The 115343-nt window shown below is 74.3% G+C and carries 86 protein-coding genes and 6 pseudogenes (2 of these 92 only partly in view); 46 read left to right on the top strand and 46 right to left on the bottom strand.

All coding sequences use genetic code 11. The annotated features are described in order from the left end of the window. A protein-coding gene (locus LPA54_RS01500; RefSeq protein ID WP_228973202.1) for a VCBS repeat-containing protein crosses the window boundary here: on the bottom strand, positions 1-1910 show its 5' portion. 367 nt of this gene lie to the left of the window's left edge; the window shows 1910 of its 2277 coding nt (coding positions 1-1910); its start codon is at positions 1908-1910; its stop codon lies beyond the left edge, outside the window. Positions 1911-2334: 424 nt separating this feature from the next. Here LPA54_RS01500 and LPA54_RS01495 point away from each other — a divergent pair, with 424 nt between their 5' ends. After that, the gene (locus tag LPA54_RS01495; protein WP_228973201.1) at positions 2335-3558 is read left to right on the top strand and encodes an NAD(P)/FAD-dependent oxidoreductase; all 1224 of its coding nucleotides are present in this window, start codon (positions 2335-2337) and stop codon (positions 3556-3558) included. Further along, positions 3555-4421 carry an SDR family NAD(P)-dependent oxidoreductase gene (locus LPA54_RS01490; protein WP_228973200.1) on the top strand — a complete coding sequence of 289 codons (867 nt, stop codon included), beginning with the start codon at positions 3555-3557 and terminating at the stop codon, positions 4419-4421. The genes LPA54_RS01495 and LPA54_RS01490 overlap by 4 nt, the downstream gene beginning before the upstream one ends. A gap of 261 nt (positions 4422-4682) precedes the next feature. Here the strand turns inward: LPA54_RS01490 and LPA54_RS01485 are convergent. Then, a pseudogene (locus LPA54_RS01485) lies at positions 4683-5294 on the bottom strand (MerR family DNA-binding transcriptional regulator); the annotation flags it as partial. A gap of 292 nt (positions 5295-5586) precedes the next feature. Here LPA54_RS01485 and LPA54_RS01480 point away from each other — a divergent pair. Both LPA54_RS01480 and LPA54_RS01475 read left to right on the top strand, forming a co-directional pair. Then, positions 5587-6174 (top strand): pyridoxamine 5'-phosphate oxidase family protein, encoded by a 588-nt coding sequence (locus LPA54_RS01480; protein ID WP_228973199.1) that lies wholly within the window; start codon positions 5587-5589, stop codon positions 6172-6174. A gap of 306 nt (positions 6175-6480) precedes the next feature. Next, complete coding sequence (locus tag LPA54_RS01475; RefSeq protein ID WP_228973198.1) at positions 6481-7716, top strand: methyltransferase domain-containing protein; 1236 nt, start codon at positions 6481-6483, stop codon at positions 7714-7716. A 47-nt stretch (positions 7717-7763) separates the two neighbouring features. Here the strand turns inward: LPA54_RS01475 and LPA54_RS01470 are convergent. The 6 genes and pseudogenes from LPA54_RS01470 to LPA54_RS01445 all read right to left on the bottom strand — a co-directional run bounded on the left by LPA54_RS01470 (position 7764) and on the right by LPA54_RS01445 (position 14166). Beyond that, positions 7764-8989, bottom strand: a pseudogene (locus tag LPA54_RS01470) (RNA polymerase sigma factor). An 8-nt stretch (positions 8990-8997) separates the two neighbouring features. Next, positions 8998-9405, bottom strand: coding sequence for a YciI family protein (locus LPA54_RS01465; RefSeq protein ID WP_228973197.1), 408 nt, complete (start codon positions 9403-9405; stop codon positions 8998-9000). Between the two features lie 177 nt (positions 9406-9582). After that, positions 9583-11271 (bottom strand): alpha/beta hydrolase, encoded by a 1689-nt coding sequence (locus LPA54_RS01460; RefSeq protein WP_228973196.1) that lies wholly within the window; start codon positions 11269-11271, stop codon positions 9583-9585. Between the two features lie 108 nt (positions 11272-11379). Then, positions 11380-12720, bottom strand: coding sequence for a HAMP domain-containing sensor histidine kinase (locus LPA54_RS01455; protein WP_228973195.1), 1341 nt, complete (start codon positions 12718-12720; stop codon positions 11380-11382). Continuing rightward, complete coding sequence (locus tag LPA54_RS01450; protein WP_228973194.1) at positions 12717-13406, bottom strand: response regulator transcription factor; 690 nt, start codon at positions 13404-13406, stop codon at positions 12717-12719. Before LPA54_RS01450 ends, LPA54_RS01455 begins: the two co-directional genes overlap by 4 nt. 121 nt (positions 13407-13527) lie before the next feature. Continuing rightward, positions 13528-14166 (bottom strand): class I SAM-dependent methyltransferase, encoded by a 639-nt coding sequence (locus LPA54_RS01445; protein WP_228973193.1) that lies wholly within the window; start codon positions 14164-14166, stop codon positions 13528-13530. 363 nt (positions 14167-14529) lie between these two features. Between LPA54_RS01445 and LPA54_RS01440 the strand changes: the two are divergent. Continuing rightward, positions 14530-15704, top strand: a pseudogene (locus LPA54_RS01440) (macrolide family glycosyltransferase). Between the two features lie 765 nt (positions 15705-16469). Here the strand turns inward: LPA54_RS01440 and LPA54_RS01435 are convergent. Next, positions 16470-17393 (bottom strand): NADP-dependent oxidoreductase, encoded by a 924-nt coding sequence (locus tag LPA54_RS01435; protein WP_228973192.1) that lies wholly within the window; start codon positions 17391-17393, stop codon positions 16470-16472. Between the two features lie 154 nt (positions 17394-17547). Here LPA54_RS01435 and LPA54_RS01430 point away from each other — a divergent pair, with 154 nt between their 5' ends. Next, entirely contained in the window at positions 17548-18576 is a 1029-nt protein-coding gene (locus LPA54_RS01430) for a GlxA family transcriptional regulator (RefSeq protein WP_228973264.1), read from the top strand. On the opposite strand, the gene yidD is transcribed toward LPA54_RS01430, so the two are convergent. Next, a complete protein-coding gene (gene yidD, locus LPA54_RS01425) occupies positions 18548-19048 on the bottom strand; it encodes a membrane protein insertion efficiency factor YidD (protein WP_228973191.1) in 501 nt (166 codons plus the stop codon). The two genes, LPA54_RS01430 and yidD, sit on opposite strands and share 29 nt — an antisense overlap. A gap of 559 nt (positions 19049-19607) precedes the next feature. Between yidD and LPA54_RS01420 the strand changes: the two genes are divergently transcribed. Continuing rightward, on the top strand, positions 19608-20834 hold the full coding sequence (locus tag LPA54_RS01420; RefSeq protein ID WP_228973190.1) for a cation:proton antiporter: 1227 nt from the start codon (positions 19608-19610) through the stop codon (positions 20832-20834). A 403-nt stretch (positions 20835-21237) separates the two neighbouring features. Continuing rightward, the gene (locus LPA54_RS01415; RefSeq protein WP_228973189.1) at positions 21238-21762 is read left to right on the top strand and encodes a hypothetical protein; all 525 of its coding nucleotides are present in this window, start codon (positions 21238-21240) and stop codon (positions 21760-21762) included. Positions 21763-21895: 133 nt separating this feature from the next. Here LPA54_RS01415 and LPA54_RS01410 read toward each other — a convergent pair whose 3' ends face one another. Continuing rightward, positions 21896-23104 carry a cytochrome P450 gene (locus tag LPA54_RS01410; RefSeq protein WP_228973188.1) on the bottom strand — a complete coding sequence of 403 codons (1209 nt, stop codon included), beginning with the start codon at positions 23102-23104 and terminating at the stop codon, positions 21896-21898. Positions 23105-23615: 511 nt separating this feature from the next. After that, complete coding sequence (locus tag LPA54_RS01405) at positions 23616-24023, bottom strand: hypothetical protein (RefSeq protein WP_228973187.1); 408 nt, start codon at positions 24021-24023, stop codon at positions 23616-23618. 774 nt (positions 24024-24797) lie between these two features. Between LPA54_RS01405 and LPA54_RS01400 the strand changes: the two genes are divergently transcribed. Together LPA54_RS01400 and LPA54_RS01395 are read left to right on the top strand one after the other, a co-directional pair. Further along, the gene (locus LPA54_RS01400; protein ID WP_228973263.1) at positions 24798-26669 is read left to right on the top strand and encodes an ABC transporter ATP-binding protein; all 1872 of its coding nucleotides are present in this window, start codon (positions 24798-24800) and stop codon (positions 26667-26669) included. Next, positions 26666-27394 carry an NUDIX domain-containing protein gene (locus tag LPA54_RS01395; protein ID WP_228973186.1) on the top strand — a complete coding sequence of 243 codons (729 nt, stop codon included), beginning with the start codon at positions 26666-26668 and terminating at the stop codon, positions 27392-27394. The genes LPA54_RS01400 and LPA54_RS01395 overlap by 4 nt, the downstream gene beginning before the upstream one ends. 250 nt (positions 27395-27644) lie before the next feature. Here the strand turns inward: LPA54_RS01395 and LPA54_RS01390 are convergent, their stop codons facing one another. Beyond that, the gene (locus LPA54_RS01390) at positions 27645-33584 is read right to left on the bottom strand and encodes a type I polyketide synthase (protein WP_228973185.1); all 5940 of its coding nucleotides are present in this window, start codon (positions 33582-33584) and stop codon (positions 27645-27647) included. A gap of 394 nt (positions 33585-33978) precedes the next feature. Further along, positions 33979-35667: an alpha/beta hydrolase gene (locus tag LPA54_RS01385; RefSeq protein WP_228973184.1), complete on the bottom strand. Its 1689-nt coding sequence runs from the start codon at positions 35665-35667 to the stop codon at positions 33979-33981. A gap of 307 nt (positions 35668-35974) precedes the next feature. Here LPA54_RS01385 and LPA54_RS01380 point away from each other — a divergent pair, with 307 nt between their 5' ends. Next, positions 35975-37246 (top strand): phospholipase D-like domain-containing protein, encoded by a 1272-nt coding sequence (locus LPA54_RS01380; RefSeq protein ID WP_228973183.1) that lies wholly within the window; start codon positions 35975-35977, stop codon positions 37244-37246. A gap of 215 nt (positions 37247-37461) precedes the next feature. Continuing rightward, positions 37462-37887: a hypothetical protein gene (locus tag LPA54_RS01375; protein ID WP_228973182.1), complete on the top strand. Its 426-nt coding sequence runs from the start codon at positions 37462-37464 to the stop codon at positions 37885-37887. A gap of 225 nt (positions 37888-38112) precedes the next feature. Here LPA54_RS01375 and LPA54_RS01370 read toward each other — a convergent pair whose 3' ends face one another. Together LPA54_RS01370 and LPA54_RS01365 are read right to left on the bottom strand one after the other, a co-directional pair. Next, positions 38113-39483: a hypothetical protein gene (locus tag LPA54_RS01370; RefSeq protein ID WP_228973181.1), complete on the bottom strand. Its 1371-nt coding sequence runs from the start codon at positions 39481-39483 to the stop codon at positions 38113-38115. A gap of 446 nt (positions 39484-39929) precedes the next feature. Further along, on the bottom strand, positions 39930-40298 hold the full coding sequence (locus tag LPA54_RS01365) for a hypothetical protein (protein WP_228973180.1): 369 nt from the start codon (positions 40296-40298) through the stop codon (positions 39930-39932). Positions 40299-40495: 197 nt separating this feature from the next. Between LPA54_RS01365 and LPA54_RS01360 the strand changes: the two genes are divergently transcribed. The 3 genes from LPA54_RS01360 to LPA54_RS01350 all read left to right on the top strand — a co-directional run bounded on the left by LPA54_RS01360 (position 40496) and on the right by LPA54_RS01350 (position 42602). Continuing rightward, the gene (locus LPA54_RS01360; protein WP_228973179.1) at positions 40496-40795 is read left to right on the top strand and encodes a YciI family protein; all 300 of its coding nucleotides are present in this window, start codon (positions 40496-40498) and stop codon (positions 40793-40795) included. Positions 40796-40878: 83 nt separating this feature from the next. After that, positions 40879-41313 (top strand): hypothetical protein, encoded by a 435-nt coding sequence (locus LPA54_RS01355; RefSeq protein ID WP_228973178.1) that lies wholly within the window; start codon positions 40879-40881, stop codon positions 41311-41313. 248 nt (positions 41314-41561) lie between these two features. Then, a complete protein-coding gene (locus LPA54_RS01350; protein ID WP_228973177.1) occupies positions 41562-42602 on the top strand; it encodes a vWA domain-containing protein in 1041 nt (346 codons plus the stop codon). 138 nt (positions 42603-42740) lie between these two features. Here LPA54_RS01350 and LPA54_RS01345 read toward each other — a convergent pair whose 3' ends face one another. Both LPA54_RS01345 and LPA54_RS01340 read right to left on the bottom strand, forming a co-directional pair. Next, the gene (locus tag LPA54_RS01345; protein ID WP_228973176.1) at positions 42741-45896 is read right to left on the bottom strand and encodes an amidohydrolase family protein; all 3156 of its coding nucleotides are present in this window, start codon (positions 45894-45896) and stop codon (positions 42741-42743) included. 449 nt (positions 45897-46345) lie between these two features. Then, a complete protein-coding gene (locus LPA54_RS01340; RefSeq protein ID WP_228973175.1) occupies positions 46346-47620 on the bottom strand; it encodes an FAD-dependent monooxygenase in 1275 nt (424 codons plus the stop codon). Between the two features lie 62 nt (positions 47621-47682). Between LPA54_RS01340 and LPA54_RS01335 the strand changes: the two genes are divergently transcribed. After that, positions 47683-48693 carry a YafY family protein gene (locus LPA54_RS01335; RefSeq protein WP_228973174.1) on the top strand — a complete coding sequence of 337 codons (1011 nt, stop codon included), beginning with the start codon at positions 47683-47685 and terminating at the stop codon, positions 48691-48693. Between the two features lie 140 nt (positions 48694-48833). Here the strand turns inward: LPA54_RS01335 and LPA54_RS01330 are convergent, their stop codons facing one another. Beyond that, positions 48834-49106: a DUF3253 domain-containing protein gene (locus LPA54_RS01330; RefSeq protein WP_228973173.1), complete on the bottom strand. Its 273-nt coding sequence runs from the start codon at positions 49104-49106 to the stop codon at positions 48834-48836. A gap of 74 nt (positions 49107-49180) precedes the next feature. Further along, positions 49181-49858 (bottom strand): TetR/AcrR family transcriptional regulator, encoded by a 678-nt coding sequence (locus LPA54_RS01325; protein ID WP_228973172.1) that lies wholly within the window; start codon positions 49856-49858, stop codon positions 49181-49183. A 124-nt stretch (positions 49859-49982) separates the two neighbouring features. On the opposite strand from LPA54_RS01325, the gene LPA54_RS01320 reads away from it, so the two are divergent. Further along, the gene (locus LPA54_RS01320) at positions 49983-50918 is read left to right on the top strand and encodes an alpha/beta fold hydrolase (protein ID WP_228973171.1); all 936 of its coding nucleotides are present in this window, start codon (positions 49983-49985) and stop codon (positions 50916-50918) included. A gap of 89 nt (positions 50919-51007) precedes the next feature. Here the strand turns inward: LPA54_RS01320 and LPA54_RS01315 are convergent, their stop codons facing one another. The 8 genes from LPA54_RS01315 to LPA54_RS01280 form a co-directional block, all read right to left on the bottom strand. Further along, positions 51008-53563 carry a bifunctional serine/threonine-protein kinase/ABC transporter substrate-binding protein gene (locus tag LPA54_RS01315; RefSeq protein ID WP_228973170.1) on the bottom strand — a complete coding sequence of 852 codons (2556 nt, stop codon included), beginning with the start codon at positions 53561-53563 and terminating at the stop codon, positions 51008-51010. Between the two features lie 324 nt (positions 53564-53887). Continuing rightward, positions 53888-54271 carry an STAS domain-containing protein gene (locus LPA54_RS01310; protein ID WP_228973169.1) on the bottom strand — a complete coding sequence of 128 codons (384 nt, stop codon included), beginning with the start codon at positions 54269-54271 and terminating at the stop codon, positions 53888-53890. Positions 54272-54484: 213 nt separating this feature from the next. Further along, positions 54485-55054, bottom strand: a complete 570-nt coding sequence (locus tag LPA54_RS01305; RefSeq protein WP_228973168.1) for a DinB family protein — start codon at positions 55052-55054, stop codon at positions 54485-54487. Positions 55055-55103: 49 nt separating this feature from the next. Next, positions 55104-60014: a DNA repair ATPase gene (locus LPA54_RS01300; protein ID WP_228973167.1), complete on the bottom strand. Its 4911-nt coding sequence runs from the start codon at positions 60012-60014 to the stop codon at positions 55104-55106. An 83-nt stretch (positions 60015-60097) separates the two neighbouring features. Continuing rightward, positions 60098-62146, bottom strand: coding sequence for a flotillin family protein (locus LPA54_RS01295; RefSeq protein ID WP_228973166.1), 2049 nt, complete (start codon positions 62144-62146; stop codon positions 60098-60100). A 48-nt stretch (positions 62147-62194) separates the two neighbouring features. Then, positions 62195-62806, bottom strand: coding sequence for a hypothetical protein (locus LPA54_RS01290; RefSeq protein ID WP_228973165.1), 612 nt, complete (start codon positions 62804-62806; stop codon positions 62195-62197). 545 nt (positions 62807-63351) lie between these two features. Beyond that, positions 63352-63696, bottom strand: coding sequence for a MerR family transcriptional regulator (locus tag LPA54_RS01285; RefSeq protein ID WP_228973164.1), 345 nt, complete (start codon positions 63694-63696; stop codon positions 63352-63354). A 594-nt stretch (positions 63697-64290) separates the two neighbouring features. Continuing rightward, complete coding sequence (locus tag LPA54_RS01280; RefSeq protein ID WP_228973163.1) at positions 64291-64929, bottom strand: helix-turn-helix domain-containing protein; 639 nt, start codon at positions 64927-64929, stop codon at positions 64291-64293. A gap of 123 nt (positions 64930-65052) precedes the next feature. Between LPA54_RS01280 and LPA54_RS01275 the strand changes: the two genes are divergently transcribed. From LPA54_RS01275 to LPA54_RS01265, 3 genes are all read left to right on the top strand, one after another. Further along, positions 65053-65889 (top strand): EamA family transporter, encoded by an 837-nt coding sequence (locus tag LPA54_RS01275; protein ID WP_228973162.1) that lies wholly within the window; start codon positions 65053-65055, stop codon positions 65887-65889. A gap of 150 nt (positions 65890-66039) precedes the next feature. Continuing rightward, positions 66040-66747 (top strand): B3/4 domain-containing protein, encoded by a 708-nt coding sequence (locus tag LPA54_RS01270; RefSeq protein WP_228973161.1) that lies wholly within the window; start codon positions 66040-66042, stop codon positions 66745-66747. Positions 66748-66883: 136 nt separating this feature from the next. Then, complete coding sequence (locus LPA54_RS01265; protein WP_228973160.1) at positions 66884-68125, top strand: glycoside hydrolase family 64 protein; 1242 nt, start codon at positions 66884-66886, stop codon at positions 68123-68125. Between the two features lie 126 nt (positions 68126-68251). Here LPA54_RS01265 and LPA54_RS01260 read toward each other — a convergent pair whose 3' ends face one another. From LPA54_RS01260 to LPA54_RS01245, 4 genes and pseudogenes are all read right to left on the bottom strand, one after another. After that, entirely contained in the window at positions 68252-69502 is a 1251-nt protein-coding gene (locus LPA54_RS01260) for a VWA-like domain-containing protein (RefSeq protein WP_228973262.1), read from the bottom strand. Positions 69503-69657: 155 nt separating this feature from the next. Continuing rightward, positions 69658-70853, bottom strand: a pseudogene (locus tag LPA54_RS01255) (AAA family ATPase). A gap of 323 nt (positions 70854-71176) precedes the next feature. After that, the gene (locus LPA54_RS01250; RefSeq protein ID WP_228973159.1) at positions 71177-72652 is read right to left on the bottom strand and encodes a hypothetical protein; all 1476 of its coding nucleotides are present in this window, start codon (positions 72650-72652) and stop codon (positions 71177-71179) included. Between the two features lie 161 nt (positions 72653-72813). Further along, positions 72814-73326 (bottom strand): hypothetical protein, encoded by a 513-nt coding sequence (locus LPA54_RS01245; RefSeq protein ID WP_228973158.1) that lies wholly within the window; start codon positions 73324-73326, stop codon positions 72814-72816. A gap of 368 nt (positions 73327-73694) precedes the next feature. On the opposite strand from LPA54_RS01245, the gene LPA54_RS01240 reads away from it, so the two are divergent. From LPA54_RS01240 to LPA54_RS01225, 4 genes are all read left to right on the top strand, one after another. Further along, positions 73695-74177 carry a hypothetical protein gene (locus LPA54_RS01240; RefSeq protein ID WP_228973157.1) on the top strand — a complete coding sequence of 161 codons (483 nt, stop codon included), beginning with the start codon at positions 73695-73697 and terminating at the stop codon, positions 74175-74177. Positions 74178-74241: 64 nt separating this feature from the next. Next, positions 74242-74760, top strand: a complete 519-nt coding sequence (locus LPA54_RS01235) for a GNAT family N-acetyltransferase (RefSeq protein ID WP_228973156.1) — start codon at positions 74242-74244, stop codon at positions 74758-74760. 511 nt (positions 74761-75271) lie between these two features. Further along, on the top strand, positions 75272-76465 hold the full coding sequence (locus LPA54_RS01230) for a macrolide family glycosyltransferase (RefSeq protein ID WP_228973155.1): 1194 nt from the start codon (positions 75272-75274) through the stop codon (positions 76463-76465). A 38-nt stretch (positions 76466-76503) separates the two neighbouring features. Continuing rightward, positions 76504-78078: a CocE/NonD family hydrolase gene (locus tag LPA54_RS01225; protein WP_228973154.1), complete on the top strand. Its 1575-nt coding sequence runs from the start codon at positions 76504-76506 to the stop codon at positions 78076-78078. A gap of 33 nt (positions 78079-78111) precedes the next feature. On the opposite strand, the gene LPA54_RS01220 is transcribed toward LPA54_RS01225, so the two are convergent. The 3 genes from LPA54_RS01220 to LPA54_RS01210 form a co-directional block, all read right to left on the bottom strand. Then, positions 78112-79011 (bottom strand): GDSL-type esterase/lipase family protein, encoded by a 900-nt coding sequence (locus tag LPA54_RS01220; RefSeq protein WP_228973153.1) that lies wholly within the window; start codon positions 79009-79011, stop codon positions 78112-78114. A gap of 191 nt (positions 79012-79202) precedes the next feature. Then, positions 79203-80411 carry an NAD(P)/FAD-dependent oxidoreductase gene (locus tag LPA54_RS01215; protein ID WP_228973152.1) on the bottom strand — a complete coding sequence of 403 codons (1209 nt, stop codon included), beginning with the start codon at positions 80409-80411 and terminating at the stop codon, positions 79203-79205. Positions 80412-80562: 151 nt separating this feature from the next. Then, a complete protein-coding gene (locus LPA54_RS01210; RefSeq protein WP_228973151.1) occupies positions 80563-81507 on the bottom strand; it encodes an RNA polymerase sigma-70 factor in 945 nt (314 codons plus the stop codon). A gap of 188 nt (positions 81508-81695) precedes the next feature. On the opposite strand from LPA54_RS01210, the gene LPA54_RS01205 reads away from it, so the two are divergent. From LPA54_RS01205 to LPA54_RS01180, 6 genes are all read left to right on the top strand, one after another. Beyond that, positions 81696-83060 (top strand): DUF2254 domain-containing protein, encoded by a 1365-nt coding sequence (locus LPA54_RS01205; protein WP_228973150.1) that lies wholly within the window; start codon positions 81696-81698, stop codon positions 83058-83060. Between the two features lie 479 nt (positions 83061-83539). Then, entirely contained in the window at positions 83540-85084 is a 1545-nt protein-coding gene (locus LPA54_RS01200) for a sodium:alanine symporter family protein (RefSeq protein WP_228973149.1), read from the top strand. Between the two features lie 266 nt (positions 85085-85350). After that, a complete protein-coding gene (gene nhaA / locus LPA54_RS01195) occupies positions 85351-86649 on the top strand; it encodes a Na+/H+ antiporter NhaA (RefSeq protein ID WP_228973148.1) in 1299 nt (432 codons plus the stop codon). 177 nt (positions 86650-86826) lie between these two features. After that, on the top strand, positions 86827-88587 hold the full coding sequence (locus LPA54_RS01190; RefSeq protein WP_228973147.1) for an NlpC/P60 family protein: 1761 nt from the start codon (positions 86827-86829) through the stop codon (positions 88585-88587). Positions 88588-88650: 63 nt separating this feature from the next. After that, positions 88651-89199, top strand: a complete 549-nt coding sequence (locus LPA54_RS01185; protein ID WP_228973146.1) for a hypothetical protein — start codon at positions 88651-88653, stop codon at positions 89197-89199. A gap of 90 nt (positions 89200-89289) precedes the next feature. Next, positions 89290-89625 carry a YnfA family protein gene (locus tag LPA54_RS01180; RefSeq protein WP_228973145.1) on the top strand — a complete coding sequence of 112 codons (336 nt, stop codon included), beginning with the start codon at positions 89290-89292 and terminating at the stop codon, positions 89623-89625. Here the strand turns inward: LPA54_RS01180 and arsB are convergent. Together arsB and LPA54_RS01170 are read right to left on the bottom strand one after the other, a co-directional pair. Next, entirely contained in the window at positions 89600-90742 is a 1143-nt protein-coding gene (arsB, locus tag LPA54_RS01175) for an ACR3 family arsenite efflux transporter (RefSeq protein ID WP_228973144.1), read from the bottom strand. The two genes, LPA54_RS01180 and arsB, sit on opposite strands and share 26 nt — an antisense overlap. Beyond that, complete coding sequence (locus tag LPA54_RS01170; RefSeq protein ID WP_228973143.1) at positions 90739-91047, bottom strand: helix-turn-helix transcriptional regulator; 309 nt, start codon at positions 91045-91047, stop codon at positions 90739-90741. The genes arsB and LPA54_RS01170 overlap by 4 nt, the downstream gene beginning before the upstream one ends. 91 nt (positions 91048-91138) lie before the next feature. Here LPA54_RS01170 and LPA54_RS01165 point away from each other — a divergent pair, with 91 nt between their 5' ends. From LPA54_RS01165 to LPA54_RS01150, 4 genes are all read left to right on the top strand, one after another. Continuing rightward, on the top strand, positions 91139-91552 hold the full coding sequence (locus LPA54_RS01165) for an arsenate reductase ArsC (protein WP_228973142.1): 414 nt from the start codon (positions 91139-91141) through the stop codon (positions 91550-91552). A 301-nt stretch (positions 91553-91853) separates the two neighbouring features. Next, positions 91854-92387, top strand: coding sequence for a chloramphenicol phosphotransferase CPT (cpt, locus tag LPA54_RS01160; RefSeq protein ID WP_228973141.1), 534 nt, complete (start codon positions 91854-91856; stop codon positions 92385-92387). A 283-nt stretch (positions 92388-92670) separates the two neighbouring features. After that, on the top strand, positions 92671-94314 hold the full coding sequence (locus LPA54_RS01155; RefSeq protein ID WP_228973140.1) for a trypsin-like serine protease: 1644 nt from the start codon (positions 92671-92673) through the stop codon (positions 94312-94314). Between the two features lie 108 nt (positions 94315-94422). Then, positions 94423-95496: a phospholipase D-like domain-containing protein gene (locus LPA54_RS01150; RefSeq protein ID WP_228973139.1), complete on the top strand. Its 1074-nt coding sequence runs from the start codon at positions 94423-94425 to the stop codon at positions 95494-95496. 135 nt (positions 95497-95631) lie between these two features. Here the strand turns inward: LPA54_RS01150 and LPA54_RS01145 are convergent, their stop codons facing one another. From LPA54_RS01145 to LPA54_RS01135, 3 genes are all read right to left on the bottom strand, one after another. Then, positions 95632-96273, bottom strand: coding sequence for a vitamin K epoxide reductase family protein (locus tag LPA54_RS01145; protein ID WP_228973138.1), 642 nt, complete (start codon positions 96271-96273; stop codon positions 95632-95634). Further along, positions 96270-96950, bottom strand: a complete 681-nt coding sequence (locus LPA54_RS01140) for a thioredoxin domain-containing protein (protein WP_228973137.1) — start codon at positions 96948-96950, stop codon at positions 96270-96272. The genes LPA54_RS01145 and LPA54_RS01140 overlap by 4 nt, the downstream gene beginning before the upstream one ends. Positions 96951-97245: 295 nt before the next feature. Then, on the bottom strand, positions 97246-99018 hold the full coding sequence (locus LPA54_RS01135) for an ABC-F family ATP-binding cassette domain-containing protein (protein ID WP_228973136.1): 1773 nt from the start codon (positions 99016-99018) through the stop codon (positions 97246-97248). A gap of 393 nt (positions 99019-99411) precedes the next feature. Here LPA54_RS01135 and LPA54_RS01130 point away from each other — a divergent pair, with 393 nt between their 5' ends. The 7 genes from LPA54_RS01130 to LPA54_RS01100 all read left to right on the top strand — a co-directional run bounded on the left by LPA54_RS01130 (position 99412) and on the right by LPA54_RS01100 (position 106561). Beyond that, positions 99412-100728 (top strand): glycoside hydrolase family 6 protein, encoded by a 1317-nt coding sequence (locus tag LPA54_RS01130; protein ID WP_228973135.1) that lies wholly within the window; start codon positions 99412-99414, stop codon positions 100726-100728. A gap of 219 nt (positions 100729-100947) precedes the next feature. Next, entirely contained in the window at positions 100948-102324 is a 1377-nt protein-coding gene (locus LPA54_RS01125; protein ID WP_228973134.1) for a PP2C family protein-serine/threonine phosphatase, read from the top strand. After that, positions 102321-102683, top strand: a complete 363-nt coding sequence (locus LPA54_RS01120; RefSeq protein WP_228973133.1) for an STAS domain-containing protein — start codon at positions 102321-102323, stop codon at positions 102681-102683. Before LPA54_RS01125 ends, LPA54_RS01120 begins: the two co-directional genes overlap by 4 nt. Before the next feature lie 96 nt (positions 102684-102779). Beyond that, positions 102780-103748 carry an aldo/keto reductase family oxidoreductase gene (locus LPA54_RS01115; protein ID WP_228973132.1) on the top strand — a complete coding sequence of 323 codons (969 nt, stop codon included), beginning with the start codon at positions 102780-102782 and terminating at the stop codon, positions 103746-103748. Between the two features lie 196 nt (positions 103749-103944). Beyond that, positions 103945-104541: a hypothetical protein gene (locus tag LPA54_RS01110; RefSeq protein ID WP_228973131.1), complete on the top strand. Its 597-nt coding sequence runs from the start codon at positions 103945-103947 to the stop codon at positions 104539-104541. Between the two features lie 147 nt (positions 104542-104688). Continuing rightward, positions 104689-105807 carry a YihY/virulence factor BrkB family protein gene (locus LPA54_RS01105; protein WP_228973130.1) on the top strand — a complete coding sequence of 373 codons (1119 nt, stop codon included), beginning with the start codon at positions 104689-104691 and terminating at the stop codon, positions 105805-105807. A 205-nt stretch (positions 105808-106012) separates the two neighbouring features. Then, positions 106013-106561 carry a phosphatase PAP2 family protein gene (locus tag LPA54_RS01100; RefSeq protein ID WP_228973129.1) on the top strand — a complete coding sequence of 183 codons (549 nt, stop codon included), beginning with the start codon at positions 106013-106015 and terminating at the stop codon, positions 106559-106561. Between the two features lie 128 nt (positions 106562-106689). On the opposite strand, the gene LPA54_RS01095 is transcribed toward LPA54_RS01100, so the two are convergent. Then, positions 106690-108096 (bottom strand): NAD(P)-binding domain-containing protein, encoded by a 1407-nt coding sequence (locus LPA54_RS01095; protein WP_228973128.1) that lies wholly within the window; start codon positions 108094-108096, stop codon positions 106690-106692. Between the two features lie 161 nt (positions 108097-108257). Here LPA54_RS01095 and LPA54_RS01090 point away from each other — a divergent pair, with 161 nt between their 5' ends. Together LPA54_RS01090 and LPA54_RS01085 are read left to right on the top strand one after the other, a co-directional pair. Next, positions 108258-108632, top strand: a complete 375-nt coding sequence (locus tag LPA54_RS01090; RefSeq protein WP_228973127.1) for a helix-turn-helix transcriptional regulator — start codon at positions 108258-108260, stop codon at positions 108630-108632. A 52-nt stretch (positions 108633-108684) separates the two neighbouring features. Next, positions 108685-109178, top strand: a pseudogene (locus LPA54_RS01085) (N-acetyltransferase family protein). Positions 109179-109239: 61 nt separating this feature from the next. Here the strand turns inward: LPA54_RS01085 and LPA54_RS01080 are convergent. From LPA54_RS01080 to LPA54_RS01070, 3 genes are all read right to left on the bottom strand, one after another. After that, entirely contained in the window at positions 109240-109695 is a 456-nt protein-coding gene (locus LPA54_RS01080) for a hypothetical protein (RefSeq protein WP_228973126.1), read from the bottom strand. Positions 109696-109899: 204 nt separating this feature from the next. After that, positions 109900-111069, bottom strand: coding sequence for an alanine--tRNA ligase-related protein (locus tag LPA54_RS01075; protein WP_228973125.1), 1170 nt, complete (start codon positions 111067-111069; stop codon positions 109900-109902). 346 nt (positions 111070-111415) lie between these two features. Next, entirely contained in the window at positions 111416-112141 is a 726-nt protein-coding gene (locus LPA54_RS01070) for a TioE family transcriptional regulator (RefSeq protein WP_228973124.1), read from the bottom strand. 58 nt (positions 112142-112199) lie between these two features. Between LPA54_RS01070 and LPA54_RS01065 the strand changes: the two genes are divergently transcribed. After that, the gene (locus LPA54_RS01065) at positions 112200-113402 is read left to right on the top strand and encodes an erythromycin esterase family protein (protein WP_228973123.1); all 1203 of its coding nucleotides are present in this window, start codon (positions 112200-112202) and stop codon (positions 113400-113402) included. A gap of 145 nt (positions 113403-113547) precedes the next feature. Here LPA54_RS01065 and LPA54_RS01060 read toward each other — a convergent pair whose 3' ends face one another. Continuing rightward, positions 113548-114141, bottom strand: a complete 594-nt coding sequence (locus LPA54_RS01060; RefSeq protein ID WP_228973122.1) for a TetR/AcrR family transcriptional regulator — start codon at positions 114139-114141, stop codon at positions 113548-113550. 112 nt (positions 114142-114253) lie between these two features. Here LPA54_RS01060 and LPA54_RS01055 point away from each other — a divergent pair, with 112 nt between their 5' ends. Then, on the top strand, positions 114254-114469 hold the full coding sequence (locus LPA54_RS01055) for a hypothetical protein (protein WP_228973121.1): 216 nt from the start codon (positions 114254-114256) through the stop codon (positions 114467-114469). Positions 114470-114503: 34 nt separating this feature from the next. On the opposite strand, the pseudogene LPA54_RS01050 reads toward LPA54_RS01055, so the two are convergent. Then, positions 114504-114907, bottom strand: a pseudogene (locus LPA54_RS01050) (IS5/IS1182 family transposase); the annotation flags it as partial. A gap of 198 nt (positions 114908-115105) precedes the next feature. Between LPA54_RS01050 and LPA54_RS01045 the strand changes: the two are divergent. Beyond that, positions 115106-115343 carry the 5' portion of a helix-turn-helix transcriptional regulator gene (locus LPA54_RS01045; protein WP_228973120.1) on the top strand. The gene runs 56 nt beyond the window's last position, so only the first 238 of its 294 coding nucleotides appear in the window; it begins with the start codon at positions 115106-115108; its stop codon lies off the right edge, out of view.

Raw genomic sequence — 115343 nt, 5'->3', positions numbered from 1 at the left:
GGCGCGCTGGCGCTGCCCGTGCCCTTGTAGAACCACACGTCGCCGGCGGCGTCCGTGGCGAGGAGGTCGGACTTCCCGTCGCCGTCGAGGTCGCTGCCGCCGGTCATGTGGGTGTAGATCTGCCAGCCGCCGCCGACCTTCGTACGGCCGGCGAAGTTGCCGTTTCCGTTGCCCTGGTAGAGCCAGAGCACGCCGTCCTTGTCACGGGCGAGGAGGTCGGCTGCCGGGCTGCCGGCGATGTTTCCGACGGCCTCCAGCTGGTTGTAGATCTGCCAGCCGCGGCCGACCTGCACCCGCCCCGTCGAGTACGGCTGCGGCGCGGACGCCACCTTGGCCGAGTCGTCGCGCCACAGCACGCCCGCGGCGTCACGGGAGAGCAGGTCCGGTGTGCTGTTGTCCGTGTAGTCGTGCAGGCCGGCCGTGCGGGTGACCTTGAAGGTGCCGGTCTGCGCGACGTCCGGTCCGATGCCGTTGAGCGGGGAGGCGGTGAAGTCCCAGGCGTAGTCGCCGCTGGGCGCGAATTCCTTCATGCCCTGGGCGTTGGGGAGCATCCCGTCCCAGCGGAAGTCGACGGATCCCTTGCCCTCGAAGGTGGCCGCCTGCGCGAAGTCGTACCGCACGCTGCGGCCGGTGGCGACATGGCGCACCGTCACCGAGCCCTGTGCGTTGGTCCTGGAGAGTACCCAGCGGAGCAGGGCCTGGCCGTTGTTCTTGTCGAGGTCGACGACCTGGGGGGTGCCCGTGGTGTGCAGCGTGAGTGCGGTCGGCTCACCGGTGCTCGCGATGAGCGTGGCGGTGGGCTTGCCGTCCGCCCCGAGCGCGATCCGGTAGACCCCCTCGCCGTGGGCGACCGTACCGCCGCGCACCAGGAGCGCGCCGTCGGCGGCGGGAACGGTGGACGAGGCGTGGTCGAGGAGCCTGACCGTGGATCCGTCGACGAGGTTGACGGCACCGAGCGCGAACCGCGGGGACGCCTCGGTCGCGGCGGCGCCGCCCGGAGCCGCGTACGTGGCCCAGTCGCCCAGGACGCCGATGTGCGGCCGGACGGAGTCGCCCAGGTCGGCCGCTTCCACCGCCGGCGTGCTCCCCGAGCCGTGGCGGGTGGCGTGCATGAGCTTGGCGTGCGCGGACGTCGGGGCGTCGACCCAGACCCAGCGGTCCCCGGAGAGGGCCGTGTCGGTGTCGTACGCGGACACGCCCACCTCCCGCTTCTCGACGACGGAGGCGGTGGCGACGTCCACGACGGCGAGGTAGGAGCGGTCGGCGTCGGCGTCCGCCGAGACGTACCGGACGAGCGCCGAGCTGTCCGACAGGGCCTCGACGCTCTGGACCCTGGTGTTCGACGCGAGACCGGTCACCTGCCGGTCGCTGCCCGCCTGGTTCCCCTCGCCGATCAGGCGGAGCCGGCCCACCTTGCTCTGGCTGTCCCAGGACGAGAAGAGGAGAGTCCTGCCGACCACGCCCTTCCAGTAGAGCCGGGTGTCGGGCTGGTTCACGACCGCCGGGTCGCCGCCCGGCGACGACATGTCGTGGAGCAGGTACCGGGTCGTGCCGTCCTCCTTGGCGACGACGGTGTCGGAGCCGCCGCCGCGGTACCCGCTGTACCACTCGGGGAGGGTCGTGGTGGTGCCGTCGACGGTGCTGGTCCAGCGGTAGTACGTGTGGTCCCACCGGCGCTCCACCGAGAGGAACCCGGTCGGGCCGACACTGAGGATCTGGTCGGTGCGGGGAATGGGGATCACGCCTTCGGCGGTTGCCCGCGCGCCGGTGGATCCGGCCTCCGCGGCGACGGCAGCGGTGGGCGTCGCGGCTGTCGCGGGCGCCGTCACGAGGCCCGTACCGACGGTCGCGGCCAGGACGGTGGTGACAGCTGCGACGAGTTGCTGCCGGGCGGGACGAACGTGGGTCAAAGCGGGTTCCTCTCAAGGGGCAGGGCGCGCGTCAGGAGCTGCGCGCCGGGTCAGACCCTTGATCACGTCCGAAGGTTGTACTGGGGGTGAGATGTCGTCGGGTCGACGGAGGGGTCTTCGACCTGTGCGAGTGGCCGCCACGCGCGCACAGGACCAGGTGTCGATCCCCTACGTGACCCGGTCCAGGAGGCCGACCCGCGGCACTGCATCCGCGGTCCCGGGCCGGACCGGATCAGGTCCGGCGAGTGGCCGTCTCGGCACGCTCCGGGGCACCGCGCCCGCAACATTGCGGAGCGCGGCGACACGGTCGCCGGGTTCCGGGATGACGGTGCCGCACACCGGCCGGTGCGCGGCGTCCGTGTCGGTCAGCGCGGCGGTAGGGCCACCGTGACCCGTGGGTCGGCGGTTTCGTTGCCAGGGAACTATGACGAAAAGTGACATTCCTGCCTCCAGTCCGGTGGTCGTGGTCGGCGCCGGTCCCAGTGGCCTGGCGACAGCCGCCATGCTGCGCCGCGCCCGCGTGCCCGTCGTGGTCGTCGAGCGCTCGGGCCGCATCGGCGACGGGTGGCGCGCCCACTACGACCACCTGCGGCTGCACACCCCCCGGCGGCTGTCCAGCCTTCCCGGTTTTCCCGTCCCTCGGAGTGCCGGCACCTGGGTCACGCGCGACGACTGGGCCGCCTATCTGGAGCAGTACGCCGTCCACCACCGGCTCGATGTGCGCACCCGCACACAGGTCGAGCGGGTGACGCTCGGCCGGCGCCGGTCCGTAGCCGGCTCCACGGCAGTCGAATGGCTCGTCCGCACCGGGCACGGCGACCTGACCGCCCGCGCGGTCGTGCTCGCCACAGGCCGCAACCACACGCCCCATGTGCCGCACTGGCCCGGTGTCGGTTCCTTCACCGGCCGGCTTCTGCACTCGAAGGACTACCGCGACCCCGCGTCCTGTGAAGGGCGCCGCGTGCTGGTCGTCGGGGCCGGGAACAGCGGCACGGAGATCGCTGTCGCCCTCAGCCGGGCCGGAGCAGCGCGGGTCTGGCTGTCGGTCCGTGCCGCACCGAACATCGTCCCGATGAACAGCAGCCGCTGGCAGGCCGCGGGGATCTGGGCGCGTCGGCTCCCTCCCGCCTGGGGAGACAGCGCCACCAGGCTCATCCGCCGCTTGTTCCTCCCGGACTTGTCCGCGCACGGACTACCGCTGCCCGAGGAGGGCTTGTACGCGCGGTCAGCGCGTGATGAGACGAGCCCCGTACACGACCGGGGCATCGTCGCCGCCGTGCTCGACGGCCGGGTCCGGCCGGTCGCCGAGACGACCCGCTTTCGGGGCGCCCTCGTCCACTTGGCCGACGGCACGGCCCTCGCCCCCGACGTCGTCATCGCCGCGACGGGCTACCGGACCGGTCTGGAAGACCTGATCGACGCCGGCGACATGCTGGGTACCGCCGGGAGGCCACCGGTCACGGGAGCTCGCGCCTGTCCGGACGCACCCGGTCTGTATTTCGCCGGTTTCGGCAACCCGCTCCACGGGGCGCTCTACCAGGCGGGAGTCGACGCCCGCCAGATCGCCCGCGCCATCAGCCGCGCGGGCACGCAGCTCGGCTCGCCCTTCCCCCGCCCCCGCTCTCGAAAGGCGATGCAGCGAACATGACGTCAGCGCATGCTCACGCGAAGGGCGACGCCATCGACCGGGTGGCCGTGGTGACCGGAGCCGGACGCGGCATCGGCCGGCGGATCGCCATGACCCTGGCCGATCGAGGGCACCGACTCGTCATCTGCGACATCGACCCGGCGACGGCCGAGGACGTGCTCACCTCACTCGGCCCCGGGCACCGCGCCGTGGTCGGTGACGTCTCCGAGCCCATGGTGTGCCACACGCTGGCCGAGCACGCCCTGCACCACTTCGGCCGCCTGGACGTCTGGGTCAACAACGCCGGCATCCTGCCCATCGGCCCCCTCCGGTCACAGTCCGCCGCACTCGTGGACCGTGTCGTGGCCGTCAACCTCAACGCCGTGCTGCACGGAAGCCGAGCTGCCGTGGCGGTCATGCAGGAACGCGGCACCGGTCATCTGATCAACATCGCCAGCGCCGCCGCCACCAGGCCCATGGCCGGCATGGCCGCGTACAGCGCCACCAAAGCAGGCGTCCTCGCACTGTCCCGGGCGCTGCGCCGGGAAGTACGGGGCAGCGGCGTACACGTGAGCGCCATCCTCCCCAGCCTCGCGGCGACCCACATGTCGCACGGCCTGCGCCTGCCCTGCGGGCTGACCCCCCTGCCCCCCGCCGCCGTGGCCGCGGCGGTGGAGCGGACGCTGCGCCGCCCGGTCCCCGTGAGCTACGCGCCCCGGTGGCTGGGCTGGGTCCTGCCCTGGACGAACCTGGTCCCGGCGGCTCTGCTCGACCGGATGGACGACCTGCTCCAGGTGGACGCCATCGCCTGCCGGGCCGTACCGGAACAGCGCACCGCGTACGAGGAGGAGATGCGGCGTTCGATCAAGCATTCCGGCGCCTGAGGGCCTGTCCGCGTGACCCGCGACCGGTCGACGGGCCTGTCCGCTCCGGGCAGGCACTTCGGTGGAGCCCCGGCCATGCCGGCCGGAGCCCGCATGGTTCCCTTCGCCGTTCGGCCCCCCGGGGCCCGGCTCCGGGTACGTACCCATACCCCGACTTCGCGGAGCCCCGGCACGGCACGCCGGCCGCGGGCGAGGTGGGGGCGCGGGACACGCGCTGCGACGCGGTTCAAGCCGTGAGCAGGCGGAGGCCGAGATGGAGTGGTCCTCGAACGGCAGGCGTTCCGCGGCGGCGGCCACGCACGGCGCCGACCCGGGGGGCCGCTGCGCCCGCATGACCGCCGACGGTTCCACTGCGGTCACCTCGCGATCGGCAGGCTCGTAGGAGCCGGTGCCGGCCCCGACGTCCAGCACCGTCTGCGCGTCCCCGAGCGCGTCCCGGATCCGCGCCGCGATCCGCGGATCGGTACGCCGCGTCGCGGTGTAGGCGCCGCCGATCGCGTCGTACAGCTGCGCACCGAGCAGCTCCAGTTGCTCTCCCGGTGTCACCCTCAGTCCCCTCGCCCGTACCGCGAGCTCCCTGTCGATGGCGGCCACCATGGCGTCAGCGTGATCACGCCGCTCCAGTTGCAGGCCGCGCAGTCGGCGCAGGTGCGCGACCGCGTCGGTGGACGGGTCACCGACCAGTTCCGCGACCTCCCGCAGCCGGAAGCCCAACCGCCGGTAGGCGAGTACCTCCCTCAGCCGCTCCACGTCGCCTGCCGAGTAGGCCCGGTAGCCGGCCGCGGTCCGCGCCGACGGCCTGACGAGTCCGATCTCGTCGTAGTGATGCAGCGTGCGGACGCTCACACCGGCCAGCTCGGCCACGCGCCCCACGGTCCAGTGATCCTCCACGGGACCGACTGTGCGGCCTGACGCCGCGTGAGGGTCAAGAGCGGTACCCGACCTCGCGCCTCGCCCAGCCCACCGCCCGCACCAGCGATGCCACCGATCAGACGCCGTGGGCCGGCGGGGCTCTCCCCGCCGGCGCCCTTGCACGCGCCCGACCGAGAGGCTCCGTCAGCTCCGCTCTCTGTCAGGTCTCGCCGGCTGACCAGGCGCCGACGTTCGGGGGCCGAGCCGTCAGTTCGTTAGACAGGCGAAAGGTTTCTGTACATAATCCTTAGGCATGGGAAAGACTTACGAGCGCATCGACGGCCGGCTGCGCACCTTCATCGAGCAGCAGCCCGTCTTCTTCACCGCGACGGCCCCGCTCGCCGGTGACGGCACGGTCAACCTCTCCCCCAAGGGCCTGAAGGGCTCCTTCGCGGTGCTCGACGAGGAGCGGATCGCCTACCTCGACTTCGCCGGCAGCACCGCCGAAACCATCGCACACCTGCGGGAGAACGGCCGGATCACGGTCATGTGGTGCGCCTTCCAGGGGCCGCCCAACATCGTCCGGGTGCACGGCCGGGGCGAGCCCGTCTTCCGTGACGACCCGCGGTTCAAGGAACTGCTCGCCCACTTCCCCGGCATCGACCCGGCCCCGCACGGGTTGCGCGCGATCATCGTGGTGACGGCCGAACTCGTCCGCGACTCCTGCGGCTACGGAGTGCCCTTCATGTCGTACGACGAGGACCGCGACCTGCACGCCAGGCGCTTCTCGCGTGAGGACGACGCCTCGCTGAGCGCGTACTTCAGCAAGAAGGACCACATCGCGCACAGCATCGACGGCCTGCCCGGGCTCCCTCTGCCGCTGCCGCCCGGCGAGTTCTGAGCGACCGCCCTCCCCGCCCGAGGTCCGGCCGTGCCGTGGGGCTACCTGGGACGGCTCCGTCGCGCGCCCCGGGCGCACAGCGCACTCCGAGCTCCCGGCAACCTGGAGCGCTTCTCGCCAACCGACTGGATTCCCGGTCGCAGCGGTGCCGGTGCGGGAGAATCGGCCGACGCCGCTGTCCGTGGGAGGTCGCTGCATGGGTGAGCACAGCAAGCCGGCGCCGGACCCGTCGACAGGGACGCCTCCGCCGGCGAACTCCGACGGGCAGGTGCCCCCGCCGCCGCCCTCGGACGGCAAGCACAAGAAGTGACCGCCCGCCTGGAGCAGCACGCCGTCCGGCAGGACGCGGTGATGGCCGAAGCCGGATGCTGGCCGGCCGACTCGCCGTGGGTGCGGTCCGCCGTCGGCGCCCTGCCGCGGCACCGCTTCGCGCCCGAGGTGATGTGGCGTTGGGACGGCTTCCGCTGGGAGGCCGTCGCACGCGGCGTCGCCGAGGAGCGGTGGGCGTCGGTGGTGTACGCGGGCCCGTACGGTCCCGCGGTCACGCAGGTGGAGGGCGGCCTTCCGTCGTCCAGCCTGTCGTGTCCCTCGGTGGTCGCCGACATGCTGGACTCCCTGCGTCTCCAACCCGGTCACCGCGTGCTGGAGCTCGGGACGGGCACCGGGTGGAACGCGGCCCTGCTCGCCCACCGCGCGGGCCCCGGGAGGGTGACCAGCGTCGAGGTGGATCCGCGGCCGGCCGCGGAGGCGCAGCGCCGCCTGCGGACAGCCGGGGTCGAAGTCGCCGTGCACGTCGGTGACGGCGCGGCGGGGTGGCGGCAGGCAGCCCCGTACGACCGGGTGATCGCCACCTACGCCGTCGACACGGTGCCGTGGGCGTGGGTGGAGCAGACGCGTCCCGGCGGGCGGATCGTCACCCCGTGGGGCCGGCTGGGGTACGTCGCGCTCACCGTGGCCGGCGACGGCCGCTCCGCGCAGGGGTGGGTGCAGGGGCTGGGGATGTTCATGCCGGCCCGCGGCGTCGACCAGGGCCTGGAACTGCACCGGGTCCGCGAGCGCGTCCGCGAGCACAGCCCCGACGTACGGGAGGGCCCCTTCGCCCGGCCGGCGGCGGGGCTCGCCGACGGCGACCTGTTGTTCGCGCTGCGCGTGCTCGCACCCGAGGTGCGGATCACGACCCGTCGCGGCCCGGCACCGACCGCCTGGCTGCACGACGGCCGCGAGTCCTGGGCGCGCCTCACCGACGACGGCAGCGGCCTGACCTCGGCGGTGCAGGCGGGACCACGGCGCCTGGCCGACGAGCTCGCGGTGGGCTGGGCCCGGTGGGAGCAGGCCGGTCGGCCTTCGCTGTACGACTTCGGCCTGACCCGCACCGAGCACGCCCAGTGGATCCGGAGCGAAGCGGACGGGGTGCGGCGCCGCTGGAATCCCTTGCGGTCCCCGCGTGCGGGCACCGCCCGGGACTCGGTCCGGCGGAAGGCAGGGCCGGGGTTGCCGCGTGGTGGTCCAGGTCCGGGCCAGGCGCCTTCCCCCAGCCGGTGATCCGGTCCATGTGCTCGGTATGCCGAGCCCGCGCAGCGTGCGGGCCGTCAACGGTCCCGGCGGGCGTCGAGGCGGGCGTTGAGGCGGGCGGCCTGGCGTGTCAGGTGGTCGCGCTCGGCGAGATCGGTCGCCTTGTGCGCTGCCTCGGCGTACAGCCGCGCCGCCTTCGCCAGGTCGCCGTCACGCTCGTGGAGGTACGCCGCCACCGCGGTGTGGCGGGGTACGGGGTCTCCCCCGCTCGAGCGAAGCCGAGAGCCCGGGGAGGAGGCGTCCAGCGCCGCGAGTGCCGCCAGACCGGCGCGTGGTCCGTCGGCCTCGGCGACGGCGACCGCGCGGTTGAGCCGGACGACGGGGCTGTCGGTGAGGCGCGTGAGTTCGTCGTACCACTCGACGATCTGCACCCAGTCGGTCTCCTCGGCGGTGGGCGCGTCGGCGTGGAGGGCCGCGATGGCGGCCTGGGCCTGGAACTCGCCCAGCCGGTCGCGGGCGAGGGCGCCCTGGAGGATCCGGACGCCCTCGGCGATCGCATCCGTGTCCCACCGGTCGCGGTCCTGCTCGGCGAGCGGTACCAGGCGGCCGTCGGGCGCGGTCCGGGCGGCGCGCCGGGCGTGGTGGAGCAGCATGAGCGCGAGCAGCCCGGCCACCTCCGGGTGGTCGACGCGGGCCGCGAGTTGCCGGGTGAGTCGGATGGCCTCGCCGGCGAGGTCGACGTCGCCGGAGTAGCCCTCGTTGAAGACCAGGTACAGGACGCGCAGCACGGTGGCGACGTCGCCGGGCTGGTCGAAGCGCACACCGGTCACGGTGCGCTTGGCCCGGCTGATGCGCTGCGCCATGGTCGCCTCCGGCACCAGGTAGGCCGCGGCGATCTGGCGGGTGGTCAGCCCGCCGACGGCGCGCAGGGTGAGCGCGACGGCGGACGACGGCGTCAGCGACGGGTGGGCGCACAGGAAGTAGAGCTGGAGCGTGTCGTCCACCGCGGGCGCCGGCCCGGGCGCCGGCTCCTCCTCGACGCGCTCCTCGCGCCGGCGGCGGGCGGCGTCGGCGCGCGCCGCGTCGAGGAACTTGCGCCAGGCCACGGTGACCAGCCAGCCCTTCGCGTCCCGCACCCGGTCTCCCCTGCTCGAGAGCTCGCGGAGGGGTCGGCCGGCCAGGCGCGGAACGCCTCGACGAGCGCTTCCTGCACGGCGTCCTCGGCCGCCGCGAAGTCGGCCCCGCGACGGACGAGGACGGCCAGCACGCTCGGTGTGAGGCTTCGGAGCAGGGCCTCGTCCATCGGTGAGGTCACTCCGTGATGGTGGGCGGCGCGGTCAGGAAGGGGCGCACCTCCAACCACTCGTGGATCGGCTTTCCGCCTGCCCCGGGGGCGGCCGACAGCTCCCCGGCCAGCTCGATAGCGCGTTCCTGGGTGTCGACGTCGATCACCATCCAGCCGGCGATGAGGTCCTTCGTCTCCGCGAAGGGGCCGTCGGTGACCGGCGGGCGCCCCTCACCGCCGTAGCGGACCCACATCCCCTCGGGGGCGAGGGCCTGGCCGTCGACGAACTCGCCGCTCTTCTCCAGGCGGGTCGCGAAGTCCTGCATGTACTGCACGTGCGCCGAGACCTCCTCCGGCGTCCACTGGTCCATCGGCACGTCGTTGGCGGGTGCCGGGGCGCCGCGGTAGTGCTTCAGCAGCAAGTACTTGGCCATCGTGATCTCCTCGGTGCTCGTGCGACCCATTGTGGTCGCGTTCCACCCCGGGGACGGAGCGGGACGCGGGTTCTCGACATCGCCGGCCGGGTTTTCCCGACTTTCCCGGATGAGTGGGGGCGGGGCCCGTGTTCCGGGGGTTCGCGGGCGGCCGTGAAGAGGGGGAGGAGCGTGTCGTCAGCACGTGGTGCCGGGTGCCACCTCCTCCAGTCCGATGAGGTAGCCGTCGACGGCCTTCGTGACGCAGGCGTTGCTGCGGCCGTAGGCCGTGTGCCCCAGGCCCTCGTACGTCAGCAGCATGCCCCCGGGGAACTGGTCGGCCAGGCTCACCGCCTCCTCGTACGGGGTGGCCGGGTCGCCGGTCGTGCCCACCACCAGGACCGGTGGGACACCGTCGGCCTCGACCCGGTGCGGCCTCATCGTGCCCACCGGCCACCCCTTGCAGGTCAGGGCCGTGGTCACCCCGGACGTGCCGTAGACGCCGGCGGCCTTGCCGGCCGGTTCGAGGGCGTCCCAGTACGGCTGGTCGTCCCGCGGGTGGGGCGTGTCCAGGCAGTTGACCGCCTGGAGCACGGCCTCGCTGTTGTCGGTGGGCGTCCGCGTCCCATCGTCGGCGGGTGCCTCGCCGCTCCCGCCCGCTTCGTCGGAGCCGTCGGCGGGGGCGGTTCCGGGAGCCTCCGAGGGATCGGTGGGACCGGACGGCTCGGAGCCCTCGGGCTCCGCGACCGGCTCCTCCGACAGGGCGGCCATCTTCGTCCCGTCCCCGTCGGCCGCGTCCCGCAGCGCCTCCGAGAGGTCCTGCCACTGCTCCTCGGGCGTGTACATCGACATGGTGACCGCGGTGAGGAGCGTGGTGGCGTCGAGCCCGTCGTCGTCTCCGTCGACCGGGAGCGGCCGGCGTTCCGTCCGCTGGTACAGGCCGTCGATCAGGCGGGATATCTCCTCGGGTGTGTCGGCGGGGCAGCTGTCGCCGGCGACGTCGGCGCAGTGCGCGGCGTAGTCGTCGACGGCCCGCCGGAAGCCGACCGCCTGGCTCGTGGTGCGCTCGAACCAGTCCAGCGACGGGTCCACCGCGCCGTCGAGCACCAGGGCCCGCACCCGGTGCGGGAACTGCTCGGCGTAGGACGTGCCCAGGCTCGTACCGTACGACCAGCCGAGGTACGTGAGCTTCCGGTCGCCGAGGGCGGCGCGCAGCACGTCCATGTCCCGCGCGGCGTCCGGCGTGCCGACGTGCCGCAGGATCGGCCCGCTGCCCTCCCTGCAGGCGTCGGCCGCGGCCTGCGCTTGGGCCAGCGCGTCGTCACGGTCGGCCTCGGTCCTCGGGTGGAGCGGTTGCGCAGCCGGCGCGGCGTCCTGCGCGGTGCCGTCCGCGGCGTCGTCCGTCGCCTCCTCCCCGCCGTCCGTACACGTGAGGGCCGGGGAGCTGCCACCGACACCGCGCGGGTCGAAGGAGACGATGTCGAAACGGTCGCGGACCGTGGCACTGATCGACTCGGCGATGCCGTCCTGGAGGGATCGCACCCCGGGGCTGCCGGGGCCGCCCGGGTTGAGGACCAGTGACCCGATGCGCCGGTCCGCCTCCGCGGTGCGGGCCTTGGCCACCGGCAGGACGAACGTCCTGCCGTTGCCGGGGTGCTCGTAGTCCATGGGGACGGTGAGGTCCGCGCACTGGAGGTCGCCGCAGGCCGTCCACGTCAATTTCTGGTCGTAGAACGGCTCCAGCTCGGGGCGGGTGGCCGGGTCGGCGGCGGCCGACGTGGTCGGCCGGTCCGGGCCCGGGTCCGAGGCCGTGCAGGCGGCGAGGGGTGCCGAGCCGAGGACGGCCAGGGTGGTGACGAGGGCTTGGCGACGGGTCGTGCGGTTCAACGGGGCGCTCCCATGTTCGGTTCACGGGGGAGCATCCCGGAGCGATGCTGAGGTTTCGGTGAGGCGCCGGGTCCGCCGCCCGCACGGCCTGACCAGCGCTGCGAGCGGTCAGCCCCGCACTGGCAGACGCATGACGAAACGTGCGCCGCCGCGATCGCTCCGACCGGCGGTGAGGGTTCCGCCGTGGGCGTGGGCGACCCAGGAGGCGATGGACAGGCCGAGGCCGGTGGACCCCGATCCGCTGCGGAAACGCTCGAACAGGGCGCCCGCCACCTCGGGGGGCAGCCCGGGCCCCTCGTCGTCGACCGTCACGGTGCCGTCCCGGGTGACGGTGACGTGGACGTCCGCCGCCGCCCCGGGCGCGTGACCGTGGGCGAGCGCATTGCCCAGGAGGTTGGACACGGCCCGGCGGACCAGGTCGGGGTCGGCGACCACGACCGTCTCCTCCGTGTCGACCGTGACCCGGTGCCCCCGCGTCGGCGCGTCCTCGACCACCCCCTCCACCAGCTGGTCCAGGCGCAGCGGCTGGCGGGCCAGGGCCGCCGTACCGGACATCAGCCGGGCCCGGGTCAGCAGTCCGTCGACGAGCCGGCCCATGCCCTCCGCCAGCCGCAGGGTGCGCCGGTGCACGTCGGTGCTGTCCGTCTCGCCGCGCAGCGCGGTTTCCGCCAGCGTCCGCAGCGACGCGGCCGGGGTCCGAAGGTCGTGCGCGGCGTCGGCGAGGAACGCCTCCTGCCGGTCCAGCGCGGCGAGCGCGGGTCGCACCGCCCGCCCGGACAGCAGGTGCCCGACCGCGGCGGACAGCAGTACGAGTACGGCACAGCCGCCCGTCACCACCCAGGTCAGCCTGCGGTGGTCCGCCCGCTGCGCGGCCGTCTCGGACACGGTCACCACGGCTCCCTGCGGGGCGTCGCCGTCATCGGCGTCCGGCGGGTAGAAGGGCTGGGCGAACACCCGGACCGGCTCGCCGTCCCTCGTGTGCCGGTCGACGGCCCGGACCTCGCCGGCGCGCACGGCCGCGTCCGCCGCGTCCCGTACGGCCGCGGGGCTCACGGTGAGGCAGGGCCGACGCGGGGCGTACTCGACCACCAGGTCCATGTCCGCGGCGCCCGCGTCCGTGGCCGTGTCCGCGGTCGGCGGGACCGACAGCACGGTCAGCGGAGGGCACGCGGTGCCCATGGTGTCGACGAGCACGGTGGTGTCCAGCCGGCCGCTGTCGTCGGTCTCCAGCAGGCCCAGGGCCCAACTGGTGTCCGCGTCCATCGACTGGTCGAGCTGCTGCCGCCACCGCACGCCGTCGCTGCGCACGGCGAGAACGGCCATCGCGACGAGTCCCACGGCGCTGGTGAGGGCGAACAGCGCCGTGATCCTGCGGCGTAGTCGCCTGACCCGCGCCGTGGGCGTGAGCGGGAGCCTCCGGGGCCGGTGGCGGAAGGGGACGCCCCTCATCGCGGTCCGCCGGCCTCGCCGAGTTCGTCGGAAGCCAGCCGGTACCCGACCCCTCGTACGGTCATGATCAGCGGCGGGTCGCCCAACTTGCGGCGCAGCTGGGAGACGAGGACCTCGAGGACGTTCGACTGCGGCTCCGCCATCTCGTCCCAGCAGCTCTCGATCAGCTCCGCGCGTGACACCGCCTGGTCGGCGCGTGCGGCCAGCACCTCCAGGACGGCGAACTCCCGGTTGGTGAGGGTCAGCAGCACCCCGCCCCGGCGGACGTGCCTGCGGGCGGTGTCGACGACCAGGTCCCCCACGTGGTGCACGGGCGGGCGGACGACCTCGGCACGGCGGCACAGGCTGCCCACCCGCGCGATCAGTTCCGCCACGGCGAAGGGCTTGACGAGGTAGTCGTCACCGCCGCTGGCGAAGCCTTCCACCCGGTCGGCGACGGTGTCCCTGGCGGTGAGGAACAGCACGGGTACGGCCCGGCCGCGGCGACGCAGCGCGTCCACGTACGCGGCGGCGTCCCCCGAGGGGAGCATCCGGTCGAAAACCGCGCAGTCGTAGGCGGTGACGAACAACGCCTCGTCGGCCTGGGGAAGGTCGGCGGTCTCGTCGACGGCGAAACCCGCGGCCCTCAGCGCGGCGGCCACTCCGAAACGGAGGTTCTCGTCGTCCTCGACCAGCAGTACTCGCACGCGGCTCACCCTATCCGCAGGTCAGGAAGGGGCGCGGGCGCCCGGGCCCAGCTCATGGTCCGTCGTCGCAGCGGACCGACCCGCCCCACCACGAGTCACGGACCGGTCGGAGCGACGAGCCCTACGGGCGGCGGGCCAGCAGGTGGGCGTCGAGGAAGCCCCGTTCGGAGGCGGGGTCGTGGACCAACCGGGCGAACGTGACGAACCCGGCTCCGGCCAGCGACTCGGCGAACCGGTCGACCGGCCAGCTGTAGGCGGGCGTCACCTTGTGGTCGAAGCGGACCGGTTCAGGCCCGTCGGTCCCGTCGGTCCCGAAGAAGGAGACCAGGAGCAGGCCCCCTGGCGCGAGGACACGTGCCTGCTCGGCGAGGAGTGCCGGCAGTTCCCCGGGCGGGGTGTGGATCATCGAGTAGTGGGCCAGCACTCCGCCGAGTGCGCCGTCCTCCACCGGCAGATCCTCCATGCGCGCCTCGTCGAACCGCAACGCCGGATGGGCCCGCCGGGCATGGTCGATCATGGCCGGGGAGAGGTCGAGGCCGAAGGCGTCCAACCCCAGGTCGCGCAGCATGGCCGTCAGGTGCCCAGGTCCACATCCGACATCGGCTGCCCGCGGGTTGCCCGTCGCGCGCACCAGTTCGGCGAAAGTGGCGATCATGTTCCGGGCGAACGGCTGCCTCTCCAGCCGGTCGGCGAACATCGACGCGTACAGCTCGACAACCCCGTCGTAGGCCGCCCTGGTCTCATCCTGATGCTCCACCACACGCAAGAAGCTAACACCCGCCCACCTTCGCGACATTGCCGCCCTGTGCGCACCTTCTCCCCGGCCGAGGGACCGCGTCCTCGCGGACGCCGTCACCATGGACGGCGTCTCACCACCGGTGCCCGCGGACAGCGGTCGACGGAAAATCAAGCTGCTCGGAGGGGTGAGAGCGGGTTAGGGTCGCGGGCATGTCCTCCTTCCATCAGATCTACGGCTGACACGGTCGGGCAACGCCCCGCCTCCCCTCCCGCACGCCCTGTGCGAAGCATGCCGTGTCTGCGCCCACGGCCGAAGCCTTCGGGGAGGTCGGCGTACCTGCTTGCCGTGTCCCCTTTCGCCGAGACCTGAAGTGAGTGATCATCCATGGCCCGTCGCCGTGCCCACATCGCGATGGTCGGCATTCCCGCCGTCAGTCACGTCCTGCCCAGCCTTGAGATCGTCCGTGAGCTCGTGACCCGCGGCCACCGCGTGACGTACGCCAACGACCCGGTGGTGGCCGACCTGATCACGGCCACCGGCGCCGAGCTCGCCCCCTGTACCTCCGGGTTGCCGGTCGCCGACAACGACTGGCCCGACGACCCCATGCCGCGATGGGCCTCTTCCTCGACGACGCCATCGGAGCGCTGCCCCAGTTGCGCGCCGCCTACGACGACGACCCGGCGGACCTGTACCTGTACGACATCGGCGCCTACGCCGCGCGCGCCCTCGCCGAATCGCAGGGCCGACCCCTCATGCAGCTGTCCCCGACGTTCGTCGCCTGGGACGGCTACGAGCAGGACGTCGCGGCACACCTGCGGCGACTGCCGGGCGCCGACGCCTACCGGGCGAAGTTCGCCCGGTGGCTCGCCGGCTGCGGGGCGTCCACTCTGGACGTGGACGCCTTCTGCGGCCCGCCCGCCCGCGCCCTGGCCCTGATCGCCCGGGCGATGCAGCCGCACGCCGACCGGGTCGACACCGACAGGGTGACCTTCGTCGGCCCCTGTTTCGACCTGGCTGCGGGCACGGACGGCTGGACCCGCCCGGCGGATGCGGAGAACGTTCTGCTCATCTCCCTGGGCTCGGCGTACACCCGCCGACCGGAGTTCTACCGTCAGTGCCTGGCCGCCTACGGCGACCTGCCGGGCTGGCACGTCGTCCTCCAGATCGGCAAGTACACCGACCCGGCGGAGCTCGGCGACGTCCCGCCCAACGTCGAGCTGCACTCCTGGGTCCCGCAGCGGGCGATCCTGCAACAGGCGGACGCCTTCGTCACCCACGCCGGGATGGGCGGCTGCGGCGAAGGACTGCTGGCGGGGGTCCCGATGATCGCCGTGCCGCAGGGAGCCGAGCAGTTCGTGAACGCCGACCGGCTCGTGGAACTGGGCGTTGCCCGCCGTGTGGACACCGCTGACGCCACCGCCGGGGCCCTCCGCGCGGCGCTCGACGACCTCGTCACGGATCCGGAACGCGCCGCCCGTTCCCGGCGGTTGCAGGCCGCGGCCCGCGCCGAGGGGGGCACCGAGCGCGCCGCCGACCTCATCGAGGGCATGCTGGTCTGACCCCTCCCCCCCTCCTCCCTGGCCCGGTGGGCGGAGTGGCCCTGTGACGCGGTTCGTCATGGTCGGGCTCGCGCCGGCCTCACGCGGACGGATGAGGCCGGCACACCGCCAGGTCGCGGGGACGTCGCGCGGAGCGCGGTGGGCGGTGCCCGTACGGCTGGATGTGCGCGGCCCGAGGATCCGGGGCGACAGCTCGTGACGCGGTTCATCCACCGCCTCCCGGGGCTCCCGGCACTGCATCGGACGGGCCATTCCGGGCCCTTCTCGCTTTTCCGAGCCGCATCTTCGAATGGGGCGCCTTTTCGCCTCGCCCGGGGCCATACCCAAGGTGCCGCCGCTTCCCCAGGGAAGCGGCGGCACGTGAGGACCAGCGTCAGATGAGCCAGCCGATCAGGTACGCGACGTCGCTGACCAGAGTGGTGAGAACGTTCATGCCGTTTCATCTCCTTGTCGATCCAGTGGGAACAGGGCTGCGCGATGGCGTTCCGCCGCCCGCTCCCCTCCCTACCTCATGCACCGCGGATGACGTCAGCAGCGAGCCTGTCGGGCCGGGAGGCGCCACCCGTTCGACCGAGGGAAGGGAGGACGAGTCCCCGTCCGCCATCCCTTCCGTCGGGAGCCGCGCACGGCCGTCGTCGGCCGGCCTGTCCCGTGGCGGTACCGCCAGATGCGCGTGGGGCCCGGCGACAGCGTGGGACCACGGGGGCTCCGGGTGGCTGCTCCGCGTATGGCAGGGCCGTGTGCCGCGCGGGCTCCCTCGCGGGATCAGACGACCGTGAGGACGATCTTGCCGGTGGTGCGGCCCTGCTCGCCGATCCGGTGGGCCTTCGCGGCCTCCGCCAGCGGCAGGACCGTGTCGACGACCGGCTTCACCGCGCCGCGCTCCACGAGCGCGGCGATCTCGCGCAGACCGAGGTGGTCCGGCTCGACCAGGACCCACAGCGCCCGCACACCGCCGGGGGCGGTGGGGACGTCGTCGGGGCCGGGCAGGGTGATCAGCCGGCCGCCGTCCCGCAGCACCTTGAGGGAGCGCTCGGCCGTCCGGCCGCCGAGGCCGTCCAGCACCACGTCGACGTCGGACACGGCGTCCTCGAACGGCACCGAGCGGTAGTCGACCACCTCGTCCGCGCCCAGCCGCCGCAACAGGTCGTGCTTGGCGGCGCGGGCCGTGCCGATGACGTACGCACCCCGCGCCTTGGCGATCTGCACGGCGAAGTGCCCGACGCCTCCGGCCGCCGCGTGCACCAGGACCCGCTCGCCTGGGCGGACGTCCGCGGTGTCCACGAGGGCCTGCCACGCGGTCAGCGCGGCGAGTGGCAGCGCGGCCGCCTCCACGTGGGTCAGGCCGGCCGGCTTCCGCGCCAGGTGCCGGGCCGGCGCCACGACGTACTCGGCGTACCCGCCCGCCTGACGGGGGAACAGCGGCATCCCGAAGACCTCGTCACCGGGGCGGAACACGCCCACGCCGGGCCCGACCGCCTCGACCGTGCCGGACACGTCCCAGCCGACCGCCGGCGCGGGACCCCACTCGATGAGGGCGCCAGTGGCGCGGGTCTTCCAGTCCACGGGGTTCACTCCGGCCGCGTGCACCCGTACCAGGACCTCGTTCAGCCCCGGCTCCGGGCGTTCGACCTCACGCTCGACGAGCTTCTCCGGTCCGCCCCACTGCTCCACGATCACCGCACGCATGCTGTCGTCCTCGTCGTTTCGTCTCGATCGGTTGGACGCCGGGGAGGTTCCCGGCGCGACGCACTCCACGATCGGACCTCCCGACCTGCCACGGTGTTGGCCGTCTGGCCACTATGTGACAGGATCCGGCCATGGTTTCGGCGCGGCGGGTGACGTGGTGACGGGTGACGGCGGGGAAGCACCGGGGCGGGCGGGCGGCTCCGCTCGCCGACACCGGATCGCGGTACTCGCCCTCCTCGGAGTGCCGCCCTTCGAGCTGGGCATCCCCTCCCGCGTCTTCGGCAGCGCGCTGGACGCCGAGGGCCGCCCGCTGTACGAGATCACCGTCTGCACGGCCGACGGCGCCCCCGTCCTGAGTGACGCGGGCTTCGTGGTGCAGCCCGCGGCCGGCCCCGAGGCCCTGGCCGGGGCGGACACCGTGATCATCCCTCCCACCCACGCCATGCCCGAGCTGGGCCGCGGCGCTCCACTGCCGCCCGAGGTGACCGCGGCCATCGCCGGCATCCGGCCCGGCACGCGGCTGGTGTCCATCTGCTCCGGCTCGTACGTGCTCGCCGCGGCCGGGCTGCTCGACGGCCGGCCCGCCACCACCCACTGGAACCTGACACCCGAGTTCCGCCGCGCCTACCCCCGGGTCAAAGTCGACGAGGAGGTCCTGTTCGTCGATGACGGGGACGTGCTGACCTCCGCGGGTGGGGCCGCGGGCGTCGACCTGTGCCTGCACCTGGTCCGCCGCGACCACGGAGCGGCCGCCGCCAACCGCGCCGCCCGCATGTGCGTGGTACCGCCCTGGCGGGACGGCGGGCAGGCCCAGTACATCGATCGGCCCATCCCCGACCCCACCGTCGCCGGCACGAGCGCCACCCGCGCCTGGGCCCTGGAGCACCTCGGCGAACCACTGAGCCTCGCCCAGCTCGCCGAGCACGCCCGGATGAGCCTGCGCTCCTTCACCCGCCGGTTCCGCGACGAGGTCGGCATGACCCCGGTGCAGTGGCTCACCGCGCAGCGCCTGGAGTTGGCCAAGCAACTGCTGGAGACCACCGACCTGCCGATCGACCTGGTCGCCCACCGGGCCGGTTTCGGCTCCGCCAACTCCCTGCGCTCCCACATGAGAACGAGCTTCGGCGTCTCACCCGCCGCCTACCGCCGCGCCTTCAGCCCCCGCGGCCTGGTGGCCTCATGACCACCGTGGAAGGTCGGATCCGGTCTCCGGCGCGTCCGACGGTCGGGCTCGGCACCGGGTCGCGGAAGCCCCGGCGGCGGGCCGCACCGGGTCGGCAGCGCAGCAGGCGCGCCAGGATCAGCACGCCGCCGCGGAGGGCCCCGTGGTGGTGGAGTGCTTGGACCGCGTAGGTGGAGCAGCTGGGGGTGTACGGGCAGCAGGCCGGACGGGTGGGGCTGATCGCGACACGGTAGTGGCGTACGGACCGGTACATCACGGCGGCGACCCGCCCGCCCGGGGGAGGCGCGGCAGGGTCCGCTTGGGACCCGGCGGCCGTGAGGGGCGGGCGGAGAGCGGCGAGGAGCAGAGCCGTCTGCGTCCAGCCGCAACAGCACGGGTGCGTCATCGTGTCGAGCGTCCCCGCGCAGCAGCCCTCGTCCTCCTCGTCGGCCGCGGCCTTCCTGCCGCCGCGTCTCCCGCTTCCCGTCACCATGTCCACCCTCCCCGTCGACGTCAGATGATCATACGGAAGCAGGGGGGCGACGCGGGGCTTGCCGGTTGTCGTGGTCGTGGGCCGGCGCCTGGAGCACGGGTACTGCCGGAGGCATGCGGAGCCCCGGGACACCGGTCCCGCCCCCGCCCTTGCCCCCCTCGCCGCGACGAGGCGCGCCGGGCCTGGGGATCGGGTAGCTGCCGGCGCGGACACGGCGAGTGTGAGCAGGGAGTCGGCGCCGGGCGGGACTCGGCGCCAGGCGGCGCTCCTCCGGTAGGGGACGCCGCCTTCGCCGCGGTTCGCCCACACACATGTCCCACGAAGCAGCAGAGGACAGCAGGCTTCAACGGGGGCACGGGGGGACATCGGCCGGGCTCTTCGCGAGCGCCTGTGGCCATGCGTACGGCGTCCCGTCGCCCCCCCCGTCGGCCACAGGCGCGCCGGGGCCCGTACCCGGGTGGGCTCCGGGCGCTCTGGTGGTGCCACCCGCTTCGGCCGTCCGGGGCACCGGACGGTGGGGCGCACATGCGCGCCGCCGGAAAGGGGAAGCCGAGGCGGCATGGTGGACACTCTGCTGACGGTTGCCGGAGCGCTGGCACTCGTCGTGGCGGCGCTCTCCGCGCCCATCCAACGGCTGGCGCTGAGCGGGCCCTTGCTGGCCCTGCTGACCGGGATCGTGTTCGGCCCGGCCGTGCTGGGCGTCCTCGACCTGCCGACCGTGGTGGAAGGGCACAAGGAACTGCACGAGGCTTCCCGGATCCTGTTGGCGATCTCCGTGATGGCCGTGGCGCTGCGCTACCCGGTCCGCGCTGTGCGGTCACGGATCCGGCCGCTGGCCGTCCTCCTCGGCGTCGCCATGCTGGGCATGGCACTGGTGACCACGGCCGTATCGGCCGCCGCCCTCGGCGTCGGACTCGGCGCGGCGGCGCTGCTGGGAGCCGCCCTCGCACCGACCGACCCCATCCTCGCCTCCAGCGTGGTCACAGGCGGACCCGCCGAGAAGGGCGTCGCCGCCCGGACCAGGCAGCTGCTGTCCCTCGAATCGGGCGCCAACGACGGGTTGGGGCTGCCCCTGGTGCTCGCCGCCGTGGCCATCGCCGGGCCGCTCACCGGTGGCGAGGCGCTGCTGGAGTCCCTGTGGCAGGTTCTCGGAGCGGTCGTCTTCGGGACGGCCGCGGGGTGGTCGGGCGGGAAGGCGCTGCGCGCCGCCGACGAACGCCGCACCATCGAATCCGGCCCCCTGTTCATCTACACGATCCTGCTCGCCCTCTTCGTGCTCGGCGCGTCGGGACTGCTGCGTCTCGACGGCATCCTCGCCGTCTTCGTCTGCGGCCTGGCCTTCAACTCGACCAGTTCGGCAGCCGAACGCAGCGACGAGAACAAGATCGACGAGGCGGTCAACCGCCTCATGGTCCTGCCGCTGTTCGCCGTGCTGGGCGCCATGATCCCCTGGCGCGAGTGGGGCGAGCTGGGCTGGGGGCGGGCGCTGCTGCTGGTGCTGGGCGTGCTGCTGCTGCGCCGGCTGCCGGTGCTGCTCGCGCTGAAGCGGCCCCTCTCCCTGACCTGGCGGGACGCGGTCTTCCTGGGCTGGTTCGGCCCGATCGGTGTCTCGGCGCTGTTCTACCTGACCATGGAGGCCCACCGGCTCGGCGCGGACCCCCGGGTACTGGCGGCCGGGACCCTGGTCATCGCCGCCAGCACCGTCGTCCACGGCGTCACCACGGCCCCCGGCCTGGCCCTGTACCGCCGCAAGGCCGCCGACGGGTCGCCCGAGACGGCGGGGTGAGCCACGTCGTGTCGGCGTCCTCCTTCCCCGCGCCGCAGGGGGCGTCCCGTGGCGCCTCTCTGACGCCGCGCGCCCACCCCGGCCGACGACGGAGCGCCACCGAACAGGCCAACGGTCGACCTGATCGGAGGAACCGCCGTCGTCCGGCTTCCTCACTCCCCCGCTCGTGAGGCCGAACACCCTCCGCGGTAGTCCGTAGCCGTACCTGGTCACCCCGCCGGCTTTTTCTCCCGCATCGCCGGGGTCGTACGGCGGAGCCGACCAGAGCGACCGTTTGCCGCATCCGTCGTGACGGCGTCTCCGAGGTCTCCAGGCACCCGATGAGGTGGCCGGTTTCGGTCATGGCAGAATCGCGCCTCCAGCACGGCGTGCGGTGCCGGCTGAACATCACCAGGGGCGGGACGTGGACAGGCTCAAGACCACAGCGGCGATCAGCGCCGTAACGGCGTCGCTGCTTCTTGCAGCCTGCGCGAGCGACACGGAAGCGCCGGCCGCTTCCGCACCGCAGCGGCCGGGAGCGTCCGCCGCGGCCTCGGCGGCTCCCTCCTCGGCGGTGGCGAAGGGCCGAGCCGAGGTACTGCGCGATCTTCTGTTCGCCACCCGGAATCTGGACGAGGAGCCGCACATCGTCAAACGTTCGGAGGAACGCCTCGAAGCGTGTTCCATCGACGGCTCGGGGGTGTCCCCCACCGTCCTGGGCAGGCGTGAGCTGCTCGCCGCGGTCGACCGACTGCAGCAACGGGGATGGGCGTTCGGGGGCTCCGGTGCCGTGGAGGCCTCGAACGAGGGCGTGCAGGCCCATGTGACGTCGGGCGACTGGTTGGTCTTCATAGGCGTCGGTCCGGCGCCGGCAGACGCCTCGGGGCGGGAGGGGGCGAACGCGAGCGCCTTCGCCTTCTCAGCGCAGAGCACCTGCAGCGCGTCGTAGAGGGCGGGCGGACGTCGTTTCCCGGACGGTGGCTCGGCGGCGGCCCGAATGTCCCGCGCGAGTGAGGCCGGCGGGGTCCGGGCTTACGGGACTGCCACCGGCCGAACGGCGGCGCGGGGGCCTGCCGCTCCCCTCACCAGCTCACGGGCAACCGGAGGGGGAAGCGTCGGATGGTCTCCGTGTCCCATCGCACCTCCGAGTCGGGTACGGCGAGGCGCAGGTGGGGGAAGCGGGTGAGGAGGGCGCCGATCGCCGTTTCCAGTTCCGCGCGTGCCAGGGCCGTGGCGATGCAGTGGTGGCCGCCCCAGCCGAACGTCATATGGGGGTGCGGCGCACGGTCGAAGTCGAGGGTGTCCGGGTCGGGGAAGACGGCCGGGTCCCGGTTGGCGGCCAGGTAGGAGACGTGGACGAAGTCGCCCGCGCGGATGCGCGTTCCCTCCAGGTCCACGTCTCGCAGGGCCATGCGCGGGATGCCGACGCCCTTGCGGAAGGGGATGTGTCGCAGGAGTTCGTCCAGTACCCGTGGCAGGCGTTCGGGGTGGCGCTGCAGCAGGGCGCGGGGTGCCGGGTTGGTGAGCAGGGTGTAGGTGATGTTGCTGATCTGACAGGTGGCTGTGTCGTTCCCGCTGAGGATGAGCGTCAGCGCCAGTACGGCCAGTTCGTCGTCGCTCAGCGGCTCGTCGTCGTCCTCGTGGCCGGGGGTGGCCATGGCGCTGAGCAGGTCGTCCCCGGGCGTCGTCCGCCGCTGGGCGACCAGTGCGGTGAAGTAGTCGCGCAGGTACTGCTTGGCGGCCGCCGCCGTTTGCCGGGCACCGGGTGAGGTGGCCAGCATCTGCTGCGTACGGTCCAGCATCAGGGGCCGGTCGGCTTCGGGTACGTCCAGCAGTTCGCAGATGGTGTGGTGGGGCAGCCGGACGGAGAGGTGCCGGACCAGGTCGGCCGGCGGGCCGTGCTCGACCATGTCGTCCAGGAGGCGCGCGGCCACGCGTTCGATGGCCGGCCTCATCCGGCGCACGGGGCCGGAGGTGAAGGCGCGCGCGGCGGCGTGGCGCAGCCGGTTGCTGCGCGGCGGGTCCATCACGTTGAGCGATTCCGGGGAGACGATGGGCTCCGCGGTCAGCCGGGGGTAGTCGTGGCCGACGATGGCGGCGCGGCTGAACCTCGGGTCCGTCGTGACCTGGCGTACGCCGTCGAAGGTGGTGACCAGCCATGCCTCGGCCTGGCCGTACGGGAGCCGGATCCGGCTCACCGGGCCCTCCGCCATCAGCCGCGCGAGCGAGGGGTCGAAGTCCAGTCGCTCGCTGAAGTCGAAGGGGCAGCGGGACGCGCCGGTGGGGGTCATGTGTACTCCTGTGGTGCGAGAGGCGCTTCCCAGCGCGCGGACGAGACGCCCGGAGGGCGAGTAGGTCGCCGAGCGGCCGGGAGCGCCGTGTCGCGTGCTGGGCAGGGCGCCGCCGGATGTGCCCTGGGCCTGGCCTGCGTCGGTGAGAGGTCCGGCGTTGCCCGGGTAACGAGCCTGCGGGCGGTTCGGCAACTCGGCAGCTCGGCGGCCTGGTGAGGAGGGCGTGGGTCGGAGTGGTCGGCTGGAGCCGGCTGGGCGCGGGAGGCGGGGCGACCGCCCGCCTCAGGCGTTCGACCACGTCACCGACGCCGTCCACGGACACCGGTCCGTGCTCGTGACCTCGAACCTCCATCCCTCGGGCTTCGTTGCGATCACGCCGGAGGGGCCGGCCACCGCCGCCGTCGACCGGCTCCTGACACCGCTCACGTCGTCCTGACCGAGGGCCGGCCTCGATGTCATCCGGGCCACCGGTGGACGGGGCGTGGTCCCGCTGAGCCGACCGAGCTGCCCCTCATCCCCCTCGGACGGGCTCCGGAAGCGGACCGAGGCGTCCGATGACCCGCTCGCGCAGGAGGAGGTACTGCTCCCGGCGTCGCGGCAGGGGGCCCGGCGGTCGCACGACGACACGGGCAGCCGTGATGACCTGTCCGCAGGTGAACTGCTCGCGCGTGAGGTCGAGTTCCACACCGCCGGCCAACCGGTTCCACCAGTGGAAGCCGTGCTGGGACCCGTCGAGAAACACTTCGCCGACCACGAGATCACCGCCGAAGACGTCGTTGACGACCAAAGCCGTGATGTCGCAGTGTCCCCAGGCCGGATTGTCCGGGCGCCAGTCGGCCTGGTCATCCGGCGAACACGTGTCGGCGGCCCAGACGGAACGCAGGGCCCTGTCGAGATCGAGCAGGCTCCAAGGGGTCATGCCGCCAGCATCACAGCCACCACTGCGCAGCCATCGCAGACGGCGCAGGGGACCCGGCCCCTGGCGGCGCGTCCACGAGAGCCGCCGGACGACCTGGGCCTCAGTGTGACGCCCCGTGGTCACCGCTGCGGGTGGAGGGGCAGGGGCAGGGGGCTTCCCCGCCGGCGCACCGGCAGGTCCCGGCCGGGAACCGCAGGCGCAAGCGCGGGCGCGGGCGCATGGGCGCGGGCGCACGTGACGGCGAGCGCTTCGGCACCTGGGCAGGACGCCGGGTGAAGTCGCGGCGTTTCGGCCAAGGGACGCACGTCGTGCCCCCTGTTGTGGGGACGGGTCGGTGCATCGGCCATGCTCCGCCAGGCGCTCCGCTCCGGCATTTCGTCAGCGACCGAAACACACACGTTCGACACCCGAGCCGGGTCGTTGAGCCTGTCGACCACACCGGACGCCCTGCCCCCGCGGGGTGGTCCCGGATCAGCGGTACCGCTCACCCGCCCTGATGGAGGACGCCATGAAGCCCGTACCCGTCTCCCGGTTTCGGCCTCGGCCCGCAGCGGGCCCTCCCCCTCCGCGCCTGCGGCAGGCGCACGCCGTCACCCGCCACGCGGCACGGACGGGCACGGGACGGGCGGCATGAGCGAGTCCACCGACCCGCCGGCCGACAAGGTCCCGGGGCCGCGCGCCACCCCCACCTCCACACCGCCGGGCGGCCGGCCCGGCGACCTCTCCGGCAGCGGGCCGGGGGCCGAGGCGGCGACGACCGGCGAGGAGCCGCAACTGCGCTTCGTCGACTTGACCGGCAGGCGTGAAGCGGCCGGTCGGTCCATTCGGTTGCGGGACATGGCCCGGCGGCTGCCCCGGCTGGTGCGGCGCTCGCTGGCCCTGGCCTGGCGGGTCGACCGGCGGGCGACCACCGGCCTCCTGCTGTGCCAGGCCGCCGCCGGGGTGATGCAGGCCGTCGGCCTGATCGCCATCAGCGGCACCCTGACCGCTCTGCTCGCCGACGGAGACGTCTACCACCGGCTCCTGGAAGCCTGGCCGTCCGTGGCTCTGCTGGCCGGCGCGGCCGGAGTGCGCGCCCTACTGGGGATCACCGTCAACTGGCTGTCCTCGCGCCTCGGTCCGCTGATGTCGCGCGAGGCGGAGCAGATGCTGCTCACCGGCTGTGCCGAGGTGGAGCTGTGCGCCTATGACGAGCCCGACTTCAACCGGGACCGCGAGGCCGCCGACCGCGGAGCGCAGGTCACCGGTGACCTGATCGACGAGGGCCAGGACCTCATCGCCTCGTCCGCCGGCTTCCTCGCCGGGGCGGTCGTGCTGGCGGGCGTGCACTGGATCCTGCTGCCGCTGCTGGTGGCGGCCAGCCTGCCGCAGGCGGTGGCCCAGGTCAGCGCCGCCCGTGTGCGGTACCTGGCGAACCTGCGCAGCAACGGCGACCAGCGGATGCTGTCGGTACTGCGCTGGCACATCTACACCAAGGACGCCGCCGACCAGATCCGCGCCGGCACCATGGCCGCCTTCCTGTCCGGCCGGTACCGGCAGACGGTCGCCCGGATCAACCGGGAGGACCGGGCCGCGGCCGACAAGGGCGCCCGTATGTCGTTGGCGGGCGCGGTGTGCGGAGGGGTGGGATCTGCGGTCGTCTGGGCCGCGGTCGTGTGGTTGCTCGCCACCGGCAGGATCAGCGTCGGGCACGCCGGGACGGCGGTCTTCGCCCTGCAGACGGTGGGCCAGTCGGTCCGCGGGCTGGTGGCCGTCGGGGCGCGCGCCGTGCGCACGGGGCTGTACATGGACGACTGGAGCGGCTTCCTGGACAAGGCCGGAGGATTTCGGATGCGGCGGGGCGCGCACCGTCCCGAACCGCCGAGGACGATCGCGGTCGAGTCGGTCACCCACCGGTACGCGGGCAAGGACCGCGACGCCCTGTCCGACGTGTCGCTGACCTTGCGCCGCGGGGAGGTCACCGCCCTGGTCGGGTTCAACGGTTCGGGGAAGTCGACGTTGTCGAAGCTGGTCAGCGGCCTGTACCTGCCGTCGGGCGGGCAGGTGACGTGGGACGGCGTCCCCACCCGGGAGGCTGACCCGTCGGCGCTGTGGCAGCAGGTCGCCCTGGTGCCGCAGGACTACGCGCACTGGCCGCTGACCGTGCGGGAGAACGTCACCCAGGGGCAGCCGTCGGCGCGCGGCGACGCGGCGGTGCGCGAGGCGTGCGAGGCGGCCGGCGCCGACGAGGTCGTCGAGCGGCTCGGGGCCGGGCTGGACACCCTCCTCGCGCGTGAGTGGCTCAACGGGGAGGAACTCAGCGGTGGCCAGTGGCAGCGCATCGCCCTCGCGAGGGCGTTCTTCCGCCGGGCCGGGCTGCTGGTCCTCGACGAGCCGACCGCGAACCTCGACCCCCGGGCCGAGTACCGGATCTTCCAGCGGCTCCGGGCCCTGGCCCGGGACCGGGTGGTGCTGCTGGTGACCCACCGCATCACCAACGTCGCCGTCGCGGACCGGATCGTGGTCCTCGACGAGGGCCGGATCGTCCAGGAGGGCAGCTACGCGGAGCTCGCGCGACAGCCCGGCCCGTTCCAGCAGTTGCTGTCCTACCAGGTGAACCAGGTGCCCTGGGGCCCGGGCGGCGAGAAGCACGGGTCCCACGCGTGAGCCGGCGGGAAAGCGCGCGGACCGTGCGCGGGGAGCGTCAGCGCGGGGAGGCGGTCGCGCGGCGGCACCGGGAGGCGATCGACGTCCACCTGGTGCTGCGCCGTGACGGCGCGGCGGGCGCGGAGGTCCTGCTGTCCCGCCGGGCCGGGGACGTGTACGCCTCGGGTCTGTGGCACCTGCCGTCCGGGCATCCGGACGGTCCGCACGAGGACGTCGTCACCGCCGTGGTCCGCGAGGCGTGGGAAGAGACCGACGTCGTCGTCGACCCGGCCGACGTGCGGGCGGCCGTCACCGTGCACCACCGCAGCCCCGGCGGCTCGTCCCGCACCGGTTTCCTCTTCGAGGTCCGGCGGTGGAGGGGGGAGCCGCAGGTCGCGGAGCCGGACGGCTGCGACGCCGTGGAGTGGACGCGCCTGGACGCCCTGCCCACGGGGATGGTGGCGTACTGCCGCGCCGGGCTGGACGCGTATCTGGCAGGCGCCCGGATGGCGGTCCACTTCCAACTGCCGGGCGACGCGATCGCCCACGACCCCGACGCCGAACGGCTCCGGCTCGTACCGGACGGGGCCGCCCTGCCGTGTACCGGCCCGCCCGCCGAACCGGCCACGCGGGTCGCGGAGCGGGCGGCCGCGCCGACGGACTCCGCCGGTCAGCCGCCCGTCGAGAGGACACCCGCGCGAGCGGCTCGAACCGGCGGCGCACGACAAGGCACACCACCTCGGTGAGAACGCCGGAGACCCGGGCACGGGCGTGGTCCGGCTGCCGCCGCTGCACGCGCCCGCGTGGGCAGGGGCGCCTTCGCCGCTGGCGGTCCTCACGGTTCCCGGGGTCGGGGCGACGGCCGCGGGAACGGCCGTACGGGATCCCGGGGGCGTACCGCCCGCCCGGGCGCCGGTGGGAGCGGGTCAGGGCCGGTGGCCGCCGGTGGGCCCCGGGTGGCTCCGCCCGGTGCGGGGCGGAGCCACCCCGGGCCGCTCACCGCTTCCGCAGCCAGGCGTGCAGGGCTCGGGCGGTGTCGGACGCGTACTCGGCCATCATCGTCTGGTGGTCGCCCGGTACGTCCAGCACGTCGTGGTCGAACTCCCAGGTGCGGATGGGCCCTTCCACCGCGGCCGACCGCCCGCCCTGCCGGCTGCCCGGTGCGGTGGGCGGTGCCCCACCGGCGGCCCGGGTGAGGAGGACCGGCGTCCCGATCGTCTCGGGCAGCCAGCCGTCGAACAGGTCCACGTACGCTCCCTGCGCGGTGACCTGGTCCTCCGTCATCAGGGCGAACGCCTGGTCGTTGACGACGATGCCCTGGAGCTGCCGGGTGACGTACTCCTCCGGGACGGTGTCCGTCGAGAACCAGGTGTCGAGCAGCACCACGGCTTCCGGTCGTACGCCCCGGGCCTCCAGCCGGGCGGCGACCGCGTGCGCCAGCCAGCCCCCCGAGGAGTACCCGGCCAGGGCGAACGGGGCCGTCCCGAACTGCCGCACCACCGCGTCGGCCTGGAGGTCGACGACGAGGTCGCGGGTGGCCGGGAGCGGTTCGCCGTCGCCGAAGCCGGGGAGCGGGAGCGCGTACACGTCGTGCAGGCCGTGCAGGTGCAGGGCGAGCCGGGCGAAGTTGTGCGGCCCGGACGGGGCGACCATCGGCGGCAGGCACACCAGGGCGGGGGACGACGGGCCGGAGGCGAGCCGGACCATCTCCCGGCAGCTGCCGAAACCGGCCGGGTCGTGGCAGACCGGGCGCAGTTTCGCGGCCGCCCGCAGCACGCCGACGCCCTCCATGAACTTGCCGGAGTTGGCCGCCCGGCGGTAGAGGTCGCGCACTCCGGCCGCCGGTCCGGTGGGTGCCGGGGCGGGTGGGGCCGCCGAGGTCGAGAGCGCGGACAGCTCCGCGATGTGGCGGGCGAGGTCGGCGGCGGTCGGATGCTCGAAGACCACCGGGGTGGCCAGCGCGAGTCCCGTCGCCGAGGAGAGCCGTCGGCTCAGCTCCACGGAGGCCAGCGAGTCGAAGCCCAGCTCCAGGAAGCGCCGTACGGGGTCGACGTCCTCCCCTGACGGGTGGCCGAGTACGGCCGCCGCCTGCGCGCGGACCAGGGTCAGCGCCGCCCGGGCGCGATCGGCGCCCGGCAGGGCGGCCAGGGGGACGGCGGCCGGGGCGGCGGGCCCGCCCTCCGGGTCCGCCGGGGCGGCGGGGGCCTTGGAGGCGCCGGTCGGGGACGTCTCCCGCAGCTTGTCGAAGAACCGGCTCTCCCGGCGGGCCGTGAACGACGGCAGGAAGCGTTCCCAGTCGACGTCGGCGACGGTCAGCGCCGACTCGCCGGCCGCGACGGCCCGCCACAGCTCGTCCGTCGCCCGGTCGGGCGCCATGGGCAGCAGCCCTCCCCTCCGCAGCACGTCCCGCAGGGAGCGCTCGGTACCCATCCCCGCCTCGGCCCACGGCCCCCAGGCCACCGCGGTCGCGGCGAGCCCGCGGGCGGCGCGGTGCTGTGCGAGGGCGTCGAGGAAGGCGTTGCCCGCGCCGTACGCCGCCTGACCGGTGGAGCCCCACGTCCCGGCGACGGAGGAGAACAGGACGAAGGCGTCCAGCGGTGTGCCGGCCAGGAGTTCGTCCAGGTGGGCGGCGCCCGCCGCCTTCCCGGCGACCACGTCGGCGAACTCCGCCAGGTCCGTCTCCGCCAGCGGCGCGAGGCGTCCTGCGGTCCCGGCCGCGTGCACCACGGCCGTCAGCGGTTCGTCGTCGGGCAGCGCGGCCAGGAGGGCGGCGACCTGCTGCCGGTCCGCGACGTCGCAGGCCCTGACCAGCACGTCGCACCCCGCCGCCCGCAGTTCGTCGGCCAGTCGCGGCGCGCCGGGCGCGTCCATGCCCCGGCGGCTGGTCAGCACCAGTCGCCGGGCGCCGTTGCGGGCCAGCCACCGGGCGGACCGGGCGCCGAGCGCGCCCGTGCCACCGGTGATCAGGACGGTCCCGCGCGGACGCCACCGCGCCGGCTCCGCGCGGCGCGGATCCGCCCTCTCCAGGCGGCGGGCGAACAGCCCGGAGGGGCGGACCGCGAGCTGGTCCTCGCCCCGGGGCGCGGTCAGCGCGGTGCCCAGCCACATGAGCGCCTGGTCGTCCGGGGCGGCCGGGAGGTCGACGAGGCCGCCCCAGCCACGCGGCCGTTCCAGGGCGAGGGTGCGGCCCAGCCCCCAGAGCATCGCCTGTGCGGGTGCGGTGGGGCTCTCGGTGGCGTCGACCGCGACCGCGCCGCGGGTGACGCACCACAGGGGTGCGGGGAGGTCCAGGTCGGCCAGTGCCTGCGCGAGGGCGACGGTGAGGGGGAGGCCGTCGCCGACCGGCGGCCGGGCGGCGTGCGGGGTCGTGGCGAGGCCGAGCAGTGACAGGACGCCGCCGGGCCCGTCCCCGCCGCGAGGCAGCCGCCGTCCCAGGAGTTCCGCGACGCGCGCCCGGTCGGCGTCCCCGGTGTCCAGCCGGATCGGCAGGGCCGTGCCGCCCGCGCGCTCGACGACCCAGGACAGCCTGGCCACCGTCTCCCCGTCCACACCCGCGGGCGGCACCAGCACGGGCCACACCCCGGTCAGGGGGTGGTGGCCGATCGCCGGCGGGACGTCCTGGTACCGCCACACCGTGCGGTAGCGCCACCGCGCCGGTCCGCCGGTACGGCGCCGCTGCGCCGGCACCGGGACAGGTGCCGGTGCCGGGTCCGGCACCGCGGTCGGCGCCGGGGCCGGCCCGGGTCGGCCGCGCTGGTCGAGCCAGTACCGCCTGCGCTGGAAGGCGTACGTCGGCAACTCGACGCGGGTCGCGCCTCGCCCGTCGAACGGCGCCCTCCAATCGACGCCGAAGCCCTGCACGTGGAGCGCGGCGAGAGCCGTCAGGAGTGTCCGGCCCTCCGGGCGCCCCCTCCTGGCGGCCGCCGCGACCACCGCCTGCGCGCCCTCGGGCAGGCAGCCGGGGACCAGGGCGGTGAGCACGGCGTCGGGGCCGAGTTCCAGGTAGCCGGTGGCGCCCTCGCCGTGCAGGCGGCGGACTCCGTCCAGGAACCTGACGGGCCGGCGGACGTGGCGCACCCAGTACTCGGGGGAGGCGAGTTGCTCGGCGGTGGCCACCTCCCCGACGAGGTTGGAGACCACCGGCACGGTGGGCGGGTGGTACGTGAGGGTCTCGGCCACGGCGCGCAGTTCGTCCAGCGCGCGGTCCATGTGCGGGGAGTGGAAGGCGTGGCTGACGGTCAGCGCGCGGATCCTGCGGCCCCGTGCCTCCCACGCGGCGGCGAGGTGCCCGACCGCCTCCGCGTCACCCGCGACCACGGTGGAGTCGGGGCCGTTGACCGCGGCGACGGCGACCCGGTCCTCGATCCCGGTCAGGGAGTGCAGCACCTCCTCCTCGGTCGCCTCGACCGACGTCATCGCGCCGCCGGGCGGGCAGGCCTGCATCGCTCTGCCGCGTGCGGCGACCAGTGTGCAGGCGTCGTCCAGCGACCACACCCCGGCGACGTGGGCCGCCGTCAGCTCCCCGAGGGAGTGCCCGAGCAGCGCGGCGGGCCGCACCCCCCAGGACTCCACGAGCCGGTACAGGGCGGTCTCGTACGCGAACAGCGCGGGCTGGGCATAGGCGGTCAGGTGCAGCAGCTCGGCGTCGGCCGACCGGTCCGGCGCGAACATCACCTCGCGCAGCGGCCGTTCCAGATGGGGCGCCATGCGCAGGCACACCTCGTCCAGGGCGCGCGCGAAGACGGGGTGGGCCGCGTACAGGCCCCGTCCCATGCCGGGGCGCTGGCTGCCCTGGCCGGTGAAGAGCACGGCCGGCCGGCCGTCCGCCACCTCGGCGCACACCTTGCCGGTGACCAGTCCGGGCGCCGGGCGTCCTTCGGCGAGCGCCTCCACGGCACCCAGCAGTTCCGCCCGGTCGGTGACGGCGGCGACCGCACGGTGCTCGAAGCGGGTACGGCCCGCGAGGGTGAACCCGGCGTCGAGCGGCGTCACCTCCTGCCGGGCGGCCACGTGCGCGGCGAGCCGACGCGCCTGCTCGCGCAGCGCCGTCGCCGTACGGCCCGACAGCACGACGGGGACGGCGGTGTCCTCGGCGGCGGAGGCGGCGCCCGTCACGGCGGGAGCGGCGGTGTCCCGGGCGGCCGGTACGGCGGTGTCCGCCACGGCGGAAGCGGCCGTGTCCCGGGCGGCCGGTACGGCGGTGTCCGTCACGGCGGGAGCGGCGTCCTTCGCGGCGGGAGCGGTGGTGGTGTCACCGCCTGCGCCGGGTGCCTCCTCGATGATGGCGTGGGCGTTGGTGCCGCTGACCCCGAACGCCGACACGGCCGCCCGGCGCGGACGGTCCGCGAGCGGGGGCCACGCGACCGGCTCGCGCAGCAGCTCCACGTCCCCCGCGGACCAGTCGACGTGCGGTGACGGCTCGGTGACGTGCAGGGTGCGCGGCAGCACCCCGTGGTGCAGGGCCATGACCATCTTGATCACCCCGGCGGCTCCGGCGGCGGCCTGGGCGTGCCCGATGTTCGACTTCAGCGACCCGAGGCGGAGCGGCCGCCCCGCGGGCCGGCCCTCCCCGTAGGCGGCGATGATCGCCCGCGCCTCGATCGGATCGCCCAGGGGGGTCCCGGTGCCGTGTGCCTCGACCGCGTCGACGTCGGCGGCCCGCAGTCCCGCGTTGGCCAGCGCCCGGCGGATCAGCCGTTCCTGCGCGGGGCCGCTGGGTGCGGTCAGCCCGTTGCTCGCGCCGTCCTGGTTCACGGCGGTGCTCCGCAGTACCGCCAGCACCCGGTGTCCCCGGCGTCGCGCGTCGGCGAGCCGTTCCAGCACGACCACGGCGGCCCCCTCGGCCCACCCGGTCCCGTCCGCCGAGGCCGAGAACGCCTTGCACCGCCCGTCCGGGGCCAGGCCCCGCTTGCGGCTGAACTCCGACAGCATGCCGGGTGTGGACATCACGGTCACCCCACCGGCCAGTGCCAGGTCGCAGTCGCCCGTCCGGAGGGCCTGACCGGCCAGGTGCAGTGCCACGAGGGAAGCGGAGCACTGCGTCTCGACGGTCAGCGCCGGCCCCTCGAAGCCGAAGGTGTACGCGATCCGGCCGGACACCACGCCCAGTGCGTTGCCGGTGAGCATGTGGCCCTGCGCCTCCGGCGGGGCCTCGCACCACGCGGGCCCGTAGTCCTGGAGCGAGACCCCGGCGAACACCCCGGTACGGCTGCCGCGCAGTGCGTGCGGGTCGATGCCCGCGCGTTCCATGGCCTCCCAGGAGACCTCCAGCATGAGCCGCTGCTGCGGGTCGACGGCCACGGCCTCGCGGGGGCCGATCCCGAAGAAGTCGGGGTCGAACCGGTCGACGCCGCTGAGGAACCCGCCGTGGCGGGTGTAGGTGGTGCCCGGTGACCGCGGGTCCGCGTCGTACAGGGCCTCCAGGTCCCAGCCGCGGTCCTCGGGCAGCCCGCCGACGGCGTCCCTGCCCTCGGCGACCAGCTGCCACAGCTTCTCGGGGGTGTCGACGCCCCCCGGCAGGCGGCACGCCAGGCCGACTATCGCGAGCGGCTCCTGCACCGTGGGCGCCGGGTCGGCGGCCGTGGCGGGCGACGGGCGGCCGTCGCGCTCGGGCGTCCCCAGGAGCGCGGACCGCAGGTGTCCCACGAGTGCGTGGGGCGTCGGGTGGTCGAAGAACAAGGTGGCCGGCAGCCGCAGGCCCGTCGCCTCGGACAGGTCGGCGCGCAGCCGCTCCGCCACCTGCCGCCGCACTCCCAGCCGCCGCCACGGGAACGTCGCCTCGACGGGCCGTACGGCCGTACGGCCCGTCACCGCCGACAGCCGGGTCCGCACCAGATCGAGCAGGGCCAGGTACTGGGCCGACGCGGGGAGGCCGGCCAGCCGGTCGCTCCACGGACCCGTCCCCTGCCGCACCGAGGGTCCCCGAGAATTCGCCACGCTTCACTTCCCATGTTCTGCCGCGTCCACGCCGGGCGGCGCTGCCTGCCACCACGGACCTCGTCCGTGTCCGGTCTGGTTCAACGGCGCAGCTTTCACCGCGTCACGCTGCCCGGCGGTATCCGGACGCGGCGCCGTGCCCGGCGGCTGCCGGAGGCCGCGTCCGACGGTGCGTCGTCCACGGGGCCGGCCGGAGCTCTCCGCGGAGGTGGCGTGGGGCGACCGGCGGGGCGGTCGGGCACGGGCGGGGGCGGTCAGGGACGGTCGAGCCCGAGGCGTCGCCGGGTCTCCCGCGCCACGCCGGGGCGACGGCTCACGAGGCTGCGGGCCCCTTCCCAGGAGGGCCCCGCAGCCTCGTCGAGGAGTCAGGTGGCGGCGGGCCTCGCGGCCCGGCTCAGAAGCGGTCCGGGAGGCGCTGCGGGAGCGGGGAGCCGGGAAGCTCGTCCTGCTGCCGGTTCCTCCGTGCCTCCGCCTGTGATTCGGCCGTCGCCTCGCAGGTGACGTCCTTCGCCGGGAGCCTGCCGGTGAGCAGGTAGCCGTTGACCGTGTCGTCCGTACAGGCGTTGCCGCTGGGGTACACGCCGTGGCCTTCGCCGTTGAGGACGGTGAGCATCCTCGAACGCTTCAGGGTGGCGTGCAGGGCCTGGCCGCTGGGCAGCGGGGTCTGCGAGTCCCACTCGTTCTGGACGACGAGGGAGCCGACCCTGTTGGCCACCTCGGTCACCGGTTCCACGGACTTGCCCCAGAACGCGCAGGGCTTGATGCCGGACGCGAAGTCGCCGTAGAGCGGGTAGCGGGCCTTGTCCCTGATGGCGTCCCGCCGGTAGCTCTCGGGGTCGCGGGACCACGCGGCGGAGTTGTCGCCGCACACGACGGCCCAGAAGCTCGCCGTCATGTTGTCGGACGGCACCTCGTCGCCATCGGCCGCCGAGCGGGGGGCGGCGCCGGGGGCCGCGCCGGGGACGGCGTCCGCCTCCCCGGCCGCCCCGGCGTCCGTGAACGCCGCGAGCCGCTCCACGGAGGCGGGCTCGCCCGCCGCCGCCTTCTTCAGCTCCACGAGCGCCTCACTGGCGTACTCGGGACTGAAGACCGCCTGGCGCATCCCGCTGCGGATGTCGTCACCGGTCGTCGGCTGCCCGTCGACCTCGATGGGCTTCTCGTCGGCCTGCGCGACCAGGCTCCAGAAGGTCCGCTCGACCTCCTTCGCGGTGTCACCGAGGCCGTACTTCTCCGAACGCCCGGCGGCCCACCCGGTCCACCGGTCGAACGCGGGCTCGGCGCCCTCCGCCCACCACTGGATCATCCCTCGCCAGGCGCGCCCCGGATCGACCGCGCTGTCCAGCACGAACCGGTCGGCGCGGCCGGGGAAGAGCTGGGTGTAGACGGCGCCCAGGTAGGTGCCGTAGGAGTAGCCCACGTACGAGATCCGCCTCTCACCGAGGATCGCCCGGAGCAGGTCCATGTCGCGCGCGGTGTTGCGGGTGGTGATGTGCGGGAGCGTGGCGCCGGCCTTCTGCCGGCACTTGTCGGCGACGCCGCGCGCCCAGGCGACGTCCTGGCCGAACGTCTCCTTCTTGTACGGTCGCAGCCAGTTCTCCTCCTCGGGCTCCAAGCCGCAGGAGAGCGGGCTGCTCCGGCCCACACCGCGCGGGTCGAAGCCGATGAGGTCGTACCTCTGCCGTGCGGACGCGGGAAGACTATCCAGCATCCCCAGCGGCATGTGGAGACCCTGGCCGCCGGGGCCGCCGGGGTTGGAGAACAGCACACCGCGCCGCTTGTCGGGCGCGGTGCTCCTGATCCGGGATATGGCCAGATCGAGCCGCTTGCCCGTGGGGGCCCGGTAGTCCAGCGGGACCTTGACCGTGGCGCATTCGAACTCCGCCGGAGTGTCGGCGTGGCACCGCTTCCACCGGGGCTTCTGCTTCACGTACCGGTCGAGCGCGCCCTTGGCCGCGGACGGGGAGGCGGAGGCGGTCGACAGGGCGGCGGCCGGAGCGGCGGCAGCCGTCGAAGTGGCGAGCGCGGGGGCCAGTGTTGCCGTGACACTCACGGCCACCAGGGGCGCGAGACGTCGTCTGCGCACGATATCGATCCTTCCGGTCACATGTTCGGACAGGAAGGATCCTTCAGGAGCCGGCCCCCGGGCGGATCACTCGCTGGGCTGCACCTCCGGTCCACCTCGGGGATGACTCAACCCCTTGGTGTGGTCCTGGAGTTGTAGGGGCGGTCCGGCGGCTCGACCGGGCCCGTGCACACGGCGTTCCGGTTCTTCTGGGAAGATCCATTCCCTGTCGACTCGTCGACCTGTCGCGTGCCGACCGTCGGCCACGCGAGACGACACGTCAGGCCCGCTGCCGCGGCAGCGGGGCGTTCCGGGAGGGGACCAGAACATGCGCACCGCATTCCGCTGGAGGTCACGCAGGCTCGCTGCGGCCCTGAGCACGATCCTGCTGACCGCCGGGGTACACGTCGGCAGCACCGGGGAGGCGGCGGCGGCCGTGGCCGAGGGGCCGGTCTTCAACAGGCCGACCGGCACGTACGAGGAGCAGCACGCCATCCGGATCAAGCTGCTGACCTACATATCCACCGCGGCCCCCCAGTCGGACATCAAGGTGGCGCTGTACCACCTGTACGACGAGAAGGTGGCCCAGGCCCTGGCCGACGCCCACACCCAGCGCGGGGTGAACGTGCAGGTCATGCTCGACTCGACGAGCGTGATCCCCACGGACGGTTCGTACGACATCCTGCGGAGCGCCCTGGGCACGGACCGGACCAAGGCGTCCTTCGTGGGTCTGTGCCCGCCCAAGCGGTCCTGTCTGGGCAACCCCGACGCGCTGCCGAGCAACGGCCTGAACCACAACAAGTTCTGGCTCTTCTCCCAGGTGGACGGGGCATCCGACGTGGTGGTGCAGAGCTCGTCGAACATGTCGCCCTCGGCGTACACCCGCATGTGGAACGACGCCTTCGTGATCCCGTCCAACCCGGCCGTGTACGGCACGTACGAGAGCCACTTCGCCAAGCTCGTCGCCATGGACTGGCAGAAGTGGACGTACACCTCGGTCGCCCACTCCCCCTACAAGGCGTACTTCTTCCCCTACCCGGGATCGGGCAACACCCGGGACACCATCTGGAACACACTCGACAACGTGACCTGCAAGTGGACCGAGGGCACCACCACCCGCCAGACCAAGGTCCGCGTCGCCGTGCTGCGGCTGACCCGCCAGGGCGTCGCGGAGAAGCTGACGGCGCTGCGGAGGGCGGGCTGCTCCGTCGAGGTGCTCTACGCGGAGACCGACAGCGCCGCCGGCTCCGGGACCCCGGGCACGTGGGAGGCCCTGCACGCCTCCGGCGGCCCCACGCTGCGCTGCCACAACCACGACGAGGACGACAACCCCAAGACCACCAACTCGGTGATCCACTCCAAGTACCTGCTGATCGACGGCAAGTACGACGGCGCGGTCGACAAGCTGGTCTGGACCGGCAGCCACAACTACTCGGGCACGGCCCTGCGCGAGAACGACGAAGCGCTCCTCAAGATCGACGACTCCGCCCACCACGACGCGTACGTGGCGAACTTCAACGCGGCGAAGGCGGCGGCGGTTCCGGGCGCCGCGGACGACACCGACGCCTGCAAGGGCGTGAAGCCGGCCTCGGACGACTGAACGGGTCGGTCGGGACGACCCGGCCGCGAACGCTCGTGCCCGGCACCGGGGGTGCCGGGCACGAGGGCGGGGGTGCCGGGCACGCGCGGGGGTCCGCACCGCAGCGACCCCCGCGCCACCTCGCGGCCGTTGGGCATGGGCGCAATCCGTTCGCCGTTCGGGCCGGCTTCGGGCGAAGATGATCACTGCCCACCTCTTTGATCCGGAGAGACACAGTGAAGCGCCTACCCGTGCTCGTCCTCTGCCTGACGGTCGTCGCCGCCGGCACCTCGGCATGCGACGACTCCCGCGACAACCGGTCCGACAGCCCGGCCCCCGCGGCGACGGCCGCCGCGACCTCGCCGCCCCCGGCACCCCCGGCGATCTCCCCGGGCGGCTCCCCGGCACGCTCCTCCGAGGACCGCCCAGGACCGCGCCGGCTGACGGGGGTCCTCTCGGAGCTCTACCTCAAGACCGTCCGCACCCACTACCCGGACATGGCCGGCATCAGCGACGAGGCACTCCTCACCCACGGCAACGCCCTCTGCGCCGCCCAGGGCCCCGCGCTCGCCGACCAGGCGAAGAAGACGATGAAGGAACTCGGCACCACCTCTCGGCAGACCGCCCGGATCATGGGCAGCGCGCACGGGTACTGCCGCTGACACCGGCCCAGGCGTCCGGCGGAAGCCTCCGGGGCGGTCCTCCACAGCGATGTCGCCCCAGCGCTGTCAGCGTCGACGCTGCCGCAGGCCCCCGAACCGGTACGTGGTCCCCGCGCCGTCGGGCCGCGACCGGCGGCAGCACGGCCACCGGGACGCCTCCGTCGCGCCGCGGGGAGCGGCGCGACGGAGGCGCTGCCCCGGGGGCGGAGGAGCGGCCGCCTCGGGTCAGGGGGCGGTGACCTTGTAGGTGCTGTCGCCGGTGGCGAAGACGGGTCCGCCGAAGGCGAAGGTCGTCTTCAGCTCGGTGCCGACGGCGAGGCCGGCGTCGACCTTGACGGACGCCCAGACGGTCGCCTGGTCGCCGGAGGCGAGATTCAGGTCCACCTTGTCGCAGGTCAGGGTCGTCTTGTCGGCGGAGCGGGTGCAGTCGGCCGTGTGGGAGGCGCCGTTGGCCCACCAGCCGATCCGCGTCGAGGAGATCTTCGTGCCCGGCCCGGCGGTGACGACCACCCGTTCGGTGCCGATCGTGGTCTCGCCGGTGTTGAGCACCTTGACGGCCGGAGTGGCGAAACCCCCCGCGGTCACCTTGGTCCCGGCCCCGGCGGAGGTGACGGTGGCGGCGTGGGTCGACGGCAGGACGTGCGTGACCCGCCACAGGGTCCCCGTCGAGCGGTCGGCGATCAGGGCCGCGCCGGAGGGCTCGAAGTCGAGCGAGATGGGCTTGCCGAGTCCGGTCACCAGCAGCTCGGGGGCGACCGGGGCGGGCTTCGCCGGGTCCACGCGGTACAGGCTGCCGCCGTTGGCGTCGGTGACGTAGTAGAGGCGGCCCCCGGCGTCCTTGCGGAGTACCCAGTTGCTCTTGACACCGTCGGCGATCTTCGTCTTGCGGCCGGTCTCCAGCGACACCCGGTACAGGATGTCGGTGGACGTCTCGTTGACGTAGGCGTTGCCCCTGCCGTCCAGGGCGACCGCGGCCAGGCTGTGGTTCCCGACGAAGATCTCGGATGCCTTCCCCGTGGCGAGGTCGACCTCGAAGAGCGTCATGGAGCCCTGCTGGGTCACCACGTAGGCCTTGCCCTTGCCGTCCAGGGCGAGGTCGACGGGGTTGAGCAGGGTGGCGACCTCCGTCTTGCGGCCGGTTTCCAGGTCGATCCGCCACAGCTTGTCCGGACCGTAGTCGACCGAGTAGGCGGTGCGGTCGTCCGCCAGCCTGACGGCGTGACCGGCCTCGGTCGCGATGGGGTCCTTCTCCCGCGCCCCCGTCCGCGCGTTCACCCGGTGGAGACTGGCCTTCTGGGCCTCGTCGATGACGTACAGCCACTCCCCCGTGCTGTTCAGCGCCGCCCCGCGCGGCGAGCCCAGCTCCGTGGAGACGCGGCGGCAGGCCCCCGAGGGGCAGGTCAGCGGCGGGTCCGCCTCCGCCACCGCGGCGACCGGCGCCGCCGTCAGCGCCGGTGCGGCCAGGGCGGCCGACGCCGACGCGCCCGCCGCCCCGGCCAGCGTCGCGCCGAACAGCACGACCGCGGCGGCGCGGCGGCCCCGACGGGGAAGACGACCGTGCCGGAGGGCGGAGGTCGTGGGTGTGAACGACTGCATGACGTACTCCTCGTCCCGAGCCCGACGGCGGCGGACCGTTCCACCTCACCTCGCGGCGGGCCCCTACCCGGGTAGGTGCGCACCTGGGGCGTCCGGCAGCCGCGAGCCGGCACCGCGTACTCCACCCTGGCCGACGCCCCCGACACACGGGCCGGCCGCTCCCGCTCCCGGGCCCTGGGCTCCTGCCCCCTGCGCCTGCCCCTGCCCCCGCGAAAAAGGGGCCGTTTGACGGGAGTCAGCCCCTGTGAGCGAGCTCCGCCCGCACCGTGGGCCACTACCGTCAGGGGGTTGCGACATGCGTGTGCCCCGACACACGGTCGGTGCGTCGGGGCACGCGCCGTCACCCGAGCCCGATCAGCAGCCCGAGTCCGGCCTTCCACTCCGCCGGGGCGACCGGGGGAACGCAGGGCGGGGGCGGGGAAGCGGGTTGCCCGGTGGTCCGCCGGTCACAGGTCGGCGCACAGGGACCGGGCGGCCTTCAGGTCCTTCTGCACCTCGGGCTCGGAGAAGTCGGCGAAGCGGGCGTGCTGGTCCCGCACGCGACGCAAGGCCTCGGACAGCGGCTTGAACTCGCCGTCGCCGGCAGCCGCAGCGGTGGACAGCGCCACGGCGGCGGCGAGACGGTTGACGGCGACCTCTCCCTTGGCTCCCCGGGTGAGGACCTCCGACTCGTCGAAGCCCTCCAGCGCGTCGCAGGCGTGCCGGGCGTCACCGGCCGCGCCGCCGGCGGTGGACCCGTCGTCACCGCGGAGCGCCCAGGCGGCGCCCACCCCGACCGCGCCCAGGATGAGCCCCGCGACGAGGGCCACGGCCACGGCGGGAGGGAACCGACGGGCCGGTGCGGTGTGGGCGGGACTACCGGAAGAGACGCCGTCAGCGGGCGATGTCGAAGAAGGCATGCCAAAAGGATAGTGACCCGGCGCCCAGCCGCACCGGCGACGTCGACGTGGCGGGCGGACCGGGAAGCGGTCCGGTCGAAGCCGGCCCGGGCACTCCGGCTAGTCTGCTGATCATGTTTGTCATGGAGTTGACCTACACAGCCCCCATCGAGCGCGTCGAGGAACACCTCGAAGCGCACGTGGCTTGGCTGGGCACCCTGTACGAGGAGGGCGTCGTGGTCGCCTCCGGCCGGAAGGTCCCGCGTGACGGCGGCGTGATCCTCGCGGTGGGCGTCGACCGGGCGGGAGCCGAGCGGATCGCGGCGGCGGACCCCTTCACGGCGGCCGGGGTGTGCGAATACCGGATCACGGAGTTCATCGCGACGAAGACGGCGCCCGCCCTGGAGCGGTACCGGGAGCGGCTGCCGGCGTGACGGCCGGGAACCACCATCGAGCGCCTGAGGGGTGGCGGCGTCACGGGGCCGGGAGGAAGCGATCGAGGCGGGCGAGCCGGTCGGTGTGGCTGTGCGGGACGCTGGTGCTCGCGCTGGGCGGCTGCGGCGTCTTCGTGACCGACAAGACGCCCGAGCGCGTCAGGAACGGGGTCAACGAGCTGGATCTCACCGTCACGGGGCGGCCCTCGCCGGGCACCCTCTCCGTCACGGAGCGGATGCTGGCCCGGCTCAAGGCCCGCGATGCCGACGGCCTGGTCGGGCTCGCGGAGGAGGGCGCGACGAAGGACGACGCGAAGCGGTGGGTGAGCCGCTGGGGCGATGCCGCCCAGCGCCCCGCCGAGGCGGACTTCGGCATGGGTGAGAAGGACGCGTCCGTCGACATCCGCTTCACCGGCGAACCGTCCGCGCTGGCGGTGCTGCTGGTGCCCGAGGACGGGAAGGACCCCTACGACGACCGGTACGTCGTCGTCCTCCGCGAGCCGGCCTCGGCGGGGTAAGGGACTCGGGCCCCGAAGGACCGGCCGGGACACTCCGGCCGCGTCCTCGCGCGCCTGCGCGCCTGCGCCCCTGCGCCCCTGCGCCCCTGCGCCCCTGCGCCGAGCGTGTCCGGGCTTGTGCCGGGTGCCGGCCGCGACTCCCGCCGTACGGCATCCTCGTCGGCTCCGGGAGCCGAGGTCGATTGTCAGTGGTGGGTGAGACGGTAGGAGCATCCAGTCGGAAAGAGCCGGAAGTGGGGGAGCTTTTCATGTCCGGAGCCCAGAACTACATCAATCACGTCGCTCTCGTGTTGGACGCCAGTTCGTCCATGTCCCACCTGAGTCGCAAGGTCGTCGAGGTCGCGGACCAGCAGATCGCCTATCTCGCACGCCGGTCGCGGGAATTGGACCAGGAAACCCGCGTCACGGTGTACGTCTTCGCCGACAAGGTGCAGTGCGTCATCTACGACAAGGACGTGTTGCGGATGCCGTCGCTGAAGCAGCTGTACCGGGTCGGCGGAATGACGGCTCTGCTGGCGGCGGCACTGAAGTCGCAGCGTGAACTGGCGCAGACGGCCCAACTGTACGGCGACCACAGCTTCCTGACCTTCGTACTCACCGACGGGCAGGAGAACGCCAGTCACCGCAGCCCGGACGCGCCCAGCAGGAATCCGGGCGAACTGGTGACGTCGGTGGCCGAGATGATCGAGAACCAGAAGGTCAACTGGACGCTGGCCGTCCTGGTGCCGGACCAGATGGGCAAGCGCGAGGCCATGCAGTGCGGCTTCCCCAAGGACAACATCGCCATTTGGGACGCCACGAGCACCCAGGGACTCGAAGAGGCCGGGCAGGTCATCCAGCAGGCCACGGAGAAGTTCATGGTGGGCCGCACCCAGGGAATTCGAGGATCGCGGGCGGTTTTCTCCACGGGCGCTGACGCCGTCAACACCGACACCATCAAGGCCGCCGGTCTCGTCCCGGCCGATCCGTCGAAGTACCACCTGATCCCGGTGGCCCGCGCCGCCGCCATTCGCGACTGGGTCGTCGAATCGGGCCACACCTACCGCACCGGTGGTGCGTTCTACCAGTTGAGCAAGGCGGAGAACGTCCAGGCGCGCAAGCAGATCGCGGTGCTGGAGAAGAAGACCGACCGGGTGTACACGGGGCCCGAGGCCCGTTCCCTGCTCGGTCTGCCGGACGTGGAAGTCCGCATCAAGCCCGACCACAACGACGACTTCACGATATTCGTGCAGAGCACCAGCGTGAACCGGAAGCTCGTGCCGAACACGCAGCTCCTGCTCATGCTGTGACGCGCCCCGCGAACCCCGCCGTTCCACGGGCGCCGGACCGCCCCGTGGCCCCCCCGACCGCGCCGGCTCGACGGGCGCGGGCGCGGGCGGGCGGCGTGGCCGGGGCCGGCCGGGGGCCGGGGGCCCGGGCCTTGGGGGTCAGTCGCCGGGGTGGCAGCAGGCTCCGCTCCGCAGGGTCCCGGCGACGTCGAGCCAGGTGGTGCCCGAGGGGGCCTCGTGGGGTGTCGGGGCGTGCGCGCGCGTGAGGGCGACGGGGTCATGGGGAGCGCCGCCGAGCAGCACCAGGGTGGTGTCGACCAGCGTGGTGAAGTCGGTGAACGGGTCACCGTCGATGACGGTGAGGTCGGCGATCTTGCCCGGTTCGACGGTGCCGAGGTCCTCCTGCAGGCCGAACAGCCGGGCCGGGGCGGTGGTGGCGCTGTGCAGGGCCTGCTCGGCGGTGAAACCGTGGCTGCGCAGGGCGCGCAGGGCCAGGTGCAGCGAGAGGCCGGCGGGGACGAGCGGCGCGTCGGTGCCCAGGACGAGTCGGGCGCCGTTCGCGGCGAGCAGGCGGTAGTCGGCCATCTCGGTCGCCAGGTCCCGCAGTTGGCGGTCGGTGGCCGGGGTGGCGGCGCGTTCGCGGACCGCGGCGACGTCCCACGGCGGCATCAGGGCCCGCACGCGGGGGTCGTCGGCCAGGGCGGGGTCCCCGGCGAGGAGGTACTGCGCGGTGAAGGGGGTGATGATCAGGGCGTAGGTGCCGTCGGCGTACTGTTCGACGAGGTCCTGGCGGACGTGGCCGAGGGGCGTGGTGGCATGCCCGTACGGCAGGCGCTGGGTGGCCTGGAGGTGGGTGGTCAGATCCTGGCCGGCGGCTCGGCCCGGTGCGCACAGATGGCTGCCGCAGGGCACGCCGAGCCGGTGTGCGGCATCGGCGGCACGGGCCATGAAGTCGCCCGGCGCCCGTACGTAGGTCTTGACGAAGTCGACGTCCAGCGCGGTGGCTCGGCTGAGGGTGCGCTCCAGGCCGGCGCGGGTGCGGTGGGCGCGGCCCTTGCTGTACGCGGTGCGGGAGCCGTCGATCAGCTCCGCCGACGCCAGCAGGCGCGGGCCGGTGCTGTGCCCGGAGGCGAGCGACTCGCGCAACCGGACGGCCTCGTACAGCGGAGCGCCGAGGCAGGCGGTGGTGGTGATGCCGTAGGCGAGGGTGGTGAGGTTCTGCCGGGCTCCGTAGGTGGCGGTGTACGGGTGGGTGTGGCCGTCGATCAGTCCGGGGATGACGGTTCGGCGTGAGGCGTCGATCGTGCGGTGGCCCGCGCGGCGGGTCCGGTGCGGTTCGACTGCGGTGATGCGCCCGCCCTCGATCAGGATGTCGATGTCGCGGCGGGGCCGGGCGCCGGTGGCGTCCCACAGCCGGCCCGCGTGGACGCGCAGCCGTTCCGGCCGGGGCGAGCGGCGCCGTACGGTCAGCGGGACGTGCAGGGTGCGGGTGCGGCCTCCCGTCGGGCCGCCGTCGAGGGACAGCAGTCGCAGGCGGCCGTTGGAGAGGTAGAGCAGGAGGTCGGTGTCGCGGGCCCAGCTGGGGTGGTCGGCGGGTTCGTCGGTGAGCCGGCGGGCGGGGCCCGTCGGGGTGCCGTCGGGGGTGACGGGGAGGAGCCACAGGGCCGACTCGGCGACCAGCGCCAGGTGGCGGCCGTCGGGTGACCACACGGGGCCCGCGGCCGCCCGGTCGGAGAGCGACTGGTGCGGCGCGGGCAGGTGGCGGCGGTCGGCGCCGGTGCGGGTGTCGACGACACGGATGAGGTGGTAGCCCTCGCGGAAGCGGTGGTTGAGGCGGTTGCGGTCGCAGAAGGCGATGTACCGGCCGTCGGGTGACCAGGTGGGTGCGCCGGGCGGCCCGTCGGTGGCGAGCGGGCGGACCAGTACGCGTTCGGTTCCGGTGGCGAGGTCGCGCAGCAGGAGGTTGCCGGTGACGTCCTGGCAGGCGAGGACGGAGCCGTCCGGGGACAGCGCCGGGTGCAGCCGGCCGCCGTCCGTGACGGCCTCGTCGCGTCCGCTGTGCAGGTGCAGGCGCCGTACGGCCGTCAGTCCGTCCCGGTCGGTGCAGTACAGCAGGCTGCGTCCGTCCGGCGCCCAGGCGGGCATCTGCACCTGGTGGCCGGGGGCGGCCTGGACGAGCCGGCGGGGCGTGCCGTCGACGGGCATCCGCCACAGGGCGTTCAGCGCCGCGAACGCCACGTCGCGTCCGTCCGGGGAGAGCGCGGGCAGGTGGATGCCGCGCACCGGGGCGGGTTCTGCCGCGTCCTGGTTCCGCCGTGCGGGGCGTCGGCGGGGAGCGGGCACGGACATCCGCGCGTCGAACGCCACCTCACGCACGGACGGCGCCGGGGTGAGCGTGCGGATGCGGATGCGGCCGTCGGCCACGTACAGGAGCCGGTCCTCCCCCAGCCAGCACGGCGGGGCGGCGGCCAGGTCCTCGTCGGCGGCCACCACCCGGCCGTCGACCATCAGCAGGGCCTGCGCGGCCGGGAAGGAGGGCGAGTCCCCGGTGCCGGTCAGGTGCAGGTAGGCGACCCGGCCGCCGGGAGAGACGGACGGGCACAGCAACCGGCCGGAGGTCACGGTGCGTACGGTGCGGGCGGCCCGGCCGCTCGTCGCCGGCACGCGGACCAGGGTTCGGCCGCCGTCCGTGCCGCCGCCCGGGGTGTGCGCGGCCCGTACGCACACCAGTGACTGCCCGTCGGGCCACCAGGCCGGGTCGTAGTCCTCGAAGGCGCCGCCGGTCACCCGGGTGGGCCGGGCGCCGTCCACGTCGAGGACGTGCAGGCCGAAGGAGCCGCCGGCCACCGGGTCGCCGCCGCGTTCGGAGGAGAAGGCGAGGCGGGTGCCGTCGGGTGACCAGGCGGCGCCGCGGTCGTCCCACGGGCCGGTGGTGAGCTGCCGCAGGTCGGTGCCGTCGGTGCGCATGGTCCACAGGTGGAAGGCGCCACCGCGGTACGCGGAGAGGGCCACCGCGCCGCCGGTGGGTGACAGTGCGGGGCGGGTGGCCTCAAGGTCCCAGGCCGTCAGCTGCGTGGCGGCGCCGCCTCCGCGGGGGACGCGCCAGAGGACGCCCTGGGCCTCGGCGATCAGTACGTCGCCGTGGGCGGAGCCGGTGACCGACCCGCCGGTGATCTCCCGATAGCGCAGGAGGCGTGCCTCGTCGGAGTGGCCACCGGTATCCGCCGCGTGGGCGGTGACGGGGACGGCGGAGACCGCCAACCCGGCGGCGGAGGTCTGCAGGAAAGCGCGGCGGCTGACGTGACCGGATTCCACGGAGTGGTCCTTTCGTGGCGCAGGGGACGCGGGCGGGACGGCATCAAAGGTGACAGATCGTCAGCCTCCCCGGGTGGACTCGTGGCCGCCCGAGGCCCCCGTACGGGGAGGGGCGTCAGCCGAAAGGGCACAGCGCGCGGCAGGCCCGCGTCCCTCGGGGGCGGGACGGAGCAGGCGAGGGAGCCGGCTGTTCGGGACCGGCCGGTGGAGGTCGACGCCGAGCCGGTGCCTCGCCGTTGTGGAGTGGTGGGGAGGAGCGGTGCGGCCTGTTCGCGCGCCGCCGGGCTGTTCCTCGTCGGCGCGGCAGGGGTCGTCCTGCCTGCCGGAGAACCGCGTCGAGCGGACCGTGTCCCCGTGCCACCGTCACGCGGTGGAAGGCCCGTGCGCGCGCCGCGTCCCGGGCAGGCCGTACGTCGGCGTGCCCGGGACGCCCGGTCGGCGTCGGCCGTTCAGTGCCGCAGCCGGGTCGCAGCGGCGAGGAGCGGGGTGGTCAGGGCGGTGGCGGCGGCGCCGAGAGCGGTGTCGGTGGCCAGGATCAAGCGGACCGTCCGCATCGCCAGGGTGAGGGCTTCGCCGCCGCGCCGGCGCATGCCCGCCTCGAACCGGGCGACGGCCGCGGTGAGCGTGGTGGCGCCCGCGGCGGCGTCGCTCAGGTGCGCGACCAGGTCGGCGGCGTCGCGGATGGCGGCGCCGGCTCCCATGCCGGCGGTGGGGGGTGTCGCGTGGACGGCGTCGCCGAGCGCGGTGATCGTGCCCGCGGGCCAGGGCGCGAGGTCGCTCGCGCGGGTCGAGGCGGCGTTGAAGCGGTAGGCGGCCACGCTGTGCGGGTCGGCGCGGGCGATCACTTCGAGCGTCCGACCGGCCCAGCCCCGCTCCCGGAACCGGCTCAGCAGCGCCGCCCCCAACGCGCCCTCGCGCAAGGGGCGCAGGGCGTCCGTGGCGGTGGACTCGGGGAACATCGCGCCCCATATGTAGGTGGGTCCCGTGGTGACGGACATCCGCAGTTCGGGGGCGTCGAGGGCGGGCTTGCCGACCGGGTCGAGGAAGCCGATGTACAGCGCCGCGCCTCGGGGGCCGACCACCAGCCCGGAGCGCGGCCCCAGCCGCCGGCGCTCCCCGGGGCTCAGGTCCTCGACGAGGGTGCGGCCGGAGAAGCCGATGAGGCCCGCCGGCCTGTTGGTCGGGCCTCCGGCGAGATGCCGGGCGACCACGGAGTGGGCACCGTCCGCGCCCACCACCAGATCCGCCGCCACCGGTGCGGCGTCGGCGAACAGCACGCGCGGCGTGCCGTCGGGACCCCGCTCGACACCGGACACGGGCCGTCCCAGGTGCAGGTCCCCGCCGACGGCCTCGGCCAGCAGGACGCGCAGAGTGACCCGGTCGACGTCCACGCCGGCGCTGCCGCCGAGGTCCGGCCCGTGGCCGAGCAGCCGGCCGCGGCGGTCCCACAGCGCGTCGCGGTCGCGCAGCCGCAGCGCCGAGGCCGATGCCAGCAGCCTCCGCTCGAAGTCCGGCGGCACCAGCTCCCGCAGCGCCGACCGGGCCCGCCCGTCCAGGGTGATGTGGTAGCCGCCCGTCGCCGCCACATCGGTGTCGCGGTCGAACACCGACACCTCGAACCCGCGGCGGCGCAGTCCCGCCCCCAGCGCGAGCCCCCCGATCCCGCCGCCGACCACGACCACACGCATGCCCGTACGCCCTTCACCAGCGCTGTTCGTCCTCATGGGCCTCACGGTGGCACCGGTGGTGGACACGGGGCGGCCGGTACCGGTGCCACGATGGGGCGGTGGCGAACACATCACGGCGGGCCCTGCGGTTGTTGTCCATGCTCGGCTCGCGCCGCCGGTGGGCGCTGCGTGAACTCGCCGCCGCGCTGGAGGTGAGTGAGCGCACGGTCCGCCGGGACGTCGAGACCCTGCGTCAGCTCGGCTACCCGGTGCACACCGTCCACGGGCCCGACGGCGGGTACCGGCTCGGTGCGCGGCACACCCTCCCCCCGCTGGTGTTCGACCACGACCAGGCCCTCGCGGTGGCGGTGGCCCTCCAGACCGCGCCCACCACGGTGTTGGGGCTGGGGGACGACGCGGCGCGGGCGCTGGTCACCCTGGAGCAGGCCGTGCCCGCCGGGCTGCGGGCACCCATGGAGTCCGTCCGTCTGACCCGGCTGCGCAACCACTGGGAGTTCCTGGCGCCTCCCATCGACGCGGCGGCGCTCACCACCGTGGGGGCCGCGGTGCGCCACCGCCGGGTACTCCTCGCCGAGACGCTGCGCCCGGACGGTTCGCGCAGCGCGCCGGGCGACGACGACTTTAGGCCCGCCCGCCGGGTGGAGCCGCAGCACCTGGTCGTCTGGGCCGGCCGGTGGTACCTGGTCGGCTACGACCCGGACGACCGGCAGTGGCGGGTGCTGCGCGTCGACCGGCTCCACCCCCGCGCGACGACACAGGGCTTCAGCCCGCGCGAGCTCCCCGGCGGCGACCTCGCCCACTACGTCATGAGCAGTCACGACCGCGGTGACACGCCCGCCGCCTGGCGCTGCACCGGCAGCGCCCGCCTAGCCCTGCCGGCCGAGGTCGTCGCCCGCTGGGCACCGGGCGGCTCGGTGGTCGAACACCTCGACGAGGGGCACTGCCGGCTCACTCTCGGTGCCTGGTCCTGGGCCGGTGTCGCGGGACTGCTCGCCACCTTCGACACCGAGTTGACCGATCCGCGCCCGCGGCAACTCGTCCAGGCGTGCCGCCGTCTCGCGCGCCGGTGGGCCACTCTCACCGACACCGGCCCCGACACGTCCCCGTGACGGCAGCCCGGGTGACGGCGACGACCGCCGCGCGGGCCCCGACGGCCACGAACGGCGAGGCGCGGCAGCCCCGGCGGCGACGACCGGACGGGGGCCGTCCTTGAGGGGCCGTCCGTGCCGGCCGTGCCACGACCGGGGGTTCAGCGGGCGCGGCGGATCCGGATCGGGCCGCGGGCCTCGGCCGGCTCGACCGGTCGGCCCCCCTGGGTGATCTCCACCTCTCCCGCCGCGGCCAGTCGTCGGGCCGCGCGGCGGACCGGTTCCATGAGCGCGCGCCAGCCGTCGTCGTCCCCCGCGTACGCGGCCCGGGCGGCGTCCGAGGGGCAGATCGTCGCCGCGGGCCCGCGCCGATCCAGCAGTTCCAGGATGGCGCGTTCCAGCCGCCCGTCCTCCGGCCCTTCGATGTCGGTCATGTCGCCCAGTATCACCGGCGCGTTCTCCCGGGGCGGGGCGGACGGGAAGCGAATGCGCCGCCCGGCCGGGCGCGTCAGCCCGCGACGAGCCCGGTGAGCACCCGGCGCATCGTCCGTTCGAACAGCTCCTGGGGGGCCGGTGCCGGGTCGGCCGTGACGGGGTCGGCCAAGGCCGCCGCGAGGTGGGGATGCCCGCCTCGGGACACGGCTTCCTCCAGGTAGGCGGCCTGCGCCGCCTGGCGGTCCGCTCCCGTGCGGCTCAGCGGGTGTTCCGTCCGCGCGAACTGGGCGACCAGGGCGTTCAGCAGGGCGACGACCTCGAGTCCGGCCCGTCCGGACAGGGGCGTGGGTGCCATCGCCCGCAGCGCGTATTCCAGGTAGTCCAGGCCCCTGGGGCCCAGCCGGAGCGGTTCCGGTGGGACGTCCGCCAGCCAGGGGTGCCGCAGGTGGACCGCCTTGGTGCGGGAGGCGAGGGCGAGCAGGTCCTCGACCGGGTCACCGACCAGCGGGACGTCGAGGTCGACCTCTCCCGTCACCGCGTCCGCCATCAGGTCGAGGAGGTCCTCGCGGCCGGAGACGTAGCGGTAGAGCGACGCCTGGCCGGTGCCCAGCGCCTGGGCCACGCGGCGCATGGACGCCGCCTCCAGGCCGCCGCGGTCCGCCAGCTCGATCGCGGCGGCGGTCAGGTCGGCGCGGCTGTGCACGGCCGCCGGGCCCCGGGTGCCGCGTTCGGGCCGCGCCCAGACAGTCACGTGTTGCCTCGCCGCATCGGGTCCCCGCGCCAAGTCGTCCACCTCGCCCGTTCGTCCTGGTCGTCCTCGTGGTGTGTCCCCTACACTAAACCGCGAACACTGATCGCAGTTATGGGAGGGTCTCATGTCCTCGTCATCGGTCGGCCCGTGGAGTCCCGTCCGCTGGGCCCGGAACGGCACGGTCCGGCTCGCCCACGACCAGTGGACAGAGCCGTCCGACGGTGATCCGCTCCTGCTGGTCATCGGTCTGGGTGCGAACCGCCACTGGTTCCCGGACGGGCTCTGCCGCATGCTGGCGGCGCGCGGTTTCGCCGTCGCGCGCTACGACCAGCGCGACGGCGGGGAGTCCAGCCGCCTGCCGCCCACCGCCACCGGCGGCCCCGTCTCCGCGCTCTTGCGCGGGCACGGGGAGGCGTACACCGCCGAGGACATGGCGGACGACGCCACCGCGGTCATGGACGCCCTGGGATGGCCGTCGGCACACCTGCTGGGCGTCTCCCTCGGTGGCGCCGTCGCGCAGCGGGTCGCGTTGCGGCATCCCGGGCGCGTTCGGACTCTCACGACCATGGCCGCCGTCCCCGGTGACGCCTCGGGGCTCCGGGCGGTGCGGTACGTCCGGCTGAGGACCCTGGCGAAGTTCGCGCGCCTGAGGTTCCCCGACTCGCCGGAAGGGAGCATCGCGGCCGGCGTCGCCGTCTCCCGGCTCCTCGCCTCGCCGCACCGCCCCTTCGACGAGGCGGCGGCCCGGGAGGACGCCACACGTAACGTCGACGGCGGCGTACACGACCGGCAGGCGCAGAGCCGTCAGATCGGCGCCCAGTGGCACGGCCGGAGGATCGACGCCATCGCCCGGCCCACGCTGGTGCTGCACGGGGCGGACGACCCCCTCATCAAGCCGGCGGCGGGGCAGGCGATCGCCTCACGGATCCCCGGCGCGCGCCTGGTGTTCCTGCCCGGAGTCGGACACGAACTGCCCCCGCACTCCTGGGAGACGGTCACCACCGAGGTCCGCCGCCTGGCCGACGGGCTCCCCGACGGGCGCGAGCAGTCCGCCGGCTGAGGCGCCCGGACCCGTCCGTGGCGCGCCCGGGACACCGCACGGCCCCGGCGGCCCCGCCCGGCGGACCCGGCGCCCTTTCCCCGGGTGGATCAGGGGGTGCGGGGGCCGCTCTTCACCAACGTCCACCTGCCGCCCTTCACCGCGTACACCGACACCCGGCGGTCGGCCGTGTCGCCGTACCGGTCGAACGCCACGCGACCCGTGACGCCGTCGAACTCCAGCGCCGCCACGGCCTTCGGCATCCTCGCGCGGGCGTCCTCGGGGAGGGTGCCGCCGTTGGCCGCCGCGACGGACTTCACCGCCTCGATGACGGCCCAGGTCGCGTCGTACGCGTAGGGGCCGTACCAGCCGGCCGGCTCCGGGTACCCGGCCTGGCGGTACTCGGTGAGGAAGGCCCCTCCCCCGGCCAGGACTTCGGCGGGGGCGCCGATGTTGGTGGCGAGGTCGCCCTCGGCCCTCGGGTTGGCCGTGAGGTACTGCTGGTCGTAGATCCCGTCGCCGCCCATCAGGGGGATGTCGACGCCCGCCTCCTTGAGCTGCTGGGAGAGCGGGCCGGCGAGGGTGTAGTAGCCGCCGAAGTACACGGCGTCCGCGCCGGAGGAGCGGACCTTCGCGGCCAGGTCCGTGAAGTCCGACTCCGCCGGGTCGACGCGTTCCGTGCCGACCACGCTCCCGCCGAGCTTCGTGAACTCGGCCCTGAACGCCGAGCTCAGGCCGGAGCCGTAGGCGCTGCCGTCGTCGACGACCAGGACCTTCCTCTTCCCGGCCTCGCCATGGAGGTAGCGGGCGGCGAACGGCCCCTGGTCGACGTCCGTGGCGATCGTTCGGAAGTACGTCCGGTGGGGGCGGGACTTGGTGCCGGCGGCCCAGTCGGGTCCCAGGGTGAGCAAGGGGTCGGTGTTGGCCGGGGAGACGTTGACCAGGTTCGCCTCCGCGAGCGGTTCCACCATGGTCCGGGCGACGCCGGAGTTGAGCGGGCCGACCACGCCCAGCACCTTCTCGTCGGCGATGAACTCCGTGGCGTTCGGCCGGCCCTTGGCGGGCGTGGCCTCGTCGTCGAGGGCCTTGATCTCGAAGGTGACGCCGGGGACGTGCCGGGTCCTGTTCGCGGTCCTGGCCGCCAGGTCGGCGGAGTTCCGCATGCCGAGGCCGAAGGAGGACAGGTCGCCGCTGAGCGGTGCGTCCACCCCGATCACCACCGTGGCGGGGGTCGCCGCGGGACCACCGCCGGCCGCCCCGCCGCTTCCGCCGCTGCCTCCGTGCGGATCGTCACGGGTGAGGGTCCACGTCAGGACGGAGCCGGCCGCGAGGGTGGCCGCGGCGACGCCCATGACAGCGGCGCGCCGAGTGAGGGTCCGCCGGTCGGACGCCGCCGCACCGCCGGTCCGCCGGTCCTTCCCGCCCAACGAGTACAGGTCCTCGGCCTCGGGTACGGGCGCGGCCCCGACGGTCGGCAGGTCCGGCGCCGGACGGCGCGGGCCGCCGCCGGTCGTGGACGCGGGGTCCCAGGCGGTGGGCGTCGGCACCGGCGGCGCGGACGGCGGTACCGCCTCCGGCCGCGCGGCGCCGGGCACGCGGCCGGTCTCCGCGTCCGGGGCGGGTACCGGATCCGGCGCGGCCACTCCACCGGAGGCGGGCACCCCACCCGACCCGGCCGTCCCACCCGACCCGGGCGTCTCACCCGACCCGGACGCCGAGTCCGATCCGGGCGCGGGGGCGGGCCCGGGTGCGGGGGCGGGCCCGGGTGCGGCGTCGGGCTCGGGCTCGGGCTCGAGCGTGGCCGGCTCGGTGGTCGCCCCCGCCACCGCTCCCCGGGGCCCGGAGGACCGCAGCGCCGACGCCAGCAGCTCGGCGGCCTCGGCGGCCCCGGCCCGTCGCTGCGGGTCCTTGGTGAGGAGTGCGTCCAGTACAGGTGTCAGCGGGCCGGCGTGGGCCGGCGGCCGGTGCGGGCGGGTGAACACCGCCACGGCGAGGGCGTGCAGCCCCTCGGCTTCGAACGGCGGGTGCCCCTCGACGGCGTGGTACAGCGTGGCGCCGAGCGCCCACAGGTCGTTGGCGGGGGTCGGGCGCTTGCCCTCCAACTGCTCCGGCGGCATGTACTGCGGGGTGCCGATGACCATCCCGCTGTGGCTCAGCCTGGTCGTGGCGTCCGCGAGGTGGGCGATACCGAAGTCGGTGAGGACGACGCGGTCCTTGGTCAGGAGCACGTTGTCGGGCTTGATGTCGCGGTGGACGATCCCCGCGCCATGCGCCTCGGCGAGCGCGTCGAGGACTGCGGAGCCTATCGCCGCCACCCGCCGCACGGGCAACCGTCCCTGTTCGCGGATGGCCGCGGCGAGCGACTGCCCCCGGACGAACTCCATGACGATCACGGGGGCGCCGCGGTGCTCCACGACGTCGTGGATGGTGATGATCCCCGGGTGGCTGAGAGTGACCGCCGCGCGGGCCTCGCCGAGGAAGCGGCTCAGCAGCGTGGCGCGGTCCCGGTCGTCCAGACCCGCCGGGAAGAGGATCTCCTTGATGGCGACCTCTCGCCCGAAGAGCTGCTGGTCGACGCCCCGCCAGACGCGGCCCATGCCGCCCTGGCCGATGCGTTCGACCAGCCGGTACCGGTCGGCGATGAGTGCGGAGTTCGGCTCGGTCACGCGCACACTCTAGGTCCTGTCCGGAAAGCAGCGCCGTCTGCCCGGGGGGAGGGGCCCAGGCGGAACCTTCCGGACAGACCCAGGACCCCGCCGGGCCGGTCAGGGGACAGGACGCCGGCCCGGTCCCCCCGGACCGGCAGGCGCGGCACGGTGGGCAAGCCGCGGGCGGCGCCCCGGGCGAGGCGGGCACGGACGGCGACGCGGTGTCCCCCGACGGGCTCCCGGCGGCTTCCCGGCGCGATCATCGGCCCCGTCCGGTCGGCGGCCGCCTCCCGGGCGGGTGGCGCGTACCGGGCGGGTGGCGCGTACCGGGCGCGCGGGGAGTCAGGCCTGGTCCGCGAGGTCCTGGTCGTCGTCCTCCGTGGTCCTCGAGGTGTGGCCGGCCAACGCCTGGCGTACGGAGGGAGTCACCGCGAGGAAGGTGATGGCCTGGGTGATGGTCAGCATCCGCTGGACGAACGGCGGGGGCGCGGCCAGGGTGAGCGCGGTGCCGCCGGCCCGGCTGCGGTGCCACACCTTCAGCAGCATGGCCAGCCCGGACGAGTCGAAGTCCTCGATGTGCGACATGTCCAGCACGAGGTGGCGGCACCCCCCCTCTTCCAGCAGTGCCAGCGCCAGGGGGTGGAGGTCGGTGACCGTGTCGAACGCCACCACGTCGGGCAGGCGCGCGACAGTGACTCCGTTGTGGCGCAGCTGAACCGTCAGCATGGGGCCGCCCCCTATATCTCGCCGATATCGTCCACGCTCAGGGTGCCCTGCTCGCCCCGAGCCAGACTCCGACAGTATCCGGTCCCAGCCCTTTTTCCCGTCTCCGGGCCTTCCGTCACCGGTGTGGGCGGCGCCCGTTCCCCGGGCGCGGGTCAGGCGGCGACGCGGGCGTCGCCGTGCCGGCGGCCGTCCGGCCGCGCGCGGCGGTCGCGGTCACTGGCCCACCCGGCCGTCGACGCACTCGCGCAGCAGGTCGGCGTGGCCGCAGTGACGGGCGTACTCCTCGATCCGGTGCACGAGCAGTTCCCGGATCGCGATGCCGTCCTTGCCTACGCGCTCGCCCAGGTCCGGGTGTGCGGTCAGTGCGGCGTCGGTCGCGGCCTGCTCACGCTCCAGGTCGGCGTACGCGGCGTCGACCACGGCCTGTTCGGCGACGGCCCCGTCGAAGTCGGCGTCACGCCCGCCGTACAGCTTGGGCAGGGGTTCGCCGTCGCTGATCCAGTTGCGCCAGTCCCGCTCGACCTCGGCGAGGTGTCGGACCAGTCCGAGCAGCGACATCGTCGACGGCGGAACCGACCGGCGGGCCAACTGCTCGGCGGACAGGCCCTCGCACTTCATCCGCAGGGTCATGCGGTAGCCCGACAGGAAGTCCCGCAGGGTCGCCGGCTCCCCGTCCGGGCTGCCTTCCTCCGTGTCGCGGGGGTCGTCGTCCGGGTCGACCCACATGTCGGGGTGGACGGTCGCCTGGGTCCATCGCTCGGGTTGATCAGTCATACGGTGCATGGTGGACGGTGGCGGCCGGGCACCGCCACTGAGTTCCCGGCGCGGCGGGTCATGTCGGGTCGCCGCCGTCGGGTCGGGCCGCGTGACGGCCGGGCGGGCGGCCCCGCGGAGCGCGGGGGTCAGTGGCCCGGGTGATGGCTGTCTCGACGGCCGCGACCCGGTCGACCAGCAGGACGAGCGCGGCCACCGCCCGGCCGAGGGCGTCGTCACCGGCCCCGCCCAGCGCCTGCGCGCGGACGTACGCCGACTTCACCGCCTCCCACCGCGCCCGCCGCTCCCCCGCGAGGGTGCCGCGCAGGTCGGCGAGTTTGAGGAGGTTGGCTTCGGCGCCGCCGGAGAGGGTCTGGGCCTCGGCCGTGTAGTGGTCGTCGATGACGGCGGCCAGTTCGGCGCCGTTCATCGCCGGGGAGATCCGTGCGGTGATCTTGTTCATGTCGCGGTACGAGCCCTGGAGCCGGAAGGGCGGCTCGGTGCGGCCGGTGTCGTCCTGGCCCGCGGAGGCGATGTAGGCGGCGTTGACCGCGAGGACCGTCTCTCGGGCGGCGAGCAGGTGGCGCAGTACGGCGAGGATCGACTCGGTCTCGGCGGGCGCGTAGGGGTGGGCGAGTCGGTCGGCGCGGGCCGTGGGGTCGCCCGCGGCCAGGTCCAGCAGCAGTTCGAGGTCGGCGCGCCCGCGCCCGGCGAGCGGGGCGAGGACCGAGTGGGAGGTGAGCGCGTTCTCGACGAAGCTCAGGGCGAAGGCGGTCTCCTTGCCGGTCAGCACGTCGCCGAGGTTCCAGACGTCGGCGCGGTTGGCGAGCATGTCGGGTACGCGGAAGCGCCGGCCGGACTCGGTGTAGGGGTTGCCGGCCATGCAGACGGCGAAGCGCTTGCCGCGCAGGTCGTGGCCGTCGAGGGTGCGGGTCGCGTCGCACAGCGGCACGAACTTCTGGAGCAGTTCGGGCGAGGTGTGCTGGATGTCGTCCAGGTACAGCAGGACGTTGTTGCCCGCCGCCAGCGCGAAGCGGATCTTCTCGACCTCCCGGCGGGCCGCGGCGTTCGGGGCGGCGGCCGGGTCGAGGGAGGTCACGTCGTGGCCGAGGGCGGGTCCGTCGACCTTGACCAGGAGCAGGCCGAGGCGGTCGGCGACGTACTCGATGAGGGTCGTCTTGCCGTACCCGGGCGGCGAGAGGAGCAGCAGGAGCCCGCTGGTGTCGGCCCGCCTCCCCTCGCCCGTGGTGCCGATCTGCCGGGCGAGGTTGTCGCCGACGAGCGGCAGGTACACCTCGTCGACGAGTCGGCCCCGGACGAACGAGGCCATGACGCGCGGCCGGTACTCGTCCAGGCGCAGCCGTCGGCGTTCGGCGGTCACCAGCGCGTTCCGGCGCTGCTGGTAGGCGCGGAAGCCCGGCACCACCCGGCGGGCGAAGTCCCCCGTCCTGGCCAGGAACTCGTCCAGGCGGAGGGGGAGGGTGCCCCGGTCGATCCGCGGGTGGGTGCCGAGCAGTCCCTCGGCGCGGCCGGTCGTCACGCACTCCACGGCGCGGCGGGGCAGGTCCGGGCAGGCCTCGATCGCCACCGCCTCGGCGAGGTCGCCCGGGTCGACGTCCTCGCCGGCGGACGCCGCGTAGGAGAAGAGCCAGCCCTCCACCAGGCGCCGCGCCGCCGCCGCGTCCCCTTCGGCGAGGAGGGCGCGCACGTCCTCGGTGTACGGCGGGGAGCCCACGGCCCGGGAGAACTTGTCGAGCAGGGTGCGGGCGGCGGGGCCGGTGGTGAAGGATCCGCCGGCCGCCAGCTCCTCGACGAGGTACTCGGCCGCGGGAGCGGTCAGTGCCCCGGCGTCGGCCAGTTCGGCGCGGAGCGCTTCGAGGGCGGGTGCCGTCCCGAAGGTCTCCCTGGCCCGTACCAGGGAGACGGCCGCACGGGACCACGCCTCCCGGGCGGCGGCGGTCGTGTGGTGGGCCCAGAAGAGCTGGGCGGCGGCCCGGTCGGCGGGTGCGTGGCGCAGCAGCCCGGCCTGCTCGTACAGCGGCAGCAGGGCGGCGAGGACGGTGGCGGCGTCGTGGTCGTGGACGCCGCGCTCGTAGCCCTCGTCGTAGGCGGCTTCGGCGGCCCGCCGGGCCAGGTCGGGGAGGTCGGCCCCGGTGAGGGCCTGGGCGCCGTGCTCGGCCAGGAGGCGTGCGGCGAGGTGTTCGCCGCGGTAGACGTCGGCGTTCTCGGAGGGCAGGAGCTGGTCCCAGTAGGGGCGGGTGTCGGCGAACTCGGGGTCGGTGACCGGCCGGCGGTAGTCGGTGCCGGTCAGCGCGAAGGCGAGGCCGCCGTCCGTGTGCGGTACGAGCGTCAGCTCGGGCGGTCGGGGGGCGACGGCGAAGCGGTGCGCGCCGAGCCGGATGGTGTCGCCGCCGTCCGCGTACAACTCGGTGCGGTCCCGCAGGGCCCGTCCGGCTTCCTGGCGGGCCGCGGTGAGCCGGCCGGCCAGCTCCTCGGCCCGCACCTGGTCGCCCAGCTCGCGCAGTTCGCGGGCGGTGCGGCGGACCTTCTCGACCATAGGGTCGGAGGCGAAGTAGGTGGTGACGTCGTCGGGGCCGTCCAGGGTGGACGCGCGGCGGGCGATCGTCTCGAGGACGCGGGAGGCGGAGGCGGCGAGGCGTTCGGCGCGTCGGGCACGGGCGTCCTGGAGCGTCTGCTTGCGGCCGGCGAACGCGTCGTGGACCTCGGCGCGCTTGTCGGCGATCTCCGTGAGGAAGCCGTCGTGGTCGGCGAAGCGCGACTCCAGGGTGTCCAGCTGGAGCAGCAGGCGGGCCAGTTGCGCGTCACAGGTCTCCGGGGTGTCGGCCGCGGCCAGGGCGCCGGTGACGGACTGGGCGAAGAGGCCGAACTCGGCGGCGAAGGCCGCCCGACCCTCCTCGTCGAGGAGTTCGCGGCGGCGGGCGGTGAGGAGGGCGCGCACGCGGTTCAGCCCGCCCAGCACCTCGGCGATCCGCTCCAGGATGGCGGTGCGGACGGTCGCGTCGCCGATGTCCAGGCCGGCGATCACCTCGGTGAGCGTCCGGAGGCCGGCGACCTGCGCGTCGAGCCGCTCGGCGACCTCCGCGGCCCCGGCGGTCGTGGTGACCGCCCCGATGTCGGCGGTGAGCCGTTCCACCTCCGCGTGCCGGCCGGCGAAGGCGTCGTCGCGGCGGAGGAAGGCGACGGCGCGCTGGGCGGTGGAGGCGATGTGCGTCCCGGCGTCCTCGGCGAGCGCGTCGACGGCCGCGGTGTCCGCGTACCGCATCTCCTTCAGCGCCATCAGGCGGCCTTGGGCGCGGCGCAGCGCGGTGATCCGCTCGATCCACTCCTCGGCGGTGGCCGGCGCCTCGCCGCGGACCCGCCGCACCAGCCGCCGCAGCTCCTCCGCGGTCTCGTCCAGGGCCCCGGCCGCCTGCGCGGTGAGCGCCTGGACGGTCGCGAACTCGCCCAGCACCTGCTCGGCGGTGGCCCGCACCTCCTCCAGGGGCGTGCGGAGGTCGCCCGCGTCCGCGTCGCCGAGCCAGGGGTGGCGGTCGGCGGTGCGGGTGCAGGCGGCGACCAGCGCGGTGTACGTCTCGCCGGTGGCGGTGGTGTCGGCGACCTGCCGGGCGATGGCCAGGCAGTCGGCGACGGCGCGGACCAGGTCGGCGTCGCCGATGCGGGCGAGCGGCCCGTCGCCCTGGGGGGCGACTCCGGTCGCGAACGGCGTCCGCCACAGCTGCACCGGGTGGGCGCGCGCGGGTTCACCGGACTCGACGCGCAGGGTGGCGAGGGTGCCGTCGTCGAGGAGGGCGTGGCCGCGGCACGGGATGGGCGCGGCGACCTCCTCGCGGATGACGTTGTACGGCAGCAGGAGCGTGCGGCCCTCCGCTCCGGCGTGGAAGACGTACAGGACGTCCTCGCCGTTCGGCGAGCGCACGACCCGTTCGAAGCTCATGCCGGGGGCGTCGGCGGCGCCGGTGGTAGCGGGGGTGGCGGGGGCGCCGGTGGTAGCGGGGGTGGCGGGGGCGCCGGTGTCGAAGGTCTTCACGGCGCCGCTGGCCAGGCAGTACCCGCCGGGGAAGACGACGCCCTGGTCGTCGGGCAGGCGTCGACAGGACCGGCCGATGCCGTCGAGCCGTGTCACGGTACCGGTGAGCGGGTGGAGGACCAGGTGGCGCCAGGTGTCCTCCTTGTAGGGCCGTACCCGCAGCAGGACCAGGGAGCCGACGACGGCGTAGCCCACCTCCGCGTCCGCCAGCGCCTGCAGGGGCTCGTCGACCGGCTCGCCGTACACGCCCTCGCCGGTCTCCGTGTCGTCGTCGGTCTTGACGGTGAGCGTGCCGCCGACCGTCGAGACGAAGGCCGTGCCGCCGGCGACGGCGATGTGCGGGTGCCGGCCGAGGACGTGGTCATCCCGGGTCGTGCCGGTCCAGACGAAGTCGTACGGATCGGGGAGGACGTGGTCGCGCTCGCCGCGCGCGTCGAGGAACCGCACCGTGCCGGCCGGGTCGAGGGACCAGCGCAGTACCCGGATGTCCGCGGCCTGCGCCCCGGTGCGGAACACGGCCAGCAGCCGGCCGTCCACGTGCCGCAGCCGCAGCAGCCGCGCGCCCCGGTAGTAGCGGTGCAGGGCGGCGAACTCGGTGACGAAGGCGGGGTCGTCGAGCAGGCCGGGTACGGCGTCGTGCGGCAGGGGGTTGAGGTCGCGGTCGTGGAGGGCGAAGACGTCGTCGGGCGACGGCGCCGCGTATCCGACGAGCAGGGCGTCGCCGACCGCGACGACGTCCCGGGCCACGAGGTCGCGGTCGGTGCGCAGGTGGCCGGTGGCGGTCAGGGCGAGTCCGGTGGCGCCGAAGGCGGCGACGCGTACGGTGTTGAGCGCGTCGGCGCGGCGGGCAAGCTCGCCGGCCCGCGCGGCGAGGCGGTCGCGCAGCACCTCGTACGTACCGGCGTCCAGGCCGCTCGCGGTGGCGGTGCCCGTGGCTGTCACTGTCCAGCTCCTCGTGTGCGTGGTGGTGCTCCGGAGCCGCCGCCCCCCGCGCGGCAGCTCCGGAGGTTCATGGGGCCGGTCGGTCAGCTCTTGGCGGCGGTGCCGTCGAGACCCGCGAGTTCGGCCACCGGCATGTCGGCGAGGCCCAGTCGCCGCGCCGTGCCGAGCAGCTCGTCCAGGCGGCCGGATCCGGCCGGCATGAGCTTCGTCAGCAGGGCGGACACGGTCAGGTTCCGCACGTCGGCGGTCGACACCGGCCCGAGGACCTTCGTCAGGTCCTCCGTGAAGGAGGCGGAGCCGTCCAGCCACGGCCCGGCCAGCGCCTGGGCGGTCTGCGAGTGCTGGACGAAGCCGTCGACGCTCTTGCCGAGGGACATGGCCCCGACGATCCGGTCGAAGAAGGCGGGCTCGCCGCCGACGATGTTGATGTCGGCGTTCTCCAGTCCGGTGGCGAGGACCGTGGCCTGGGCTTCGGCGACCTGCCGCCGGACGTCGATCTCGGCGAGCCGGATGTCCTTCTCCGCCTCCAGGCGGAGCCGGAACTCCTCGTGGGAGCGGGACGCCTCGTCCAGGGCGGCCATCGCGGCGGCCTTCTCGGTGAGGCCCGAGGCCTCGGCCTTGAGCTTCTCGCCGATGGCGGTGGCCTCGGCCAGCGCCTTCTCCCGGGTGCCGACCGCCTCGGCGCGCAGCCGGGCCTCGGTCGCCCCGGCCTGCGCGAGGCCGGCCTTCTCGATGGCGTCCGCTTCCTTCTCCCGTACCTGGACGGCGGCCAGTCCCTCGGCCGCGGCCTCGGCCTGGACGCCCTCGGCGAGGCGGACCTTTGCCCGGGCGTCCATGTCGGCGGCCTTGTGGCGGGCCTCGGCCAGCGTCAGTTCCTTTGCCGCCCGGTGGACGGCGGCCTGCTCGGCGGCTTCGGCGGCCTTGATGTCCTTGACGAGCTGCTCCTGCGCCTGCGCCTCGGCGGCGATGACCACGGCCTGCCGCTTGCGCTCGGCCTCCTCGACGGTGCGGAGCCTCTTGATGGACTCCTCCTGCTCGGCGACCGTGCGGTCCACCGCGACCCGCTCGCGGATCACCTCGGCGATCTCGCGGCGCTCGGCCTCGACCTCCTTCTCGGCGGAGATGCGGGTCAGTTCCGTCTCCCGGTCCCGGGCGATGGCCTCCAGCAGCCGGTCCTTCTCGATGCGCTCGTTCTCGACGGCGATGACCCGCTCGCGGTTCTTCTGCGCGACGGCGACCTCGCGGGCCTGGTTCTCCCGCTGGATGCCGAGCTGCTCCTCGGTCCTGAGGAAGGCGCTCTGCGCGCGAAGTCGCTCCTCCTCGACGACGCGGGCGGTCTCGGCCTCCTCCTTGGCCCGTACGGTGTCGATCTCGCGCTTCTGCTTGATCTCGGCGTCGGCCTGGCGGCGCTCCAGTTCGAGGATGGCCTCGCGGGCGTCGACATTCTGCCGGGTGATCTCCTTCTCCTCCGTGCGCTGGAACTCATTGGTGCGCACGTGCTCGACGGCGGTCAGCTCGGTGATCTTCCGGATGCCCTGGGCGTCGAGGATGTTGGAGGCGTCCAGCTGGGCGAGCGGCGTCTGCTCCAGGTAGTCGATCGCCGCGTCCTCCAGGCTGTAGCCGTTGAGGTCGGTGCCGATGACCTGGATGATCCGGTCGCGGAACTCGTCGCGCTTGGTGTAGAGGTCGGTGAAGTCGAGCTGCTTGCCGACCGTCTTCAGCGCCTCGGAGAACTTGGCGTTGAATAGTTCCTGCAGCGTGGCCTGGTCGCTGGCGCGGGCCGTGCCGATGGCCTGGGCGACCTTGATGACGTCCTCGACGGTCTTGTTGACGCGGACGAAGAACGAGATGCGGATGTCGGCGCGGATGTTGTCGCGGCAGATCAGTCCGTCCCGGCCCGTGCGGCTGATGTCGATGGTCTTCACCGAGATGTCCATGACCTCGGCCTTGTGCAGGACCGGCAGGACGACCTGGCCGGTGAAGGTGACGTCGACCTTGCGCATCTTCGACACGATGAGCGCTTTGCCCTGTTCCACCTTGCGGAACAGCCGGCTGATGACGAACAGCATGGCGATGGCGATGAGCAGGACGACGGCTGCGAGCGCGCCGATGCCCCAGGAGATGGCGTCCATGAGGGATCCCCGGATCGAAGGGTGGGAGCTGAGGTGAGGGGCCGCGGGTCAGCCGCGGGGGCCCGGGTCGAGCGCCTCGTCGAAGGGCGCGACCCAGAAGAAACCGCCGGTGTCGTCGTACGCGTACAGCAGCCCCCTGCTGCCGAGCGCCAGCAGACTGCCGTCGTCCTGGCGGACCTGTACGACGGCGGTGGAGCCGTCCTCCGCGGCGACCTCGGCCTGGCCGAAGGCCCCGTCCACCCGCCCGGTGCGGATGGTGCAGGTCGACCCGACGAAGTCGTGCAGGGACGGCCCGCGTTCGTCGGGGAAGAGCTTCGCCAGGGGTCGGACGAGCGCGCGGGTCAGCCGCCAGGCGCCGACCCAAGCCGCGCACAGCAGGACCACGTCGAGCAGGTGGACGGCGAGGTCGGGCCACCCGGTGCGGGTGAGGAGAACGGAGCCGGTGAGGCTGAAGAACCAGGTCAGGAGGATCAGCAGGGAGGACGCCACCGTGACGGGGACCCCGCCGAGGCCGAGGGCGCCGGTGTTCACGTCGGTGTCGAAGGCGTCCGTCCCGGCGGCCCCCACCAGCACCAGCAGCCAGAAACCGACGACCACCACGAGGGCGGCCGTGGACAGCACCGTGGGGAACGTGGTGGCGGCCTGCCAGAACTCGGCCATGGTGTGTCCCCCTTGCGTCTCCGACGTGGCACGGTGCTTTCCGGGCTGCGGCATCGGCCTGTGCGGTGCCTCCGGCCCGGTCATGTTGACAGGGCGACAGGTCCCGGCGCATTGCCGTCTTCCGGCAATCTTGACGTCCCGTTGATGCCGGGGCGGTCCCCCGGCGCGCTCCTCGCCCGCGGTGCGGCCCGGTGGCGGGGGGGCGTGAGCGACCGGGTCCGCGCGGGCGGCGGTCACCCGGCTCCGGGGTGGGTGCGGGGCCACCGGGGTGGCGCGGAGGGGTGGGGTGGGGTGGCGGGGCGCGCGGCCGGTCCCGTCGGGGCGCGACGGGAGCGGTGCCGACGGATGGCGGGGCGGGGGCGCGACGGGACGGGAGCGGTGCCGACGGATGGCGGGGCGGGGGCGCGACGGGATGACGCGGAAGAGCGCGAGGGGCGCGGCGGGGAGGGCCGGGGGTGCGGTCTGCCTTGTGGCGGCTCGCGCCGGGTGGTGGGGCGTTCCGGTGTCCCGGGCCCGCCGCCGGATGCGTCGGCAGGCCGGGGACGTCAGGCGTCGGTGGTGTGGTGGGCCTGCCCGCCGGCGGTGACGCGGCGCAGTTCCTCGTTGATGCGCTGGGCTTCCTCGAGTTGGTCTTCGAGGATGACGATCCGGCAGGCGGCCTCGATGGGCGTGCCCTGGTCGACGAGTTCGCGGGCGCGCGCCGCGATGCGCAGCTGGTAGCGGGAGTAGCGGCGGTGTCCGCCTTCGGAGCGCAGGGGGGTGATCAGGCGGGCATCGCCGAGGGCGCGCAGGAAGGCGGGGGTGGTGCCGACCAGTTCGGCGGCGCGACCCATGGTGTAGGCGGGGTAGTCGTCGTCTTCGAGACGGTCGAGCGGGTCTGGTTTGGTCATCGGCACCTTCGTTGCGGGGACGCGGTCGAGGGGCCCTGGTCGCCGTACGGCAACCAGGGCCCCGAGGGATTTCAACACCATCTGCCGGTTGCTTGCTGCCGTACCGGCCTTCTTGTTCCGCAGCTCCGCCTGGGAGGCCGTGCGTGCGGGGATCGCAGTTGCGTGACCGGGGACCACCTTCCAATCCGGGGTCTTGCGGTACCCGGGCGGTACAGCGTCCTCACCCGGGCGATCCTGATGGCGTCTGCCTCCTCCTTCTTCCTCTGCTTCGTGTTGCTGAACTGCGGTACTGCTCACGGCCCCGTGGGCCGCTCGGCCCGGCGGCCAGTGGCGGGACCCTGCATCCTTCCGGCCCCGTCACTCCGCCGCCGTGCCGCTTCCTGCGTGACTCACATGTGCGGCAGTTCGTCCTCTGCCGCGTCACTCGATCTCTTTGCCTCGGACAGAACACTAACCCTGCACCCGACGATTGTCTACTGTCTCCATGACAGTTTTTCTTCACGGCCGGAGACGGCTTACCGCCGCTCTTCAGGAGCGGAATGCTGCACTGCGGGCAGCCGGGACGAAGGCCGGACCGCCCGCGCCGGAGCGGGGTCACCCGTGCGGGGGGCCGCCGCTCCCCCGGATGGCGTCCGGGTCGTTGGAGGGGGCCGCCGGCGCGGCGGGGCCCGGGGGCAGGTGGACGGTCATGACGAGGTGGCACGTCCCCGCATCGGCGCCGCGGTAGGTGTGGGGGGCATCGGCCTCGAAGGTGGCGGTCTGCCCGGCCTCCACGGGATGCTCGGCGCCGTCGACGACCAGGGTCATACGGCCGGCGGTGACGCTGACGGTCTCGACGACGCCGGCCTGGTGCGGATGGCTGGGGTACTCCTCACCCGGCTCCAGCCGCCAGCGCCACACCTCGACCGGGGCGGGGCCCGAGGTCGTCAGCATGAGCCGTGCCTCGCCGCCTCGCGGGCCGGTCCACAGCGGCGTCACGGCATCGGCGGCCACGACCCGGACGCGGCCTTCGGCCGGGCCCTCCAGGAGCGCGGAGACGGAGACGCCGAGGGTGTCGGCCAGCCGGACCAGCGTGGCGAAGTTGGGGTTGCCCTGCGCCCTCTCCAGGCCGACCAGGGCGCCCTTGCTGACCTTGGCGCGGCGGCCGAGTTCGTCCAGGGACAGGCCGGCGCGGTTGCGGGCCGCCCTGACGTTGTGCGCGAGCGTCCGCAGCGCTTCCTCTGCGTCGGCCATCCGATCACCCTCCTCGCCAGTGGACCAATCCGATGCACCGTCCGGTCGTTTGGTTGACAAACGCCGGTCGGTTCGTTGTACGGTCCGGTCATTGCATCGTTAATCGTAAGGGACGCACGTACCGTGATCGCTCTCCTCCTCGCCCTGGGCAGTTCCCTCGCCTACGGGTGCGCCGACTTCCTGGGCGGCCTCGGCGCCCGCAAGGCGCACGTACTGCGGACCGTGATGATCGCCGCGCCGGCCTCCCTCGCGGTCGAGCTGCTGCTGTGGCCGTTCCTCGGCGCTTCGTTCAGTTCCGGCGCCCTCGCCTGGGGCGCCGCGTCCGGGGTCGCGTCGGCCGCCGCGTTCGCGCTGCTCTACCGGACCCTGGCGATCGGACCGATGAACGTACTGTCGCCCGTCACCGCGCTGGTCTCCGCCGTCCTGCCCGTGGCCGTGGGCCTGGTGCAGGGCGAGCACCTGGGCGCGGCCGGCCTGGTCGGGCTGCCGCTCGCCCTGGTCGCGGTCGTCCTGGTCAGCGCCGGCCACGGCAGCGGCGGGGCACGCCCCTCCCGTACGGCGCTCCTGCTGGCCCTCGGCGCGGGCGGCGCGATCGCCCTGCAGCTCGTCTTCCTGCACCAGTCGCCGCCCGACAGCGGGGTGGCCCCGCTGATCGTGGGCCGGGCGGTCTCCTCGGCGGTCACCCTGGCCGCGGCAGGGCTGATGTATCGCAGGCTCGGCTCCGAGAAGCCGGCGTACGCGATGTCGGCGGCCGCGGGTGTGCTGGACTCGGTGGCGAACCTGCTGTTCCTGCTGGCCGCCCGGGGCGGGGACCTCGCCGTCGTCGCCGTGATCACCGCCCTCTACCCGGCCGGCACCGTCCTGCTCGCCCGCGGCGTGCTCGCCGAGCGCATCCACCGCGGACAGCTCGTCGGGCTGGGGACCGCCGCCGTCGCCGTCAGCCTCCTCGCCCTGACCTGACGGCCCCGCCCACCAGCCGGTGCGGCCCGGCGGCCCCACCGTCCCGGACCGCGCCGGCCCGGACCGCGCCGGCCCGGGACGGCTCCGGCCCGCCCGCCCCGGCCCCTGACTCCCCGACTCCCCCGCTCCAGCGCACGAACGGACCCGTCCATGACCACCTTCCGCCTCACCCCCGCCGTGGCCGCCGACTTCCCCGACACCCTCGTCGCCCTGGTCACCGCCACCGGTCTGCGCGGCCGCGAACCCTGGCCGGAGACGGCCGCCGCCCTGGAGACCCTGGAGCGGCGGCTCGCCGAGGGCAGCTGGCAGCCCGCCGACGAGCACGACCCCCGCATCGCGGCGTGGCACACCGCCTACCGCTCCTTCGGCACCAACCCCCGCCGCGTCCGCCCCAGCGTCGACGCGCTCGGCCGCCGCCTCGCCAAGCGGGGCAGCCTGCCGCGCATCAACCCGGCCGTCGACGCGTACAACGCCGTCTCCGTCCGCCACGGCCTGCCCGCCGGCGCCTTCGACCTCGACCACGTCACCGGTGACGTGGACCTACGCCACGCGGACGGAGCCGAGGAGTTCACCCCGCTCGGCGAGCCCGGCACCGTCGAGAACCCCAAGCCCGGCGAGATCGTCTACGCGGACACCGCGGGCGTCCTGACCCGCCACTGGAACCACCGGGACGCCCACCGCACCCGTGTCACCGAGGACTCCGTCCGCGTCGTCTTCGCCCTGGAGACCCTCCGCGCCGCCGATGACGGCCCCCTGCTGCGGAGCGCGGCCGACGAGCTGCGGGCCCTGCTCGCCCCGCACGCCGCGGACACCGCCGTGCGGCACCTCAGCCCCGCGCACCCGGAGGCCGCTCTCTGACGACCGCCGGCCCCGGCTGCCGAGTCGTGAAGGAAAGATGAAACTGAGAGCGCTCTCAGTCACAACTCTTGACGCCTCCCCGCGGCGGCCCGAAAGTGAGCGGCACCCACCTCCCCCACTCCTCAGGAGCGTACGCATGGCGTCCCCCACGTCCTCCCGCTCGCTCTCCCGCCGCGCCCTGCTCACCGGCACCGCCGTCGCCGCCACGGCCGCCGCCCTCGGGCTGCGCGGTGGCGCGACCGCGTCCGCCGCTCCCGCGACCTGCGAACTCGCCCTGGAGAACCGCTCCCTGCCGGGTACCGTCCACGCCTATGTGACCGGCCGCGAGCAAGGCACCGGCCGCTGGGTGCTGCTGCGCCCCGGCGGCGGCGTCCACCGCCCGGAGTCCCCCGCCGCCCCGATGACTCCCCTGCCCGTCGACTGCGCGATACCGCTCCGCCCGGCGGGCGCCGGCCCGGTCGTCCTGACGCTGCCGCAGATGTTCGGCGCCCGGGTGTACTTCGTCCGCGACGGCCGGCTCGACTTCTTCCTCAACCCCGGCCCCGCCCTCGTCGAACCGGCCTTCGCGACCTCCGCCGACCCCAACTACGGCCGAGTCTGGTCCTTCGCCGAGTTCACGTTCAACCCGCAGCAGTTGTACGCCAACCTCAGCTACGTCGACCTCGTGACGGCCCTGCCCATCGGGCTGACCCTCACCGGCGACGCCACGCACACCGTCGCCCCGCTGCCGGCCGGCGCCCTCCAGCGGATCGCGGACGGGCTCGTCGCCCAGGCCGCGCGGGACGGCCAGCCGTGGGACAAGCTGGTCATCCGCGGCGCGAACGGCTCGGTGCTGCGGGTGATCTCCCCGCAGAACCTCATGGCGCCGTACTTCGACCGCCCCGACCAGATGCCCTTCCGCAACGCCCTCACCGGCTACATCGACCGCGTGTGGCAGAAGTACCGCACCACCGACCTCCGGATCGACCTCCAGGGCGGGCGTGGCGTGCGGGTGGGCCGGGTGAACGGGGACGTCCTCACCTTCACCGGTGGCCACACCTTCACCCGCCCCACCTCCAGGGACGTCTTCACCTGCAACCACGGCCCGTTCACCAACAACCCCGGCGACTCCGACGACCGCAAGGCACTGCTCGCCCGCCTCGCCGCCGGCTTCAACCGGACGACCCTGCTCACCCACCCCGACCAGCCGAACGGCCCGGCCCCCTCGGATTACTACCGCGACCCGTCCACCAACCACTACTCGCGCGTCGTCCACGCCAACACGCCGATCGGTTACGCCTTCCCCTACGACGACGTCCGTCCGGACGGCCGTCCGGACGTCTCGGGCGCCGCGCACGACGGCAACCCCCGCCGCTTCACGCTGTCGGTGGGGTCGTAGCCGGACGGTCGGCCTGCCGGACGGTCGGCCCGTGGCCGGGCGCCTTGTAGCCGGGCGCCTTGTGGCCGGGCGCCTTGTGGCCGGGCGCCTTGTGGCCGGGCGCCTTGTGGCCGGGCGGCCGGGCTCTCAGCCGATGGGGACGACGCGGGCCCAGGGCGGCGGAGCTCCCGGGACGTGGGCGGGGCCCTCCTCGTCGGTCGGGCCGGGCGGGCGGGGGAACAGGCCGACGACGGTGCGGCAGGGAGGCGGCGCGGACGGCCAGGGCGTCTGGCCGTCCGTCAGGGCGACGATCACGTCCGGTCGGGGACGGGAGCGGAGCGCCCGGGCGAAGCCGGAGCGCAGGTCCGTTCCCCCGCCGCCGACCAGCTCGATGCTCTCGGCGCGGCAGAGCGGGACGGCGACACCGGCGGCCGCGTCGCAGGAGATCACCGAGACCAGGTCGCGCCGCCCGCTCACCGCCCGGGAGATCGCCGCCACCTCCAGCAGCGCGCCACCCAGCTCGGCGTCGCTCACCGACCCGGAGGTGTCGATCACGACGCACACCCGGGGCGGCGTACGGCGCAGGCTCGGCAGCAGCACGCTGGGAACCCCGGCCGAACGGCGGGACGGGCGCCGGTAGCTGTGGTTCTCGCCCGCCCCCGGCGCCCCGGCCGCCGACCGGACCGCCGCGCCCAGCAGCTGCCGCCAGGGCTGCGGCGGGTGGAACGCCTCGTCCGCCCAGCGGCGCCAGCCCTCCGGCGCGGTGCCGGGCCGGCCCCGGATGCCCCGCGCGACCCGGAACCGGACCGCGTCCCGCTGCTGCCTGCTCAGCCCGTGCGCTCCCTCGGGCCCCAGCTCCCACGGCCGTTCCTGCCCGTCGGCGCCGCTGCCGCAGTCCAGCCAGGCCAGTTCGGCGGTGAGCCCGGACATCGACGCGGTGCGCAGGTACTCCTCCATCAGCAGCCCTTCGGGCAGCCCCAGCAGCGAGGGCAGCACCACTCCGGCGGGCCGCGGCAGACCGTCACCGTAGATGTCGTCGTTGATCTCGAAGTCGGCGGCGATGTTCCGCCGCAGCCTCGCCCATCCCGCGGCCCGGGGGACCCCCGTGGCGCTCCGCGCGCCTGGCGCGTGCTCCTCGTGTTCGCGCGTGTACCTCTCACCCCGCCCGTGGTGGTCCCGGAGCAGGTGGGACACCTCGTGCACCCAGACGCCTGCCAGATCCTCCAGCGGCATGCGGGCCACGAAGGCGGGTGACACGTAGCAGCGCCAGTGCGCGTCCACCGCCATCGTCGGCACCGACCGGTCCTCCACGACGTGCAGCGCGAACAGCGCGTCGGCCAGGTAGGGGCGCACCTTCACCGCGTGCAGCCGGGCGGCCAGGAGCTTCTCCGTGTCCAGCGCGAGTCCGGGCCCGTCGGCCGGTGCGGGCCGTCCGGTCGGGGGCTCCGGCGGGCCGGCCCGCGTAGGGCGCGGCGGCGCGGGCCGGGGCGTCGGCGCGGGCCGGGGCGTCGGCCGCGGCAGGGGGCGCGGCCCCGGCCGTCGTACGGGCCCCGTCACCGGCGCGCCCCCGCCGCCCGCCGGGCGCCGGCCGCCGCCGCGACCTTCCCCACCGACCGGTCGGCTCGCCGGGCGAGTCCGATCACGCCGGTCAGCCGCTCCACCGCCTCCGGCACCTCCCAGTCGTCGCGCCGCACCCCGGCCAGCGCCGACGCCGGGCGACCAGGAGGTCGGGGGCTCCGGTCTCCAGCGCCCGGACCAGCACCGCCCAGGCCGCCTCCCACCGCTCCCGCTCCGGACGCGCCCCGACGGCGGCCACCACCGCTTCCAGCGCGGCCTGGCGCAGGTCGCCCCGTTCCGGCAGTTCCGCGGAGGCCGGGTCGGCCAGCAGCGTCTCCGGGTCGGGAAGGTCCATGCGGTCCAGGTGCGCGAGGAGTTCGAGCCCCGGCCCGTCCCCCACGGCGCCCCGTACCAGCAGCGCCAGCACGTCCCGGGAGACGGAGGCCGCCGTGCCGAAGGCCAGCAGGGTCACCGCGGCCTCCCAGCTCCGGGGCGAGGGCCACGCTCCGCCGCGCCGTGTCTCGCTGCTCGGCAGCCGGTGGATCAACGTCGGCCGGGCCTTCAGGAAGCCGCAGACCGCCCGCCGGGCCAGAGCGACGGCCTCGGGGAACCGCGACGGGTCCACCTGGGGCAGCTGCGCACGGGGCCAGACCCCGCCCAGGCCCCGCACCACCACCTCGCGGTCGTGCACCCGGTGCAGGTGGACGAAGCGGTTGGCCAGCGGCGGGCTCAGTTCCCAGCCGTCCGCCGCCGAGGCGCGCGGGTTGGCGGCGGCGACGACGCGTACGCCCGGGGGCAGGCGGAGCGCACCGACCTTCCGCTCCAGGACGACCCGCAGCAGGGCGGCCTGGACGGCCGGGGTGGCGGTGGACAGCTCGTCGAGGAAGAGCAGCCCCCGCCCGGCCCGCACGAGTCGAACGGCCCACTGGGGTGGTGCCATCGGTACCCCCTGCACGGCCGGATCGTCGCCCACGATGGGCAGCCCGGAGAAGTCGGACGGCTCGTGGACGCTGGCGATGACGGTGGTGAGCGGCAGGTCGAGGGAGGCGGCGAGCTGGGTCAGCGCCGCGGTCTTGCCTATGCCCGGCTCGCCCCAGAGCAGGACGGGGAGGTCGGCCGCGACGGCCAGGGTGAGCGCTTCGAGCTGCTCGTCGGGGCGCGGTTCTGTGGTGGTCGTCCGCAGGAGGGTCAGGAGTTCTTCGGCCGGCGCGAGTCGCGTACCGGGGCCGGGCGCGTCGGTGGTGAGTGTGTCGGGGCCGGGTGTGCCAGGGCCGGGTATGTCGGTGGTGCGTGTGTCGGGGCCGGATGTGTCGGGGCCGGGCGATTCGGGGTGCCGGGTCGGCTCGGGCAGGAGGGTGTGGGAAGTCATGGGCATCACCTGTGTGCGGTGTCGGGTCGGGCTTGTACGGGGAGGGACGGGCGGCCCGTCCCGGACGTCGTGGGGGCGTGCGGGCCCGTGGGGTGGCGCCGCCGGGTTCGGTCGGGCTCAGAGGATGGGGGTCGGTGGGTGGCCGGTCAGCCGGCCAGGCCGGTACGGGGTCGGGTCCGGCTGCTCCGCTTGAGGCGCAGCGGGAGCGGCGTACGGCGGTCGACACGGGGGCGGTGGTGTGGTTCCGCGTGTCCCGCTTCCGTGTGGCCGGCGCCGGCGGCCGCGGGGTGCTCGGAGACCAGCCCCGAGCGGAAGAGCCCGTGGTGGACGCGTCGGGCCGCGGCGGACTCCAGTTCCTCGCGCAGCGGCCCGTCGCGGAGGACCGCCTTCGGCCCGAGCAGCCCTTCGACCACGTCCAGGGCCCCGGCGACATCGCCGTGGCTGAGCCGTTCCCGTACCGCGGGCAGGGCCTGCGGGTCGCGGTGCACCGCGTCGATCGCCCGCAGGCAGGGCAGGGCGGGGCCGCCGAGCGCGACCAGCAGGCCCTCCCGCCGCAACTGGGCCGGGTCGTGGTCGATCGCCGTCAGCACCCCGTCCCGCAGCGCGATCCGGTGGACTTCGCCCCGGCACTCCACCCGGTGGGGGTCGGCAGGTCGGGCGGCACCGGCCGCCGGCCAGCCGTACGCCGCCGCCCGGGCGTACGGCGTCGGCGGGCCGGCCGGGGCGAGCACCGCGGCGACGAGCGGGTGCAGCCCGTCGGGCGCGATCAGCCCGGCCCGCAGCAGTTCCAGGTCCGGCAGGACCCGGGCCGCCGCCTCCGGGAGCACCGGGAGCGCTGCGGCCCGCTGCGGCGGCAGTGCCCCTGGCAGGGGCCGGCACGTCGGGGCGTGGCTGTCGTCGGGTGCGGCGAGTTCGAGTACGGCGCGGCTCCGCGCACCGAGCCGCACGGTGAAGGCCCCTCGGGGGCGCCCCTCCGCCCGCAGCAGGCGCTCCGCCTCGGCGGCCCACCGGGCCACCGCCCACGAGTCGCCGTGGGTGGTGGCCCGATCGGGCGGCGCCCCGGACGGTGCCGCTGTGGCGCCGCACCGCCGGGGCAGGTCGCCGCTCCGCGCCGCGTCCCAGAGGTGCCGGTGCAGGTCGAGCCGGAAGCGCCGGTCGGGATGCGGGTGCGGGTGCGGGTGTTGCCCGGTGGCGCGGCCTCCGGAGCCGTGCCACAGGGCGAGCGACATCCGCTGCCCGGCGTCCGCCCAGGCGGGCGGGGTGCGCACCACCAGCTGCGGTGCCACGGCACCGGAACCGCCGTAGCGGGCCAGGCAGAGCGTGAGGCCGGGCCGCAGCCGCCCGTCGGGGGCGATCCGAGGCATGTGCCAGCGCAGCAGGTCCGGCGCCAGCCGGCGCAGGTCGGCGCGGAGGCGCGTGGCTAGGTCGGTGCCGTGGCGGTCGCGCACGGCGCGCAGATCGAGGTCGACGTCGATCCGGGCGGCGGCGCAGGCCCCCGCCCAGTCACCGACCGCACGCCGTGCGGTCGCGGTCTCGATCATGGACGGTGGAACGGCGTACTGACGCACGCGCTGCCACATCAGGAGGCGGGTGGGAATCGCGTTCGCGGAGTGAGGTGCCATCAGCACTCACCTTGCGCGGACGATTCCTCCCATCCGTACGAGGAGAAGTTCGTCATCGCGGGCAGCGTAGGCGGCACGGCGACGATCTGTCAGTCCTTTTTCGCCACCGGGGCGGGCGGAGGGTGGGTGGGTGGCTGGGCCGGGACGCGGGGCGGTGCCCGTCAGCAGCCGCCGCAGTTGTGGTACGTCACGTCCCAGTGGTTGCCCTCGTCGGCGTAGACGTTGCCGGAGGCGGACCTCCACTGCGGTGCGCCGTCGCCCGGGCGGGTGCCGATGTAGGTGAACGTGTTCTTGATGTAGTTCCCGACGCACGTGTACTTGCTGTAGTCGAGCTTGTAGCCGTTCCAGTGCGAGTAGGTGCCGCCGGCGTGACCGGTCTCCGTGCCGCCGGTGATGTTGAGGGCGCAGCCGCTGGCGCTCTTCAGCGTCTGGGCGCCCTTGGCGGTGGCCAGGTTGAGCTGCTCGAACGACGTACAGGTGGGCTTGTTGCGGTCGGAGCAGCCGCCGGACGACGACCACGTGATGCCGGACGACCGGAACATCGAGGTCGCGGTGGCATGGCTGATCTTGGTGACCGCGTGGGCGTCGGTGGCGCCGCCGACGACACCGAACCCCGGGGCGAGGAGCGCCCCCACGACCAGGGCCAGGGCAGTGAGCACGGAGCGGAGCCGCATGGGTTCCTCCTGCGGATGCGGATGCGGATGCGGATGCGGGTGGGGTGGGGTGGGGTGGGGGTGAGTGCGGGCGCAGTTCCGATATGGACGCGGTTCGGGGTGCGTGCACGGGTGCGGGTGACGGTGCGGGCGTTGCGGGCGGTGCGCGAGCAGGTGCGGCATCCAGATGGTGCCGCAGCCTCCGTGGCGACGCCAGAGGGCCTGCTGCCACCCGGGCCGGGGTTCGAAGCCGCGGTGTGGGCGCGTGGTCGCCCCGCCTCCGCCGCGGTGGGGCGGTCGGTGGGCTCCGGCAGCGCTGCGGCACTCGTGACGGTTACCCGAGCGCGCGTTGCCCCCGTGTCGTCGCCGCGGTCGGGCATGGTGGCCGTATGCACGTCTACCGGGTCGCCACCACTCTGGCCGCGGCCACGCTCACGCTCGCGGGCTGCACCTCGGTCCAGTCCGACCGCCCCGCACCGCCGGTCCTCGCGGAGGTCCCCGCCCCCGACGGCGCTCCCGCGCCGATGCCACCGGTTCCCGCCCCCGCCCCGGCCGCCGCGCGCGAGGAACTCGCCGGAACCGGCCCGCGCCCCGCGGCCCTCCCCGGCCGGAAGGCCGGCCCGAGCGACGAACCCGCCCCGCCGCCGGGCCGCGCCCGGCGACCGCAGCCCCAGGAGGCGGGCGTCCCGGCGCCGCGGCAGGCGGCGCCCCTTCCGCAGCCCGCACGGGTGAAGCCCGAAGCCCCGCGGGATCCGCTGCCCCGCAGCCGGCCCGAGCCGCGCAGCAGCGTCCCGATGCGCGAGTTGTGCACGGCGGCCCACGGCACCGTCGACCCGTCGATCGTGGCGCTCTGCCGACGCAGCTACGGCTGACGGCCTCCCGCTGCGCGGGAGGGCGGGTGCGTCGCCGGTCCTGTCGGAGTGTCAGGATCCGGAGATGAGCGAACTGACCATACGTCCCCGCGGCGACGACGACATACCGGGCTGCGTCGCGGCCCTCGCCACCGTCCACGCGGCCGACCGGTACCCGGTGGACTGGCCCGTCGATCCCGAGGGCTGGCTGACGCCCCCGGGCCTGCTGGGAGCGTGGGTGGCCGTGGACGGCGGGGACGTCCTTGGGCACATGGCGCTCACCCGCCCCATGGAAGCGCCGCCGGTCGCGGTGGGGCTGCCCGCCCGGCGCCTGGTGGGGGTCGCGCGGCTCTTCGTCGACCTCCGCGCCCGCCGGCGCGGCGTGGCGGCACGGTTGTTGGACGAGGCGACGCGGGTGGCGGCGGACCGGGGGCGCACGCCCGTACTGGAGGTCGAAGCCGGCGCCACCTCCGCCATCAGGCTCTACGAACGCGCCGGGTGGTCCCGGGTCGGCAGTTCCGCGGGCGACTGGACGACGGCCGACGGGCGCGTCGCACGGCTGCTCTGGTATGTCGCCCCGTCGGCCGGCGGCGGCCGGGGGTGAACGTCCGCTGCCGTGGTGCTGCTGCGGCGTCGCGTGGGCGCCCGGGGCCGGTGGGTGGGGTCGGGGCCGCGCCGGGTCACCTCCTCGGGGTCGGCGGCCTCGGGTACGGGAGAAGTCACCCCGGTGACGCCGCCGACCCCTGCGGGGGCGACCCGCCACGGCCCCTCCGACCGCCGTCGGCGGGCGCGGACCTCGGTCGGCCGGGGATGCCGTCTTTCGAGGCGGGTCGAGAGGGGTGCGGTGCGGGCCCTCCACCCGGTGGAGCCCCGGTCGCCACGCGAGGTGGTGCGACGTACCCGCCTCATCGGTGACCGCTTCGGTGAAGGGGTTGAGTCCGAGCCGACTGATCGGGTGTGCTCGGGGCGGCTCGCGGTCCTTTGCTGCGGGGGGACCGTGGTGGTCGGGGGCATGGGCGCTCGAATGGGTGATCTCGTCGTGCGGGCGTCTCCCGGCCTGCCGTGTCCCGTTGAGGGGGTGAAGTGGTCTTCCGTTGAGCGATGGGATGTGTGTGATGGAGAAGCCGGACGTCTTCCGCCCCTGCGGGGCGCATGTGGCGGTGTTCAACGTGCCGATGGCCGGCCACGTGGTGCCGACCCTGGGACTGGTGCGGGAGTTGGTGGAGCGCGGGCACCGGGTGACGTACGCGGTGACGGCCGAGTTCGCCTCGCAGGTGCGTGCGGTGGGGGCCGAACCCGTGTTGTACGACGTGCCGCCCCAGGACGAGGCCCCTGAGGACATGGCGCAGGGCGTCACACGGGTGCTCGGCGTCAACTTGGGGGCGCTGCCGCAGCTGGAGCAGGCGTACGCGGACGATCGTCCGGACGTCGTGCTGTACGACGTGTACGCGTGGACCGGCCCGCTGCTGGCCGCGCGGTGGGGGGTGCCGGTGGTGCAGCTGGCGCCGACGCACATCCCCTACGACGGGTTGGTGCGGGAGTTCTTCGGGTTGGACGACATCTCCGCCATCCCCGGCTTCCCGCAGCTCGCGCAGGCGCTGGAGAGCTTCGGTGTGGTCGGCGGGGTGCACGCCCTGACCCTCGCGCCGCCGCGGTGCATCGCCTTCTTCCCCGAGAGCTTCCAGCGCCGGGCGCGGACGGTGCAGGCGGGCGAGGCGCACTGGGTGGGGCCCCTGATCGGCGACCGCTCCTTCCAGGGGTCGTGGCGGGCTCCGGCGGGGGCCGGGTCCGTGGTGTACGTGTCGCTGGGTTCGCAGTTCAACCGGCGGCCGGACTTCTACCGGGCGTGCGTCGAGGCTCTGGCGGGCCAGGGCCGGCACGTCGTGCTGAGCGTCGGCCCGGAGGTCGCCGCCGCCGGGCTCGGCCCGCTGCCGGACGGGGTCGAGGTGCACGCACACGTCCCGCAGATGGACGTGCTGGCGGCGGCTTCGGTGTTCGTCACCCACGGCGGCATGGGCAGCGTCATGGAGGCTCTGTCGGTGGGGGTGCCGATGGTGGTGGTGCCGCAGATGGCGGAGCAGCGGGTGAACGCCGCGCAGGTCGCGGAGTTGGGCCTGGGTGTGCACCTGCCCAGGGAGGAGGCGACCGCGCAGGCACTGCGGGAGGCGGTGGCCGCGGTGGCCCGCGACGCGGGCGTCGCCGCCTCGCTGGCGGCGATGCGGCGGCAGATCGAGGCGGCCGGCGGTGCGGTCGCCGCGGCGGAGGTGGTGGAGAAGGCGCTCGCCGACCGCCCGATGAGCGCCCGTTGATCCGCTTCCTTCGCGGGGGCAGGCCGAGGGCGGGGGCGGTGGCCGCGGTCGCGGCCCTCGCCTGCGCCGTCGGCCCCGTCCCCGCCGCGGGAACGCCCGCGAGCCTCCTCGACGCACCGGCCACGGGGGACGCGGATGGGGAGCGGCGGGTGTCGGTACGGGACGCCGCGGTGCCGGCCTCGGACGGCACCCGGTTGGCGGCGACGGTGTACGAGCCGTCCGGGCGCGGGCCGCACCCGCTGGTGGTCGTGCCCGGCCCGTGGATCCGCCTGCCGCTCGACCACGTGACGCTGGTGCGGCGCTACCGGGCGCTGGCGCGGGCGGGGTACGTGGTGGTGGCCTACGATCCGCGCGGATTCCGCCGGTCGGGTGGGCAGGCGGACCTGGCGGGGCCCGCCGACGTCGCGGACGCGTCGAGCGTCCTGAGCTGGGCGCTGGCGCACACGTCCGCGGACGCCGGGCGCGTCGGTGTTCTGGGGACCTCCTACGGCGGGGCCATCGCCTTGAACGCCGCCGCGCACGACGGTCGGTTCAGGGCGGTCGTGTCGCTGTCGTCGTGGACGGAGTTGGCCGGGGGCTACCGGATCAACGGCACGCGGGCTGCCGGTGTCGTGCGGTTCCAGGAACTGTTCGGCAGGGTCGACGGCCGCTACGGGCCGGAGGTGGAGGCGGCGTTCGACGCGGCGGTGTCCGAGAGGGCGGAGGATCCGGGGGCGTGGGTCCGGGAGCGGTCGCCCGCATCCCATGTGACCGGCCTGAACCGGCGCCGCACAGCGGTGTTCCTGGTGGGCGAATGGGACGACCCGATCGTCCCCGCCGGCCAGACGGGCGCCTTCGCCGACCGGTTGACGGGTCCCGGCCAGCTGCGCATGTACCGCGGCGGGCACGCCGACAGTCACACCGCCGGGACGGGGCTGGTGGACCGGCCCGACGCGTGGGAGGCGGCCGTGGCCTGGCTCGACCGGTACGTGCGCGACCACGGACGCGACCGGGGGCGGCGTTGGCCGGCGGTGGTGCTGCAGCCGCGCACCGGCGGGCCTCTGGAGGAGTACCCCGGGTGGGCCGCGCTGCGGGAGGCGGAGCGGGCGGTGCCCCTCGACGGGGGGCGCGGCGGCGGCCGCCTGGTCACCGGGCTGCCTTCGGCCGCCGAATCCGGCCCCTTCCCGGTCGCGGGGCCCCTCGACGCCGCGGGGGTGGCGCCGGTGACTTCCTGGCCGATCCTGGCGCCGCCGACCGCCGCCCCGTACACCAGCCCGCCGTCGCGACGGACGGTGGCCCTGCGCGGGCACGCACTCGTCCGGGGCGTGCTGGTGCCGGACGGCCCCGAGGGGACGGTCGTGGCCCACCTGTACGACATCGCCCCCACGGGCGAGGCCCGGCTGCTGACGCACGCCCCGTACACCTTCACCGGCCGGCGGCCGGGCACCGAGCTCCGGTTCGCCGTGCGCCTGCCGGCGACGGCGTGGGACGTCCCCGCGGGGCACCGGCTGGGCGTGGTGTTCGACACGGTCGACCACCGCTACCTGAGCGAGGGCCCCGTCGGGGCCGCGATCACGGTTGTTCCCGGCTCGGTACGGCTGACCGCGCCACTGCGGGACGCGCGGCAGCCGTGACCCGCGGGTGGCGGGACGCCGCCCGGCCGCCGGTCACGACGCGGTCGGCACCAGGGCCGGGCCGGGCGCGGGCACGTCCCGCCGTGGCCGGTACCGGTGCAGGCTCACCGGGCCGCCGGCCTGCGCGGGGATGAAGCAGGCCCCCGGCTCGCTCGTGACGTTCCGGGCGGCCTCCCACTCGTCGGGGAACACCGCGTCCGGCCGCCCGTCGAGCTCCCGCCGTGTGCCGGCGGCCACGCGCCCGGCCGCCGCCACCGCCACCAGGGCCCGCTTCTCGTACAGCAGGTAGCCCGCCGCGTTCGGGTGGAAGCCGTCCGGGCAGTACAGGTCTTCCGGCCGGCGGCGGAACTCCTCCGCGGTGAGCGACACCACCACCGCCCCGGCCCCCAGCGCGGCCGCTGTCTGGCGGCGGGCCAGTGCCCGCGAACGGCGGCTCGCCGGTCCACGTGCCGCCCGGCGCAGGGCAGGGGCCGCGCCGATGTCCGCGCACGCGCCGACCACCACCTCCCAGCCGGACGCGCGCAGGACGCGGACGTAGTGGCCCAGTCGGGCCGCCGACCGGCGCAGCGGCACGGGCAGCATCACGTCGTTGCCGCCGATCAGGATAAGGGCCACCCCCCGCTCGCCGCGCGCGGCCACGGCCGCGACCTGGCGGGCCATGCCCGCCGTCGTCACCCCGGCGCGGGCCGGTACGTCCAGGTCCACCGCGCACCCCGACTCAGCGACCAGGTCCTCGGCGAGCCGCGCGCCGTTGGTGTGCCGACCCTCCAGCACGCCCACGGTCAGGGCCGAGGAGTCCCCCAGCACCGTGAGGGGCAGAGCCGGTCCGTCCTCGGGGCCGTAGCGCCCGGCCACCAGGGGCACCGCCCCGCCGTCCCACAACCGGCCCCGCACCAGCAGCGCCGCGTACATCCGCACCAGCGTGCGCAGCACACCGCGCCGCACCCTCCTGCGCCAACACCCCATCCGGACACTCCGACCTCTCGACGCGCACCAGCCCGCACGCGGACGGCGGCTCACCGGCGCCGCGGACTCGGCCGCGGCGAACCCCGCGGCTGATGCGTCCAACGATCGGCGGCGCCCACGGCAACGCCGTCCGGGTGCGGCACGGAGGGCCGCTCGCGTCAGGCCGTCGTCCGCGCCGTGGTGGCGGCCGGGTCCGTACGGGTGGTGCCCCGGGTGACGCGGCGGCGGCGGGCGGGCAGGCCGAGGGTGGGGTGGGCGACGCCCCAGGCCGCGCCCTTGCAGACCAGTTCCTTGTACAGGGCGGCGAGCCGGCCGGTGAGGGCGGCGTCGACGGACCGGTCGTCGGCGGTGACGTACTGGATCAGGCCGTCGCCGCGGCCCAGGGAGACGCACTGGTTGAAGTAGCGGATGTGCGTGGTCGGCAGCTTGCCTCCGGTCAGGCGGGCCGCGATGGCGTCGGCGGCCTTCCACGCGGCGGGGGTGCCGGACGCGCAGGACATGCGCAGCGGCTGGCCGCCGGGGCCCGCCGCCAGGGCCGCGTCACCGACGGCGTACACGTCGGGGTGGGAGACCGAGCGCAGCGTGTCGTCGACCACGATCCGGCCCCTGTCGTCGACCTCCAGGGTGGTGGCCGCGGCGACCGGGTGGACCGCGAAGCCGGCGGTCCACACGGTGACCGCGGCGGGGACGATACGGCCGTCGGCGGTGGTGACGCGGTCGGCCTCTACCCGGGTGACGGGCGCGTCCTCGTGCACGGTGATGCCGAGCCTGCCGAAGACCCTCCCCACGTGCCCGCGGCCCTTGTCCGAGAGCCAGCCGCCGAGGCGGCCGCGGGTGGCCAGGGCGACGGAGAGGTCGGGGCGGGCCTCGGCGATCTCCGTGGCGGCCTCCAGGCCGGTGAGGCCACCGCCGACGACGACCACCGGCTGCCCGGCGCCCAGGTCGGCCAGACGCTCGCGCAGGCGGAGCGCTCCCGGCCGGCTCGCCAGCTCGTGGGCGTACTCGGCGGCGCCGGGAACGCCCCGGTCGTCCCAGCCGCTGCCGAGGGCGTACACGAGGGTGTCGTACGCCAACTCCTCGACGCGGCCGTCCGCGTCGGTGACGGCGACGGCCCTGCGGTCGGCGTCGATTGCGGTGACCCGGCCGATCCTGCACTCGACGCCGGTGCCCGTGAACATCTCGCCGAGGGGCCGGGGCGTCAGGCGGCGGCCGACCGCCAGCTCGTGCAGGCGGACGCGCTCGACGAAGTCGGGCTCGGCGTTGACGAGGGTGAGGGCGACGTCGTCACGGTGGAGCCGCTTGGCGAGGCGGCCGGCTACGACGGCTCCCGTGTATCCGGCGCCGAGAACGACGATGCGGTGCTGCATTTTTCCTGCTCCTGTCTGCGGGCCCGGTCTGCTGTCGGGTGATGACACCCCTTGAACCGGGCGGCCCTCCGCTTGCTGACAGGAACGCGGTGTGAACCGGCTCACACCGAGGGCGGGGGCACCCCTGGGCGGGGAGCGCCCCGTAGCGCGGTCAGAACGCCTGGAAGAAGGGCTGCCCGTGGTCGCCGGCCGCCCACAGCTCGGTGGCGCGCCGGAGCTTGTCGGGGTTGACCTGGTTGCGGAAGGCGGCGATGCCGTCCTCGGTGACCTCCAGGCACATGACGCCGACGACCCGGCCGTCGAGGACGGCCACGACGGCGGGGCCGCCGTTGGCGGTCGTGACGTGGATGCCGGGCGAACCGCCGACGATGGCGCGCTTGGACCGCGCGGGCTTGAACAGGCCCCGCATGAACGAGGCGACCGCCAGGGCGCCGTCGATCACCTTGGCCCGCGCCGGGACCTTGCCGCCGCCGTCGCCGACCGAGAAGGCGTCGGCGGTGAGCAGCTTCACGAGCGGCTCGGTCCGCCCGCTGGTGGCGGCCGCGAGGAACTCCTCGACGACCCGCCGGGCGGCGGCCTCGTCGATCGGGGCGCGGGACCTGCCGTCCGCGAGGTGCTTCCTGGCACGGTGGAGGAGCTGCTGGCCGGCCGCCTCGGAGATACCGAGGATCCGGGCGATCTCCCGGTGCGGGTAGTCGAAGGCGGTCCGCAGCACGTACACCGCGCGCTCCTGGGGGGACAGCCGCTCCATGAGGGTGAGGACGGCGTACGAGAGGGACTCGCGCTGCTCGGCGGTCTCGGCGGGGCCGAGCATGGGGTCGCCGTCGAGGAGCGGTTCGGGGAGCCACTGGCCCACGTAGGTCTCGCGGCGGGCGCGGGCCGAGGCGAGCTGGTTGAGGCACAGGTTGGTGAGCACCTTCGTCAGCCATGCCTCGGGGACCTCGATGCGGTCCACGTCGGCGGCCTGCCAGCGCAGGAAGGTGTCCTGCACGGCGTCCTCGGCCTCGCCGGCGGAGCCGAGGAGGCGGTAGGCGATGGCCTGGAGACGGGGCCTCGCGGCCTCGAACCGTTGCACGTCCTTCATGGTCAGCGGCATGGCCGGATCGTAGCGGGGCCACCTGCGCGGTGACGGCTGGGTCGGAGGGGCCGCCGACCCGCGGGGCGGGGCACTGCCGGCGGGTGGTCCGGCCCACCGGCGCCGTCCGCCCGCGGAGGGGCACGGGGCGTCCGGCCGGGGCCGCGTCGCAGCCGTACGAGGCGGGGGCGGTGGGGTATGGCTGGAGGATGATGACGCTGCCGATCGGTCGTACCCCCCGCGCCGAGGGGTCGCGGGGCCCGTTGTGGGGGTGGCCCACCGCCTCCGGTGCCGCCGCGTTCGGCGTGGCGCTGCTGCTGGCGCGGATCCGGCCGGTTGCGGGGAGCGCGTGGGCCGCGCTGTGGCCGGGGGACGTGGACTCCGCGTCCACGGCGCTGCAGGCCGTCGTCACCACGTCGGTCACCGTCACGACCCTCACCTTCAGCCTGACGGTGGTGACGCTCCAGTTGGCGTCGCAGCAGTTCTCCCCTCGGCTGCTGCGGCGCTACGCGCGCGACCGCGCCACCAAGACGGTGCTGTCGGTGCTGACGTGCACGTTCGTCTTCTCGATCACGACGCTGGCGTTCCTCGACGCGGAGCGGCGCGTCCCGGCGCCGGCGGTGGTGGTCGCCATGGCGCTGGGCGTGGCGTCGCTCGCCGCGGTACTCGCCTACCTCACCCACATCGTGCGCGAGGTGCGGGTGGACTCCATGATGCGGGCGGTGCACGAGGAGACGGCCACGGCGATCGGCATGTTCTACCCCGCGCTGGAGGACCCGCGGCCCCTGTCGCCCGACCGGGTGTGCCTGGACGAGGACGCCGGCGTGACCGTGTACGCGTCACGCAGCGGTTTCGTGCGGCTGGTCGACGTCAGCGCCCTCGTGGAGTGCGCCCGCACACACAACGTGCTGGTGCGGTTGGACGCGCGCCCGGGGGACCTGGTCGTCGCGCGCACCCCGCTCGCCACCGTCTGGGCGCGCGAACCGGGGGCCGCGCCCGCGCGACCGGACGCGGACGGGACCGCCGACGCGGTGCACGAGGCCGTCACGATCGCGTACGAACGGACCCTCGACCAGGACGTCGCCTTCGGGTTCCGGCAGCTGGAGGACATCGCGGTCAAGGCCATGTCGCCCGGCATCAACGACCCCGTGACGGCGACCGCCGCCGTGGGGCACATGGCCGACCTGCTGGTGCGGCTCGCGGACCGCCGTCTCGGCCCGACGCTTCACCTGGACGCGCAGGGCGAGCCCCGCGCCATCGTCCCGGACCGGGACCTGCGCTACTACCTGGACCTGGCCTGCGGGCAGCTCGGACGGTTCGCCGCCGCCGAGCCGACCGTCCTCGTCGCCCTCCTGCGCATGCTGCGGGACCTCGCCGTCGTGGTGCACGAGGACGCCGGGCGCGCGGACGAGGTCCGGCGCGCGGCCGGCACCGTACGGGACGCCGTGTCCCCTGCGGTGTCAGCGGCGGACGCGGAGGCGGTACACGACCTGCACTGCCGGGTCCTGACCGCCCTGGAGGGGAGCGTGGCGCGGGCGTACGCCGACCGCAGCGGCGAGACGCGTTCCGTATGACCTGCCTGCGCCTCTGCTTCTCGCGGCCGTGGCGCGGTGGGCGCGGCGCCGGGCGGGCGCTTTCGGCCGGCCTCCGCGGGGCGGCCATGGAGGGTCCGAGCAAGCGCCGTGGTGACGGAGGGTCACGTTGATGTTCACCATCCGGACATAGATGTCCGTTGAACGGATCTTCCTCGCCACATAACGGTCTTGTTTCGTTCGCTGTGATTTTCGAAGACTACTCCCGGTTATGTGATCTGCATCACTCAACAGGACGCGGCTGCCGTGGTAGAACTACGCAACTCCGCAGGTAGCACCACCCACCGCCACCACGTGGAGTGCCGGCAAGCACCGGCAGCACGACCAGGGTGATCACGTTCCGAGTCCGCGGAGCGCGGCCCCAGGGTCGCCGATCGGACAACGGCGTTCGCTCAAAGACCGCACATCTTCCCGGCGCAACCTCCTCTGCGTCGGTACCTGCGCCATCGAGGTAGCCCACCGTGTCACTCGACTCCATCACCACTTCCGTCGACGAAGCCGTCAGCGGACTCTTCGAGCCCATCGCCACCTGGCTCGGCGAGGTCGTCTTCTACTCCGTGCCCGTCGGTGGTACGGAACTCCCCCTCATCGTCGCCTGGCTGGTCGTCGCCGGCCTCGTCTTCTCCGCCTGGTTCGGACTTGTGCAGATCCGCAAGTTCAAACTCGCCGTCGACGTGGTCCGCGGGAAGTACGACGAGAAGGGTTCGGCCGGCGAGGTCAACCACTTCCAGGCGCTGACCGCCGCCGTCTCCGGCACCGTGGGACTCGGCAACATCGCGGGTGTGGCGGTGGCCGTCTCCATCGGCGGCCCCGGCGCGACGTTCTGGATGATCCTGTGCGGCCTGCTCGGCATGGCCACCAAGTTCGTCGAGGTCACCCTCGGTGTGAAGTACCGCGAGGTGCACGCCGACGGCACCGTATCCGGCGGCCCGATGCACTACCTGCCCAAGGGTCTGGCCGAGCGCTTCGGCAAGAACGGCAAGAGCCTCGGCAAGGTCCTCGCCGTGCTCGCCTCCTTCATGGTCCTGTTCTTCGGCCTGTTCGGCGGCAACCTCTTCCAGGTCAACCAGTCCTACGCCCAGCTCGTCTCCGTCACCGGCGGCGAGGACGGCCTGATGGGCTCGTCCGCCGGCGCGCTGTTCTTCGGCATCCTGGTCGCCGCGCTCGTCGGCATCGTCCTGCTCGGCGGCATCCGCTCCATCGCCACCGTGACCAGCAGGCTCGTCCCCGCGATGGCCGGCATCTACATCGCCGCCTGCCTGGTCGTCATCCTTGTGCACATCACGGCGGTCCCCGCCGCGCTCACCACGATCATCGAGGGCGCCTTCAACCCGCAGGGTGTCGCCGGCGGTGTCCTCGGCGCGCTGATCATCGGTTTCAAGCGGGCCGCGTTCTCCAACGAGGCGGGCCTCGGCTCCGCCCCGATCGCGCACTCCGCGGTGAAGACGAAGCACCCCGCCAGCGAGGGCCTGGTCGCCCTGCTGGAGCCCTTCATCGACACCGTCGTCATCTGCACGATGACCGCGCTCACCATCGTCATCGCCAACCCGGCCAGCTGGGCCGAGGCCCGCGCGGGCGAGTCCATCGGCGGCGTCACCATCACCTCCGACGCCTTCGCCACGGTCATGCCCTGGTTCCCGTACATCCTCACCCTCGCGGTGATGCTGTTCGCCATCTCCACGGTTCTGACCTGGGGCTACTACTGCATGAAGGCCTGGACGCACCTGTTCGGCCGCAGCAAGACCAGCGAGGTGACCTTCAAGGTCTTCTACACGCTGTTCGCGGTCGCCGGCGCCCTGCTGACGCTGCAGACCCTGATCGACATGGCCGACGCCGTGCTCTTCATGCTCGCCGTCATCAACATCATCGGCCTGTACCTGCTCGCCCCGGTCGTCAAGCGCGAGCTGAACTCCTTCCTGGAGTACGTCCGGGCCCGCGACGCCGGTGAGATCACCGACGAGGCCCCCTCCGACGAGGACCAGGAGTCGGCGAAGACCACCGTCTGACCGTCCCGGCGCGGCGAACGCCACGCGCGACAAGCGGGCCCGTACACACCTGAAGCCGGGTGTGGACGGGCCCGCCCGTCGTGCGCGCGGACCTGATTCCCGCAGGTGAAACGGGGTATGGCGAGAAATCGACCAGGCGGTTAGGGTGTGGGCAACGCGTCAGTGCACGCCCCTGCCCGGGCCTGCGGACGCGCGGTGTGCCGGGAAGTCTGGTCGGCGTCCCAGGGCTCGTACGCCCTCCCCCCGATCCCCCCGGAGGTCCCTTCATGGCCGACGCGCCACGCGAGCGTTCCCCCTTCCTCGGTCTCCTGCCGCTGCCGGAGCGCACGGCCGTGGTCCAGGCGCTGAGGACGGAGACCGTCGGCGGTCTGGTCCTCCTGGCAGCCGCACTCGTCGCACTGGTGTGGGCGAACACCCCCTGGAACGGGACCTACGAGCAGATCCGCGACTTCCACTTCGGCATACCCGCCCTCGGGCTGGACCTGTCGGTGCAGCACTGGACGGCCGACGGGCTCCTCGCCCTCTTCTTCCTCGTCGCCGGCATCGAGCTCAAGCGCGAGCTGGTCGTGGGAGAACTGCGCACCCCCGCCACCGCGGCCCTCCCCGTCATCGCCGCCCTCTGCGGAATGATCGTGCCCGCCGCCCTCTATGCCGCGACGGTCACGGCCGGGGGCGGGAGCATGGAGGGCTGGGCCGTCCCGATGGCCACCGACATCGCCTTCGCCCTCGCCGTGCTCGCCGTGCTCAGCACGCACCTGCCCGCCGCCCTGCGGGCCTTCCTGCTCACCCTGGCCGTCGTGGACGACCTCGGCGCGATCCTCATCATCGCGGTCTTCTTCACCGACGACCTGAACCTCCCCGCCCTCGGCGGGGCCCTCGCCTGCCTGGTCGCCTTCCACCTCCTCCAGCGCTTCCGCGTGCGCGGCTGGTGGTGGTACGTGCCGCTCGGCGTCGCCACGTGGGTGCTCATGTACAACGGCGGCGTCCACGCCACCGTCGCCGGCGTCGCGATCGGGCTCATCCTGCGCACCACCCGCGACGAGGGCGAGACCGCCTCCCCCGCCGAGCGCACCTCCCACCTGCTCCACCCCGTCTCGGCCGGTGTCGCGGTACCCCTGTTCGCGCTCTTCGCGGCCGGTGTCGGCGTCTCCGCCGCCGCGCTGGGCGAGGTCTTCACCCGGCCCGAACCGCTCGGCGTCGTCATCGGGCTGGTCGTCGGCAAGACCCTCGGCATCTTCGCCGGCACCTACCTGGCCGCCCGGTTCACCCGGGCGAAGCTCAACCCCGACCTGGCGTGGGCGGACGTCCTCGCCCTCTCCGTCCTGGCGGGGATCGGCTTCACCGTCGCCCTGCTGATCGGCGAGCTGGCCTTCCCCGACCCGGCCGTCTCCGAACAGGTCAAGGCCGCGGTCCTCACCGGCTCCCTCCTCGCCGCCGTCCTGGCGGCCGCCCTCATCAAGCGCCGCAACACCGTCTACCGGCGCCTGTACGAGGAGGAGACCCGCGACGACGACCAGGACGGCATCCCGGACGTCTACCAGCGGGCCGGCGCGGCCGAGCGCTGACCCGGCCGGGGGCAACGGCCCCCGCCGGGGGCCCTGGCACGCCTTGCCGGGCCTGACAGTATCCCCGGGCGGTCGTTTCTCCGTCGGCCGCCCGGGAGAGCCTCAGAGGCCCGCCTGTCCGGCTTTCACGGGGGGGTGACGTCTTCCTCCGCGGAGCGTGCACGGATCATGATCCCCATGACTCACACCTCACGCCGCGGTCTGCTCACCCTCTTCGCGGCCTCCGCCGCCGCCCTGCCGCTGAGCGGCCTCGCCGCCGCCCCGGCCCACGCCGCCCCGCCCGTCCCCACTCCCGTCGACCCGCTCCCCGGCCCGGCCGGCCTCGCGTCGGCGCGTTCCTCCGTGACGCTGCCCCCGCTCGACGCCTCCTACTTCACGCCGGTGACCCTGGCCGCCCCGCTCACCGCCACGGTGCTCCCCGGGACCCCGGCCCGTACCGAGGTCACCTCCGGCGGCAGACGGGTCGCGCTGCTGACCCGCGGTGCCCGCACCGTCGTCCTGCCCGGCCCGACGCGCACGTTCACCGAGAACAAGAAGCCGTTCGCGGACGACTTCGCGCGCACGCTGCCGGACACGTCCCTGCCGGTCGCGGAGCGCCAGTACTGGGGCGCCTCCTGGGGCGGCGGCAGATGGTCCACCCTCGGCCCCGCCGACACCGACTACTCCGTCGTGCCGGGCACCGGCACCATCGCCCTGACCACCGACTACGCGAGCCGCCACGCCACCCTGCGCGACGACGAGATAACCGACGTCGACGTGCGGTCCGTGGCCCGGTTCGACAAGGTGCCCGCCGGTCAGGCCTGCTCGTACGCCCTGTCCTTCGGCTACCAGAACACCTCCAACAACTACCGGGCCCGGCTGTCCTTCCTCACCTCCGGCGCGGTCGAGCTGCGCGTCGAGAAGGAGGTCGACGACGCGGTCACCCAGCTGGCGACGGCCGTCACCCTCGCCACGGGCGTGCCCGCGGGCACCGACTGGACGATCCGCGTACGTCGCCAGGGCGGCCGCATCCAGGTCAAGGCCTGGCGTTCCGCCTCCGCGGAGCCGTCCGCGTGGGCCGTCGACGTCACCGACACGACGTTCGGCAAGGGCCGCGTCGGGCTGCGCGCGCTCGCCAACCGGGGCTGCACCAACCTCCCCGTCAAGCTGCACGTCAGCCGGTTCGAGGTGAGCGCCGCGAACTGGGCGACGCCGCCGAGCGTCACGCACCGGGAGTGGGTGCGCGTGCTCCCGGAGCCGTTCGACGGCACCTGGACCCCGGCGCTGGAGCAGACGATCCGCGGTTGGGCCGGCTCCACGGTGCCGGACGTCCTCGCGTACGCGGCGATGTTCCTCCCCGGCGCCCCCGCCGTGACGAGCGGCGCCGGTCCGGCCAAGGACAGGCAGGTGCTCGGCGCCGCCGGCTACGGCTACCTCGACCCGCAGGGCCACCTCTACGAGGGCGCCGACTTCCACGAGTACATGAACGTCGGCTGGACCTTCCCGGACGGCGCCCACACCGGCCCCTCCAGCAAGCAGGTCGGCAACCTCGACTGCTCCGGCTACACGCGCATGGTGTACGGCTACCACATGGGCGTCCCGATGGCCGCGGGCGCGGACACGTCCGGGACCCGCATCCCGCGCAAGTCGCGCGACATGGTCGAGTACGCGCCCGGCGTCCGCGTCGACCGGACGGGCGACGGCACGACGCCGCCCGCCGCGACGCTCCTCCAGCCGGGCGACCTCGTGCTGTTCAACGCGGACTCGGGCGACGACAACGAGAAGCTCACCGTCGACCACGTCGGCATATACCTGGGCAAGGACGCGGACGGGAAGCGCCGCTTCCTCTCCAGCCGCAAGACGGTCAACGGCCCCACCATGTCGGACCTGGGCGGCCCCTCTCTCCTGGACGGCACGGGCACCTACGCGAGGAAGCTGCACACCGTCCACCGCATCTGACGCCGGGACGCGGTCAGGGGAGGGCCCGGCGGGTTCCGGCGGCGCGCGTGGCAGTCTGAACGCATGATCACCGAGATCGAGGAGCCCCGCCGGGAGCTGTCCCTGGCGGACGGGCTGGCGGAGGCGGACGTGGTGCGGGTGCACCACGAGGCGCTCCGTGTCCTGCGGGACGACATCGAGGACGCCCACCTCGACGCCTACAGCGACCTCCCCTGGCCGCAGGAGGTGATCCCCGCGTACGCGCGCGCACGCGCGCTGGCACCGGCGGGCGGCGGGGCCGGCGGCCGCCGGGCTCGGGCGGCCGACACCGGGATGGGCATCGACATCGATGTCCGCGACGACGAGCGTTTCGCGGTGCTCCTGGCGCTGGCCCCCTTCACCATCCACGCGGAGGCGTGGGCGCGGGGCCGCTTGGTGCTCAGCGCCGGTGACACCGGCACGAGCCTCTGGATCGCCGTCACCGCACGGCAGGAGGCGGACCTCATGGCGCGGCTCGACGCGCTGGGCGTACCGCGCGCCGCCCTGACGTCCCGACCTCGGCGGCGGCGCCCTCTCGTCGCGCGCCTGGTCGCGGGGGCGGTGGCGCGGCTGCGCGCGGTCCGCCGGGGGTGACGGTGCCCCCCGCGCGCGGTGGGCGCCGCGCGGGCGGTGGGCGCCGCGCGGGCGGGGCGGGGCAGGGCCCGGGCGGTAGGCTCACCGCTCGTGAGTGTCGCCCGGTCCGTCGCCCTGTACGTGCTCGCCGCCCTCTTCGAGATCGGCGGCGCCTGGCTGGTGTGGCAGGGGATCCGGGAGCACAAGGGCTGGATCTGGATCGGCGCCGGCGTCCTCGCGCTGGGCCTCTACGGCGTGGTCGCGACCTGGCAGCACGACGCCGACTTCGGTCGTGTCCTCGCCGCCTACGGAGGCGTCTTCGTCGCCGGGTCGATCGCTTGGGGCATGGTCGCCGACGGCTACCGGCCCGACCGGTACGACGTCATCGGCGCCCTGGTCTGCCTCGCCGGGATGGCTGTGATCATGTACGCGCCCCGGGGGGAGTGACCCGGTCCGTCGCCGGGAGGGCGGCGGGGAACCTCCGGCGCCAGGCGAGTGCGACGTACACCAGGCCGATCAGCACCGGGACCTCGATGAGCGGGCCGACGACCCCCGACAGCGCCTGGCCGGACGTGACGCCGAAGGTCGCGATGGCGACTGCGATGGCCAGCTCGAAGTTGTTGCCCGCCGCGGTGAAGGCCAGGGTCGTGGTGCGGTCGTAGGGCAGGCCCAGCCCCTTGCCGAGGAGGAAGGTGCCGAAGAACATGATCGCGAAGTAGGCCAGGAGCGGCAGCGCGATGCGGGCGACGTCCAGCGGCCGGGACGTGATGGTGCCGCCCTGCAGGGCGAAGAGGACGACGATCGTGAACAGCAGTCCGTACAGCGCCCACGGGCCGATCCTCGGCAGGAGACGCGCCTCGTACGCCTCCCGGCCCATCCTGCGCTCGCCGACGCGGCGGGTGAGGAAGCCTGCCAGCAGCGGGAGGCCGAGGAAGACGACGACGTTGAGGGCGATGTGCCAGACGGACACGTCCAGGCCCTGGCCGTCGCCGAGGTGCAGCCGGCGCGGGAGCAGGTCCAGGTAGAACCAGCCCAGCAGGCCGAAGGCGAACACCTGGAACACGGAGTTGAGCGCCACCAGGACGGCCGCGGCCTCGCGGTCGCCGCAGGCGAGGTCGTTCCAGATGACGACCATGGCGATGCAGCGGGCCAGACCGACGATGATCAGGCCGGTGCGGTACTCGGGCAGGTCCGGCAGGAAGACCCAGGCCAGGGCGAACATCACCGCAGGTCCGACGACCCAGTTGACGACCAGCGAGGAGACCAGCAGTCTGCGGTCGCCGGTCACGCGGTCGAGCCGGTCGTAGCGGACCTTGGCCAGCACCGGGTACATCATGACCAGCAGGCCGAGCGCGATGGGCAGGGAGATCCCGCCGATCTCGATCCTCGCGAGGGCGTCGTCCATGCCGGGGACGAGCCGTCCGAGCCCGAGGCCGGCGGCCATGGCCAGCAGGATCCACACCGCCAGGTAGCGGTCCAGGGTGGAGAGCTTCCTGACGATCGAGTCGTCGCCGGCCGCGTCGGCGCTCCGGGGGCGAGCGGTGGTGGGCTCGGTGGCGGTCACGGGCAGGCCCTCTTGTTCTCGGCGGCGCTGCGGGCGGAGGCGGCGAGTCCGGCGAACTGCCCGGACAGGTCGGCCAGCACCTCGGGCTTGAGCTTGTAGTAGGTGAAGCGGCCGCACGGCTCGGTGTCCACAATGCCGGCCTCGCGCAGCACCCTGAGGTGGTTGGAGAGGTTGGTCTGCCGGGCTCCGGTCTCCTCGACCAGGTGTGTCGTGCAGAGCGTCTCGCGCGCCAGCAGGGCCACGATCCGCAGGCGGAGCGGGTCACCCAACGCCCGGATCACATCAGGATCGACTGAAGTCAGCATGCGCTGATACTGTCACATCACCGTCCGCTGGTACGAGCGGGTGTACGGCGTCGGCGGCCGGAGCCCGCCGCGACGAGGGAGAACCACCACCATGGCCGAGAAGCCGTCCGTCCTGTTCGTCTGCGTCCACAACGCCGGGCGCTCCCAGATGGCCGCCGCCTGGCTGACCCACCTGGCGGGCGACCGCGTCGAAGTCCGCTCCGCCGGCTCCGCCCCGGGCGCCGCCGTCAACCCGGCCGCCGTCGCGGCCATGGCCGAGGTGGGCATCGACATCTCCGCGGAGGTCCCGAAGGTGCTCACCGTCGACGCGGTGAAGGCGTCCGACGTCTGCATCACCATGGGCTGCGGCGACACCTGCCCCGTCTTCCCCGGCAAGCGCTACCTGGACTGGCGGCTGGAGGACCCGGCCGGGCAGGGCGTCGAGGCGGTCCGCCCGATCCGCGACGAGATCAGGACCCTGGTCGAGCGGCTGATCGCCGAGATCGCCCCCGAGCCGGCGGCCTGAACAGGACACGGGGGAGTCGGCCGGCCTCCGGTGCTCGATCGGACCGGGGGGGAGAAAACGGGGCGGGGGCGGTCCCAAGGCAGTCGGGGCGGTCCCCGTCCACCGGCCCGCCGGCCCCGCCAGGCGCGGCAGCCCCGGAAACCCCGGTAGTCCCGGCGGCCTCGACCGTCGCCGATCGGCACACCGCTGCCCAACACCCGCGGGTGGGGACGGTCGGGACAGTCCGGGCGGTCGGGGCGGTCGGGGCGGTCGGCGGCGAAATTCGGTACGGGTGGCCGCGCGGTCGACCTATCGTGGCGCGGTGAAGACTCAGGTGATCGTGCTCAACGGCGGTTCCAGCTCGGGCAAGTCCGGGATCGCCCGCTGCCTGCAGGCGGTGCTGCCCGACCCGTGGCTGGTCCTCGGGACGGACACGCTGGTCGAGGCCATGCCGGCGTCCATGCAGGTGTCGGATGACGGCATCGGGTTCGCCGCGGACGGCGAGGTGTCCGTCGGTCCGGAGTTCCGGAGGCTGGAAGCGATGTGGATCGCGGGGATCGCCGCAATGGTCCGCGCGGGCGCCCGGGTCGTCGTCGACGAGGTGTTCCTCGGCGGGGCGTCCTCGCAGCGGCGGTGGCGGGAGGCCCTGGAGGGGGCGCGCGTGCTGTGGGTGGGCGTCCGGTGCGACGCCGCGGTGGCCGCGGGCCGCGAGGTCGCCCGCGGGGACCGGACGATCGGGATGGCGGCCTCGCAGGCGGAGCTGGTCCACCGGGGCGTGACCTACGACCTGGAGGTCGACACCACCCACGCCGAGGCCGTGGAGTGCGCCCGGACCATCGCCGCACGCCTCAGCTGAGCGACGGCCCGTCCCCCGCCCCTTCCCCGCCGCCGGGCCACCGCGCGGAGCGGCGGCGTCGCGGGCGCGGCGGAGGGGGCGGCCAGCAGGCGATGGAGCACGGGCCCGGCGAGGGCTCCGGACCGCGCCGGAGCGGACGTGCGTGGGCGGAATCCCGGCTCGAAGATCACATATTCGGTGCGGCTCGGTTACTCTTCACGAGCTTCGTCGGCCGGGGGGCGTACGGGGCTCCCCCTGGGCACCCCGGTCGGTTCTCCCTGCTCGACCGACGAAAGAGGAACCCATGCTGCGTACCCGTCCACGCCCCACGTGGATGGCCGCCGGCCTCGCCGCGGCGATAGGCGCCGGCCTGCTCTCGGCGAACACCGCGAGCGCCGCCATCGGCGCCGCGGACACGACCGGCGCTTTCGCCCACACCGCCCAGGTCACCGTCGGTGGCCCGGCCGACTCCCGCGGCTGCTCCGGCACGCTGGTCGCGGCACAGTGGCTCCTCACCTCACAGAGCTGCTTCACCGCCACACCGGGCACCGGCATCACGCCCGGCAAGCCGGCGGAAGCGGTGGCGGTCACCCTGGGCGCCCAGAGCTTCTCGGTCGCCGAGGTGTTCCCCCGCACCGACCGGGACGTGCTCCTGGCGCGGCTCGACCGGCCGGTCACCGGCGTCACCCCGGCCACGCTCGCGAGCAGCGCCCCCGAGGCCGGCACCGCGCTGACCGCCGCCGGGCACGGCCGTACCAAGACCACCTGGGTACCGGACAAGGTCCACACGGCCGCCTTCACGACCACGTCCGCCACGCCGACCGCGCTCGCCATCGAGGGCGGTCAGAACGGCGACGCCATCTGCCAGGGCGACGCCGGCGGCCCCGTCAGCAACGCCGCGGGCGAGGTCGTCGCCCTCTCCAGCCGTTCGTGGCGCGCCGGTTGCCTCGGCACCCCCGAGACGGAGACGCGCAGGAACGCCGAGGCCGCCCGCGTCGACGACCTGCGCCAGTGGGTCATGGACGTCCGCGCCGCGCAGCCGGGTTGGAAGTCCCGCAGCTTCGTCCGGACCGACCGCGGCATCTTCCAGGGCGTCCGACTCGCCGACGGCACCTGGACCGACTTCCGCGACGTGGAGTCCGAGGCGGGCCGCGCCGGCGGCGTCCTGGCCTCCGCCTCGGGCGTCGCCGCCGCGGGCGTCAACCGCGACACCCACGTCCTCGCCATCGACAGCGCCGGCACGCTGCGCCACGCGATTCGCGCGGCGGACGGCTCGTGGAGCACGTTCAACGACGTGGGCGCCGTCGCCGGCGTGCTCGGCAACCTGAAGCAGGTGGCCGCCGTCTCCATCGGCCAGGAGCTGCACGTCGTCGCCCTGGCCGACGGCAAGGTGTTCCACACCATCCGCGACGCCGACGGCAAGTGGACCCGCTTCGGCAACGTGCTCGGCGCCGCCGGCCCGCTCGGGACGGTGACGTCCGTCTCCACCGCCAGTGTCGGGGGCCAGCTCCAGACCATCGCGGTCACCGGCGGCAAGCCGTACCACACCGTGCGCAACACCGCCGGGCAGTGGACCGCCTGGGGCGACATGAGCAAGGCGGTGGGCACCACCGGCCCCGTCTCCTCCGTCGCGATCGCCGGTGTGGGTACCGACGCGCACGTCGTCATCGCCACCGACAACGGCACCAAGCAGTACCACACCATCCGCAGCGCCTCGGGCAGTTGGACCGTGTACGGGAGCATCGCCGGCATCCTCGGCGGGGTCACCGCGAAGTCCGTCAGCGCCGCACACGTGGCAGGCGAGCTCCAGGTGACCGCCGTCACCGACGACGGCAAGCTCCTCCACACCATCCGCCACGCCGACCGCAGCTGGACTCCGGCCGTGCGGGTCGCCCTGACCGGCACCGCCGGGGCTCCCGCGGGCATGAGCATCACCGGCACCCTCTGATCCACGTCCGGCCGCCCAGCCGCGGGGCGTTCACGACGCCGCGCGGCCGGGCGGCCCCGTGGTCGGGCGGACGTCGAGGGCGGCAGCCGGCGGGGTGACAATGCCCGCATGGTTTCGATCAAGAACAAGCTCAGATCGGTCGTCGCTGCCCTCGCCCTGGGCGCCCTGGTGGCGTCACCGGCCGCGGGTGCCGAACCGGCGCCCGCGGCGACGGTGACGACGGGGCCCGTCTTCAACGACCCGACGGGCGACTCGGCCGCCGAACTCCGCATCCTGCGCCATCTGGTGCAGCTCGTCGACGGGGCCGAACCGCAGTCGACGATCCGCATGTCCCTGTACCTGCACCAGTCCCAGTGGGTGACCGACAGGCTGGTCGCCGCCCACCAGCGGGGCGTCACCGTCCAGGTGGTCGTCGACCACGACAGCGCCTCCCGGGCTCTGGAGAGCTTGAAGAGCGGGTTGGCGGCGCCGGGCGGCGCGGGCTCCTGGGTGCGGGCCTGCAAGGACAGGGAAGCCTGCCTCGCCAAGGACCCGGGCACCACCGCCGCCGACCTGAGGCCGCAGGTGGACGACTACCCGCACGACGTCCAGGCCGGCAGGGCCAAGGTGTACTTCTTCCCCCGGGCGCACACCGACGTGGTCGTCAACATCCTCAAGACGGTCGCCCCGGCCGGCACCGCCGCCCCTTGCGCCGGCAACACCCCGCGCTCCGCGACCAGCCCCGGTCACGGCACCTCCGAGGGCCGCACGAGGATACGGATCGCCCAGGGCCACATCACCCGCCCCGAGGTGGCCGAGCAGCTGTGGAAGCTCGCCGACGCCGGCTGCCACGTCGACATCGTCTATCGCAAGCTCGACAACTGGCCCCTCAGCCAGGCGGTCCAGACCCGGGTGGCTGACTGGCTGACCAGGCCGACGGCGAAGGGCCGCATCGCCCTGCACCAGCTCCACAACGACGGGCGCGGCGGCACGGGCAGCCACACCAAGTACCTGCTGATCGAGGGGACGTACAACGGTGGCGTCGACAAGAAGATCGTCTTCACCGGCAGCCACACGTACACGGTGACGGCGCTGCGGTACAACGACGAGACGCTCCTCAAGTACGAGGACCCGGCGGTCTTCGACGCCTACCTGGCGAATTTCGAGGCGCAGCGGGCCGCGGCGGGGTCCGAGGGCCTGTGAGCGGGCCGGACCGTCCGCACCGGCCGGAGCGGACGGCCGGTGCGCCCGGCGGTGTGACCGGTCGGTGCCGACCGGTGCCGGTCGGCGCGTCGGACGGGTGCGTTCGGACGAGGGGCGCCGGACGAGGGCCGTGTGTCAGACCAGGGTGGTCCAGTACAGCCAGAACCGCTCCAGCACGAGGACACCGATGATCAGGTACCAGGCGGTCAGCACCACGCCGTGGTAGCCGGCGACCGCCTCCGCCGCCCGCCGCAGCCGCGGCGGTCCGCCCAGGTGTCCGCCGGTCAGGGCGTGCAGGGCGGTGTACCAGAAGAGCGGAATCATCACCGCCCACACGACCATGCAGTAGGGGCACAGCGCGTCGATCCGGTACAGGCTCTGGAAGACCAGCCAGTGCACGAAGAGCACGCCGAAGAGGACCCCGGCGGTGAGCCCCCACCACAGCGGGCGCGGCAGTACCGCGCCGGTCAGGAGCAGCACCCCGATCGTGGTGACGACGGCGAAGCCGGCGACGCCGAGCAGCGGGTTGGGGAACCCGAAGAGCTCGGCCTGCGGCGTACTCATCACCGAACCGCAGCTGAGGACGGGGTTGATGCTGCACGACGGGGTGTGGGACGGGTCCTTCAGCAGGGCGAACTTCTCCACCGCGAGCGTGAACGCGGCCAGGAACCCGAGCGCGCCGCCGACGGTGAGGACGACCGCGAACATCCGCGGCCCGACGGCTCCGCCCCCCGCCACCACGGAGGGCGGGGCGACGGGGCCTCCCGTGACGGTCACTTGGCGAGTTCCGCGTCGATGGCCGCCCTGAAGTCGGCGAGCGACCGGATCTGGGGCCGCTCGCCGTTGACGAAGAAGGTCGGCGTGCCCTGCACCCCGAGCGCGATGCCGTCCCGGCGGTCCTTCTCGACGCGCTCGGCGACGGCCGGGTCCTTCCAGTCGGCCTCGAACTTCTTCATGTCCAGGCCGAGTTCCCGCGCGAAGCCGCGGAACGTCTCCTCCTGCGACACCTGCTGCTCGCCCCAGCTCGGCTGGGTCTCGTACATCTTCTTGTACATCGCCTCGACGCGGCCCTGCCGGGACGCGGCCTCGACCGTGCGGGCGGCCAGCTCGGCGTTCCGGTGGCTGGGGATGGGGAAGTACCTGATGACGAAGGTCACCCGGCCCTTGTACTCCTCGCGCAACCGCTCCACGTCCGGGTATGCCGCCCGGCACGACTCGCACTCCAGGTCGAGGAACTCCACGACCGTCACCTTGCCGTCCTTCGCCGTCGACAGCCGGTGGCTGTCGGGCCGCACCAGCACCGACCCGGCGGCGGAGGGCGTGCCGCCGCTCCCGTCCGTCGTGGCCGGGGCCTCCGCGGAGACCTCCTGGGTCCGGTTGCCGACCAGCAGGGCGCCGACGACCGCCAACACGAGGGCGACCAGCGCCAGGGAGATCTTGAGGTTCTTCGACATGACCTTCAACCGACCTTCGACCGATGGGGTGGCAGGGGCACGGGTGGTGCGGTTCCCGGCCCGCGCCACGCGGCCCGGCGGCGCACCGGCACACTAACGGACGTCTGTACGGTGCCGCCGCGCCGGGCCCCGAGCACGGCGGGCGGAAGCACCCGGCCCGTCCGGTCGACCTGGGCCGCACGGTCCGCCCGGCCCGCCCGGTCCGCCCGATCCGCCCGGCGGTCCCACCGGTCCCACCGGTCCCACCGGCCCCACCGGCCCCACCGTCCGTCAACGCCCGTCGGCATTCCCGCCGTCAGCATCGCCGGCCGGCGCGCAGCTCCAGCCGCTCCCCCGGGAACCGCTCCCGGAAGCCGCGGTCGTGTGAGACCGCGACGACCGCCCCCGGGTACGCCACGAGCGCCGCCTCCAGCTCCTCGACGAGGTCGAGCGCGAGGTGGTTGGTCGGCTCGTCGAGGACGAGGAGGGCCGCGGGCCGGGTCACCAGGCGTGCGAGCTGCAACCGGCGCTGCTGGCCCGCGGACAGCTCCGCGACGGGGACGTGCAGGTCCCCCTCCCGGAACAGGCCCAGCGCCAGAAGTCGTGCGGCGTGCTCCTCCGGCGTCCCGGGCCGGCCGGCCGCGAACGCGGCGAGCAGCGGCAGCCGGGTGGAGCGCGCGGGCAGCTCCTGGGCCAGGTATCCGGTCAGGGCGGGGCGGCGCACCGCGCCCGCGTCGGGTTCCAGGTCGCCGGCGAGGACCCGTAGCAGGGTCGTCTTGCCCGCCCCGTTCGGTCCCGTGACCAGCAGGCGCTGTCCGGGCGCGATCGTCAAGAGCCCGTCCAGGCGCAGTCGGTCGCCGACCGTGACGCCGTCGAGTTCGGCGAGGGGCCGGCCGACCGGGTGGCCGCCGCACGCCGGGTGGCCGTCGTCCGCGCGGTGCTCGCAGCAGGCGGAACACCCGCCGTCGGCGCCGTGCCCGCCGCACGCCGGGTGCTCACCGCCGTTGCGGTGCTCGCCGTCGGCGCGGTGCCCGCCGTCGGTCGTGGTCAGGGCCGGGGTGAACCGCAGGGGCGCGGGCGGCGCCGGTACCGGGTCGCGGCGGAGGTCTTCCAGGTGCCGGCGGACCGCCCGGACCCGGCCGCCGAGCTTCGCCTCGTGCGAGCGGCGGTGCTTGCCGAACCCCTGCCGCGGGTCCCCGCCGGTCGTGGCCAGCCGCTTCCCGGCGGCGTCGAGGAGTTCCTCGGCACGGGCCACCGCCCGGAGCCACTCCGCGTGGTCCTGTTCGGCGCGGCGTCGGGCGGCGGCCTTCGCCGCGCGGTAGCCGTCCCAGCCGTCGCCGTACCGGTGCACCGCGTGCGCGTCCCGGTCGACCTCCAGGATGGTGGTGGCGACGCGTCGCAGGAAGCCCCGGTCGTGGGTGACGGCGACGACCGTGCCGCGGTGGGCGCGCAGGTGCTCCTCCAACCAGCACACGGCCGCCGCGTCGAGGTGGTTCGTCGGCTCGTCGAGGAGCAGCAGCTCCGGGGCGGCGGCCAGCACGCAGGCGAGCGCGAGCCGTGACCGCTCGCCGCCGGAGAGCGAGCCGATCACGCGGTCGCGGGTGACGCCGGCGAGCCCCAGCCCGTGGAGGGCGGCGTCGACCCGGGCGTCCGCCTCGTACCCGCCGCGGTCCTCGTACGCGCTCAGCAGGTCCCCGTACGCGGCGAGCTCGTCCGGCGACGCGTCGCCGAGGCGTTCCTCCGCCGCGCGCAGCCGGCGCTCCAGGGCGCGCAGGTCGGCGAGGGCGAGGTCGACGGCGTCCCGCACCGTGTGGTCGGGGTCGAGGTCGAGGGTCTGGGTGAGGTGCCCGGTACCGCCGGGGAAGCGGACGGTGACCTCCCCGCCGTCCGGCTCCTCCGCCCCGGCGAGCAGCCGGAGGAGGGTGGACTTGCCGGAGCCGTTCTCGCCGACGACGGCGGCCCTCTCGCCGGGGCGGAGGGTGAAGGACACCTGGTCGAGGACGGTGCGGGTGCCGTAGGTCTTGGTGACGTCCTGGACGGACAGCTGTGCCGCGGCGGCGGGCGCGGCGGTGCGGGCGCGGTCGCGCATATGACTTCCCCAGGGGTGTGAAGGGTCCACGGGCGGCGGGAGCGGCGGCATCGGCCGCGCCGGGACTCACACGAAGAAGAGGAAAGCCATGCGTCCACCATAACCACGGGGGACGGGGACCGTCACGGCCGTTTTTCGGGTGCCGTGTCAGGGTTGAACCGAAGCCGGGGTACGCAACTCCCCTGGTGCCGGGGAGCGTTGTTGGCTATGTTCGGCTCCGGCGCGCCCCGGCCGTCACCCCGTACCGCGACGACCCGACGGGCCCGAGAGCCCCGGCGCGTCCGACCACCACCCCCACCGAGCCCCTCCCCCACCGTCCGCCCGGCGGACGCCTTCCGCTCCGCCCGCCGTGGCGCGGGAGCGCTCCCACCGGTCAGTTGGAAAGGACCACCCGTGACCCTGCGAACCCGTACCCGGCGCCTCCTGGCGTCCTTGGCGGTCCCGCTCGCCATCGCCGCGGTCGTCCGGCCCGGCCCGGCCTCCGCCGCACCGTCGGCGTCCGGCCTCTACGTCGACCCGCACACTCAGGTCAGCACCTGGCTGGCGCAGAACCCCGGTGACGAGCGGGCGCCCCGCATCAGGCAGCACATCGCCGACGTACCGCGGGCCACGTGGTTCGCCTCGTACGAGCCGCAGAAGGTCAGGGCCGACGTGCGGGCCGTGACCGGGCCGGCCGAGCAGGCGGGCCGGATCCCCGCCCTGGTCGCGTACATGATCCCCAACCGGGACTGCAACAGCCACTCCGCGGGCGGCGCCCCCGACCTGCCGCGCTACCAGGAGTGGATCACGCAGTTCGCGCAGGGGCTGGGCAGCGGCGAGGTCATCGTCCTGCTGGAGCCGGACGCCATCGTCCAGGCGACCCGCGGTGACCAGTGCCGGGGGGTCGACGTCACGGCGCGGCTCGCCGCGCTGAAGCAGGCCGGCGCGACCATCAAGCGGAGCGCGCCGAACGCCCGGCTCTACTACGACGCCGGACACAGCGGCTGGCAGGTGGAGGCCCGGTACCTGCTGGAAGCGGGCGTGACCCAGGGCGACGGGATCGTCACCAACGTCTCCAACTTCCGTACCACGTCGGACGAGACGGCCTACGGCAAGGCGCTGCTCGGCAGGCTCGGCGCGCCCTCGCTCGGCCTGGTCGTGGACACCAGCCGCAACGGCAACGGCCCGCACCCGAGCGCCGAGTGGTGCAACCCCGAGGGGCGGGCGCTCGGCGTCCGGCCCACCCTGACGACCGGTGACCCGCAGGTCCACGGCCACCTGTGGGTCAAGCAGCCCGGGGAGTCGGACGGCAGCTGCCGCGGCTACGGCCCGGCCGGCCGGTTCGACCCGGCGCTCGCCGACGAGCTCGTGCGCAACGCGGCGGGCGGCCCGTCGGACCCGCCGCAGCAGCCCGGGACCCGCACGTGCGCGGCCGTGTACCAGCCCGGCTCGTCCTGGGGGTCCGGCCACACCGCCCAGCTGACCGTGACCAACGGCGGCCCCGCCCTCGACGGGTGGACGCTGTCGTGGACCTTCCCCGGCACCCAGCGGATGACGCAGCACTGGAACGCGAGCGCCGTGCAGGTCGGCGCGACCGTCACGGCGCGGCCGGTCGCCCACAACGCCCGGCTGGACCGGAACGGGTCGGTGACCGTCGGCTACGTGGCCGACGGCGCTCTCGGCAAGCCGTACGAGGTGAGGCTCGACGGGACGTCCTGCACCGTCTCCTGACCCCGCGGCGGCCCCCGCGCGCCGGGACCTCCGCCGATTCGCCAAAGGAGGTGCCGGTGGGGCGGGACGGGAGGAGACTGGGGAGTGTCTCGTCGATCGGGCCGGATCGACGAGACACCCCCCAGGGGCGAGGGCCTGTCCGGACAGGCCCCAGGGCACGGCCCCGGCGCACCCTTGCACGAGCAGGGTGCGAGTTCCTCCACGGACGGGACCCCACCGATGAGCGATCAGTGCCGCGACGCGGACGGGCGGCGGATGCTGGCCGGTCTGCTCGGCGCCAGCCATCTGATGCCGCTCGAACTACTGCCCTCCAGGACCGTGGAGCACGCGGCGGCCGTGGGCTTCACCGACGTGCTGATCTACCTCGGCGACCTCCAGCGGGAGGTGCTGCGGCTGCTGACCGGTGAGGGCCTCGACGCCGGAGGGGGAGCCGTGGGCGAGGAGAGCGAGCTGAAGGTCGAGGGCACCGTGGCCGGGCGCGCCTACCAGCAAGGGGTCCTCCTGCAAGGGGGTCCCGCGGGCCGGGAGGGCCACCACTGGTGGGTCCCCCTCCTGGACGGCACCGAGCGGCTGGGCGTGCTGCGGGTCACCGGCGAACGCGCCGACGCGCACGCCCGCGAGGACATGGTCCTGCTCGCCGCGCTGGTCGCCCTGATCGTCGACAGCAAGCGGCGCAGCAGCGACTCCCACGCCCGGTTGACGCGGACGCAGCCGCTGAACATCGCCGCCGAGATGCAGTGGCACCTGATGCCGCCGCGCACCTACGCCGACGGCCGGGTGATGATCTCCGCCGCGATGGAGCCCGCCTACGCCGTCAGCGGCGACGCCTACGACTACGCCACCGCCGGCCACGTGGTGCACCTGTCGATCCTGGACGCGATGGGACATGACACCGCCGCCGGGCTGAGCGCGCACCTCGCCATGGGCGCTTGCCGCAACGCGCGGCGGCAGGGCGCCGGCCTCGTCGAGATCTCGGAGCGGATCGAGGAGGCGCTGATCGAGCAGTACGGCCGGCGGCGGTACGCCACCGGCATCCTCGCCGATCTCGACACCCGTACCGGGGTGCTGAGCTGGGTCAACCGTGGCCACCACCCGCCGCTGATCATCCGCGGCGGGCGGTGGAGCACCCCGCTGAGCTGCCCGCCCGCGCACCCGATGGGCACCGACCTCGGCCTGACCGTCACCCTGTGCCGCGACCAGCTGGAGCCGGGCGACCGGCTCGTGCTGTACACCGACGGCATCACCGAGGCCCGCGGTGCCGGCGACCAGGAGTTCGGCCTGGAGCGCTTCACCGACTTCCTCGTCCGCCACCACGCGGACGGCCTGCCCGTGCCCGAGACGCTGCGCCGCCTCGTGCACGCCGTCCTCACCTACCACGGCGGCCGGTTGCAGGACGACGCCACCGTGCTGTTCTGCGAGTGGCTCGGGCCGGCGGCGCACGTCACCGACCGGGCGGCGGCCCTGGCCGGACTGCCGTCCCCCACCCGCACGCCCGGGCAGCCGCCCCCCGCCCCAGGGGAGCCGTCCGCCGCCCGCGTGGGCCCGCGCGGCGACGCCGGGGATCCTCGGGACGACAGCGGGAGCGCCGCCCCGTGAACGGGGACCTGAGGGTGACCGTCCAGGAGGCCGCCGACCACGCGGCCGTGGTCACGCTCGCCGGCGACCTGGACCTCCACACCGCCGACGCCCTGCACGCCCGTGCCTCGGCCACGATGGCCACCCACCGCCACCTGGTGCTGGACCTGGCCCACGTCACGTTCTGCGACTCCTCCGGCCTGAGCACCCTGCTGCGCCTGCTCCGGCACGCCCGTACCGCGGACACCGGCATGGCGCTGGCCTCCGTGCCCGCCCAGATGCGGCGGCTGCTGGCGGTCACCGGCGCGGACACCGTCTTCGCCCTGTACGACAGCCCGGCCGCGGCCCTGGCCGCCCACCACGAGACACCTCGCCCCTGACGGGGGGCCAGCCGCCCCGGTCGGCCCCTGCCGCGCGGGACGGGCGGCTCCGGAAGTCGTTTGGGCGGCGCGCCCCGCCGTGGAAGGCTGGGCGCCGTGACGACGACAGCGGACACGGCCCGGGACACGGGCAAGGAGCGGCTGCTGTACGGGTGCATGGGTCTCGGCGGCAGCTGGGACACCGCACCGTACGGCGCGGCGGACATCGAGCAGGCCGAGGCGGCGGTGGCCGCCGCCCTGGACAGCGGCATCACGGTCTTCGACCACGCCGACATCTACCGGCACGGCAAGGCGGAGGCCGTGTTCGGCGAGGTCCTCGCCCGCGCTCCGGGGCTGCGGGACCGCATCGTCGTGCAGACCAAGTGCGGGATCCGGCCGGCCGACGGGGACCGGCCCGGCCTGTACGACCTGCGGGGCGAGACCGTCGTCCGGCGGGTCGAGGAGAGCCTCGCCCGGCTGCGCACCGACGTCATCGACGTCCTGCTGCTCCACCGGCCCGACCCGCTGGCCGACCCCGAGGACGTGGCCCGCGCGCTGATGTCGCTGCACCGGCAGAAGTTGGTGCGGGCGTTCGGGGTGTCCAACATGAGCGCCGCCCAGATCGCGCTCCTCCAGGCCCACCTCGACGTCCCCCTGGTCGCCAACCAGCTGGAGATGAGCCTGCGCAGCCGGGACTGGCTGGAGTCCGGCGTGCTGGTGAACACCCCGCAGGCGGCATCCGTCGGCTTCCCCCACGGGACGGTCGAGCACTGCCTGGCCCACGGCATCCGGCTGCAGGCCTGGGGCGCCCTCGCGCAGGGCCGTTTCACGGGCCGGCAGGAGACGGCCGCGGAGCACGCCACGGCGCGGCACGTCGCCGCTCTCGCCGAGGCGAAGGGCACCACGCCGGAGACGGTCCTGCTGTGGTGGCTGCAACGGCACCCGGCGCGCATCGCGCCGGTCGTCGGCAGCGCCCGGCCCGACCGCATCCGCGCCTGCGCCGACGCGGCGCGGCGCGAGCCGGACCTCACCCACGAGGAGTGGTACGGGCTCTGGCTGAGCGCCCGCGGCACCCCGCTGCCGTAGCCCGCCGCCGCCCGGCCCGCTCCCGTGGGGCGGGCGGCGCCGGTGCGCCGAGTGCCGAGGCCGGCGGCGGGGCACGCGGGTCGCGGGTGGCGGTGGTCCGTTCGCAGCAGCACGGCGTGCGGGCGCCGCCGGGGAGGGGGACCGTGGGGACGTGCCGGCGGGGTGCCGGCCGTGTCGGTCACAGGGAGCGAACGAGATGTCGGAACGCAGTACCGGGCTCCGCAGCCTGCACGACCTGGGGCTCGCCGCGTGGTTCGGCGGCTCGCTGATGGGCGCCGTCGGCCTGAACGGCGCGGCCCGCGACGAGGGCGGGACGTGGCAGGGCACCGCCCGGATCGCGAGTGCGGGGTGGGCCAAGTGGACGCCGGTCAACGCCGCGGCCATCGCCGTCCACCTGGTCGGTGCCACCGGTCTGCTGGCGGCGAACGCCGGCCGGGTCGCCACGCAGCAGGGCGTCGCCGCGTCCACCGTCGCCAAGACCGTGCTGACCGGTGCGGCGCTGGCCGCCACCGCGTACAGCCGTGTCCTGGGCAAGAAGATCGAGCTGGCGTCCTCCGAGGCCCCCGAGGACGTGGAGAAGGCCGCCGATCACCCCGTCGACACCGACGAGGCGCAGCGCCGGCTGACCTGCATGCAGTGGGTCATCCCCGCCCTGACCGGCGGCCTGCTCGTCCTCAACGCCCTGCACGGCGAACAGCAGCGCCCCGCGGAGCAGGCGCACGGCATGTGGCAGCGGGCCCGGTCGATGGTGCCGCCCGTCTCCCTGGCGCACTGCGGGCACCCGGCGGATTGACGCCCCCGCCGTCCCGTGCGCCCGGACGTCCGTCCGGCACGGGACGGCGACGCTCGCGCCCCGGTCCCGGGCAGGCGGAGGACGAACCCTCCCGTACCCCACCCGATCGATCCGTTTCCTTCTCCCCGGAGCGGTTACCCCACTGACATGGCACGGACACCAGAACCAGGGCACCACGGAGACGAGACACCCGGGCACCGCGACCCCCGCGACCACCGCCACGACGGCGACCGGTACCGGGCCGATGGCGGGCGGGACGGCGAGCCCGACACCCCGAGGGAGTCCGACGGCATCGGCCCGGATCCGCAGGTGGAGCGCGACGCCCCGGACCAACCCACCGCCATGCCGAAGAGGTCGTGGCTGGAGGTGCTGAAGCGCACGGTCAAGGAGTTCACGGACGACGAGCTGACCGACCGGGCGGCGGCCCTGACCTACTACGGGGTGCTCTCCCTCTTCCCGGCCCTGCTGGTCCTGGTCTCCCTGCTGGGGATCGCGGGCCGCTCGGCCACCCAGCAGGTGATGGACAACCTGCAGAAGCTGGCGCCCGGCCCGGCCCGGGACATCATCACCGACGCCGTGGAGCAGCTGCAGGGCAACGGCGGGACCGGCTCGCTCATGGCGATCATCGGTCTGCTGCTGGCCGTGTGGTCGGCGTCCGGGTACATCGCCGCGTTCATCCGCGCCTCGAACGCCGTGTACGACATGCCCGAGGGCCGCCCCGTGTGGAAGGTGCTGCCGCTGCGCCTGGTCCTGACGGTGGTCCTGATGGTGCTGGCGGTCGTGAGCGCCCTGATCGTCGTCTTCACCGGCCCCCTCGCCCAGCGCGCGGGTTCGGCCCTCGGCGTGGGCGACACGGCGATGACGGTGTGGTCGATCGCCAAGTGGCCGGTCCTGGTCCTGCTGGTCACCGTCATGATCGCGATCCTGTACTGGGCGGCGCCCAACGCCCGGGGCCGCGGGTTCAAGTGGGTCACCCCGGGCAGTTTCCTCGCCCTGCTCCTGTGGATGATCGCCTCGGCGGGCTTCGCCCTGTACGTGGCGAACTTCGCCTCGTACAACAAGACCTACGGCACCCTGGCCGGTGTCATCGTCTTCCTGGTGTGGCTGTGGATCACCAACCTGGCGATCCTGCTCGGCCTGGAGTTCGACGCGGAGATGGCCCGTCAGCGCGCCATCGAGGGCGGCCACCCCCGGACGGAGGAGCCGTACGTCCAGCCGCGCGACACGGCGAAGTGGACCGAGGAGGACCACCGGCGCCTCGACTGACGCGCGGACCCGCCCGGCTGACGCCCGGGTACGTCCGACGTGTGCCTCCCGGGGCCGTCCCGCTCGCCGGGCCGGCCCCGGGAGTCGTCGTGGGCCGGTGGAGTGGTCCGGATCCGCCCCCGCCGGCGCTCCCTTGCCCGACGCGGCCCGGCCCCGTCTCGCTCCCGGTGGGTGTGCGATCCTCGGAGCCGGGCAACCGGCGTCCATGACGGACCTCGATGATCTGCGGGAGGGTGACCGCCGGCTCACCCGCCACATGGCCCACTGGACCTCTCCTCTGGCGCGGCGGGTACTGCCCGCTGTCGAGACGGCGGCCGAGCGCACCAAGCTGTGGTGGGCCGCGGCGGCGGTCATGTCGGCGGTCGGCGGCTACCGGGAGCGCAAGGCCGCCGTGGCCGGGCTGACCGCGATGGGACTGGCGGAGGTGGTGTCGAACGCCGTGTGCAAGCAGCTCTACGAGCGGCGCAGGCCCCCCGAGGAGCTGATCCCGCACGACGACGTGCACGACCGGCCGGAGAGTTCCTCCTTCCCGTCCGGGCACACCGCGGCGGCCGTCGGCTTCACCACCGGTGTCGCCCTCGTCCACCCCGGATGGGGCGCCGCCTGCGCGGTGCCCGCCGCGGCCGTCGCGGTGCAGCGGGTCCACTCCGGCGCGCACTACCCGAGTGACGTCGCCGTCGGCGCGGTCATCGGGCTGGCCGGCGCCTGGCTCGTCCACGAGGCCCCGTCGCTGTGGCTGCGCGCCAAGATGTGAGCCGGGGTGACGGAGGGTCGCGCGGTACGCCGGTGTGAGCCGGGCGACGCGGGGCACGCGGTACGGCGCGGGCCGCGACCGGTCCCCCGTTCCCCTCGCGGCCGCGCCGCCGGGTGGGGTGAGGCGGTTCAGGAGCCGCAGCACCCGCCCGCCGGGGCCTCCGCGGCGCCGGCCGACCCGGGCGCGGGCGCGGCGAGCGCCACGAGCGGGGGCTCGGGGGTGGCGCAGCAGCCCCCGTCTGCACCGGTCCGTGCCCCGGGGGCGTCGAAGAGCCCGGCGCCGCCGCAGACCCCGGTCTCCGGGAGGGTCAGCTCGACGCGGTCGGCGGCGTCGAGGTCGCCGGCGAGCGCGGCGGCCACGGAGCGGACCTGCTCGTGGCCCGTCATGGCGAGGAAGGTCGGGGCGCGGCCGTAGGACTTCATGCCGACCAGGTACACGCCCCGCTCGGGGTGGGAGAGCTCTCGATGGCCGTGCGGGCGGACCGTGCCGCAGGAGTGCTGGTTGGGGTCGATCAGCGGAGCGAGCCCGACGGGGGCCTGGAGCCGTTCGTCGAGGCCGAGGCGGAGTTCGGACAGGAAGGACAGGTCGGGTCGGAGTCCGGTCAGGGCGATGACCTCGTCGACCGGGTCCAGGCGGCGGCCGTCCTCGGCGACCAGTACGAGTCGGCCGTCCGCCGCCCGTTCGACGGCCCCGGTGCGGAAGCCCGTGACGGCGTCGGCGTGGCCGCGGTCGACGGCGTCCTTCGCGGCGAGGCCCAGGGCGCCGCGGGCGGGCAGCTGGTCGGCCGTGCCGCCGCCGAACGTGGAGCCGGAGATGCCGCGCCGCAGGATCCACACCGCCTCGGTTCCGGCCCCGGCGTCCGACCGGGCGAGGTCGGCGAGGGTGGCGAGCGCGGTGAAGGCGGACGCGCCGGAGCCGACCACGGCGGTGCGCCGACCCGCGTACCGGGCGCGGACGGCCGGGTCGCCGAGGTCGGGGACCCGGTAGGAGACCCGGTCGGCGGCCGCCCTCTCGCCGAGCGCGGGCAGACCGCTGCCGCCGGCCGGGGACGGGGTGCGCCAGGTGCCCGAGGCGTCGATGACGGCGCGGGCGAGGACGCGCTCCTCGCGCCCGTCGGCGTGGGCGACGTGCACGACGAAGGGCTGCTGCTCCCGGTCGGCGTCGACGATCCGGTCGCGGCCCGCGCGGGACACGCCGGTGACCGTCGCGCCGAGGCGCACCCGGTCACCGAGGACCTCGGCGAGCGGCTGGAGGTACCGCTCCGCCCAGTCGCCGCCGGTGGGGTGGGCGGCGGGGTCGGGGCGGGTCCAGCCCGTCGGGGCGAGCAGCTTCTCGGCGGCCGGGTCGACGACCTCGGCCCACGGGGAGAACAGGCGGACGTGCGACCACTCCCGTACCGCGGCCCCGGCGGCGGCACCGGCCTCCAGGACCAGGGGCTCGATGCCCCGGTCGACCAGGTGGGCCGCGGCGGCCAGACCGATGGGGCCGGCTCCGATCACGACGACGGGCGACTCGGCGGGGGTGGGCGCGTTCACGGCGACTCCTCTTTGATTCGACAAACGTCGATGCCTTCCGCCGTCAGCATGGCACCCACATAGACACCCGTCAACATAGACATCCATCGAATCACCGACCTGGACCACCCCCCTCCCCACCGCCCCTCCCCTCCTGCTTCGACGCGTGTCAACATAGACACATGTCGAACACGGAGGCGCTGCCGCTGATGGCCCCCGACGCCCAGGGCGCGGTGGCGCCGTGCTGCCCGCCGCTGACCGAACGGCCGATGACCGCCGAGGAGGCCGAGACGGCCGCGCGGATGTTCAAGGCGCTCGGCGACCCGGTGCGGCTGCGGCTCTTCTCCGCCGTCGCCTCCCACGAGGGCGGCGAGGCGTGCGTGTGCGACATCTCCGACGTCGGCGTCTCCCAGCCGACCGTCTCCCACCACCTGAAGAAGCTCAAGGACGCGGGTCTGCTCTCCTCCGAGCGGCGCGGCACGTGGGTCTACTACCGCGTCGAACCATCGGTGCTCGCCGCCATGGGCAGGCTCCTGTCCCCGTCGGCCACGGCCTGACGAGGACAGCCGGACAGCCGGATTAGCCGGACAGCCGGACGGAGGGGAACGGATGGCCACGCCGATCGTGCCGCTGACCGCGGCGCACGCCGAGCAGGTTCTGGCGATCTATCAGGCGGGCATCGACGAGGGCGACGCCACCTTCGAGACGACGGCCCCACCTGGGAGGCGTTCGACGCGGCGAAGCCGGCCGAGTACCGCTTCGCCGCGCTCGACCCGGGCGGGGCGGTACTCGGGTGGGTCGCCGCGGCGCACGTCTCCGACCGGTGCGCCTACACCAGCGTGGTCGAGCACTCCGTGTACGTCCACCCCCACGCCCGCGGCCGGGGCATCGCCTCCGCCCTGCTGACGGCGCTCGTCGACGCCACCGAGCGGGCGGGGATCTGGACGATCCAGTCCGGCATCTTCCCCGAGAACACCGCCAGCCTCGCCGTCCACCGCCGCGCGGGCTTCCGCGTGGTCGGCATCCGGGAACGCATCGGCCGCCACCACGGCGTCTGGCGCGACGTCACCCTCGTCGAACGCCGCAGCCCCACCATCGCCTGAAAGCGGTCCGGCCTCCGGGCGCCCTGAGCGGGCAGCCGGCGGTCCGTGCCCCGTCGGCGGGTCAGGACGCGAAGCGGGTCACGTCGGTCACCCGGCAGGTGACGTCCCCGGAGACCTGCTGCGGGCTCTGCGCCACCGCCTCGGCCCGCTGCCCCGCCGCCAGGTTGCTCACGGAGGCCGGCGCTTCGGCGAGGCGCTTGCCCGTGCCGTCCACGAACTCGACCTCGATGACGTAGCCGCCGGCCTTCCTGCTCCGGTTGGTCACCGACAGGTCGGCCGAGGGCCATTCGGTCGTGGCGTCGACTCCGCACCCGGTGATCCGGACGTCGCCCTCGGGGCCCGCCGGCGTCTCACCGCCGCCCGGTGAGGGCCGGTCGGCCGGCGAGGACCGGTCGGCGGGTGCGGGGGTGCCTGTCGGCGAGGGCGGTGCCGGCGGGCGGTCGCCGGGCCCGTCGCCACCGGTGCCGGCCACGACCAGCACACCGATCAGGACCGCCCCCAGAGCGAGGAACGCCACGAGGGCGAGCAGACACCCCCGGCCACGCCGGGGCGGGCGCCCTCCACCGGGCGGTGCCTGCCGGCCCGGGTTTCGGGGCGGCCGCCCCGGCTGCTCCCGGCCCGGTCGCGAACTGCCGGACATCACGCACCCCCTCGTACTGCGGGGCCACAACCCGACGACTCCGCCGGCATGCCTCTTCCGTCCGGCCCGCGCCCGCCGTCGTCACTCCCGGCGCAGGTGCGTCACCAGGTCTCGGGGGAGGCCGTGGGTGTCGTGGAGGTAGTGGAGGTCGCCCTCGTCGAGCGGGCCCTGGAAGCGGGGGCGGGCGAGGACCTGCCGGCCCCGCTCCAGGAGGCGGCGGAAGCGGTGCTCCTCCTCCAGGAGCATCCGGGACACGAGGTCCGGGTCGGTGTCCTGCCGGAAGCGGTCCAGGGTGTGGCGTACCGGTTCATCCGGCAGGTCGGCCAGGGTGCGCGAGGGGTCGTCGCGCCACAGCACGGTCAGCACCCGCCGCACCAGCCGGCGCAGGACGTAGCCGCGTCCGGTGTTGGCCGGGCGGACCTCGTCGCCGAGTACGACGACGGCCGAGCGCAGGTGGTCGCAGACGACGCGCAGCGACGGCTCGTCCAGCGGTCGCCACAGGGCCGGTACGCAGCGGCGCCAGGGGGCGAAGGCGTCGCTCTCGTACACGGACGGCCGGCCCTGGAGGAGGGCGGCCAGCCGTTCCAGGCCCAGGCCGGTGTCGACGTTGCGCTGGGGCAGCGGTACGAGCGAGCCGTCGTCCAGTCGGCGGTGGCGCATCATCACGTGGTTCCACACCTCCACCCAGCGGTCGTCGCGGGTGGGTGTCGACTCGGGCGGGGTGTCGCCGGTCCACAGGAACATCTCCGAGTCGGGACCGCACGGGCCGGTGGGCCCGTTGGACCACCAGTTGTCGTCCACGGTGAGCTCGACGGGGACGCCGAGGCGCTCCCACAGGTCGACGGAGGTGGTGTCCGGCCCCACTCGGTCGTCGCCGGCGTAGGCCGTGGCGTGCAGCAGCGTCGGGTCGATGCCGAACCCCTCGGTGAAGAGCTCGTATCCCCAGGCGAGGCTCTGCCGGCCCTCGTAGTCGCCCAGCGACCACGTGCCGAGCATCTCGAAGACGGTCAGGTGGGTGGCGTCGCCGGCCTCGTCCAGGTCGGTGGTGCGCAGACAGCGCTGGACGTTGACCAGCCGGCTGCCCAGAGGGTGGGGGCGCCCCTCCAGGTACGGGGTGAGCGGGTGCATGCCGGAGGTGGTGAACAGCACCGGGTCCCCGGGCGGCGGCAGCAGCGTCGAGCCGGTGACGCGGCGGTGGCCGCGCTCCTCGAAGTACTCGACGAAGGTGCGGGCGATCTGCTCGGTCTGCATGGGGGTGGCTCCTTCGCGTGGGGCGGGAAGGCGCCGGAGAACGGGACCGCGCAGTCGTCGGACCGGGGCGTCGAACGCCACGGATCCACCGGCGGACCGTTTCCGGTCGCCGGTGGGACGGGGTGCGTCAGGCGGCGGCAACCGGCGAGCTGGTCGCTCGCGCGGTCGCGGTGGTGCTTCGGCCGGTGACGTTCATACGGGCCACGGTAACGCGGCCCGCGCGCCGGGGCACCCGAGTTTCCCCGCCGGGGTCCGCCCGGCCGCCGCGGAAGCGTTGCGCGGGTACGCCTGGCGCACACGCGCACGCGGTCGAGGGGCGTGCCCCGGCGTCGCCCGCCCCGGCGGGTCATTCCCGGACGCGGAGGTACGCCTCCAGTTCCGCGGCCCCGGTCAGCATCGCCCGCGCCCGGGCGGACAGCCGGCCGTGCCAGTCGGACAGGGTGGCCTCCAGCGGCTCCACCCCGCCGGCGGCCCGCACCCGGGTGATCAGCGGGGCGATCCGCCGCAAGGGGTAGCCGCCCCGCCGCAGCTGGTGCACGAGCCGGGCGTCCCGTACGTCGGCCTCGTCGTAGACGCGGTATCCGGTCAGCGGGTCGCGGCGCGGGCGGACCAGGCCGACGCGCTCCCAGGTGCGCAAGGTGGCCGGCCGGAGTCCGAGCGCGGCGGCGAGCGGCCCGATGAACGTGCTGCCGGCCGCCGCGTCGGGCGGGGTGCCGGCGGCGCGCCCCAGGTCGCGCAGGGCGTCCTCCACGGCCCGCAGGGTCCGCCGGTCGTCGAGGAGCTGGGCGTGGCTCTCGTCGATGAGCCGGAACGCCTCCTCGGGCCGGTTGCCGTTCACCGCCCGCATGATCGCCGTCGCCGTGCGGTGGCCGTGGCCGGGTACCAGCGCGAGGAACGCGCGCAGGGCCGCCGCGTGCAGCGGGGTGTAGGCGCGGTAACCGCTCGGGGTGCGGTCCGCGGTCGGGAGGATGCCGGCTTCCTCGTAGTTCCGGACCGCCTGTGTCGACAGGCCGTGCCCGCGCGCCAGGTCCACCGGCCTGAGCTGTTCGGCTCTTTGAGGGTTTCGTCTCATCTTCCTGCCGATATCACGCGAAAGTCTCCACCGAGGCTTCAACGATACCGTTGACGGCATGGTCACCGACGTCACACATCTCGTCCGCCCGGTCGACGCCGCCGCCGTGATGGCGCTGCCACCGGACCGACCGCGACTGCTCGCCCTGGGTGAGCCCACCCATGACGAGGACGCCCTGCTCGACCTGCGCAACGACCTCTTCCGGCAACTCGTCGAAGAGGAGGGCTACGGAACGATCGCGATCGAGACCGACTGTCTGAGGGGCCTGCTCGTGGACGACTACGTCACCGGGGGCGGGGCCGCCCTCGACGAGGTCATGGAGCACGGCTTCAGCCACGGCTGGGGCGCCCACCGGGGCAACCGCGACCTCGTGCGCTGGATGCGCGCCCACAACGCCGCCCGGCCCGCCCCGGAGCGGCTCCGCTTCGCCGGCTTCGACGGCCCGCTGGAGATCACCGGCGCCGCGAGCCCCCGGCAGGCCCTCACCGCACTGCACGGCCACCTCTCGGACCGGGTGGACGCGGCCCTGCTGCCCTGCGCCGCGGAGACCCTGGACCGCCTGCTCGGCACCGACGACCGGTGGACGGACCCCGCCGCCATGACCGACCCGTCGCGGTCCGCGGGGCGGTCCACCGAGGCCGATCGGCTGCGGCTGCTCGCCGACGAGCTGGTGGCGCTGCTGGACGCACAGGCCCCGCACCTGCTCGCCACGGGCCCGCGAAGCGACTGGGACCGGGCGCGCCTGTACGGGCGGACCGCCCTCGGCCTGCTGCGCTACCACCACTGGATGGCGGACGCCTCGCCCGCCCGCCTGGCCCGGCTGGCGGGCGAGCGGGACCGGATGATGGCCGACAACCTCCTCGCCCTGGCCGCCCGCGGTCCGGCGCTCGTGCACGCCCACAACGCCCATCTGCAGCGGCACAAGACGACGATGCGGATGGGCGGGGTGCCGCTGGAGTGGTGGAGCGCGGGGGCGCTGGTGGACGCGCGGCTCGGTCAGGGGTACGCCTTCGTGGCGACGGCCCTCGGGACGCTGCGGCACCGGGGGGTAGACGCCCCGCCGCCGGACACCCTCGAAGGGCTCCTGTACGCGCGGCCCGAGGAGCGCTGCCTCGTGGACGCGCCGGGGCTGGCGGCGGTCCTCGGTGAGGGCCGCCCGGCGCCCCGGGTGTCACCGTGGTTCGGCTACGCCCCGTTCGATCCGGCGCACCTGGCCGCCGCCGACGGGCTCGTGTTCGTGAAGGACGTCCGGAAGGGCTAGGTCCTGTCCGGAAAGTCCCGCCTGGGCCACGGCGCTCCTTTCCGGACAGGACCTAGAGGCTCTCCGGCGGATCTTGTCGGCGAGCACGGGGCGGCGCCACGAGCGCAGGGGTGCGTGGGACCCGGCAGGGTCCGCTGGACCGGCCTCAGCGAAGGACCTGCTCGATGTGGTGGTCGAGGAGACGTTCGGCGGCTTCTGGGGTGCGGTAGCCGAGGGCGATGTCCACGCCGAGGCTGGTGGCGAGGGACCAGCAGATGTCGGCGTCGGTACGTTCCTCGCGGCGCGGCTCACTGCCCCGCTCCTCGCGGGCTGCCGTGATGAGGCCGGCGGTGAAGGTGAGCAGTTCGTCGTCGCCCGGCGCCAGGACCTTGGCCATCGTCGGATCGGAGACTGCCCGGCCGGCGACCGCCAGCGCGAAGCGCATCAGCCGCGTACTCTCCTGGGCCGGGCTGATCAGGGCGTACAGGCAGGCGCGCAGGACGGCCTCCGGACTGGTCGTGTCGGCGGCGGTGACCGCGTTCTCGATGCTGGCGTTGACGGCCCGTACGGCTCGGTCTAGGGCGTCGCGGATCAGGGCCTGCATCGAGGAGTAGTAGTGCTGGACCTGACCCATCGAGACGCCCGCCTCCTCGGCCACCTTACGCAGCGACACCTGCTCGATGCCGCCGCGCACGGCCAGTGACCAGACGGCCTCGACGAGGCGCGCCCTGCGCGCTTCGTGATCCACGATCTTCGGCACGGCATCTCCGCCTTCCTTCGCACCTTCACCATGCGATCGCATTGCAAAACCAGGCACCGCACCTTTACAGTGCAAGTGCATGGTAAACCGTGATCAGGCTGAGGAGGGCCCCATGAAATATGGCTTCTACCAGGCAATCGGTATGGCGCTGCTTGTCATCGGAGCCCAGGGTGCGATACGCCAGCTCGCCGACCACGACAACGCCGGCCTGTTGGGCTGGCTGCCGGGAGGCTTCGCAGTGAGCATCACCGTGTACGTACTGGCCGTCGTGATCGGCGCGGTCATCGCAGGGCGGTCTCACAATGCCCGTAAGGCGACTGGCAACTGACTCGGTGCGCGTGGATGGGGGACTGTTCGGCGGATCACGGACGGAGCCATAAGCGGATTGCCGCTGCGGTGACGGTGCCGTGGAAGACGTAGGCCCTCTCGTCGTGACGGGTTGCGGCCGCACGGGAGTTCCCAAGCCGGTTCATGGTCGCTTCGACCTCGTTCGCGGCGCCGGTAGTGATCGCGGTCGAAGCCGGTGGATCTGCCGCCTCCTCGGCCTCTGAGTCGGCGGTCGGCTCGCTGGTCCCTGGGTTCCGCAATCGTGTGCCGGATGCGGCGTCTTCGCAGGTAGCGGCGGTTGTGGCGGGAACTGTACGTCTTGTCGCCGCTGACGCGGCCGGATCCGGGTCCGGGGGCGTCCGCCCAGCGGACGGGGGACCCGGGTCCGGCCCAGGACTGCGACTCCAGCAGCGACCACTCGCGATTCGCCAGATCTCCCCGACCCACGGCCGAACCGACGAGCGGCCGGCCCGACGGCCACATGATCCGTCGGACAGAACCCAGCCGGCGGTCGCGGCGGCGGACCGTGGGCGGGGGCCGGTACCCGGTGTCCGGGTCCCGGTCGGTCGGCGGCGCCTTGGGGCGGGGGGCGGCGTCCGACTTGATAGGCAAGTCGCTACTTGCCTAAGGTGGGCCCATGACGGAGGATGTCTTCAAGGCCCTGGCCGACCCCACCCGTCGCCGCATCCTCGACGAGCTGGTCGAACGGGACGGCCAGACACTGTTCGAGCTCTGCGGGCGGCTGGTGACCCGACACGGCGTCGGACTGTCCCGCCAGGCGATCAGCCAGCACCTGGCCGTGCTGGAGGCCGCCGGCCTGGTCGTCCCCCGGCGCGAGGGCCGCTACAAGTTCCACGACGTGAACACCGAACCGC

Origin of the sequence: Streptomyces sp. DH12 (genome assembly GCF_020873895.1) — a bacterium.
Lineage (GTDB): Bacteria > Actinomycetota > Actinomycetes > Streptomycetales > Streptomycetaceae > Streptomyces.
Note: the sequence above shows the minus strand (reverse complement) of the source record. Positions and strands in the feature narration are given on the sequence as shown.

Excerpts from the sequence above, each read along its gene's own strand:
- LPA54_RS01495 (WP_228973201.1), top strand. The coding sequence starts at position 2,335 with ATGACGAAAAGTGACATTCCTGCCTCCAGTCCGGTGGTCGTGGTCGGC.
- LPA54_RS01490 (WP_228973200.1), top strand. The coding sequence starts at position 3,555 with ATGACGTCAGCGCATGCTCACGCGAAGGGCGACGCCATCGACCGGGTG.
- LPA54_RS01480 (WP_228973199.1), top strand. The coding sequence starts at position 5,587 with ATGGGAAAGACTTACGAGCGCATCGACGGCCGGCTGCGCACCTTCATC.
- LPA54_RS01465 (WP_228973197.1), bottom strand. The coding sequence starts at position 9,405 with ATGGCCAAGTACTTGCTGCTGAAGCACTACCGCGGCGCCCCGGCACCC.
- LPA54_RS01455 (WP_228973195.1), bottom strand. The coding sequence starts at position 12,720 with ATGAGGGGCGTCCCCTTCCGCCACCGGCCCCGGAGGCTCCCGCTCACG.
- LPA54_RS01435 (WP_228973192.1), bottom strand. The coding sequence starts at position 17,393 with ATGCGTGCGGTGATCGTGGAGCAGTGGGGCGGACCGGAGAAGCTCGTC.
- yidD (WP_228973191.1), bottom strand. The coding sequence starts at position 19,048 with ATGGTGACGGGAAGCGGGAGACGCGGCGGCAGGAAGGCCGCGGCCGAC.
- LPA54_RS01420 (WP_228973190.1), top strand. The coding sequence starts at position 19,608 with ATGGTGGACACTCTGCTGACGGTTGCCGGAGCGCTGGCACTCGTCGTG.
- LPA54_RS01410 (WP_228973188.1), bottom strand. The coding sequence starts at position 23,104 with ATGACCCCCACCGGCGCGTCCCGCTGCCCCTTCGACTTCAGCGAGCGA.
- LPA54_RS01405 (WP_228973187.1), bottom strand. The coding sequence starts at position 24,023 with ATGACCCCTTGGAGCCTGCTCGATCTCGACAGGGCCCTGCGTTCCGTC.
- LPA54_RS01380 (WP_228973183.1), top strand. The coding sequence starts at position 35,975 with ATGCGCACCGCATTCCGCTGGAGGTCACGCAGGCTCGCTGCGGCCCTG.
- LPA54_RS01370 (WP_228973181.1), bottom strand. The coding sequence starts at position 39,483 with ATGCAGTCGTTCACACCCACGACCTCCGCCCTCCGGCACGGTCGTCTT.
- LPA54_RS01360 (WP_228973179.1), top strand. The coding sequence starts at position 40,496 with ATGTTTGTCATGGAGTTGACCTACACAGCCCCCATCGAGCGCGTCGAG.
- LPA54_RS01350 (WP_228973177.1), top strand. The coding sequence starts at position 41,562 with ATGTCCGGAGCCCAGAACTACATCAATCACGTCGCTCTCGTGTTGGAC.
- LPA54_RS01340 (WP_228973175.1), bottom strand. The coding sequence starts at position 47,620 with ATGAGGACGAACAGCGCTGGTGAAGGGCGTACGGGCATGCGTGTGGTC.
- LPA54_RS01330 (WP_228973173.1), bottom strand. The coding sequence starts at position 49,106 with ATGACCGACATCGAAGGGCCGGAGGACGGGCGGCTGGAACGCGCCATC.
- LPA54_RS01320 (WP_228973171.1), top strand. The coding sequence starts at position 49,983 with ATGTCCTCGTCATCGGTCGGCCCGTGGAGTCCCGTCCGCTGGGCCCGG.
- LPA54_RS01310 (WP_228973169.1), bottom strand. The coding sequence starts at position 54,271 with ATGCTGACGGTTCAGCTGCGCCACAACGGAGTCACTGTCGCGCGCCTG.
- LPA54_RS01305 (WP_228973168.1), bottom strand. The coding sequence starts at position 55,054 with ATGCACCGTATGACTGATCAACCCGAGCGATGGACCCAGGCGACCGTC.
- LPA54_RS01295 (WP_228973166.1), bottom strand. The coding sequence starts at position 62,146 with ATGGACGCCATCTCCTGGGGCATCGGCGCGCTCGCAGCCGTCGTCCTG.
- LPA54_RS01290 (WP_228973165.1), bottom strand. The coding sequence starts at position 62,806 with ATGGCCGAGTTCTGGCAGGCCGCCACCACGTTCCCCACGGTGCTGTCC.
- LPA54_RS01285 (WP_228973164.1), bottom strand. The coding sequence starts at position 63,696 with ATGACCAAACCAGACCCGCTCGACCGTCTCGAAGACGACGACTACCCC.
- LPA54_RS01280 (WP_228973163.1), bottom strand. The coding sequence starts at position 64,929 with ATGGCCGACGCAGAGGAAGCGCTGCGGACGCTCGCGCACAACGTCAGG.
- LPA54_RS01270 (WP_228973161.1), top strand. The coding sequence starts at position 66,040 with ATGACCACCTTCCGCCTCACCCCCGCCGTGGCCGCCGACTTCCCCGAC.
- LPA54_RS01265 (WP_228973160.1), top strand. The coding sequence starts at position 66,884 with ATGGCGTCCCCCACGTCCTCCCGCTCGCTCTCCCGCCGCGCCCTGCTC.
- LPA54_RS01250 (WP_228973159.1), bottom strand. The coding sequence starts at position 72,652 with ATGGCACCTCACTCCGCGAACGCGATTCCCACCCGCCTCCTGATGTGG.
- LPA54_RS01245 (WP_228973158.1), bottom strand. The coding sequence starts at position 73,326 with ATGCGGCTCCGCTCCGTGCTCACTGCCCTGGCCCTGGTCGTGGGGGCG.
- LPA54_RS01240 (WP_228973157.1), top strand. The coding sequence starts at position 73,695 with ATGCACGTCTACCGGGTCGCCACCACTCTGGCCGCGGCCACGCTCACG.
- LPA54_RS01235 (WP_228973156.1), top strand. The coding sequence starts at position 74,242 with ATGAGCGAACTGACCATACGTCCCCGCGGCGACGACGACATACCGGGC.
- LPA54_RS01230 (WP_228973155.1), top strand. The coding sequence starts at position 75,272 with ATGGAGAAGCCGGACGTCTTCCGCCCCTGCGGGGCGCATGTGGCGGTG.
- LPA54_RS01215 (WP_228973152.1), bottom strand. The coding sequence starts at position 80,411 with ATGCAGCACCGCATCGTCGTTCTCGGCGCCGGATACACGGGAGCCGTC.
- LPA54_RS01210 (WP_228973151.1), bottom strand. The coding sequence starts at position 81,507 with ATGCCGCTGACCATGAAGGACGTGCAACGGTTCGAGGCCGCGAGGCCC.
- LPA54_RS01205 (WP_228973150.1), top strand. The coding sequence starts at position 81,696 with ATGATGACGCTGCCGATCGGTCGTACCCCCCGCGCCGAGGGGTCGCGG.
- nhaA (WP_228973148.1), top strand. The coding sequence starts at position 85,351 with ATGGCCGACGCGCCACGCGAGCGTTCCCCCTTCCTCGGTCTCCTGCCG.
- LPA54_RS01190 (WP_228973147.1), top strand. The coding sequence starts at position 86,827 with ATGACTCACACCTCACGCCGCGGTCTGCTCACCCTCTTCGCGGCCTCC.
- LPA54_RS01185 (WP_228973146.1), top strand. The coding sequence starts at position 88,651 with ATGATCACCGAGATCGAGGAGCCCCGCCGGGAGCTGTCCCTGGCGGAC.
- LPA54_RS01170 (WP_228973143.1), bottom strand. The coding sequence starts at position 91,047 with ATGCTGACTTCAGTCGATCCTGATGTGATCCGGGCGTTGGGTGACCCG.
- LPA54_RS01165 (WP_228973142.1), top strand. The coding sequence starts at position 91,139 with ATGGCCGAGAAGCCGTCCGTCCTGTTCGTCTGCGTCCACAACGCCGGG.
- LPA54_RS01155 (WP_228973140.1), top strand. The coding sequence starts at position 92,671 with ATGCTGCGTACCCGTCCACGCCCCACGTGGATGGCCGCCGGCCTCGCC.
- LPA54_RS01150 (WP_228973139.1), top strand. The coding sequence starts at position 94,423 with ATGGTTTCGATCAAGAACAAGCTCAGATCGGTCGTCGCTGCCCTCGCC.
- LPA54_RS01140 (WP_228973137.1), bottom strand. The coding sequence starts at position 96,950 with ATGTCGAAGAACCTCAAGATCTCCCTGGCGCTGGTCGCCCTCGTGTTG.
- LPA54_RS01135 (WP_228973136.1), bottom strand. The coding sequence starts at position 99,018 with ATGCGCGACCGCGCCCGCACCGCCGCGCCCGCCGCCGCGGCACAGCTG.
- LPA54_RS01125 (WP_228973134.1), top strand. The coding sequence starts at position 100,948 with ATGAGCGATCAGTGCCGCGACGCGGACGGGCGGCGGATGCTGGCCGGT.
- LPA54_RS01110 (WP_228973131.1), top strand. The coding sequence starts at position 103,945 with ATGTCGGAACGCAGTACCGGGCTCCGCAGCCTGCACGACCTGGGGCTC.
- LPA54_RS01105 (WP_228973130.1), top strand. The coding sequence starts at position 104,689 with ATGGCACGGACACCAGAACCAGGGCACCACGGAGACGAGACACCCGGG.
- LPA54_RS01100 (WP_228973129.1), top strand. The coding sequence starts at position 106,013 with ATGACGGACCTCGATGATCTGCGGGAGGGTGACCGCCGGCTCACCCGC.
- LPA54_RS01090 (WP_228973127.1), top strand. The coding sequence starts at position 108,258 with ATGTCGAACACGGAGGCGCTGCCGCTGATGGCCCCCGACGCCCAGGGC.
- LPA54_RS01075 (WP_228973125.1), bottom strand. The coding sequence starts at position 111,069 with ATGCAGACCGAGCAGATCGCCCGCACCTTCGTCGAGTACTTCGAGGAG.
- LPA54_RS01070 (WP_228973124.1), bottom strand. The coding sequence starts at position 112,141 with ATGAGACGAAACCCTCAAAGAGCCGAACAGCTCAGGCCGGTGGACCTG.
- LPA54_RS01065 (WP_228973123.1), top strand. The coding sequence starts at position 112,200 with ATGGTCACCGACGTCACACATCTCGTCCGCCCGGTCGACGCCGCCGCC.
- LPA54_RS01055 (WP_228973121.1), top strand. The coding sequence starts at position 114,254 with ATGAAATATGGCTTCTACCAGGCAATCGGTATGGCGCTGCTTGTCATC.